The organism is Streptomyces sp. NPDC037126, assembly GCF_055605965.1.
In genome coordinates this window covers 168,836-284,178 of record NZ_JBVJTD010000012.1, presented here as the reverse complement: position 1 = coordinate 284,178, position 115,343 = coordinate 168,836, and the positions used below count along the sequence as shown (strand labels likewise).

Annotated in this window: 72 protein-coding genes, 1 tRNA gene, 1 pseudogene and 1 riboswitch (2 of these 75 running past the window's edge); of the genes and pseudogenes, 19 read left to right on the top strand and 55 right to left on the bottom strand. The window is 74.3% G+C overall.

From position 1 onward, the window contains the following. From ACZ7FF_RS25985 to ACZ7FF_RS25910, 16 genes are all read right to left on the bottom strand, one after another. On the bottom strand, positions 1-2,220 hold the beginning of the coding sequence (locus tag ACZ7FF_RS25985) for a type I polyketide synthase (protein WP_470814701.1). It extends 4,422 nt beyond the left edge of the window; 2,220 of the gene's 6,642 nt are visible here — the first part of the coding sequence; it begins with the start codon at positions 2,218-2,220; the stop codon falls past the left edge of the window. 14 nt (positions 2,221-2,234) lie between these two features. After that, positions 2,235-10,751: a type I polyketide synthase gene (locus ACZ7FF_RS25980; RefSeq protein WP_470814699.1), complete on the bottom strand. Its 8,517-nt coding sequence runs from the start codon at positions 10,749-10,751 to the stop codon at positions 2,235-2,237. Between the two features lie 82 nt (positions 10,752-10,833). Further along, entirely contained in the window at positions 10,834-11,949 is a 1,116-nt protein-coding gene (locus ACZ7FF_RS25975) for a zinc-binding dehydrogenase (protein WP_470814697.1), read from the bottom strand. Then, on the bottom strand, positions 11,946-12,755 hold the full coding sequence (locus ACZ7FF_RS25970) for a phytanoyl-CoA dioxygenase family protein (RefSeq protein WP_470814696.1): 810 nt from the start codon (positions 12,753-12,755) through the stop codon (positions 11,946-11,948). Before ACZ7FF_RS25970 ends, ACZ7FF_RS25975 begins: the two co-directional genes overlap by 4 nt. A gap of 132 nt (positions 12,756-12,887) precedes the next feature. Beyond that, positions 12,888-13,631 (bottom strand): SDR family NAD(P)-dependent oxidoreductase, encoded by a 744-nt coding sequence (locus ACZ7FF_RS25965; protein ID WP_470814694.1) that lies wholly within the window; start codon positions 13,629-13,631, stop codon positions 12,888-12,890. Positions 13,632-13,635: 4 nt separating this feature from the next. After that, complete coding sequence (locus ACZ7FF_RS25960) at positions 13,636-14,478, bottom strand: phytanoyl-CoA dioxygenase family protein (protein ID WP_470814692.1); 843 nt, start codon at positions 14,476-14,478, stop codon at positions 13,636-13,638. 126 nt (positions 14,479-14,604) lie between these two features. Continuing rightward, on the bottom strand, positions 14,605-15,411 hold the full coding sequence (locus ACZ7FF_RS25955; RefSeq protein ID WP_470814690.1) for a thioesterase II family protein: 807 nt from the start codon (positions 15,409-15,411) through the stop codon (positions 14,605-14,607). Then, the gene (panD, locus tag ACZ7FF_RS25950) at positions 15,408-15,824 is read right to left on the bottom strand and encodes an aspartate 1-decarboxylase (RefSeq protein WP_470814688.1); all 417 of its coding nucleotides are present in this window, start codon (positions 15,822-15,824) and stop codon (positions 15,408-15,410) included. Before panD ends, ACZ7FF_RS25955 begins: the two co-directional genes overlap by 4 nt. A 51-nt stretch (positions 15,825-15,875) precedes the next feature. Beyond that, the gene (locus ACZ7FF_RS25945; protein ID WP_470814687.1) at positions 15,876-16,067 is read right to left on the bottom strand and encodes an MbtH family protein; all 192 of its coding nucleotides are present in this window, start codon (positions 16,065-16,067) and stop codon (positions 15,876-15,878) included. After that, positions 16,064-16,963: a class I SAM-dependent methyltransferase gene (locus ACZ7FF_RS25940; protein WP_470814685.1), complete on the bottom strand. Its 900-nt coding sequence runs from the start codon at positions 16,961-16,963 to the stop codon at positions 16,064-16,066. Before ACZ7FF_RS25940 ends, ACZ7FF_RS25945 begins: the two co-directional genes overlap by 4 nt. A 127-nt stretch (positions 16,964-17,090) precedes the next feature. After that, on the bottom strand, positions 17,091-21,512 hold the full coding sequence (locus ACZ7FF_RS25935; RefSeq protein WP_470814683.1) for a non-ribosomal peptide synthetase: 4,422 nt from the start codon (positions 21,510-21,512) through the stop codon (positions 17,091-17,093). Further along, entirely contained in the window at positions 21,509-24,604 is a 3,096-nt protein-coding gene (locus ACZ7FF_RS25930) for a type I polyketide synthase (protein ID WP_470814732.1), read from the bottom strand. The genes ACZ7FF_RS25935 and ACZ7FF_RS25930 overlap by 4 nt, the downstream gene beginning before the upstream one ends. Positions 24,605-24,626: 22 nt before the next feature. Continuing rightward, the gene (locus tag ACZ7FF_RS25925; RefSeq protein WP_470814681.1) at positions 24,627-31,244 is read right to left on the bottom strand and encodes an amino acid adenylation domain-containing protein; all 6,618 of its coding nucleotides are present in this window, start codon (positions 31,242-31,244) and stop codon (positions 24,627-24,629) included. Continuing rightward, positions 31,241-33,478 (bottom strand): acyltransferase domain-containing protein, encoded by a 2,238-nt coding sequence (locus ACZ7FF_RS25920; protein ID WP_470814679.1) that lies wholly within the window; start codon positions 33,476-33,478, stop codon positions 31,241-31,243. The genes ACZ7FF_RS25925 and ACZ7FF_RS25920 overlap by 4 nt, the downstream gene beginning before the upstream one ends. An 18-nt stretch (positions 33,479-33,496) precedes the next feature. After that, complete coding sequence (locus ACZ7FF_RS25915; RefSeq protein ID WP_470814677.1) at positions 33,497-33,925, bottom strand: ester cyclase; 429 nt, start codon at positions 33,923-33,925, stop codon at positions 33,497-33,499. Positions 33,926-34,260: 335 nt separating this feature from the next. Then, a complete protein-coding gene (locus ACZ7FF_RS25910; RefSeq protein WP_470814675.1) occupies positions 34,261-35,826 on the bottom strand; it encodes an MFS transporter in 1,566 nt (521 codons plus the stop codon). A gap of 250 nt (positions 35,827-36,076) precedes the next feature. On the opposite strand from ACZ7FF_RS25910, the gene ACZ7FF_RS25905 reads away from it, so the two are divergent. Continuing rightward, a complete protein-coding gene (locus ACZ7FF_RS25905) occupies positions 36,077-37,030 on the top strand; it encodes a HypE family hydrogenase expression/formation protein (RefSeq protein WP_470814674.1) in 954 nt (317 codons plus the stop codon). Positions 37,031-37,139: 109 nt separating this feature from the next. Here ACZ7FF_RS25905 and ACZ7FF_RS25900 read toward each other — a convergent pair whose 3' ends face one another. Next, the gene (locus ACZ7FF_RS25900; protein WP_470814672.1) at positions 37,140-38,549 is read right to left on the bottom strand and encodes an MFS transporter; all 1,410 of its coding nucleotides are present in this window, start codon (positions 38,547-38,549) and stop codon (positions 37,140-37,142) included. 258 nt (positions 38,550-38,807) lie between these two features. On the opposite strand from ACZ7FF_RS25900, the gene ACZ7FF_RS25895 reads away from it, so the two are divergent. The 4 genes from ACZ7FF_RS25895 (at position 38,808) to ACZ7FF_RS25880 (ending at position 46,714) form a co-directional block, all read left to right on the top strand. Beyond that, a complete protein-coding gene (locus ACZ7FF_RS25895; protein ID WP_470814670.1) occupies positions 38,808-39,836 on the top strand; it encodes an AfsA-related hotdog domain-containing protein in 1,029 nt (342 codons plus the stop codon). A gap of 11 nt (positions 39,837-39,847) precedes the next feature. Further along, the gene (locus ACZ7FF_RS25890) at positions 39,848-42,520 is read left to right on the top strand and encodes an AfsR/SARP family transcriptional regulator (protein WP_470814668.1); all 2,673 of its coding nucleotides are present in this window, start codon (positions 39,848-39,850) and stop codon (positions 42,518-42,520) included. Positions 42,521-42,644: 124 nt separating this feature from the next. Further along, on the top strand, positions 42,645-44,951 hold the full coding sequence (locus tag ACZ7FF_RS25885; RefSeq protein WP_470814666.1) for an ATP-binding protein: 2,307 nt from the start codon (positions 42,645-42,647) through the stop codon (positions 44,949-44,951). Next, positions 44,948-46,714, top strand: a complete 1,767-nt coding sequence (locus ACZ7FF_RS25880; protein WP_470814664.1) for an AMP-binding protein — start codon at positions 44,948-44,950, stop codon at positions 46,712-46,714. Before ACZ7FF_RS25885 ends, ACZ7FF_RS25880 begins: the two co-directional genes overlap by 4 nt. Positions 46,715-46,719: 5 nt before the next feature. Here the strand turns inward: ACZ7FF_RS25880 and ACZ7FF_RS25875 are convergent, their stop codons facing one another. Next, positions 46,720-47,679: a polyprenyl synthetase family protein gene (locus ACZ7FF_RS25875; protein ID WP_470814662.1), complete on the bottom strand. Its 960-nt coding sequence runs from the start codon at positions 47,677-47,679 to the stop codon at positions 46,720-46,722. A gap of 259 nt (positions 47,680-47,938) precedes the next feature. Next, positions 47,939-50,863 carry a helix-turn-helix transcriptional regulator gene (locus tag ACZ7FF_RS25870; RefSeq protein ID WP_470814660.1) on the bottom strand — a complete coding sequence of 975 codons (2,925 nt, stop codon included), beginning with the start codon at positions 50,861-50,863 and terminating at the stop codon, positions 47,939-47,941. Positions 50,864-51,312: 449 nt separating this feature from the next. Between ACZ7FF_RS25870 and ACZ7FF_RS25865 the strand changes: the two genes are divergently transcribed. Beyond that, positions 51,313-51,981 (top strand): 4'-phosphopantetheinyl transferase family protein, encoded by a 669-nt coding sequence (locus ACZ7FF_RS25865; protein WP_470814658.1) that lies wholly within the window; start codon positions 51,313-51,315, stop codon positions 51,979-51,981. Between the two features lie 92 nt (positions 51,982-52,073). Here the strand turns inward: ACZ7FF_RS25865 and ACZ7FF_RS25860 are convergent, their stop codons facing one another. Continuing rightward, positions 52,074-52,283, bottom strand: coding sequence for a hypothetical protein (locus tag ACZ7FF_RS25860; RefSeq protein WP_470814656.1), 210 nt, complete (start codon positions 52,281-52,283; stop codon positions 52,074-52,076). Positions 52,284-52,491: 208 nt separating this feature from the next. Between ACZ7FF_RS25860 and ACZ7FF_RS25855 the strand changes: the two genes are divergently transcribed. After that, entirely contained in the window at positions 52,492-53,568 is a 1,077-nt protein-coding gene (locus tag ACZ7FF_RS25855) for a LuxR C-terminal-related transcriptional regulator (RefSeq protein WP_470814654.1), read from the top strand. On the opposite strand, the gene ACZ7FF_RS25850 is transcribed toward ACZ7FF_RS25855, so the two are convergent. The 9 genes from ACZ7FF_RS25850 to ACZ7FF_RS25810 all read right to left on the bottom strand — a co-directional run bounded on the left by ACZ7FF_RS25850 (position 53,540) and on the right by ACZ7FF_RS25810 (position 65,244). Continuing rightward, positions 53,540-54,421, bottom strand: coding sequence for a 4'-phosphopantetheinyl transferase family protein (locus ACZ7FF_RS25850; protein WP_470814652.1), 882 nt, complete (start codon positions 54,419-54,421; stop codon positions 53,540-53,542). The genes ACZ7FF_RS25855 and ACZ7FF_RS25850 overlap by 29 nt on opposite strands. Then, complete coding sequence (locus tag ACZ7FF_RS25845) at positions 54,418-54,654, bottom strand: acyl carrier protein (protein WP_470814650.1); 237 nt, start codon at positions 54,652-54,654, stop codon at positions 54,418-54,420. Before ACZ7FF_RS25845 ends, ACZ7FF_RS25850 begins: the two co-directional genes overlap by 4 nt. Then, positions 54,611-56,590, bottom strand: a complete 1,980-nt coding sequence (locus tag ACZ7FF_RS25840) for an HAD-IIIC family phosphatase (protein ID WP_470814648.1) — start codon at positions 56,588-56,590, stop codon at positions 54,611-54,613. The genes ACZ7FF_RS25845 and ACZ7FF_RS25840 overlap by 44 nt, the downstream gene beginning before the upstream one ends. Next, positions 56,577-57,590: a 3-oxoacyl-ACP synthase III family protein gene (locus ACZ7FF_RS25835; RefSeq protein ID WP_470814646.1), complete on the bottom strand. Its 1,014-nt coding sequence runs from the start codon at positions 57,588-57,590 to the stop codon at positions 56,577-56,579. The genes ACZ7FF_RS25840 and ACZ7FF_RS25835 overlap by 14 nt, the downstream gene beginning before the upstream one ends. Before the next feature lie 4 nt (positions 57,591-57,594). Then, entirely contained in the window at positions 57,595-60,759 is a 3,165-nt protein-coding gene (locus ACZ7FF_RS25830; RefSeq protein WP_470814644.1) for a type I polyketide synthase, read from the bottom strand. Beyond that, positions 60,759-61,049, bottom strand: coding sequence for an acyl carrier protein (locus tag ACZ7FF_RS25825; protein WP_470814642.1), 291 nt, complete (start codon positions 61,047-61,049; stop codon positions 60,759-60,761). Before ACZ7FF_RS25825 ends, ACZ7FF_RS25830 begins: the two co-directional genes overlap by 1 nt. Before the next feature lie 28 nt (positions 61,050-61,077). Further along, positions 61,078-62,841: an acyl-CoA dehydrogenase gene (locus ACZ7FF_RS25820; protein ID WP_470814641.1), complete on the bottom strand. Its 1,764-nt coding sequence runs from the start codon at positions 62,839-62,841 to the stop codon at positions 61,078-61,080. Continuing rightward, a complete protein-coding gene (locus tag ACZ7FF_RS25815) occupies positions 62,838-64,682 on the bottom strand; it encodes a fatty acyl-AMP ligase (RefSeq protein WP_470814640.1) in 1,845 nt (614 codons plus the stop codon). The genes ACZ7FF_RS25820 and ACZ7FF_RS25815 overlap by 4 nt, the downstream gene beginning before the upstream one ends. A 475-nt stretch (positions 64,683-65,157) precedes the next feature. Next, positions 65,158-65,244: transfer RNA gene (locus ACZ7FF_RS25810), tRNA-Leu, on the bottom strand. A gap of 413 nt (positions 65,245-65,657) precedes the next feature. On the opposite strand from ACZ7FF_RS25810, the gene ACZ7FF_RS25805 reads away from it, so the two are divergent. After that, a complete protein-coding gene (locus tag ACZ7FF_RS25805; RefSeq protein ID WP_470814639.1) occupies positions 65,658-66,428 on the top strand; it encodes an ABC transporter ATP-binding protein in 771 nt (256 codons plus the stop codon). Further along, a complete protein-coding gene (locus tag ACZ7FF_RS25800; RefSeq protein ID WP_470814638.1) occupies positions 66,428-68,959 on the top strand; it encodes an ABC transporter permease in 2,532 nt (843 codons plus the stop codon). The genes ACZ7FF_RS25805 and ACZ7FF_RS25800 overlap by 1 nt, the downstream gene beginning before the upstream one ends. A 71-nt stretch (positions 68,960-69,030) precedes the next feature. Here the strand turns inward: ACZ7FF_RS25800 and ACZ7FF_RS25795 are convergent, their stop codons facing one another. The 15 genes and pseudogenes from ACZ7FF_RS25795 to ACZ7FF_RS25725 all read right to left on the bottom strand — a co-directional run bounded on the left by ACZ7FF_RS25795 (position 69,031) and on the right by ACZ7FF_RS25725 (position 87,999). Then, the gene (locus ACZ7FF_RS25795) at positions 69,031-70,320 is read right to left on the bottom strand and encodes a class I SAM-dependent methyltransferase (protein WP_470814637.1); all 1,290 of its coding nucleotides are present in this window, start codon (positions 70,318-70,320) and stop codon (positions 69,031-69,033) included. 200 nt (positions 70,321-70,520) lie between these two features. Further along, positions 70,521-71,900, bottom strand: a complete 1,380-nt coding sequence (locus ACZ7FF_RS25790) for an NAD(P)/FAD-dependent oxidoreductase (protein WP_470814636.1) — start codon at positions 71,898-71,900, stop codon at positions 70,521-70,523. A 444-nt stretch (positions 71,901-72,344) separates the two neighbouring features. Further along, a complete protein-coding gene (locus tag ACZ7FF_RS25785) occupies positions 72,345-73,301 on the bottom strand; it encodes a Ppx/GppA phosphatase family protein (protein WP_470814730.1) in 957 nt (318 codons plus the stop codon). A gap of 204 nt (positions 73,302-73,505) precedes the next feature. Next, positions 73,506-73,907 (bottom strand): annotated as a pseudogene (locus ACZ7FF_RS25780) (DUF501 domain-containing protein); the annotation flags it as partial. Between the two features lie 28 nt (positions 73,908-73,935). Further along, positions 73,936-74,412, bottom strand: a complete 477-nt coding sequence (locus tag ACZ7FF_RS25775; RefSeq protein WP_470814635.1) for an FtsB family cell division protein — start codon at positions 74,410-74,412, stop codon at positions 73,936-73,938. A 107-nt stretch (positions 74,413-74,519) separates the two neighbouring features. Beyond that, positions 74,520-75,806 (bottom strand): phosphopyruvate hydratase, encoded by a 1,287-nt coding sequence (eno, locus tag ACZ7FF_RS25770; protein WP_468747057.1) that lies wholly within the window; start codon positions 75,804-75,806, stop codon positions 74,520-74,522. 365 nt (positions 75,807-76,171) lie between these two features. Beyond that, positions 76,172-76,858, bottom strand: coding sequence for a transglycosylase family protein (locus ACZ7FF_RS25765; RefSeq protein ID WP_470814634.1), 687 nt, complete (start codon positions 76,856-76,858; stop codon positions 76,172-76,174). A gap of 4 nt (positions 76,859-76,862) precedes the next feature. Then, positions 76,863-77,035: riboswitch (cyclic di-AMP (ydaO/yuaA leader) on the bottom strand. Positions 77,036-77,218: 183 nt separating this feature from the next. Next, the gene (locus tag ACZ7FF_RS25760) at positions 77,219-78,289 is read right to left on the bottom strand and encodes a transglycosylase family protein (protein WP_470814633.1); all 1,071 of its coding nucleotides are present in this window, start codon (positions 78,287-78,289) and stop codon (positions 77,219-77,221) included. 202 nt (positions 78,290-78,491) lie between these two features. After that, entirely contained in the window at positions 78,492-79,763 is a 1,272-nt protein-coding gene (locus tag ACZ7FF_RS25755) for a cytochrome P450 family protein (protein WP_470814632.1), read from the bottom strand. A 285-nt stretch (positions 79,764-80,048) separates the two neighbouring features. Then, on the bottom strand, positions 80,049-81,071 hold the full coding sequence (locus ACZ7FF_RS25750) for a nucleoside triphosphate pyrophosphohydrolase (protein WP_470814631.1): 1,023 nt from the start codon (positions 81,069-81,071) through the stop codon (positions 80,049-80,051). A gap of 116 nt (positions 81,072-81,187) precedes the next feature. After that, the gene (locus tag ACZ7FF_RS25745) at positions 81,188-81,841 is read right to left on the bottom strand and encodes a SurA N-terminal domain-containing protein (protein WP_470814729.1); all 654 of its coding nucleotides are present in this window, start codon (positions 81,839-81,841) and stop codon (positions 81,188-81,190) included. Positions 81,842-81,977: 136 nt separating this feature from the next. Further along, a complete protein-coding gene (locus tag ACZ7FF_RS25740) occupies positions 81,978-82,805 on the bottom strand; it encodes a glycoside hydrolase domain-containing protein (RefSeq protein ID WP_470814630.1) in 828 nt (275 codons plus the stop codon). A gap of 122 nt (positions 82,806-82,927) precedes the next feature. Continuing rightward, positions 82,928-84,421 (bottom strand): protein kinase domain-containing protein, encoded by a 1,494-nt coding sequence (locus ACZ7FF_RS25735; protein ID WP_470814728.1) that lies wholly within the window; start codon positions 84,419-84,421, stop codon positions 82,928-82,930. 38 nt (positions 84,422-84,459) lie between these two features. Continuing rightward, the gene (locus ACZ7FF_RS25730; RefSeq protein WP_470814629.1) at positions 84,460-85,155 is read right to left on the bottom strand and encodes a hypothetical protein; all 696 of its coding nucleotides are present in this window, start codon (positions 85,153-85,155) and stop codon (positions 84,460-84,462) included. 192 nt (positions 85,156-85,347) lie between these two features. Then, a complete protein-coding gene (locus ACZ7FF_RS25725; RefSeq protein ID WP_470814628.1) occupies positions 85,348-87,999 on the bottom strand; it encodes an N-6 DNA methylase in 2,652 nt (883 codons plus the stop codon). Positions 88,000-88,188: 189 nt separating this feature from the next. On the opposite strand from ACZ7FF_RS25725, the gene ACZ7FF_RS25720 reads away from it, so the two are divergent. From ACZ7FF_RS25720 to ACZ7FF_RS25705, 4 genes are all read left to right on the top strand, one after another. Continuing rightward, positions 88,189-88,878: a hypothetical protein gene (locus tag ACZ7FF_RS25720; RefSeq protein ID WP_470814627.1), complete on the top strand. Its 690-nt coding sequence runs from the start codon at positions 88,189-88,191 to the stop codon at positions 88,876-88,878. 237 nt (positions 88,879-89,115) lie between these two features. Continuing rightward, positions 89,116-89,856 carry a hypothetical protein gene (locus tag ACZ7FF_RS25715; RefSeq protein ID WP_470814626.1) on the top strand — a complete coding sequence of 247 codons (741 nt, stop codon included), beginning with the start codon at positions 89,116-89,118 and terminating at the stop codon, positions 89,854-89,856. 48 nt (positions 89,857-89,904) lie between these two features. Beyond that, a complete protein-coding gene (locus ACZ7FF_RS25710; protein WP_470814625.1) occupies positions 89,905-91,641 on the top strand; it encodes a M48 family metallopeptidase in 1,737 nt (578 codons plus the stop codon). 73 nt (positions 91,642-91,714) lie between these two features. Further along, positions 91,715-92,839: a hypothetical protein gene (locus ACZ7FF_RS25705; RefSeq protein WP_470814624.1), complete on the top strand. Its 1,125-nt coding sequence runs from the start codon at positions 91,715-91,717 to the stop codon at positions 92,837-92,839. 149 nt (positions 92,840-92,988) lie between these two features. On the opposite strand, the gene ACZ7FF_RS25700 is transcribed toward ACZ7FF_RS25705, so the two are convergent. The 3 genes from ACZ7FF_RS25700 to ACZ7FF_RS25690 form a co-directional block, all read right to left on the bottom strand. Beyond that, positions 92,989-93,705 (bottom strand): HNH endonuclease family protein, encoded by a 717-nt coding sequence (locus ACZ7FF_RS25700; protein WP_470814623.1) that lies wholly within the window; start codon positions 93,703-93,705, stop codon positions 92,989-92,991. Positions 93,706-94,067: 362 nt separating this feature from the next. Beyond that, positions 94,068-97,601, bottom strand: a complete 3,534-nt coding sequence (mfd, locus tag ACZ7FF_RS25695; RefSeq protein ID WP_470814622.1) for a transcription-repair coupling factor — start codon at positions 97,599-97,601, stop codon at positions 94,068-94,070. Positions 97,602-97,759: 158 nt separating this feature from the next. Further along, positions 97,760-98,071, bottom strand: a complete 312-nt coding sequence (locus tag ACZ7FF_RS25690) for a helix-turn-helix domain-containing protein (protein ID WP_470814727.1) — start codon at positions 98,069-98,071, stop codon at positions 97,760-97,762. 199 nt (positions 98,072-98,270) lie between these two features. Between ACZ7FF_RS25690 and ACZ7FF_RS25685 the strand changes: the two genes are divergently transcribed. Next, entirely contained in the window at positions 98,271-98,825 is a 555-nt protein-coding gene (locus ACZ7FF_RS25685) for a phospholipase A2 (RefSeq protein ID WP_470814621.1), read from the top strand. A 117-nt stretch (positions 98,826-98,942) separates the two neighbouring features. Here ACZ7FF_RS25685 and ACZ7FF_RS25680 read toward each other — a convergent pair whose 3' ends face one another. Together ACZ7FF_RS25680 and ACZ7FF_RS25675 are read right to left on the bottom strand one after the other, a co-directional pair. Beyond that, on the bottom strand, positions 98,943-101,528 hold the full coding sequence (locus ACZ7FF_RS25680; protein WP_470814620.1) for an ABC transporter permease: 2,586 nt from the start codon (positions 101,526-101,528) through the stop codon (positions 98,943-98,945). Next, entirely contained in the window at positions 101,525-102,313 is a 789-nt protein-coding gene (locus ACZ7FF_RS25675; RefSeq protein WP_470814619.1) for an ABC transporter ATP-binding protein, read from the bottom strand. Before ACZ7FF_RS25675 ends, ACZ7FF_RS25680 begins: the two co-directional genes overlap by 4 nt. A 482-nt stretch (positions 102,314-102,795) precedes the next feature. Here ACZ7FF_RS25675 and ACZ7FF_RS25670 point away from each other — a divergent pair, with 482 nt between their 5' ends. The 3 genes from ACZ7FF_RS25670 to ACZ7FF_RS25660 all read left to right on the top strand — a co-directional run bounded on the left by ACZ7FF_RS25670 (position 102,796) and on the right by ACZ7FF_RS25660 (position 106,567). Continuing rightward, positions 102,796-104,295 (top strand): MFS transporter, encoded by a 1,500-nt coding sequence (locus tag ACZ7FF_RS25670; protein ID WP_470814618.1) that lies wholly within the window; start codon positions 102,796-102,798, stop codon positions 104,293-104,295. 266 nt (positions 104,296-104,561) lie between these two features. Continuing rightward, entirely contained in the window at positions 104,562-104,966 is a 405-nt protein-coding gene (locus tag ACZ7FF_RS25665) for a DUF485 domain-containing protein (protein ID WP_470814617.1), read from the top strand. Next, the gene (locus ACZ7FF_RS25660; RefSeq protein WP_470814616.1) at positions 104,963-106,567 is read left to right on the top strand and encodes a sodium/solute symporter; all 1,605 of its coding nucleotides are present in this window, start codon (positions 104,963-104,965) and stop codon (positions 106,565-106,567) included. The genes ACZ7FF_RS25665 and ACZ7FF_RS25660 overlap by 4 nt, the downstream gene beginning before the upstream one ends. 22 nt (positions 106,568-106,589) lie before the next feature. Here the strand turns inward: ACZ7FF_RS25660 and ACZ7FF_RS25655 are convergent, their stop codons facing one another. The 5 genes from ACZ7FF_RS25655 to ACZ7FF_RS25635 form a co-directional block, all read right to left on the bottom strand. After that, positions 106,590-107,480 carry a cellulose-binding protein gene (locus ACZ7FF_RS25655; protein ID WP_470814615.1) on the bottom strand — a complete coding sequence of 297 codons (891 nt, stop codon included), beginning with the start codon at positions 107,478-107,480 and terminating at the stop codon, positions 106,590-106,592. Positions 107,481-107,682: 202 nt separating this feature from the next. After that, the gene (locus tag ACZ7FF_RS25650) at positions 107,683-108,240 is read right to left on the bottom strand and encodes a dihydrofolate reductase family protein (RefSeq protein ID WP_470814614.1); all 558 of its coding nucleotides are present in this window, start codon (positions 108,238-108,240) and stop codon (positions 107,683-107,685) included. Positions 108,241-108,347: 107 nt separating this feature from the next. Continuing rightward, a complete protein-coding gene (locus ACZ7FF_RS25645) occupies positions 108,348-109,274 on the bottom strand; it encodes an RNA polymerase subunit sigma-70 (protein ID WP_470814613.1) in 927 nt (308 codons plus the stop codon). A 65-nt stretch (positions 109,275-109,339) separates the two neighbouring features. Then, a complete protein-coding gene (locus tag ACZ7FF_RS25640) occupies positions 109,340-112,312 on the bottom strand; it encodes an SUKH-4 family immunity protein (protein WP_470814612.1) in 2,973 nt (990 codons plus the stop codon). Positions 112,313-112,322: 10 nt separating this feature from the next. Further along, positions 112,323-113,333 carry an SMI1/KNR4 family protein gene (locus ACZ7FF_RS25635; protein ID WP_470814611.1) on the bottom strand — a complete coding sequence of 337 codons (1,011 nt, stop codon included), beginning with the start codon at positions 113,331-113,333 and terminating at the stop codon, positions 112,323-112,325. Between the two features lie 285 nt (positions 113,334-113,618). On the opposite strand from ACZ7FF_RS25635, the gene ACZ7FF_RS25630 reads away from it, so the two are divergent. Together ACZ7FF_RS25630 and ACZ7FF_RS25625 are read left to right on the top strand one after the other, a co-directional pair. Next, complete coding sequence (locus ACZ7FF_RS25630; protein WP_470814610.1) at positions 113,619-114,134, top strand: YwqJ-related putative deaminase; 516 nt, start codon at positions 113,619-113,621, stop codon at positions 114,132-114,134. A gap of 52 nt (positions 114,135-114,186) precedes the next feature. Beyond that, a complete protein-coding gene (locus ACZ7FF_RS25625) occupies positions 114,187-114,681 on the top strand; it encodes an SUKH-3 domain-containing protein (RefSeq protein ID WP_470814609.1) in 495 nt (164 codons plus the stop codon). Between the two features lie 255 nt (positions 114,682-114,936). Here the strand turns inward: ACZ7FF_RS25625 and ACZ7FF_RS25620 are convergent, their stop codons facing one another. Then, a protein-coding gene (locus ACZ7FF_RS25620; RefSeq protein ID WP_470814608.1) for a sensor histidine kinase crosses the window boundary here: on the bottom strand, positions 114,937-115,343 show its final stretch. 907 nt of this gene lie beyond the right edge of the window; only the last 407 of its 1,314 coding nucleotides appear in the window; the start codon falls outside the window, past its right edge; it ends in the stop codon at positions 114,937-114,939.

Here is a 115,343-nt window from a genome sequence, read left to right as displayed (position 1 = left end):
GTCCAGCACCTTGGGCGCGCCCGCCACCACGGTGGCCGCGGGGCTGCTGACGGAGGCGATCTCGACCCGCTCGGGGTGGCCGGCGAGCCGTTCGGCGACGGTGTCGGCGGGCAGCGCCACCGAGGCCATGGCGCCGGTGCCGGCCAGCCGGTCCCGGGTGATGAGGCTGCGCAGTGCGACGATGCGCACGGCGTCCTCCAGGCTCAGCGCCCCGCAGACGTACGCGGCGGCGATCTCGCCCTGGGACTGCCCGATCACGGCGGCGGGCCGGACCCCCGCGGCCCGCCACACCTCGGCGAGCGCGACCATCACCGCGAACAGGGCGGGCTGGACGACGTCGACCCGCTCCAGCGGGGGCGCGCCGGCCGAGCCGCGCAGCACGTCCAGCAGCGACCAGTCCACGAATCGGGCCAGTTCGCGCTCGCAGTCCTCGACACGGGCGCGGAACACCGGGGAGGCGTCCAGGAGTTCACGGGCCATGCCGGCCCACTGGGAGCCCTGGCCGGGGAAGACGAAGACGGTACGGCCGCCGGTGGCCTCGGCGCCCGTGCTCACGGCGTGGGCGGATTCCTGGCCGTCGGCCAGTGCCTGCAGGCCCGCCGTCAGTTCCTCCCGGGTCGTGCCGGTCACCACGCCCCGGTGGGGCAGCGCGGCCCGGCCGGTCACCAGGGCCCGGCCGACGGCCCCCGGCTCCAGCTCCGGACGCGACCGGGCGAACTCCAGCAGCCGCGCCGCCTGCGCCCTCAGCGCCTCCTCACCGCGCGCCGACACCGGCCACACCCACGGCGCCGGCACCAGCACACCGGAAGTCCCCTGAGCCGCAACGGGCTTGGCCGCGGGTGCCTGTTCCAGGATGACGTGGGCGTTGGTGCCGCTGATGCCGAACGAGGAGACCGCGGCCCGGCGCGCCCGTCCCGTCTCCGGCCAGGCACGCGCCTCGGTCACCAGCTCCACCGCACCCGCCGACCAGTCCACATGCCCCGACGGCTCGTCCACGTGCAGCGTCGCCGGCACCAGCCCGGCCCGCAGCGCCATCACCATCTTGATGACACCGCCCACACCCGCCGCCGCCTGCGTGTGCCCGATGTTCGACTTCAACGAACCCAGCAGCAACGGGCGCTCGGCCGCACGGCCCTGCCCGTACGTCTCGATCAACGCCTGCGCCTCGATCGGATCACCCAGCGTCGTCCCCGTACCGTGTCCCTCCACGACGTCGACGTCCTCGGGGGTGAGGCCCGCGTCGGCGAGGGCGTGCCGGATGACGCGCTCCTGGGCGGGGCCGCTGGGGGCGGTGAGACCGTTGCTGGCGCCGTCCTGGTTGACCGCGCTGCCCCGCACGACGGCCAGCACCCGGTGCCCGTTACGCACCGCGTCCGACAACCGCTCCAGGACCAGCACACCCACGCCCTCGCCCCAGCCCGTCCCGTCCGCCGAGGACGAGTAGGCCTTGCAGCGGCCGTCCGGCGCGAGGCCGCGCTGCCGGGAGAACTCCAGGAAGATCGTCGGGGACGGCATCACGGCCGCGCCACCGGCGAGGGCGAGGGCGCACTCGCCCTGCCGCAGCGCGCGGACCGCGAGGTCCAGCGCGACCAGCGAGGACGAGCAGGCGGTGTCGACGGTGACCGCCGGGCCCTCCAGACCGAGGACGTAGGAGACCCGGCCGGAGGCGACGCTGGAGGAGCCGCCGGTGACGCCGTAGCCCTCGTACTCCTCGGGCAGCGGGCCGATGCGGGCGGTGTAGTCGTGGTACATCAGGCCCGTGAACACGCCGGTGCTGCTGCCGCGCAGCCCGGTCGGGTCGATGCCGGCCCGCTCCAGCGCCTCCCAGCTGGTCTCCAGCAGGAGCCGCTGCTGCGGGTCCATCGCCGTCGCCTCACGCGGAGAGATCCCGAAGAAGCCGGGGTCGAACTCGGCCGCCGAGTGCAGGAAGGCGCCTTCGCGGACGTACGACCTGCCCGGCCGCCCGGGCTCGGGGTCGTACAGGTCCTCCATGTCCCAGCCGCGGTCCTCGGGGAAACCGCCCACCGCGTCCGTACCGGAGGCCACCAGCTGCCACAGGTCCTCCGGGGAGCGCACGTCACCGGGGAAGCGGCAGCCCATGCCGACCACCGCGATCGGCTCGCGGTCGCGCTCCTCGCGCTCGCGCAGCCGCTGCCGGGTGGCGTGGAGGTCGGTCGTGACCTTCTTCAGATAGTCGCGGAGTTTGTCCTCGTGAGACATCCGGCCAACGCTCCTCATGAGATACCGAGTTCGCTTTCGATGAACTTGAAGATTTCGTCGTCGCTGGCCGACTCCAGCTGTTCCAGGACCGCTTCCGGTCCCGGCTCCCCCAAGGCGGCGTCCGGCTCCGGCCCGTCCTGGGCGGCCGTGCCGGGCCGCGCGGGCACGGCCGCCGCCGGGGGTTCGGCGGGGGCCAGCCGGTCGAGCACGCGCTCGGCGACGGCTGCCGGGGTCGGGCAGTCGAAGAGCAGGGTGGTGGGCAGCCGCAGGCCGGTCGCCGTGTTCAGGCGGTTGCGCAGCTCGACCGAGGTGAGCGAGTCGAAGCCCAGCTTGGTGAAGGCCCGTTCGGGGTCGACGGCGTCGGGGCCGCCGTGTCCGAGGACCACCGCGGCGCACTGGCGGACCAGCTCCAGGACGGTGTGCCGGCGGCTCTCCGGGGCCAGGCCCTGGAGGCGTTCCGCGAGCGCGGCCGGCTCCTGGCCGGTGCCGGCCGAAGTGCCCGCGCTCCCCTCCGCGCGGCGGGCCGGGATCCGGACCAGGCCGCGCAGCATCGGCGGTACGGACCCGGCGGCCGCCCCGGCGCGCAGGCCCGCGGGGTCGAGGGCGGCCGGCACGAGCAGCGGGGCGTCGCCCGCGAGCGCGGTGTCGAGCAGCCGGAGCGCCTCGGCGGACGGCAGCGGCGCGACACCGGAGCGGGCCATGCGGGCCAGGTCGGTGGCGGACAGGGCGCCCGTCATGCCGCTCGCCTGCTCCCACAGGCCCCAGGCGAGCGAGACCGCGGGCAGCCCCTCGGCCCTGCGCCGGTACGCGAGCGCGTCCAGGAAGGCGTTGGCGGCCGCGTAGTTGGCCTGTCCGCCGAGACCGAGGGTGCCGGCCACGGAGGAGAACAGCACGAACGCGGTCAGCTTCGCGTCCCGGGTGAGCCGGTGCAGCTGCCAGGCCGCGTCGGCCTTCGGGCGCAGCACCCGCTCCAGCGCGCCCGGGGTGAGCGCGGGCACGGTGGCGTCCTCCAGCAGGCCGGCGGCGTGCACGACGGCCGTGAGCGGGTGCGCGGGGTCGATCCCGTCGAGGGTGGCGCGCAGCGCCTCGGCGTCGGCCGCGTCACAGGCCACGGCCCGTGCGCGGGCGCCGAGTCCGGCCAGCTCGGCCACCAGTTCCCGGGCGCCGGGGGCCTCCTCGCCCCGGCGGCTGGTCAGCACCAGGTGCCGGGCGCCGTGTTCGGTGACCAGGTGCCGGGCGACCAGTGCGCCCAGGGTGCCGGTGCCGCCGGTGACCAGGACCGTGCCCTCCGGGTCGAGCGGGCGGCGGGCCGGGTCGGCGGGGGGCGCGGCGTGGGTCAGGCGCGGTACGGCGGCGGTGCCGTCGCGCAGCGCGAGCTGCGGTTCGGCGAGGGCGAGCGCGGTCGCCACCGCCCGGGGCAGCGCGGGGGCCGACGCGCCGTCGGCGTCCAGCAGGACGCAGCGGCCGGGGGCCTCGGTCTGCACGGTCCGCAGCAGGCCCCATGCGGCGGCCTGGGCCGGCTCGGTGGGCCCGTCCGCCGGGCCGGTGGCGAGGGCGCCGGAGGTCACCGCCACCAGGCGGGTGCCGGACAGCCGTTCGTCGGCGAGCATCCGCTGGACCGTCTCCAGCAGCCACCGGGTGAGGTCGTGGGCGGCCGTGACGGGGTCGGGGGCGTCGCCGCCGGTCAGCGGGACGAGCAGCAGCTCGGGCGGGGTGGCGCCCCCGTCCAGCGCCCGGGTGAGGGCGGACAGGTCGTCGTAGGCCGTGGTGTGCGGCAGGGCCGGCAGGGCGTCCGGGCGGCCCAGCAGCGCCGCGGTGCCGGTGGGGTACGGCTCGGCGCCGAGCGGCACGGGCGTCCAGTCGACGGTGAACAGGGCGTCGGAGCGGAGCGCGAGACCGGCGAGGCGGCGGGGGTCCACGGGGCGCATGACGAGTCCGTCGGCGCTGAGGACCGGCTGCCCGGTGGGATCGGCGACGGACACCGCGACCGCTCCGTCGGCGGTCCGGGCGAGCCGGACCCGCAGGGTGCCGGCGCCGAGGGCGTGCAGGCGCACACCGTTCCAGGCGAACGGCAGCAGCGGGCCGGACCCGCCCTCGCTCCCGGTGCCGGGCAGCAGGCCGATGGCGTGCAGGGCGGCGTCCAGCGCGGCCGGGTGGACGCCGAAGCCGTCGCCGGCCGGGGCCGAGGCGTCGAGCGCGACCTCGGCGAGGATCTCGTCGCCGTGCCGCCAGGCGGCCCGCAGGCCCTGGAAGGCGGGCCCGTACTCGTAGCCCTGGGCGAGCAGGGTGGCGTAGCGGTCGGCCATGTCGAGCGGGGTGGCGTCCTCGGGGGGCCACACCCCGCCGTCCGGGGCGGCGGGCGCCGCCGCGGCCAGCCGGCCCTCGGCGTGCCGGGTCCACGGGTGGGCGGTGCCCGCGGCGGACGGCTCCGGGCGGGAGTGCACGGAGACCGGGCGGCGGCCCTCGCGGTCGGCGTCCCCGACCAGGACCTGGAGCTGCACCGGCGTGTCCCCGGCGAGCACCAGCGGGGCGTGCAGGACGAGTTCCTCGACGGCGGGCAGGCCCACGGCCGCACCGGCGTGCAGGGCGAGGTCCACGAACGCGGTGCCGGGCAGCAGGACCGTGCCGAGCACGGCGTGATCGCGTAGCCAGCGGTGCTCGCGGGGCAGGACGCGGCCGGTGAAGACGGCCGGACCGCCGTCGGCCAGGTCGACGCGGGCGCCCAGGAAGGGGTGTCCGGCCGTCTCCACGCCGAGGTCGCGCGGGGCGGTGCCGCGCCGGGTGGGCGTCAGCCAGTACGGCGTGGACTCGAAGGCGTACGTCGGCAGGTCCACCGGTGCCGGGCGGCGGCCCGGGTGCAACGCGGTCCAGTCGAGGGTGCTGCCGCGCACCCAGGTCTCCGCGGCCGAGGCGGCGAACCGGCGCGGCCCGCCGTCGTCGCGGCGCAGAGAGCCGGCCGCGAAGAGGGGTTCGGTGCCGGTCGCGGCTTCCACCGTCTCCTGGATGCCGGCCGTCAGCACGGGGTGGGCGGCGGCCTCCACGAAGCAGCGGTGTCCGTCGCCGGCGATCAGCCGCACGGTCTCGTCCAGGCGGACGGTGCCGCGCAGGTTGCGGTACCAGTAGGAGGCGTCGAGCGGTTCGCCGTCGATGCGGCGGACCAGCAGCGTGGAGTAGAACGGCACCTGGGGGGCGCGGGGGGCGACCGGGGCGAGCGCGGCCAGCACCTCGGCCTCGATCTCCTCCACATAGGCGGAGTGCGAGGCGTAGTCCACGGGGATCAGCCGCGCCCGGACGTCGTCCGCCGCGCAGCGCTCGACGAGTTCGGCGACGGCCTCGCGGGGGCCTGAGACGACGGTCAGCCGCGGGCTGTTGTACGCGGCGACGCCCACGCCGCCGCCGACGGCGGCGATCCGGCGCTCCGCCTCGGCGGCCGGGAGGGCGAGGGATGCCATGGCGCCGCGCCCGGCGAGGCTGCGGGCGATGACCTGACTGCGCAGCGCCACCACCCGGGCCGCGTCCTCCAGCGACAACGCACCCGCCACACACGCGGCCGCGATCTCACCCTGCGAATGACCCACCACGGCCGCCGGCTCCACACCCCACGACCGCCACACCGCCGCCAGCGACACCATCACCGCGAACGACACCGGCTGCACCACATCGACCCGCTCCAGACCAGGAGCACCCTCAGCCCGCCGCAACACCTCCGACAAAGACCAGTCCACGAACGGCGCCAGAGCCGCCTCACACGCCCGCACCGACTCCCGGAACACCGCCACCGAATCAAGGAGCTCCGCGCCCATACCGGCCCACTGCGCCCCCTGACCCGGGAACACGAACACCACACCCTCGTCCGTACCGGGCTCGGTGTCGGCACCGCCGGAGACGACTGCCGGGCTGTCCGTTCCATCGGCCAGAGCGCGCAGTCCGGCCTCCAGTTCGGCGCGGTCGTCGCCGAGGACCACCGCGCGCCGCTCGAACGCCGAACGCGTCACCGCGAGACTGTGCCCGACATCGGCCGGCGCCCACTCCGGACGTTCCGCCCACCGCTGGAGCAACCGCGCCGCCTGCACCCGCAGCGCACCCTCCGAACGCGCCGACAACGGCAGCGCGACGGTGGGGTGGGCGGGTGCCGGGTCCGTGGCGGACTCGTCGGGCGCGGGGGCCTGTTCGAGGATGACGTGCGCGTTGGTGCCGCTGATGCCGAAGGAGGACACGGCGGCCCGGCGCGCCCGTCCCGTCTCGGGCCACGCACGCGCCTCGGTGACCAGCCGCACCGCGCCCGCCGACCAGTCCACGTGGGGGGTGGGCTCGGCCGCGTGCAGGGTCGGCGGGACGACGGCCTCCTGTACGGCCATCACGGCCTTGATCACTCCGCCGATGCCGGCGGCGGCCTGGGTGTGGCCGATGTTGGACTTCAGCGATCCCAGCAGCAGCGGACGGTCGGCGGGCCGGTCGCCGCCGTAGGTCGCGAGCAGCGCCTCGGCCTCGATGGGGTCGCCGAGCCGGGTGCCGGTGCCGTGCGCCTCCACCAGGTCGATGTCGGCGGGGCTCAGCCGCGCGTCGGCGAGCGCCTGCCGGATGACGCGCTCCTGGGCGGGGCCGCTCGGGGCGCTCAGCCCGTTGCTGGCGCCGTCCTGGTTGACCGCGCTGCCCCGCACGACGGCCAGCACCCGGTGCCCGTGGCGCACCGCGTCCGACAGCCGCTCCAGGACCAGCACACCCACGCCCTCGCCCCAGGCGGTGCCGTCGGCGTCGGCGGAGAACGCCTTGCAGCGGCCGTCGGGGGCGAGCCCGCGCTGCTGGGCGAACTCCACGAACATGCCGGGCGAGGCCATCACGGCAGCGCCGCCGGCCAGCGCGAGCGTGGACTCGCCGGTACGCAGCGACCGCACCGCCAGGTGCAGGGCGACCAGTGAGGAGGAGCAGGCGGTGTCGACGGTGACCGCCGGGCCCTCCAGGCCGAGGACGTAGGAGATCCGGCCGGAGGCGACGCTGACGGTGCTGCCGGTGAGCAGATGCCCCTCGGTGCCCTCCTCCGGCTCGTGGAGCCGCGGCCCGTACTCCTGGGTCATGGCGCCGACGAACACGCCGGTGCCGGTGCCGCGCAGCGTTGCCGGGTCGATCCCGGCCCGCTCCAGCGCCTCCCAGCCGGTCTCCAGCAGCAGCCGCTGCTGCGGGTCCATCGCCGTCGCCTCACGCGGGGAGATCCCGAAGAAGCCGGCGTCGAACTCGGCCGCCGAGCGCAGGAACCCGCCCTGCCGGACGTACGACCTGCCCGGCCGCCCCGGCTCCGGGTCGTACAGGCCCTCCAGGTCCCAGCCGCGGTCCTCGGGGAAACCGCCCACCGCGTCCGTACCGGAGGCCACCAGCCGCCACAGGTCCTCCGGGGAACGCACGTCACCGGGGAAACGGCAGCCCATGCCGACCACCGCGATCGGCTCGGCGAGGTGGTCCGGTGCCGCGGGGGCGGGTGCCGCCGTCACGTCGTCCGTGGGAGTGCCGAGCCCGGCCGCCAGGTGGTCGGCCAGGGCGCGGGGGGTGGGGCGTTCGTAGACGACGGTGGTGGGCAGGGTCAGTCCGGTGGCGGCGCGGAGCCGGTCGCGCAGTTCGACGGCGGTGACGGACTCCAGGCCCTGGCTCTTGAAGGGGACGCCCGGCTCGACCGCGTCGGGGCCGTCCAGGCCCAGCACGGCGGCCGTGGCGGAGCGGACCAGCCGCAGCAGGTGCCGCTGCCGTTCGGCGGGGGCGAGGGCCGCGAGCGCGGAGCCCGGGGAGGAGTCCTCGGCGGTCCCGGCGGTCCCGGCGGTCTCGTCCGGGGCGTCGGCCGCGGTTCCGGCGCGGGCGCCCGCGGGACCGGCGGCCCGGTCCGCCGCCTCGGGCTCCGGCAGCTCCGGCAGCCAGTGCCGGCGGCGCTGGAAGGGGTAGGTCGGCAGGTCCACGGTCCGCCCGCCGGCGAGGTGCGGCGAGAGGTCCACGGGGAGGCCGAGGGTGTGGGCCTGGGCGAGGGAGCGCAGCAGCCGGTCCGGGCCGCCGTCGTCGCGGCGCAGCGTGCCGGTCACGGCGACCGGGACGTCCCGCTGTTCGGCGATGTCCTGGACGGCCGAGGTGAGGAGCGGGTGGGCGCTGCACTCGACGAACGCGGTCCGGCCGTCGCCGAGCAGCGCCTCGACCGTGTCCTGGAAGCGGACGGTGCCGCGCAGGTTGCGGTACCAGTAGGAGGCGTCGAGCGGTTCGCCGTCGATGCGGCGGACCAGCAGCGTGGAGTAGAACGGCACCTGGGGGGCGCGGGGGGCGACCGGGGCGAGCGCGGCCAGCACCTCGGCCTCGATCTCCTCCACATAGGCGGAGTGCGAGGCGTAGTCCACGGGGAGGCGGCGCACCCGGACGCCGTCGCGCTCCAGGTCGGCGGCGAGCGCGTCGAGGGTGCCGGGGTGGCCGCCGACGACGGTGGCGGAGGGGCCGTTGACCACCGAGATCTCGGCGCCGGCGTACCGCTCGTCCCGCAGCAGCTCGGCGACCCGGTCGGCCGGGAGGGCGAGGGATGCCATGGCACCGCGCCCGGCGAGGCTGCGGGCGATGACCTGACTGCGCAGCGCCACCACCCGGGCCGCGTCCTCCAGCGACAACGCACCCGCCACACACGCGGCCGCGATCTCACCCTGCGAATGACCCACCACGGCCGCCGGCTCCACACCCCACGACCGCCACACCGCCGCCAGCGACACCATCACCGCGAACGACACCGGCTGCACCACATCGACCCGCTCCAGACCAGGAGCACCCTCAGCCCGCCGCAACACCTCCGACAAAGACCAGTCCACGAACGGCGCCAGAGCCGCCTCACACGCCCCCACCGACTCCCGGAACACCGCCACCGAATCAAGGAGCTCCGCGCCCATACCGGCCCACTGCGCCCCCTGACCCGGGAACACGAACACCACACCCTCGTCCGCACCGGGGACCGCACGGCCCCGGGTCACGGCGGTGGAGTCGTCGCCCTCGGCCAGCGCCCGAAGTCCGCACTCCAGTTCGGTACGGTCGTCGCCGAGGACCACCGCACGCCGCTCGAACACCGAACGCGTCACCGCGAGACTGTGCCCGACATCGGCCGCCGCCCACTCCGGACGTTCCGCCCACCGCTGGAGCAACCGCGCCGCCTGCACCCGCAGCGCACCCTCCGAACGCGCCGACAACGGCAGTACGGCGGTGCCCGGAGCGTGGGGGGCCTCGGTGGCCGCGGGCAGGGCCGCCGCGGGGGCCTCGGAGAGGACGAGGTGGCAGTTGGTGCCGCCCATGCCGAAGGAGCTGACACCCGCGTGGCGCGGCCGGTCGGGGCGCGCCGGCCAGGGGACGGGGGTGGTGGGGACGGTCAGGCCGAGGCGTTCCAGCGGGATGCCGGGGTGGGGGGTGTCGTGGTTGAGGGTGGCCGGGACCGTGCCGTGGCCGAGGCACAGCGCCGCCTTGACCAGGCCGACGATGCCCGCCGCGCCCTCCAGGTGGCCCACGTTGGTCTTCGCCGAGCCCACCGCGAGCGGGCCCGCGTCACGGCGCGCGGTGCCGAGCACGGCGCCCAGTGCGGCGGCCTCGACGGGGTCGCCGGCCGGGGTTCCGGTGCCGTGCAGTTCGACGTAGCCGATGTCCTCGGGGGTGACACCCGCCCGCCGCAGCGCGGCCCGGACGACGTCCTCCTGGGCGGCGCGCTCGGGCGCGGTCAGGCTCGTACCGCCGCCGTCGTTGTTGACGGCGCCGCCGCGGATGACGCAGTGCACGCGGTCGCCGTCGGCGAGGGCGTCGGCGAGCCGCTTGAGGACGACGACGGCGCCGCCCTCGCCGCGGACGTAGCCGTTGGCGCGGGCGTCGAAGGTGTGGCAGCGGCCGTCCGGCGACAGGGCGCCCATGCGCTCCATGCCGAGGGTGCTCTCCTCGGCGAGGATCAGGTTGACGCCGGCGGCGAGGGCGAGCGTGGACTCGCCGCGCCGCAGGCTCTCGCAGGCCAGGTGGACCGCGACCAGGGAGGAGGACTGGGCGCAGTCGACGGTCATGCTCGGGCCGCGCAGGCCCAGCAGGTAGGAGACGCGGTTGGCGACCATGCCGCGGTGCAGCCCGGTCGCGGTGAGGCCGGAGACGGCGGCCGGGCCGGTGCGGCGCACCAGGGTGGCGTAGTCGTCGTTGATGATCCCGGCGAACACGCCGGTGCGGGTGGCGCCGAGGCCGGCCGGGACGATCCGGGCCTCCTCCAGCGCCTCCCAGGTGAGTTCCAGCATCAGCCGCTGCTGCGGGTCCATCGCGGCGGCCTCACGCGGGGAGATGCCGAAGAAGGCCGCGTCGAAGCGGTCCTTGTGCGCGACGCGCCCGGCCCACCGCCCGGTGCGCTCGTCCCGGGTGACGGCGCTGGTGCCGCTCACCAGCAGCCGCCAGAACTCCTCCGGGGAGTCGGCGCCCGCGACGCGGCAGGCCAGGCCCACGACGGCGACGGCCTCGTCCTCGACGCCGCGCCCGGGGCTCACGGTCCCCTCTTGTGTACGCATCTGAACTCGTGTCCCCTTGGCTGTCGTGGGCTTTGGCTGCGGTGGTGGGGGTGCGGCAGGGCACCGGGTCGGCGACCGGGGGTCAGCTGGACAGGACCGCCTTGAGCACCGTCTGGCCGGCGACCGCCCGCAGGGCAGCCTCGTGGTCGGCCAGCGGGAAGGACGTCACCAGGCCGCGCAGGTCGAAGCGGGCGGTGAGGGCCGGCAGCAGTCGTACGTACTCGGTGAGATGGGCGCCGGTGAACGCCCAGGAGCCGACCACGTCCAGCTGCCGGTACACGATCTGGTGGGGGTTGAGCAGGGTGTCCCCGGCGTCCGTGTACTGGCCGATGATCAGGTAGGAGCCGCCGCGGCGGGCGAGTGTCAGGCCCTGGGCCACGGCCGCGGGCACGCCCGCGCACTCGATGACCAGGTCGGCGCCCCGGCCGCCGGTCTCCGCGCGCACCCGGTCCAGCGCGGCCTCCACCCCACCGGGTCCGGTGATGTCCACGTGGACGTCGCCGATGCCGGCCTTGACCGCGAGGTCGAGCCGGGCGGCCGGACCGCCCACCACGATCACCTTGGCGGCACCGGCGAGCCGGGCGAGCGCGGCGGCGGCGAGGCCGACCGGGCCCGCGCCCTGCACCACGACGGTCTCGCCGAGCCGCACCGGGCGGCGCTCGTACAGGGCGTGCACGACGGTGGGGCCGGCGCAGGCGAAGGCCATGGCCGCGAGCGGGTCGACGCCGTCGTCGAGCCGCACCACGGTGGTGCCCTCGTGCAGCACGATCGCCTCGGCCCAGGCACCGGCCAGTTCGGAGCCGTCGGCGAGTGCGCGGTTGACGCCGTAGGTGCGCCGGTTCTCGCACAGCGTCGGTTCGCGGTGCAGCCGGCAGGGCACACAGGTGCCGCAGGTGATCGAGGAGGCCCACATCACCGTGTCGCCGGGGCGCAGTTCGGTGCCGGCGGCGTCCCGGCGCGGGGTGCCGGGCCCGAACTCCTCCACGGTGCCGAGTCCTTCGTGGCCGAGGACCAGCGGGGTGGGGATGGCGAGGTGGCCCTGCTGGAGGTGCAGGTCGGTGCCGCAGATCCCGCCGTGGCGGCAGCCGACGAGCATGCCGCCCGCGGGGGGCGCGGGGACCTCGAACTCCCGCAGGCGCAGCGGCTCCTGGAAGGCCTCCAGGACGACGGCCCGGGCCCGCTGTCCGACGCGGCTCATACGAGGGCCCCCTCGAGCGCGGCGAGGAAGGTGGTGTCCAGCGGGCGCAGCGGCTCGGTGTCGCGGCCGACCACGTACTCGGGGCGCGGCTCGCCCGGCCAGCTGGGCAGGTTGGCCGTGTCGTTGTACGTCATGATGGCGAGCCGGCGCGGGAAGGGCGACATGTTGGGCGCCGAGCCGTGCACGATCTCGGAGGAGAACAGCACCACCGAGCCCGCCGGTCCCTTGGGGCTGGCCATGCCGCGCTCGGCGACCATGCCGGAGAGCTGCTCGGCGGTGAGCGCGATGTCGTCCGGGTCGAGGTGCTGCTCGGAGCGCGTGGCGCGGCGGCTGTCGTTGACCAGGCCGGAGCGGTGCGAGCCGGGCAGGAAGATGACCGGACCGTTGAACTCGTCGACGGCGTCGAGGAACAGGGCGACGTTGACCTGGCGGGGGGCGGGCAGGTTGTCGGCGATGCGCCAGGCGACGTAGTCCTGGTGCCAGGCCCACTTCTCGCCGCCGAAGCCCGGCTTGGCGTTGATCTTGAACTGGTAGATGTACACGTCGTCGGTGAGCAGCTGCTGCACCGGGACGAGCAGGCGCGGGTCGCGGATCAGACCGGCGTACTCCGGCTGGCGCTGGTGGGAGGCATAGACGGCGCGGACCCGCTCGCCGTCCTCCTCGACCACCCGCTGCGGGCCGGGAAGCGCGGAGTCCCGCTCGAACGCCTCGCCGAGGAGGGCCGCCTCGTCGGTGGACAGCAGGGAGTCCAGCAGCAGGAATCCGTCCTCGTGGTACCGGTTTATCTGTTCCTGGGTCAAGCGCATGGGAATTCCTCTCCGGAAATACCGGAAGTCTGGTGTGAGGTGAGTGCCGGACGGGGTCCGGGAGATCGGGGACGCGGTGCGGCGGTTCCGCATTCGGCGGGCGGACGGGGCCGGCCTTCTGGGCCGGCCCCGCTATCCCATGAAATTCCCGCCGTCCACGATGATCTGCTGGCCGGTGACATAACCGCTCGTGGCGGTCACCAGGAATTCCAGGGCATCGGCGACGTCCTGAGCGGTGCCGATGCGCCCGGCGGGGATCGTGCGGAGGATGTCCGCGCGGCGAGCGGGATCGTCGAGGCGGTAGCGCTCCACGACCTCGGGGGTGTCGGTGAAGCCGGGGATCAGGGCGTTGACCCGGATCGCCGGGGCCAGTTCCAGCGCCAGGCACTTGGTCAGCTGGAGCAGTCCGGCCTTGGCGGCGCAGTAGTTCGCGCCGTTCGCCCGCGGCCGGATCGCGGTGGTGGCCCCCACGTTGACGATCGCGCCACCGCCCGCCTCCAGCATGGCCGGGGCCAGTGCCCGGGTGAGCCGGTACGGACCGGACAGGTTGACCGCGAGGACCTCGTCCCAGTCCTCGTCGTCGAGGTCCAGGAAGGGACGGTCGCGGTTGATGCCCGCGTTGTTGACGAGCACCTCGGGTGCGCCGCCGGCGGCGAGGATCCGGGCGCAGCCCTCCCGCACCTGCTCGGGCCTGGCCACGTCCAGCCGTACGGGCTCGATCCGCCCGCCGCCGGCGGCCGCCGCCTCGTCGGCCGCGGCCTTGTCCCCGCGGTAGAGAGCGTAGACGTGGTGGCCCAGGCCGGCGAGGCGCAGGCTGAGGGTGAGCCCGATGCCCCGGGTGCCGCCGCTGACCACCGCTGTGCGCCGTGCGGTCATGGCGTCAGGACCAGTAGGTGAGGGTGCCCTCGGCGGTGACGCCGAGGAAGAACGACAGGGCGACCCGGCGGCCGGGGCCCTCGTTGCCGCGGACGGCGTGGTAGTTGCGCGGGTCGAACAGCACCGCGTCGCCCGCGCCGGGCGTGACCAGGACGCTCGGCTCGCGCTCCGCGAGCTCCTCCGCGTAGCCGTAGCCGTCGCGGTAGGCCTCGTCGCCGGGCAGCCAGCGGCGGCGGAAGATCCTGGTGGCGCCGCCGCCCTCGGGCATGGACAGGTACCAGTTGAAGCCGAGCTGGGCGATGACCGGCTCGTCGAGCGTGCCGGGCATCTCGCGGCCGATCTCGTCCCAGTGCATCTTCATGCCGCCGGTGGTCTCGCGGATCATCCCGGCGTACATCTCGCGGCCGTCGGCGCGGGCGGGGCGCATCGCGCCGCCCCAGGCGCGGCGGATGCGGTCCACGGCCGGCCGCAGCGGGTCGCCGCCGTCGAGCAGGACGGAGCGGTGCCTGGCGGACTGCTCGGCGTCCTGCCAGTAGGCGCCGCCCAGCCCGTGGGCGTCGTAGTGGTCGTAGGCGGCCGGGCCCAGCTTGGGGATCCGGGGGACGACGATCTCCTCGTCGTAGGAGCCCATGGGGCAGGTGTCGAGGCCGCGCAGGACGCCCGCGCATTCCTCGGGGGTGCCGAAGTTCCGTACGACGACGGCGCCCAGGTGGCCGGCGGCGAGCCGGACGAGGTGGTCGCGCGTCAGTTTCTCGGGAGTTTCGACGGTTTCGGCGTCGAAGAGGACGTATATCGGGGTCTCGTTGCTGCTGACATTCTCCCGCGCCGGGGCGGTTGCTGTTCCCACGTGTTCTCCAGATGATTGCTCAAGGAACAGGGTGTTTCTCGTTTCGCGGCGATTCTTCGTACGCTGTTCTGTCCGTTGAATCGACCGTACGAGGGGGCGATGGGGGTCCACACCCCTATCTCGCCCCTAAGCCCCCTGCAGGGCGTCTGTGTGCGCGGTGACCGTGCTGATCACCGCGGACGGGTGGTCGCTCAGGTAGAAGTGGCCGCCGGGGAAGATCCGCAGGGCGAAGTCCCCGGTGGTGTGGTCGCGCCACGCGGCCGCCTGCTCGGCGGTGACCCGCGGGTCGCTGTCGCCGAGCAGGGCGACGACCGGGCAGCGTACGCAGGCGCCGTCCTCGGGGGTGTAGGTCTCCACGGCGGTGAAGTCGGCGCGGACGGCGGGTACGACCAGCTCGATCAGTTCCGGGTCGTCGAGCATGCGCACGTCGGTGCCGCCGAGCCGGCCCAGCTCCGCGAGCAGTTCGGCGTTTGGCAGCCGGTGGATGCCGTCGTCGCGGCTGAGCGAGGGCGCCCGGCGGCCGGAGGCGAGGAACAGGTCCGGGGTGCGGGGCGCGCCCGACCGCTCCATGCGGCGGATCGTCTCGAAGCCGACGACGGCGCCCATGCTGTGCCCGAAGAACACCAGCGGGCGGTCCGCGGGCACGGTCGCCGCCAGTTCGGCGGCGATGGCCCCGGCGAGCGCGTCGACGTCGGTGAGGCAGGGTTCGCGGTGCCGGTCCTGGCGGCCCGGGTACTGCACGGCGAGCACGTCGTAGCGTGCGGACAGGGCCTCGGACCAGGGGTAGTAGAAGCTGGCGGAGCCGCCGGCGTGCGGGAGGCAGACCAGGGTGGCCGCGGCCCGGGCCGGCCGGCCGTGGTAGCGGCGCAGCCAGGGCCCGGGGTGGTCGAGGGGCGGTGTTCGCCCGGCGGCGGGCAGTCCGGCGCCGATCACGAGGCGACGAGGTCGCCGCGCAGCAGCGAGGCGCCCTCGGGTACCTCGGCCGGGTCGGAGCCCTGGTGCAGCACCCGGTTGTCGCGGTCCACGAAGACCACGTGGGGCTCCAGCCCGCGGGCCTCGGCGTCGGTGACGGTGGCGTAGGCGATGACGATGACCAGGTCGCCGGGGCTGATCAGCCGGGCGGCGGCGCCGTTGATGCCGATGACGCCGGTGCCGCGCGGGCCCTCGATGACGTACGTCGACAGGCGGTTGCCGTTGTCGATGTCGACGATGTCGACCTTCTCACCGGGCAGCAGGTCGGCGGCCTCCATCAGGTCGGCGTCGATGGTGACGGAGCCGACGTAGTGCAGGTCGGCCTGGGTCACCGTGGCACGGTGGATCTTGGACTTGAACATGGTCCGGTACATACGGTTCGTCTCCTGTGTCCTTGCGGAGGGCGGATGGACGTGCGGGCGCGGTCAGGCCGCGCTCATGCGGCGGCGCAGGCTCGCGGGGCGCAGATCGGTCCAGTCGGCGGCGACACGGGTCAGGCACTCGTCACGGCTGCCGGTGAACCCCACGGTGCGCCAGCCGGCCGGGGGTTCGGCGTCGGCCGGCCAGACGGAGTGCTGCTCCTCGTCGTTGACGACGATGGCCCAGGCGGTGCTCATCGGGCGTCACCGCCCGGCTTGGTGCCGGAGAACATGAAGAACACCAGCATCATGGAGGCGTCGGGGCGGGCGACGAACTCGTCCATGGCGTCCGCGACGATCTCGCAGGGCCGCTCGGCGGCCGGGTTGACGGCGACCATGGCGTGGGTGCGGGAGCGGATGTTCAGCTGGGGCGCGAGAACGTCCATGCCGACCTCCTCGCTGGAGATGGCGACCGCCTCGACCTTGATGTCGGTGAACCCGGCCTCACGCATGAGCTGTCCCAGCTCCCGGCCGATCAGGCGGTTGCCGCCGCGGCTGGCCTGCAGCTCGATGCGCAGCCGGACGACCTCGTCGAACTCGGGCAGGTCGGGCTGCGGGTGCAGCAGCCCCCACAGGGCGTCGTCGACGTCGATGACGGCGAGCCGGCCGCCGGGGCGGAGCACACGGTGGGCCTCGGCGAGCGCGTCCGGGGTGCCCGGCACGTGCTGCAGGACCAGCCGGGCGTGGACGAGGTCGAAGGAGTCGTCGGGCAGTCCGCTCTCCAGCGCCGAGCCCTGCACCAGCGTGAGCTGACCGGGGCGGGCCGGGGTGAGGTGGCCGCGGGCGTGCTCGATCAGGTCCTCGTTGAGTTCCAGGCAGGTGACGGACCCGTCCGGGACCTCCTCCAGCAGGCGCTCGGTGATGTAGCCGGGGCCGGAGCCGATCTCCAGCACGTCGGACTCGTCGGTGAGGCCGAACTCGCGCAGGATCCGGGCCTCCTTGTTCCAGGAGGCGGCGACCTGCTGGCGCAGCCGGTGGATCTCGTTCTCGGGGGCGTGGTGCTCGCCGGGCTGGTAGTAGGAGGACGGGCGCTCCGGGTCCGCGCCGGGCGTCTCGGCGAGGTCGGCGGCGGTGGGCGGAGTCACGGTGGTCATGGTTCTTCTTCCTGGTGAAGTGGTGAGCCGGTGAAGTGGTGAGCCGGTGAAGTGGTGCGGACAACTCGAAGGGTGCCGGTCGGCCGGGCGCCCTGCGGCGGGCGCCTGGTGGGGCGGTGACGGACGGTCAGCGGGGTGCCGGCAGATAGCCGGACTCGGCGAACCAGCCCAGGTAGACGCGGATCAGGTCGCGGTCCAGCGGCGGACAGGAGATGCCGGTGCCGGACAGGTGGGCCCGGGTGGCGTCGTCGCCGAAGCGGACGGCGGTGAAGCCGCCGCCGGCCGGGTCGAAGAGGCTGAGCAGCGGGTAGGCCGCGTTCTCCGGGTCGGCCTTGATCAGCTCGACCCACTCGGCGAGCGGGATCTCGTCCAGGCGGTAACCGAAGTCCCGGACGTGGCCGAGGAGCCGGTTCAGTGGCAGCGGGCGGGTGTTGACCTGGTGGTGGATGCCGCCGAGCGCCTCGGGGCGCCGGGCGACGGCCACGACGGCGCGGGCGACGTAGTCGACGGGCACCAGATCGGCCCCGGCGGTCAGCCCGGCCGGGGCGGCCCCCGCCTGGACGCAGCCCTTGACCACCCGCCACAGCAGGTCGTCGCTCTGGCAGGCGCCGGTGGCCGTGTGCCCGGAGATCCGGCCGGGCCGGTGCACGGTGACCGGCACCCCCGCCTCCCGGGCGAGCCCGACGACCTGCTCGGCGACCCACTTGCTCTGCGTGTAGCCCTGGCGCAGCAGCTCGGGCGGCCCGGCGACGGCGGTCTCGGCGACCGCGGTGCCGTCGGCCGGGGGCCCGGCGAAGACGCCGACCGTGGACACGTGGTGGACGGCGGCCCGGCCGGACGCGGTCGCCAGCCGCAGCACCTCGCGGGTGCCGTCGACGGTGGCGGCGCGCAGCTCCTCGTAGGGCAGCACCAGGTTCACGGCGGCGCCGGAGTGGTAGATCGCGTCGATCCGGCCGGCGAGCGCCCGGTAGGCGTCGCCGGTCAGGCCGAGGCGGGGCGCGGCCAGGTCGCCGGGGACGGGGCGGACGCGGTCGGCGCGGGCAGGGTCCCACAGGCCGTATCCGGACAGCGTCTTCTCCAGCCGCCGCTGGGCGCCCGCCTCGTCCTCGGCCCGCACCAGGCAGTGCACGGTGGCGTCGGTGGCGCGCAGCAGCTCGTCGAGGAGGAAGGCGCCGAGGAAGCCGGTGGCGCCGGTGAGCAGGACGTCGTGGACGCCGCCCGGCCGCTCGGGGGCGGGGAAGCCGGTGATGCCGTCGCCGAGCCGGATGTCGGCGCGCATGGCCTCGACGGGCGCCCCGGCCGGGGCGGCGCCGGCGCCGGCCTCGTCGAGGACCGCGGCGACCCCGGAGACGGTCGGCTCGGCGAACAGCGTGCGCAGCGGCAGTTCGGTGGCGAACTCCTCGCGCAGCCGGAACACCAGCCGGGTCGCCAGCAGCGAGTGGCCGCCCAGGTCGAAGAAGTTGTCGTGGGCGCCGACCGTGTCGAGGCCGAGCAACTCCCGCCAGACCACGGCGACCCGCTCCTCGGTGGGGGTGCGCGGGGCCGTGAACGCGGTCCGGGCGGTGGTCCGCGCGAGTTCGGGCACCGGGAGCTTCTTGCGGTCCACCTTGCCGTTGACGGTCAGCGGCAGCGCCGGCAGGACCACCACGGCGGCGGGCACCATGTAGGCGGGCAGCCGGTCGGCGACGTGCGTGCGCAGCGCGGCGCCGGTCTCCTCGGGGCTCTCGCCGGTGCGGGCACCGGGCTCCAGGGTGACGTAGCCGTACAGGCGGAGTTCGCCGTCGCCGCCGGGCTGCGGCCAGACCACGGCCGCGTGCACGTCCTCGTGGTCGAGCAGGGCGGCCTCGACCTCGCCGGTCTCGATGCGGTAGCCGCGGATCTTCACCTGGTGGTCGGCCCGGCCGACGTACTCGAACTCGCCGCGCGCGGTGAGCCGGGCCAGGTCGCCGCTCTTGTAGAGGCGCTCGCCGGTCCGGTCGGTGAAGGGGTGCGGCACGAACCGGTCGGCGGTCTTGTACGGGTCGCCGAAGTAGCAGCGGGCGAGCCCCGGACCGCCCACGTACAGCTCGCCGGTGACGCCCATCGGTACGGGCTGGAGCAGTTCGTCGAGGGCGTACAGCTCCATGTCGGGCATCGGCCGGCCGATCGGGCTGCGCCGGTTCAGCCGGACGTCCTCGGCGGTCATCTCGCGGATGGTGACGTGGATGGTCTCGGTGATGCCGTACATGTTCACCAGGCGCGGCGAGCGGTCGCCGTGCCGTTCGAACCAGCTGGCGAGCGTGCCGGACTCCAGTGCCTCGCCGCCGAAGATGATCGACCGCAGCGGCAGCTCGTCCGGCTCGTGCCGGGCGTCCACGGCGGCGAAGTGCACGAACGCGGACGGCGTCTGGTTGAGGACGGTGACGCCCTCCTCGCGGACCAGGGCGTAGTAGGCCTCCGGGTCGCGGGCGGTCTCCACCGGTACGACGACGAGCCGGCCGCCGTGCAGCCAGGCGCCCCACATCTCGACCACGGAGACGTCGAAGGCGTAGGAGTGCAGCATCGGCCACACGTCGTGCTCGTCGAAGTCGTAGGCGGGCGTGGCGGTCATCGCGGCGAACATCCGGGCCACGGTGGCGTGCCTGACCTGGACGCCCTTGGGGGTGCCGGTGGACCCGGAGGTGTAGATGACGTAGGCCGCGTTGTCCGGGGTGAGGGGTGCCGGGTCGCGCACGGGCACCGGCCGGGCCGGGTCCGGGAATGGCAGCTCGGGCCGGTCCAGGACGAGGAGGTGGCCGTCGTGCTCCGGCAGGGCCTCGCGCAGCGACGTGTGGGTGATCAGCACGTGCGGGGTGGCGTCGGCGAGGATGCGGGCGAGCCGGGCGGGCGGGTACAGCGGGTCCATGGGGACGTACTGGCCGCCCGCCTTGAACACGCCGAGGATCGCCACCGCCGTGTCCGGGGAACGCTCCAGGAAGAGGCCCACGCGGGTCTCCCGGCCCACCCCGGCCGCGCGCAGCCGGACCGCCAGCGCCTCGGCGCGGGCGTCCAGTTCGGCGTAGGTGAGGTGCTCGCCGCGGCAGGTGACGGCGACGGCGTCGGGCCGCCGCCGGGCGTGCCGGGCGAACGTCTCGTGCAGGCACTCGGTGACCGGGAAGTCCTGGACGCGGCGCCCGATCTCGAGGACCCGGCGGCGCTCGGTGCCGCTCAGCAGCGGCAGCCGGGACAGGGTGGTCTCCGGTGCGGCCACGGCGCCCTCGAGGAGGGTGCCGAAGCGGTCGATCATGCGCTCGGCGGTGCCGCGCTCGAACAGGTCGCTGTCGTACTCCAGGGTGGCCGCCCAGCCCTCGGCGCGCCGGCCGACGATCAGCTGGAGGTCGAAGCGGGAGGTGCCGTTGTGCGTCTCGACCGTCTCCACGCTCAGGCCGGGCAGCTCCAGGGCGCTGGTCGTGGCGTTCTGGAGGACGAACATGGTGCGGAACAGCGGGGTGAGGTGGCTGCCCCGGTCCGGCCGCAGATCCTCGACGATCTTCTCGAACGGCAGCGCCTGGTGGGCGTAGGCGCCCAGCGCGGTGGACCGGGCCCGGCGCACCAGGGTGGTGAAGTCCGGGTCGCCGGACAGGTCCAGGCGCAGCGGCAGGGTGTTGACGAAGAGCCCGATCAGCTCCTCGGTGTCCAGGTCGGTGCGGCCGGCGATCGGGGTGCCGACGAGGATCTCCTGCTCGCCGGTGCAGCGCTGCAGGACGGCGCCGTAGGCGGCGAGCAGGACCATGTACGGCGTGACGCCCAGGGTCTTGGCGAACGCGGCCACCCGCTCGACGAGCGCGTCGGGCAGGCCGCGCCGCACCCGGGAGCCGCGGTATCCGGGCTCCTCGGGGCGGGGCCGGTCGGTGGGCAGCTCCAGGGTGGGCAGTCCGCCGGAGAGCCGCTCGCGCCAGTACGCGAGGTCGGCGTCGAGCCGGCCGGCGTCGAGGCGTTCGCGCTGGCGCCGGGCGAACTCGGCGTACCGCACGGCAGGACGCTCCGGCTCGGGCTGGTCCGCGCCGGTGACCAGCCGGGTGTAGGCGGCGCTGAACTCGCGCACCAGGACGTCCAGCGACCAGCCGTCGCAGACGATGTGGTGCACGGTCAGCGACAGCACGTGCTCGTCGTCGGCGAGCCGGGCCACGGCGGCGCGCAGCAGCGGCGGCCGGTCCAGCGCGAACGGCTCGGCGGCCTGCTCGCGCAGCCACCCGGAGAGGGTGCGCTGGTCCCCGGTGGTGAAGTCCACCAGCGGCACGTCGAGTCCGGCCTCGTCGGCGGGCAGCACGGTCTGCCCGGGGCGGCCCGCGCGGACCCCGAAGGCGGTGCGCAGCGTGTCGTGGCGGCGCACCACGGCCCGGAAGGCCCCGCGTACGGCGTCCAGGTCGAGCCGGCCGGTGAGGCGCACGGCCAGCGGGATGTTCTGCAGCGCGGTGCCCGGCACCAGTTCTTCCATGAACCACATGCGCTGCTGGGCGAACGACAGGGGTTCGGGCGTTCCCGGCCCGGCGGCCGGTCCGGCCGTCGTCTCGATGGTCTGGGTGGTCACTGTTCCACCGCCTCGGCAGTGTCGTGGGTCTGGGCGCGGACGGCGAGCTCCGCCATCCGCCGTACGGTCGGTTCGTCCAGGAACTCCTCCAGCGGCAGCTCGGCACCGAAGAGCCGGCCCGCGCGGGAGATCAGCTGGGAGGCGTTGAGGGAGTCGCCGCCGAGCATGAACAGGTCGTCCTCGGGGCCGATGCCCTCGATGCCGAGCAGTTCCTGCCAGAGGGCGGCGATGCGGGTGACGGGCTCGTCAGCGGCGGGGACGGCGGCCGGTCCGCCGGCGGATCGCGGCTCGACGGCGGTCTCCGGCCGTCCCGCGGGCAGGGGGTCCTTCGCGGGTACGGCCGCCGGGCCCGTCTCCGGGGCCTCGATCCAGTGGCGGCGGCGCAGCATCGGGTGACCGGGCAGGTCCACGACCCGGGGCCGGTAGCCCTCGGCGGAGACCTCCGCCGGTTCGTCGGGGAGTCGTACGGGGACGCCGCGTGCCCACGCCTGTCCCGCGGCCTGGAGCAGATGGCGCCGGTCGGATCCGGACTGCTTCGCACCGCGCAGGGTCGTCACGGGCCGTACGGCGGGACCGGCGACCTGGGCGGCGAACCGGCCCAGCGCCCGGCCGGGACCGAGCTCCAGCAGCACCGCGTCCGGGGCGGCGGCCAGCAGCTCGGCCACACCGTCGGCGAACCGGACGGTGGCCCGGGCCTGCCGGGCCCAGTAGCCGGGGTCGGTCGCCTCGGCGTCGGTGATCCAGGTGCCGGTGACGTCCGAGACGAAGGGGATCTCGGGGGTGCGCAGCTGCACGGTCGCGACCAGTTCGGCGAACGGGCCGGTCATCGGGTCGAGCATCGCCGAGTGGAAGGCGTGCGAGGTGGCCAGCCGCTTCGCCTCCACCCCGCGCCCGGCGAGCCGCGCCTCGGCGGCCGCGACCGCCTCGTGGGTGCCGGACAGCACACAGCGCCGGGGCGCGTTGAGCGCGGCGACACCCAGCTCGGGCCCGGTCAGTTCGGCCGCCTCGGCCTCGGTGAGCTCCACCGCCAGCATGGCGCCGCGCGGCAGTTCGCCCATCAGGCGGCCCCGGGCCGCGACCAGCCGTACCGCGTCGGGCAGGGTGAACACCCCGGCCAGACAGGCGGCCGTCCACTCCCCCAGGCTGTGCCCGAGCAGGGCGGCCGGGCGGACGCCGCGCGACTGCCACCAGCGGGCCAGCGCGTACTCGACGGCGAACAGCGCGGGCTGGGCGAGGCGGGTGTCCACCAGCGGATCGGCGGTGCCCTCGGCGGCGGGCGCGCTCAGCAGGGCCCGCAGGCCGATGCCCTCGGCGGCGAGCAGCGCGGCGACCTCGTCCAGGTGGCGGGCGAACTCCGGCTCGGTGCGCAGCAGTCCGGCGGCCATGCCCTGGTACTGGGTGCCCTGCCCGGGGAAGAGGAAGGCTACCGGCGTCTCCCCGCGGGCGTGCTCCTTCCCGGCCCGGCGCAGGGCGCCGGCGGCCTCGGCGGGGCCGCTCGCGACCACGGCGGCGCGGTGGGGGAAGCGGCGGCGCCGGTGGGCCAGGGTGTGGGCGATGTCGCGGAGGCCGGGGGCCGGGGTGTGCGCGGGGGCGCCGGGTACCGTCGTGCCGGGCGCGCCGGTGCCGGTGCCGGTGGCGGACCGTTCGAGGGCGCCGGCGAGCCGGGAGGCGGCCTCGGCGAGGGCGGTCTCGCTGTGCGCGGAGACCACGATCAGCTGCTCGGCGGTGTCCGTGCCGTCCACGGCGCGCGGTGCGGCGGGCGGCTGTTCGAGCACCACGTGCGCGTTGGTGCCGCCCACTCCGAAGGAGCTGACGCCGGCCCGGCGCGGCCCTTCGCCCGCCGGCCACGGGGTGAGCCGGTCGACCACGGCGAACGGGGACTTCTCGTTCGTGCGGGGGTTGCGCCGGCGGTAGTGCAGGCTCGGCGGCAGCAGGCCCTCGCGCACCGCGAGCACGGTCTTGATGAGGCCGATCACTCCCGAAGCGGCGTTCAGATGACCGACGTTGGTCTTGACCGAGCCGACCGGCACGGTGCCCGGCGCCAGCCCCTCGGCGGTGAACACCTCGTCGAGCGCGGCGAGTTCCACCGGGTCGCCGATGGCGGTGCCGGTGCCGTGCGCCTCGACGTAGCCGACGGCGGCGGGGCTGATCCCCGCCGTCGAGTAGGCGTCGTGCAGCACCTGGACCTGACCGTCGACGCTGGGCGCGGTGTACCCGGTCTTGCGGGCGCCGTCGTTGTTGACGGCCGTGCCCAGGATCACCGCGTGCACCCGGTCGCCGTCGGCGAGGGCGTCGGAGAGCCGCTTGAGCGCGACCACGCCGACACCGCTGCCGAAGACCGTGCCGGAGGCGTCCGCGTCGAAGGCGCGGCAGTAGCCGTCGGGCGACTGGATGCCGCCGGTCTCGTAGACGTACCCCCAGTCCTGCGGCAGCTTCAGGGAGGCGCCGCCGGCCAGGGCCACGTCGCACTGGTAGTCCAGCAGCGCCCGGGCCGCCTCGGCGACCGCCACCAGCGAGGTGGAGCAGGCGGTCTGCACGGTGACGGCGGGCCCGGTCAGGCCGAGCCGGTGGGCGACCCGGCTGGTCAGGTAGTCCTTGTCGTTGCCGTGCAGCAGCGCCGCCGGGTACTCGCCGAGCAGCCTGTCGCGGCCGAGGCCGGGCAGCACGTTGAGCACCAGGTAGGCGTTGAAGGACGTACCGCCCCACACCCCGATCCGGCCGCCGGCCCGCTCCGGGTCGCAGCCGGCGTCCTCCAGGGCCGCCCAGCACTGCTCCAGGAAGAGCCGGTGCTGCGGATCGGCGAGGGCCGCCTCGCGCGGTGTCATGCCGAAGAAGTCCGCGTCGAAGTCCTCCGCGTGCCGCACCGGGGCGACGGCCGGCACATAGCCGTCCGGTGCGCCCTCGGGTACGGCGGTGCGCTCGACGGACTCGACCCCGCCGACCAGGTTGTCCCAGAACCCGGCGACGTCGTCGGCCCCCGGGACCCGGCAGGCGAGGCCCACGACCGCGATCCGCTCGATGTCGTCGGGCTCCGCGGGCTCGCCGGACGCGCCGAGCGCGCCCAGCGCTCCGTCCGTGTCGTACTCCTGCATCGTCACCCTCGGTTCCCCCGGTTCAGCCATCTGCCTGTCCCCTTCTCATGCGGCGCCGCCGGTCGGCGGCCCGCCGGGCCCGCTCGTCCGCCTCCCGGCGTGCGGTGCCCGCGGCGCCCGGCGCCGGGGCGCCGGGGCCCGCGGCGGCGGTGAGGCCGTCCAGGTGGCGGGCGAGCGTGGCGAGCGTGGTGTGCCGCATCAGGTCCACCACCGGTACGTCCACGCCGAGTTCGGCGCGCAGGCGCAGTTGCAGCGCCACGAGTTGCAGCGAGTGGCCGCCGCGGCCGAAGAAGGTGTCGTCGGGGCCGATGTCGTCGGCGCCCAGCAGCTCCTGCCACAGGTCCCGCACCCGCTGCTCGGTCCCGGTCGCCGGGCGGCGCGCCGCGGCCGGACCCGCCGTGGCACGGGTGCGTGCGCGCAGCGCGGGCACGTCGACCTTGCCGTTGGCGGTGAGCGGGATCGCGTCGACCACGTCGACGCGGCCCGGGACCACGGCCGCGGGCAGCCGGGCCGCGAGATGGGCCCGCAGCTCCTCGCCGGTGACGGGCCGGCCGGTGGTCGCCCACGCGGCCAGCTGGGTGTCGCCGGTCGCGTCCTCGAACGCGGCGACGACGGCGTCGGTGACCGCGGGGTGCTCACGCAGCCCGTGCTCGACGCCGGCCGGGTCGACCCGGTGGCCTCGCACCTTCGCCTGCCGGTCGGCGCGGCCCGCGAACACCACGGTGCCGTCGGGCCGGTGCCTGCCCAGGTCGCCGGTGCGGTACAGCCGTACGCCCGGAAGGCCGGCCGGGTCGGCGGCGAACCGGCCGGCGGGGTCGCCGTCCAGGTAGCCGGCGGCCAGGTGCGGCGAGCGGACGACGATCTCGCCCAGCTCGCCGACGGCGGCCGGTACGGTGCCGCGCAGCACGAGCAGCTGGGTGCCGTCGACGCCGCGGCCCAGCGGGACGGTCTCGTCCGCCGCCGGGTCGCCCACCGGGGACCAGGCCGGGGCCTGGGGGGTCTCGGTGGCGCCGTAGAAGGCGGCGAGCCGGGCGCCGGGGGCGAGCCTGCGCAGGACGGCCGTCTCCCGGCCGGTGAGGACGTCACCGCCGAGGAACACATACCGCAGGTCGGGCAGGCAGCCGTCGGCGAGCCCGCCGAGGAAGCGGACGGTCGGCGGGGTCAGGTGCAGCACCGTGATCCGCTCCCGGCGCAGCCACGCCCCGTACGCCTCGGGCGTCGCCAGGTCGTCGGCGCCGGGGACGTGCAGCCGGGCGCCGAGCGCCAGCGGCACGAACACGTCGCGCAGCAGCGGGTCGTGGCTCAGCCCGGAGGTCAGCGCGAACCGGTCGACCGCGGAGACCTCGAAGACACGGGTGTACCAGTCGACGAAGTGCGCGAGCGGCCCGTGCGGTCCGACGACTCCCTTGGGGGTGCCGGTCGTACCGGAGGTGAAGGCGACGTAGGCGGTGTCGTCCGGGCGGGCCGTAACCGCCCCGGGGCCGGGTACGGCCGGCTGTGCGGCGGAGCGCGGCACGGTGACCACGCGGGCGAACGCCGGCGCCGTACCCAGCGTCTGCGGGGTGTCCGCGCCCGTCTCCAGCCAGGCCCGGGCGCCCAGCGCCTCGGCGATCAGCCGGCGCCGCTGTTCCGGGTGGGCCCGGTCCAGCAGGGCGAAGGCGGCGCCGGTGCGCAGCGCCGCGAGGACCGCGACGACCAGCTCGGGGCCGCGGGTGGCGTGGACGGCCGCCACGTCGCCGCGTCCGACGCCGGCCGCGCGCAGCTCGCCCGCCAGGGTGGCCACCGCCTCCTCCAGGGCGCCGTAGGTCAGCTCGCCGCCCCGGTGGCCGAGGGCCACCGCGGTGGGCCGCTCGGCGGCCCGGCGCGCGGCCCGCTCGTGCACCGCGGCGGTCCACGGGCCGGCCGGCAGCGGCGCCGCCGGGTCGGGCAGCGCGGCCGGGCGGGGCGCGTCCAGGTCGGCCAGGGCGCGGTCCGGCTCGGCGGCCGCCGCCGCGAGGAGGGCCTCGAACTGGTCGAGGAAGGCGGCGACCGTGCCCGCGTCGAACAGCGAGGCGTCGTAGACCAGGTCCAGGCCGAGGGAGCCGTCGGCGCCGGGCTTGACGTAGAGGGTGAGGTCGAAGCGGGCGGCGAGGTCCTCGGTCTCCACCAGGCGGGTCCGCACGCCCGGCACCGGCGGCAGCGAGTCGTCCAGGTTGAGCATGTTGAACAGCACCTGGAAGACGGGCGTGCGGAGCGGGTCGCGGGCGACGGCGAGACGCTCCACGATCCGCTCGAACGGCACCCCCTGGTGCGCGTCGGCCTCCAGCGCGCCGCGCCGCACCCGGTGCAGCAGTTGCCGGAAGGACGGGGTCCCGGACAGGTCGGTGCGGACCGGCACGGTGTTGACGTACAGTCCGACGCCGTCCTCCAGGTCGCGCCGCACCCGGCCGGCGACGGGCATGCCGACCACGATGTCGTCCTGCCCGGACCAGCGGGCGAGCAGCGCCTTGTACCCGGTCAGCAGGGCCATGGACAGCGAGGCGCCGTCCTCGCCCGCGAGGCCGCGCAGTCGTTGCGCCGTGTCGGCGTCGAGGGTCCGGCGGGCCCGGGATGCGGGCCGTACGGCCTGGTCGCGGCGGGGCCGGTCGGTGGGCAGCCGCAGTTCGTCCGGGGCGCCGGTGAGCGCCTCGACCCAGTGCCCCAGCTCGGCCGCGCCGTCCTCGCCCTCCTGCCGCGCCCGCTGCCAGGCCGCGAAGTCCGCGTACTGCACGGGCGGTTCGGCGGGCGGTACGGGCGAGCCCTGGACGCGCGCGGTGTAGGCGGCGGTGAGTTCGCGCACCACCAGCCGCATCGACCAGCCGTCGGCCGCGATGTGGTGCACGGACAGCTGGACGACGTGGTGGCCGTCGGCCAGCTTGAGCAGCTGGGTGTGGAGCGGGGAGGCGGTGAGGTCGAAGCGGCGTGCGGTGAAGCGCGCGGTGTGCTCCGCGCGGGCGCTCTCGCGGGCGTCCGGGGCGTGCCCGGACAGGTCCACGAGCGGCAGCACGTCCTCCACGCCGGGTTCGGTGACGACCTGCCGGGGGCTGCCGTCGACGGTCACGTAGACCGTGCGGAGCACCTCGTGGCGCCGGATCACGTCGTGCAGCGCCGCGCGCAGGGCGGCGGTGTCGACGTCGCCCTCCAGGTGGAGTTCGCCCGCGATGCGGTAGGCGAGCCCGCCGGGCTGGAGCTGTTCGACGAACCACAGCCGCGCCTGCGCGGAGGACAGCGGCAGCCCCTGGGGGCCGCGCGGCAGCACGGGCAGCGGCTTCGGTGCCTCGGCGCCGGCCGTGGCCGCGCCGGTCGCGGCGAGGGCGTCGATCCGGACGGCGAGCGCGGACAGCTCGGGTGCGTCGAACAGGTCCCGCAGCGGGAGTTCGACGCCGGTGCGCTCGTGCAGCCGGGCGGCGGCCCGGACGGCGAGCAGGGAGTGTCCGCCCAGCTCGAAGAAGTGCGCGTCCGCGCCGACCCGGTCGAGGCCGAGGAGCTCGGCCCACACCTCGGCGACGGCCCGCTCGGTGGCCGTGCCGGGCTCGCGAAGCGGTTCGCCGGACTCCTCGGCCAGCTCCTCGGGGGCCGGCAGCAGGGCGCGGTCCACCTTGCCGTTCGGGTTGAGCGGGAAGGCGTCCAGCAGGAACAGATGGGTGGGGATCATCGCGGAGGTGAGCCGCTCGGCGAGGTGGGCGCGCAGTCCGGCGACGGTGGCGGTCACCGCGGCCGCGGGCTCCCGGAGGGCGTAGCCGACGAGGGTCAGCCTGCCGTCCCTGCCGGGCCGGGCCAGCACCACGGACTCGCGCACCCCGGGGTGGCTGTCCAGGGCGTCCTGGACCTCGGCCGGTTCGACCCGCACCCCGCGGATCTTCACCTGGTGGTCGGCGCGGCCCAGGTAGTGCAGCCGGCCGGTGCGGTCGAAGCGGACCCGGTCGCCGGTGCGGTAGACCCGGGCGCCCGGTGTCGCGGAGAACGGGTGCGGGACGTACCGGTCGGCGGTCAGGTCGGGCCGGTTCTGGTAGCCCCGGGTGACACCGGTGCCGCCGAGGTACAGCTCTCCGACGACCCCGGGCGGTACCGGGCGCAGCTCCGCGTCGAGGACGTACAGCTCGGTGCCTGGCAGGGCACGGCCGATGGGCGGCACGCCGCCGTCGGGCTCGCACACCTCGGTGGTGCAGAAGACGGTGATCTCGGTGGGGCCGTACGCGTTGACGATCCGGCGGCCCGGCGCCCAGGTGCGCACCAGGTCGGCGGAGATGGCCTCGCCGACCGAGGTCAGCTCGGTGACCTCGGGCAGTTCGGCGGGGTCCATGGTGGCCAGCACCGACGGGGTGGCGCTCAGCGTGGTGATCCGCTCGCGGCGGATGGTGTCCACCAGCGGCGGCCCGGGGCGCAGGTGCTCGCGCGGCGAGACGACCAGGGTGGCGCCGGTGGTCAGCGCCATCATCCATTCCCAGGTGCTGACGTCGAAGCTGATGGAGGCGTTCTGCAGCACGCGCCGGCCGGGCGCGGACGGCATGGACTCGCGGTGCGCCAGGTCGAAGTCGACCAGGCCCGCGTGTTCCACCATCACGCCCTTGGGGCGGCCGGTGGAACCGGAGGTGTAGATGACGTAGGCGAGCCGGCCGCCGTCCGGTTCGGGCAGCGCGGGGGCGTCGGCCGGCGGCTCGGGTACGTCGTCCAGGTGCAGCACCGGTACGTCCACGGCGGGCAGCCGGTCCACCACCGTGCGCTGGGCGAGCAGCAGGGCGACGGCGGAGTCCTCGATCATGTACTCCAGGCGCTTGACCGGGTAGGTCGGGTCCAGCGGGATGTAGGCGCCGCCCGCCATGAGGACGGCGAGCAGCCCGACGAACAGCCGTGGGGTGCCGTCGCCGGTGAGTCCTACCTTGACCTCGGGGCCCACGCCACGGCTCCGGAGTACGAGGGCCAGATCGCGTGCCTGGTCCACGAGCTGGCGGTAGGTCAGCTGCTCGTCCCCGCAGGCGACGGCGACCGCGCCGGGGGTGCGGGCGGCCTGGTCGAGGACCAGCTCGTGCACGCCCCGGCGGTCCAGGGCGGCCCGGTCGCCGGGCCTGCTCCAGTCGGTGAGCACCTGCCGGTGCTCCTCGGGGGCGAGCATCTCCAGCGTGGCGTGCGGGGCGTCGGGGCGGGTCGCGCAGGCGGCGGCGAGCGCGGCGAAGTGCCGGCCGAGGGCCTCTGCGGTGCGCGGCTCGAACAGGTCGACGGCGTAGCGCAGGGAGCAGCTGACCCGCCCGTCGACCTCCTCGGCGAAGACGGCGAGGTCCTGCTCGCTGCCCTGCACCGGCACCGGGTACGGCCGCATCTCCAGGTCGCCGACGGACAGCCGGGCCCCGGCCGCGCCGGTGGCGAACAGGGACAGGCCCTGCTCGGAGTGGACCGAGGTGGACTCGTAGTAGAAGGCGACGTCGAACAGGCCGGTCCCGGCGCGGTCCCGGGCGACCTGCTCGGCGACCAGCGGATAGGGGTAGTCCTGGTGCTCCATCGCGTCCAGCGCGGTCTCCCGCACCTGCTCCAGCAGGCCGCGGAAGGTCCCCCGCCGCTCGATCCGGGTGCGCAGCACCATCAGGTTGGCGAAGTAGCCGACGACCTCCTCGAAGGCGGGCCGGCCGCGGCCGGTGGCGACCGAGCCGAGCCAGACGTCCTCCTGGCCGGTGTAGCGGTGCATCAGCAGGTTGAACACCGCGAGGACGGCCGTGTAGAGGGTGCCGCCGGTCTCCCGCGCGAGCCCCCGCAGCGCGGCCGTGACGTCCGCGTCGAGGGTGAACGCGTGCACGGCGGTGCGGTGCCCGGGCCGGGCCGGACGCGGCCGGTCGGCGGGCAGCTCCAGCCGGGGGATCTCGCCGTCGGCGGTGTCCAGGGCCTTCGCCCAGTGCGCGGCGCTCGCCCGGCCGCGCGGCCCGGTGACCAGGTCCTGCTGCCAGCGCACGTACTGGGGGTAGTCGGCCGCGGGCACCGCGAGCCGGACCGGGCGCCCGGCGCGGGCCGCGGGGTAGGCCTGCTGGAGGTCGCGCAGCAGCAGCGAGAAGGCCCACAGGTCGGCCGCGATGTGGTGGGTGCCGATCAGCAGGACGCTGCGTCCGGCACCGGGCCGCAGCACCTCGCAGCGAAGGAAGGCGCCGGCGGCCAGGTCGTACGGCCGCTCCACGAAGGCGGTCACGGCCGCGTCGACGTCGGCGCCGCCGGTGAGGTCCCGCTCGGCGAAGTCGACGCGGATGCCGGTCAGCACGCGCTGCACCAGTTCCCCGCCCTCGCGCAGCACGGCGGTGCGCAGCACCGGGTGGTGGTCGAGGATGCGCTGCAGCGCGACGCGCAGGGCCGGGGCGTCCAGCTCCCCGGTGACCTCCGCGGCGAAGCACAGGTTGTAGGCGGGGCTGCCGGGGTTCATCTGGTCGAACAGCCACAGGGCCCGCTGGCCTTCGGAGACCGGGTGGGTGACCGGGGCGGTGGGGGGCGCCTCGGGGCCGTCCTCCGCCGGGGCGGTCGCGGACCGGCCGGTGCCGTCCGCCTGGGCGGCGGCCCGGCGCAGCAGGCGCTCTCTGAGCAGGGCGCGGCGGGCGTCCGCCGGGTCCGGGACACCTGTCGTGGGCGGTGCCTGATGTGTCGTCATATCTCACTCGCCGCGTCGTCGGCCAGCCTGCCCAGCAGCGAGTCCACCTCCTCCGGGGAGAGCGCGTCGAGGTCGTCGAGCAGCCGCTCGATGTCCGCGGGGTCGTCGAGGTCGGGGCCCTGTCCCGGCGATGCGGCGGACGGTGCCGGGACGGGCGTGCCGGGCCCGGCGTCCGGTCCGGACGTCAGCCACTCGGCCAGGTCCGCGGCCAGGTCGACCGGGGTGGCCCCGCGCAGCAGCCGCACGACGCTGATCTCCGCGCCGAAGACGGCCGCGACCCGGCGGCGCAGCTCCAGTCCGATGACCGAGTCCACGCCCAGCCGGTTGAGCGGCTTGAGCGCCGGCACCCGGTCCACGCCGGTGCGCAGCATCGCCGCGGCCGCCTCACGCACCCACTCGGTCAGGGCCGCGAGACGGGTGTCGGGGTCGGCGGCGCGCAGCGCGTCCAGGTCGAGGACGGCCTCCTCGGCCGTCACCGCGGCCGGTGCCGCGGTCGCCGGCGCGGGGGTCTCCCGGCTCCGCCAGACCGAGCGGCCGATGTGCAGCAGGGGGCTTCCGGCCGCGTCCAGCACGGTGGTGCGGGCGGTGCCGTCGGCGGCGCGCAGCACGTGCACCCGCTCGGCCCGGACGTCGTCGTGCGGTCCGCCGTAGGCGCTGATGTCGTGCAGTGCGGTCGGCGCGTGGGCGCCGAGGACCGCGGCGGTGACGCGCAGCGCCAGCTCCAGATGGGCGCGCCGGCCGGTGCCGGTGCCCGGGCGCAGGCGTACCAGGGTGTCGTCCCCGTCGTGCACGGCGGAGGCGACGGCGGTGTCCGCGACGTACCGGTGGGCGGTGCACCGGGCCGTCAGCTCGGCCGGGTCGGGCAGCAGGGGCGCGGCCGCCGGGCCGGTGCCGGGCCGGGCGGTGGCGAGCCGGAGCCAGCCGGTGTCCGGGGTGCGGGCGTGCACGGCGACGGCGTCCGCGCCCGGGGCGACCGGCGCGGCGAGCACCGAGGCCTCCTCCGGCGCCAGGTCGTCGCCGCCGTCCCAGGTGACCGTGACCGGACCCGCCGTCGCGGCGGGGCCGAGGCCGGACAGCGCGGCGGCCGCCACCTGTCCGGCGAACTGGGCCTGCCGGCCGCGCAGCGCGGGCCGCGGGGCCTCGGCGGTGACGGCCGTGAGGAACCGCACCCGGTGTCCGCCCACGGGCGCGCCGGCCCGTACGGTGCCGGTGCGCCGCAGCTCCCACAGGGTGCGCAGCACGTTCTCCTGCTCGGCCTCGCCGCGCCGCAGCGTGGGCAGCACCAGCGGGGTGACCCCGCGGGCGGCGCAGCAGTCGGTGAGGGAGGGGCCCAGCGTGGGGTGCGGGCCGACCTCGACGAAGGTACGGCAGCCCAGCTCCAGCAGGGTGTCGACGGCCTGCACGAACCGCACCGGCTCGCGCAGGTTGGCGGCCCAGTGGGCGCCGTCCGCGCAGGTTCCGTCGAGCAGGGTGCCGGTGACCGTCGACACCAGCCGGCCGGCAGTGGCCCGGGGCCGGGCGAGGTCCCGGGCCGCCTCGGCGAACTCGGCGCGCAGCGGCTCGAGGAAGCGGCTGTGGAAGGCGATGTCGCCGGGCAGGGTGCGGGCGAACACCTCGCGGCCGGTCAGCTCCGCCACGATCGCCTCGACCGTGCCGGCGTCCCCGGCGACGAGCGTGGCCTGCGGGGCGTTCCAGGCGGCGACGTCGGCGCCGCCGCCGTAGGTCGCGATGAGCGCCTCGGCCCGGCCGGCGTCGATGCCGAGCAGCGCGGTGCGGCCGGTGCCCACGGCCTTGCGCATCAGCTCGCCGCGCAGCCGGGCCAGGCGCAGCGCCTCGGGCAGGTCCAGGGCGCCGGCCGCGGCCGCGGCCGCGATCTCGCCGAGGCTGTGTCCGGCGAAGTGGTCGGCCACCAGGCCTCGTTCGGCCAGCAGCCGGGCCAGGGCGATCTGCAGCGCGACCAGCGTGGGCTGGAGGACCGCCGGGTCCGCCAGCTGCGACTCCCCCTCGGGTGCGGCCAGTTCGGCGAGCAGGGACCAGCCCGTGGCGCCGAGCAGCGCGTCGTCCGCCGCCTCGAGGACCGCCCGCACGGACGGTTCCCGGGCCATGAGGTCGCGCCCCATGCCCAGCCACTGGTTGCCCTGACCGGAGAAGACCAGGGCGGTGCGGCCCCCGGCGGGGCCGTGCGGTTCGTGGGCCGCCACCCTCGCGTGGCCGGCCGGAGTCGTTGTCGTCACCGGTGCGCTCCAGGACCCTCAGTCGCCGTCGATGACGTCAAGGGCCTGCTGCGGGTCCCAGTAGTTCTGGGCGCGGAAGATCTTCCCGTCCTTGAACTGGGTCTTGCCGGTGTAGGTCAGCGTGAAGGTCTTGCCGGTCGGCTCGCGGTCGAAGATGAAGCCCTGGTGGGTCACGGTGGTCTTCCAGGCGAGGTGGACGATGTCGTCCTCCCAGCGGACGACCTCGGCGCTGTAGTGCGGGGCGAGCTTGTCGCGCACCTCGACCAGGCCGGCCTTGATGCCCTCCAGGTCGGTCCCGTCGTTCTCCAGGGCCAGCGCGGTCTCATCGGTGAAGTGACGGAATTCCGAGTGGATGAATTCCTCCAGGAGTTCGTCCTTGTGACCGTTGAGCACCTCGTCGACATAGCGCTGCAGAACGACTTCCAGCTCTTCCTGGACCTGCGTCATGAGAAGGGTTCCCTTCGAACGGTTGTCTGCTCGAAAAACGCTATGGGCCCACTCGATCCGGCAGCACCCCTATCCGTCCCCTACCCCCGTAGCGGACCCCCCGCATCCCGACGGAACCACCCGTGAACTGGGACTTGACCGCTCCCACCGGATCACGGGCGTAAACCGGTAGGCGGTATTCCAGCCAAGTGCCGGTAAAACAGGTGCACGAAAAGCGGGCGACCCCGGGGTACGCAAAAGGCAGGTCGCCCACGCACGGGCGTTCCGTGCGTGGGCGACCTGCCCATGGGGGGTGGCGACGTCCCGGTGAACCGGCAGCCAGGACCGGGAAGGGCTCAGGCGGTGGCCTCCCGGGCGAGCGGACTGTCCGCCTCGGCCGCCCCCGCCTCCGCGCCCGTCACCGCGTCGGACGCGGCCACCAGGCGCGGCAGCAGCACCGCGGCCAGCACCGCGCCGAGCACCGCGACGCCGGCGCACACCGCCTCCGAGGCGGTGAAGGCATGCGCGAAGGCGGTCTTCGCGGCGTCCACGGTGTGCTGCGCGGACGCGTGCGGCAGCGTCTTCGCGGCCTGGAGCGCCTGGTCCAGGGAGTGCTTCGCCGGCGCGGGGCCGGACGGCGAGTAGGCCGCCGCGTAGCGCGCGGCCAGCACACTGCCGACGACCGCGACGCCGAGCGCCGCACCCATCTCCTGCACGGTGTCGTTCATGGAGGACAGCAGCCCGGACTGCTCCGCCGGTCCCGCGGTCATCAGCACGTCGTTGACGAGCGGCTGCGCGAGACCCATGCCCGCACCGACCAGGCACATCGCCACGACCATCGCGCCGTACCCGTCGTCCTTGGTGAGCAGGGCGAACACCCCGTACCCGGCGGCCAGGACGAGCAGCGCGACCACGACCGCGCCGCGCACACCGATCGCCTTGGACAGCACCGGCGCCAGCGGCGAGCAGATCATCAGGGCCGCCGCCATCGGCAGGATGGCAGCGCCCGCGAGCAGCGGCGAATAGCCGAGCACCAGCTGGAACTGCTGGGTGAGGACGAACAGGCTGCCGGTGAGCGCGAACATCAGCACGGCCATGGTGCCGCTGGAGCCGAGGAAGCGGCGGTTGCGCACGACGGCCAGATCGACCATCGGGTGCCGGGCGGTCCGCTGCCGCAGCAGGAACAGGCCCATGACCACGACACCGCCGACGAGGCCGGCCAGCACGCGGGGCGACGACCAGCCGTAGCGGGGCTGCTCGATCACGCCGTACACCAGGGCGGCGATGCCGACGACCGACAGGACGGTGCTGAGCGCGTCGAGGGGACGGGCCGCGGGGTCGGTGGACTCGGGTACGAGCGCGGTGGTGCCCAGCACGGCGAGGGCTACCACGATGACGTTGACGAGGTAGAGCGAGCCCCACCAGAAGTGTTCGAGCAGCGCGCCGCCGATCAGCGGCCCGGTCACGGCGCCCAGCGCGGTCACCGCGCCCCAGATGCCGATGGCCTTGGGACGTTCCTCCTCCGAGAAGACGTGCACGAGGATGGAGAGCGTGCCCGGCATGAACGCCGAGGCGCCGGCACCCATCACCGCGCGGGCGGCGATCAGTTCCCAGGAGTGCGTGGAGAAGGCCGCCGCCACCGAGGCGATGCCGAACAGCACGAGACCGGCGATGAGCAGCTTCTTGCGGCCGAACCGGTCGGAGAGGCTGCCGGTCATCATCAGCAGCCCGGCGAGCACGAGCGAGTAGGCGTCCACCATCCACTGCAGTTCGCTGGTGCCGGCGTCCAGTTCCCTGCCGAGCGTGGGCAGCGCCACGTTGAGAATGGTCGAGTCGATCGACACGACGAACACGGCGACGGCCAGCACGGCGAGAATCGCCCACCTGCGCGGGTGTCCGCGACTGGCTCCCTTGTTGTCCACCACAACTCCTCACGTGCGGCACGGGAGCGCCGCTCGACGACGGTCTGTCGTCACGACGGTATGAGCGGGCGGAACCCGGGACAACGCGTGTACGCGCCGATTAGGGGACCCCTATCCCCTGCGCCGCACCCCTCCTGGGGCTCCGCAACAGCCCGCGTCTCGTCCTACGGTGGCTGCGGGGAGGCCGCCGGTTCGCGGCCGAGGGGGAGGTAACGCGATGCCGTCACAACAGCGCGCCGAAAGACATGCGTTGACATCCGGTCAGGTGGAGCTGACCGACGATCCCAGCCTGTTCTTCACCGGCCTCCCGCGCCCGGCCGGGACCGGGGCGGCGGGCGGCGAACCCGACGTCGTCACCAGGACCTTCGTCTGCGATCCGCCCTTCTTCGGCGGCACCGACATCGGGCGGCTCGCGGTGTGCGGAGCAGTCAACTCACTGGCGGCACAGGGTGCCGAACCCCGCCGCCTGACCCTGGGGCTGACCGTGGAGGCCGGGCTGCCGCGCCACCGGCTGTCTCAACTCGCCCGGTCCGTACGGGAGGCGGCGGCAGAGGCCGGTGTCGCGGTGACCGGCGTCCACGGGCGGGTGGTGCGGGCCGGGGAGGCCGACCAGCTGTACGTCACCGCCACCGCCGTGGGCCCCGTCCGGCACCGCCCGCCCGGGCCGGCCGGCTGCGCGCCCGGCGACCGGGTCGTCGTGAGCGGCCCCCTGGGTGACCACGAGGCCCATCTGCTCTCCCTGCGCGCCGGGGCGGGCTACGAACATTACGTCTCCAGCGGGTGCGCCCCGCTCGCCGACGTGATCGACGCGGTCTTCTCGGCCGCCGACGGGCGCGTACGAGCGGTCCGCGAGCCCGCCGAGGGCGGGCTCACCGCCCTCCTGCACGAGGTGGCGGCGGCGGCGGGCGTGACGGTGGAGATCGGGGAGGGGGACCTGCCGGTACGGCGGGTCACCCGGCTCGCCCTGGACGAACTGGGGCTCACGCCCTGGTCGGCCGCCAGCCCGGGCACCGTCTGCCTCGTCGTGGCACCGGAGGCGGTGCCGGAGGTGATGACGGCGCTGTGCGCACACCCCCGTGGCCGCCGGGCGGCCGTGGTCGGCACCGTACGCCGGGAGTCCGAGACCCGCCTCCTGCTGCGCACCCCCGACGGCACCACGCGCCCCGTGCCGGCCACCACCACCCCGGCGGCGCGGGTGCTGTGACGCCCGGCACGAACGACCCTCGTACGGCATCACCACACCAGCGGTCCGGAGCTGTGACGCCCCGCACGGACGGGACCCGTACGGGACCGGCCGCCGGGGCCCAAAGGCCCTACGCGCGGGCGCCGGGGCCGTCCGCGCGCTCCCCGCGAGGGGCTCGGCAGCGCCGCAGGGACAGCGTCCCGGCGGCCGTCGCCAGCAGGGGCGGCACGGCCAGGCCCAGCAGGATGCCGAGGCGGGCCGCGCCGCTCTGGTGGACGGCGTGGCCGGCACCGGAGGAGACGTACCCGAAGGCGGCGAGCACGAGGCCGTAGCCGAAGGGGGCGAGCGCCAGACCGGCCGCCTCGCCGGTGGCGAACACCCCCGAGAGCACACCGCCGTTGCGGTCACCGATACGCCCGGCGGCCTCGGCGATGCGGTCGGGCAGGAGGCCGTACAGGAAGACGAGCTGTCCGGCGTGGCCGGTACCCGCGAGAACCATCGCGGCGACGACGACACCGGCCGGGGCCACGGGCGCGGCGAGGAACCCGAGGCAGCCGACGGCGAACACGGCGCCGGCGGCCGCGTAGGCCCGGTGCGTGCCCAGCCGGGCACCGAGCCGTACCCACAGCCGTGCGGTGAGCAGGTCCGGTACGACGAACCCGACCACCAGGGCGCTGGTCAGCGCCGCGTGCCCGAGCACCTGGCGCGCGGCGTACGGCACCCCGGCCAGCAGCACCCCGGTGGCCAGGGCCTGCGCGGCGGCGGCACCGAGGAGGGCGAGGAAGGACCGGTCGGCCCGTACGGCGGCGAGGGCCTGCCGGAAGGGGACGGCCGGGGCGTCATCACGTCCGGCGGTGGCCGCACGGGCGCAGGGGGCCCGGCGCGTGCCCAGTGCCACGCCCAGCGTCCCGAGCGCGATCACCACCGCGCCGAAGAGACCCGCCCAGCGGTAACCGGACGCCGGGCCGCCCGACGCCACCAGCGCGGGGCCGACGGCCCCCACCGCGAGCGCGGCCACCCCCAGCCCCGCCACCCGGCCCGCGGCCAGGCGGACCCGGTCGGCCGGGGCGGTGGTGAGGTCGGCGGGCAGGGCGGCGTACGGGACCTGGAAGCAGGCGAACGCGGTGGCCGTCAGCAGGAAGCCCGCCTCCGCGAGCCACGCCCCGCCCGTACCGCGCACCACCGGGGCGAACATCAGCACGCAGGCCACGGCCATCGCCGCCCCGCCGTACCGGATCAGGCGCCGTCGTGCCACCGCCCGGTCGGCGTACCTGCCCACCACCGGATTCAGCACCGCCGCCCACAGTTTGGGGACGAGCACCGCCGCCCCGGCGAGGGCGGCGGCCACGCCCAGCGTGTCGGTGAGGTACGGCAACAGCAGCAGACCGGGCAGCGTCGTGAACGTGCCCGAGACCAGCGACCCGGCCCCGTACCCGGCGGTGACCCGGGCGGGGACCCCGGCACGGCCGGCGGGGCGGGCCGCGGCGCCCGCGCGTGCGGTCGTACCGGCCTTGCGGTCCGGCGCTGCGGCAGTGGTCATCGTGGGCCCCTTCGTCGAGCGCGGACGCGTGCGGCGGGCCCACCGGCCGGACGGGGGGAGGACCGGCCGGGGGGCCACGCGACCACCCTCCGGGGCACTCCCTGAATTCCGCTAAAGGCGCGTCGGCGGCACACCGGCGTGGCCCCGCACCGGAGTTGCGGCCATGCAACTTGCTGTCACCGAGCCGCGCTGGCCACTGTCCGGATCGTTTCGCACGCTGAGAACCAGGCGTGTTGGAGGCGCAGGCGAGGGGGAAGCATGACGGAATCCATGACGGTGGGGCGCAGAGCGGACACCCGTGCCGACGTCCCGCCCGGCACGGCACCGTTCGGCACCACGCGCCACCTCATCCACTGCCCGATGTCCTGGGACAACTGCCTGGACTCCCCCGGTCTCGGCGAGGAACACTTCGTCCTCGCCGACCGCCTGCCGCGCGACCACCCGCTGTTCAACGACGGCCCGGTCCACTTCCACGACATCCAGGTCGTCACCGAGTCGGTCCGGGAGATCGGGGAGTTCGTCGGCCACCGCTACTTCGGTGTGCCCGCGGAACGCCCCGGCCTGTTCTACCGCTACGACCTCCGGCTCACCGACCTCGCGCCCTGGCGCACAGGTCCGGACGGCGGCTCCCGGCTCAGCACCCGGCTGCGCGCCGTACCCACGCATGTCGTCAACGGTGTGCCGCGCGGGGTGGAGTTCCACACCGAGGTGAGCATCGACGGCACGCCGTGCGCGGTCGGCTCCGCGGGACTCGTCTTCCTCGCGCCCGCCCTCTACCGCAACCAGCTCGCCCTCGCCCAGCCGACGCCGGCCGAAGCCGACCACGCGTACGCGGCGGACGCCGCCGACCGGGCGCCGGGCACCGCGAGGCGGGTACCGGCCGCCGAGGTGGGCCGCACCGCCGCCGAGAACGTCCTGGTGAGCAACCCCGAGCGGCTGCCCTCGGGCCGGCTGTCCACCTGGGTGCGCACGGACGGCGTCGCCACGGTGTTCGCGGGCCGGGAGGGGAGGCTGGCCGGACTGCACATGCTGGAGGCGCTGCGGCAGAGCGCGCTGCTCACGGCCGGCCGGCGGCACGGGCTGGCCACCGCGCGCTGCACCCTCGCCACCTCACGGATCCACTTCCGCGGCTCGGCCGAGGCCGGACCACCGCTGCGGTGCGTCGCCGTACCGGGCGAGGTCGAGCCCGATCCGGCGGGGCGGGCCCGGGTGCCGGTGACCATGACCCTGTCACAGGGGCGCAAGGCGGTCGCCGAGGCGACAGCCGTCGTGGTGCAGGATCTCTGAGGGCCGTCGCGATGAGGTTCCGGATCCTGGGCCCACTGGAGCTCACGGGCGACCCGGACCCGGCCTCCACGGGCTCCCACACCCCGGGCGCGCCCAAACTGCGCACCGTCCTCGGCACGCTGCTCACCCGGGCCGGCAGCGTGGTGTCCGTCGAGGCGCTGATCGACGAGCTGTGGCCGGACGGGCCGCCGCGCACCGCCGTGACCACGCTGCACGTGTACGTCTCGCAGATCCGCAAGGCCCTGAGCACCGCCAGCCCCCACCAGGGCCGGACGCTGCTGGTCACCCAGCGGCCGGGCTATCTGCTGCGCGCGGACGCCGGCGACGTCGACGCGACGGTGTTCGAGCAGCTCCGCGTCCTGGGCCGGCGGGCGCTGGCCGACGGGGACCTCGCCCGCGCGGCCGGCCTGCTGCGCCGGGCGGACGCCCTGTGGCGGGGCCCGTTGCTGTCCGGCACCCCGCACGGACCGCTCCTGCGCGCCACGGCGGCCCGGCTGTCCGAGGCGCGCCTGGAGGTCCTGGAACTGCGGGTGGACGCCGAGCTGCGGCTGGGCCATCACCGTGAGGTCCTGCCGGACCTGCGCGCCCTGACGGCCGAGCACCCGCTGCGGGAGGAGTTCCACGCCCAGCTGCTGACCGCCCTCGCCCGCACCGGCCGCCACGCCGAGGCGCTCCACGCGTACGCCCGGCTGCGCAACCTCCTGGCCGAGGAGCTGGGCACGGAACCCAGCGCCCGGCTCCGCGCCCTGCACCAGCGCCTCCTGACGGAGGACCAGGACGTCACGGGGCCCGCGACGGACCCGCACCGCGGACGGCCGGGCGGCGCAGGGGCCTTGTGGGACACGGTCCCTCCCGAGCCGGACGGTGTCGTGCCGGGGCCGGGTGCGGTCCTGTCCGGCGTGGCCACGACGAGTCCCGGGACCGGCGTCGCCGTACCCGGCCCGGGTGCCGCCGTGGCGCCGGCGGTCGTCGGGCTGCCCGCCTGGGACGGGGAGCTGTTCGGCCGGGACGAGGAACTCGACGCCGTGGAGCGCCTGGTCAGGACCGCCTCACCGGGTGCCTGGACGGCGGTCACCGGAGCCGTGGGCTCGGGCAAGACGGCCCTCGCGGCGGCCGTGGCACGCCGGGTGGCCGACGCCTTCCCCGACGGGATCCTCTTCCTGGACCTGCGCACCGCGTCCCGCCGCCCCCGTACGGCCCCCGAGGCCGCCCGCCGGCTGCTCCGGCTGGCCGCGTCCGGCACCCCGTCCCGCGGCGGCCCGGACGGGCCGTCCGCCGCCCTCCCGGGCGGCCCCGGCCCCTCCGACCCGGTCGCGGCCCTCCACGCCCTGACCAGCGCCCGGCGTCTGCTGCTCGTACTCGACGGCGCCGTCTCCGTCGCGCAGGTCCGCCCCCTGCTGCCCACCTCCCCCGGCAGCACCGCGCTGGTGACCGGGCGGCTCCCGGTGACCGGGGCGGCCGGTGTGCGCGCGGTGCCGCTCGGGCCGCTGGACCGGATGGCCGTACGACGGCTCCTCGCCCCGACCGCACCGGAAACCGCCGACCGCATGGGCGAGTTGTGCGGCCGCATGCCCCTGCCGCTGCGGGCCGCCGCCCTCGCGCTCTCGGCCCGCCCGCACTGGGACGGTGAGACCCAGCTCGAACGGCTGCGCGAGGAGTCCACCCGGCTCGACGTGCTCGGCGTCGGCGAACTCGACGTAAGGGCACGCCTGACGGAGGCGCACGACGACCTTCCGGAGGGCCTGCGCCGGACCCTGCGGCTGCTGGCCCTGCTGCCGCCGGGCGAGTTCGCGACGCCCACGGCCGCCGCCGTGCTCGGCCTGGACACGCATCCCGCCGCACTGCTCCTGGACGCCCTCGCCGACCACCACCTCCTGCTGCCCCGGGCCACGGACACCCACCTCCTGCCGGAGCCGGCCCGGCTGCTGGCCGCCGACCGGCTGCGCGCCCTGGAACCCGCGGACTCGGTGCGGGCGGCCACCGTGCGGATGTGCGAGGCGTACGCGACGGCCGCCGGGCGGCCGGGCGGCGCGCCGCGCACCGCGGCGGACACCCGGGCACTGGCCCGGGTGCTGCGCACGGCGCACACGACGGGCCTGTGGTCCGTGGTGCTCCGGCTCGCCGACGCCCTCACCACGCCCCTGGAACGCACCGCCGACTGGTCCACCTGGGACGACGTCCACGGCCTCGCCCTGGACGCGGCCCGGCGCGGCGGCGACCGGCGTGCGGAGGCCCGGCTGCTGTGCTCGCTGGGCGATCTGGCCTGGCAGCAGCGCGACGACGAACGCGCGGCGGAACGCTACGGGCGGGCGGCGGCGCTCGCGGCCGGCGCCGGTCTCGCGGACGAGCGGGCCCGCGCTCTGGCGGGCCTCGCGGAACTCCGCCTGGAACGGGGCGAGTCGGGTCCCGCCGCCGAACTGCTGTGTGCGGCGGCGGAGTCCGGCGGTGCGGTGGGCAGGTACGAGGTGCAGCGGGTCAGGGCCCTGGTGGCGCTGGAGACCACGGGCGGCGGGGCCGCGGCCGGACCGCTCACGGAGTGTGTGGCGCTCGCGGCCGCTCTGGGGGACCGCCGCCGCGAGGCCCACGCCCGCCGCGCGCTGCACGCCGTGCTCGGCCCGCCCCGGGCCTTCGAGGTGCGCCCAGGTGTGTGGCGGCTCCCGCCGCCCCGCCCCGTCCCGGTCTGATCCCCGCCTCCCGGTGCACCCGAGGCACCCGACGCCCACGGAAGAGCCGACGGCCGCACCCCGACCGGCCCCGAACGGACCGCCCGGCCTCCCCCCGGGCGACCGCGACTTCACGATCACGAGGATGAACATGCTGCTGTCCCACGGAGCACGGCCGGACGCCGCGCCCGGACACCGCCGGCCGCCCGCCGCCGCGCTGGTCGGGCGGGAGACGGAACTCCTCACGCTGGAGGAGCTGTTGCGCGACCCCGGGGTCCGGCTCGTCACGCTGACCGGCCCCGCCGGTGTCGGCAAGAGCAGGCTGGTGCAGGCCGCCGCCCGGGCGGCCGTGGGGGCACGCGGCGCACCTGTGCCCGGTGAGGACGTCACCACGGTGCTCGGCTGCGACCCGGCCGAGCCCGGCGCGGTGGCCGCCGCCGCGGCGCGCGCCACGGCGGTTCCCGGACGGGCGCTGCTTCTCCTGGACGGCTGCGACCACGAGGCCCGCCCGACGGCCGGGGACCTGGCCGCCCTGCTGGACGTCGGCCCCCGTCTCACCGTGCTCGCCACGGCCCTGGAACCCCTTGGCGTCTACGGCGAGCGGCTGGTCCCGGTGGCCCCCCTGCCCGTCCCGCCGCCGTACGACGAGTGCGGTGGCGTCGAGTGGCTGCGCACGGTGCCGTCGGTGGAGCTGTTCGCGCTGCGCGCGGCCGAGGCACGGCCGGGTTTCGCCGTGACCGAGGAGAACGCGGAGGCCGTCGCCGGCCTCTGCGCCCTGCTGGACGGCCTGCCCGTCGCACTGGAACTGGCCGCCGCCCGCACCCGCTGGTACGAGCCCGCCACCCTGCTCACCCGGCTGCGCGACCGCCCGGACCAGCTGTACGGCGGCCCGGCCGGTGCCCCGGAGCGGCACCGCTCGCTGACGGCCCTGGCCGAGCACGGCTGCCGGGGGCTGTCCGCCGGTGCGAGCGCCCTGCTGGACCGGCTGTGCGTCCACCGGCCGGGGTTCGGCGCGCAGGTCTTCGAGCGGGCGGACGAACCGGACGTCGACGCCCTGCTCGACCGGGGCGTCCTCGCGCTGGCCGACCGCCGTGGGGCCGAGCCGCGCTACGCGGTCCGCGAGCCGGTCCGCTCCCACCGGTGGGCCGCGCTGGAGGCGCGCGGTGAGCTGGCGGCGGCGCGGGACGAGCACGCCGACCGCTACGCCCGGCTGGTGACGGCCGCCGCGCCCCGGCTCGCGGGCACCGAGCAGGCGCACTGGCTCGCCGTGCTGGCCGCCGAGGCGCCCAACGTCCTCGCCGCGCTGGACCGGTTGCACGCGCGGGGCGATCTGGAACGGGCGGCCGCGCTGGCCGTCGCCTGCCGGGAACCGTGGGCGGCGCAGGGCCGGCTGCGGGAGGGCGTGGCCTGGTGCGACCGGCTGCTGGCTGCGGGGGTGCCGCAGGCGGCGGCGGTACGCCTGACCGACCTGGGCGGTGAACTGACCGCGGCGCTGGGCGATCCGGCGGAGGCGATGCGACGGCACCGCACGGCTCTCGTCGCGTGCAGGCGGCTGGGCGACCGCAGGCTCACCGCGCAGATCACCGCCCACCTGGGCGCGGCCCTGCTCGCCACGGGCGATGCCCGCGGCGCCCTGGCCTCGGTGGAGCCCGCGGCGGCGGCCCTGGAGTCCGTCGGCGCTCCGGGCGCGGCGGCCCGCGCGACCACCACCCTCGCCCTCGTCCACCACGCGCTGGGCCGCACCCAACGGGCGACCGACCTCCTCCACGGGGCCACGGCCACCCTCCGCCGCCTGGGCGACCTCCGCGGCCTGACCCTGGCCCTGCACGGCACGGCCGTGCTGAGCGCCCCCGCGCCGGAGGGTGCGGGCCCGGACACGTCCGGCGACTCCGGTGCGGACGCGGCGCTGCGGGAGGCGCTGGAGCTGTGCCGCGACACCGGTGACCTCCTCGCCCTGCCGCCGCTGGCCGAGGAGTTCGCGCTGCTGGTGCTGCGCCGCACGCCCGCGCAGCAGCCGAGGGTGGTCCGGTTGATCACGGGCGCGGGAGCGCTGCGGCGGCGCACCGGTGCGACGCCCCCGGCCCGGCACGCGGCGGCGCTGCACGAGGCTCTGGCCGGGCTGCGCTCACGGCTGGGCTGGACGTCCTACGAGGTCGCCCGCGCCGAGGGACTGGCACTCGGACCGGACAGGCTGGCCGGCGAGGCCCTGTCGGCGCCCGGCGCCCCGCCCGAGGAAGCCAGGGGCGGGTCGGCCGGCACGGGCGAACAGAAGCTGACACCGAGGCAGTTGCAGGTCGCCCTGCTCGTCTCCGAGGGACTGACCAACCGGCAGATCGCCGCCCGGCTGGGGCTGTCCGAGTGGACGGTGGTCAACCACGTCCGGCATGTGATGCGCCGCCTGGACTGCACCTCCCGCGTCCAGGTCGCCTGGGCCATCGGGAAGTGGACGTGAGCGCGGCCGGGCCACGGGTGCCCGTCGGCCCGGCGGCCCCGCCGGGGCCGCCGGGGCCGCCGGGGCCGCCGGACGAGGTCGTCCGGTCCTACCGGGCGCAGGGCTGGTGGCGGACGGACGAGACCTTCGCCACCGATCTGCGCCGGATCGCCGTCCGCCGGCCACAGGACGCCGCGCTCGTGCAGTATCGCGCCCTCGCTCCCCCCGGTCTGCGCACCACGGCACTGAGCTACGCGCAACTCGACTCGTACGTCGACCGGTTCGCGGGCGCACTGGCCGCGCTCGGGGTGCGGCCCGGGGATCCGGTCGCCTACCAGCTGCCGAGCCGCTGGGAGACGGCCGCCCTCTTCCTCGCCTGTGTCCGGCTGGGCGCGGTCGCGGTGCCGGTGCTGCCCGGCTTCGGCGCCCGCGGCCTCGGTCTGGTCCTCGCCGCTTCCGAGGCCCGGGTGTGTGTCGTGCCCGACGAGTGGGACGGCGTGCCGTACGCGGAGCTGCTCGACTCCCTCGCCCCCGGCCTGCCCTGGCTGCGCCACCGCGTGGTCCTCGGTACGTCGGGGACGACCGGGACACGGGGGACGGCCGGGCGGCCGGGAGCCGTCGACTTCGCGCGGCACTTCCTGCGCACCCCGCACGAGCGCGGACCGTACGGCCTCCCCGGGGGCCGCCCTGCGCCCCCCGGCCCGGCGGACCGCGTCTGTCTGCTGGTCGGCGTGCTGGGTCCCGGTGACTCCTGCGCCCTGGTCCTGCACTCGGCGAACACCCTGTACGCCGGCTGCCGGGCGCTGGACGGCCCCGCGGTGCCGGGCGGCCGGACGGACGGCGGCACGTACTACTCCGCGCTTCCGCTGACCTCGCTCGCCTCGATCCTGCACACGGTGTGCCTGCCGGTCTCGGTGGGCGGCACCGGTGTGCACCAGGACGTGTGGGACCCGGGGAACTGCCTGGACCTGCTGGCCGGGACCGGCGCGGAGCAGGCCTACGCGGCGCCGGCGCAGTGGGACGAGGTCCTCGCCGCGCAGCGGCGCGAGCCACGGCGGCTGCCCCGGCTGCGGCTGGTGCTGTCCGGTGGCCGCACCCGTACCCCACCGGACCTGCTGACCGCGCTGCCCGAGGCGCTGGGCGCGACGGTGCGGGGGGTGTGGGGCGCGCCGGAGCTGGGGCTGGGCATGGTCGCCCGCGGGGACACCCCGGCCGAGCGGGCCGGGGAGAGCGACGGCATGCCGGTGGCGGGGCTCGAGGTCTCCGCCCTGCCGGGCCGGGAGGCGGCGCTCCGGGTGCGCGGGCCGTCGGTGTGCCTGGGTGTGCGGCGGGACGGCGCGGCCGCGCCCGAGCCGGCGTGGGGCCCGAACGAGGGCTGGGTCGACGTCGGGGACCGGGCCCGCGCCGACGGGCTGGGCGGTGTCCGCGTCACCGAACGGGCGGAGGGCCGTACGGGGGCGTTCTTCCTGGTGCCGGTGGACCGGCTGGAGGCCGCGCTGCTCGCGCATCCGGGGGTGCGGGAGGCGGTCGTGGTCCCGTGGACCGACGCCGAGCCCGGCGAACGCCCTTGCGCAGTCGTCGTACCGGCCACCGAGGACGCGCCGCCGGCTCTGCCCGAACTCCGCGACCACCTGACCGCGCGGGGCGTTCCGGCGCCGGCCCTGCCGACCCGCCTGGAGCTGGTCGGCTCCCTTCCCCGGGACGACCGCGGGGAGGTCCGACGGGAGGGGCTGCGCACCTGGCTGGAGCGGCTGCGGCCCGGCCGGCCCCGCGGCAGCCTGTAAGGCCGTCAGGCGCAGCGGGCGGTGCCCAGGTGGGTCGCCCAGGAGGCGAGTTCCGCGTGCCAGGCGGGCGCCAGCGCGGCCGGGGTCAGCGAGCGGGTGGCCTCTTCGGCGAGTTCGCGGGTGAGGGACTCCGCGGACCGGCGGCCTTCCGCGTCGAACAGCACGTCGCGCAGGAGCTCGGCCTCGTCGTCGTATCCGGGGCCGCCGCTCAGGAAGCCGCGCAGCCGCCATGCCGCGTGCAGCCGCACGCCGTACTCCGCGTAGGCGTCCGCGAGTTCGGGGCGCCCGGCGAGCAGCGCGCCCAGCCGCAGCGGGTGGTGGACGGTGTACGCGCCGGCCGCGCACCCCGGTGAGCAGGCCAGCGCGAGACAGCCGGCCGGCCAGGGGTCGTCCTGGTACGCCGCGGCGGTCACGGCGGCCTCGTACGCCCCGAGCACCCGTTGCGTCCGCAGGTTCTCCCACTCCCGGCGGGCGGCCCCGGACAGGGTCGCGGCGAGCCGGTCCGCGTAGCCGAGCGCGAGGTCCCCGGCGAGCACGGCGCTGGTGTCGCCGAATCTGCGGGACTCCCCGCGCCAGCCGTTGCGCTCGTGCTCGGCGGCGTGACCGACGTGCAGCGTGGGCAGCCCCCGGCGCAGCGCCGCGCCCTCGCGGGTGTCGGCGCGGATGGCGAGGGAGGCGTCCAGGAACTCCAGGGAGGCGGCCGCGTCCACGGCGCCGGCGGCGTCGGGGTCGCCGCCCGCGGCGAGGTAGCCGGTGAGGAACAGCCCGGCGCGGATCCGGTCGCCCGCCGAGCGGACCACCGTGGCGACGTCGCTGACGAGCGAGGCGGCGCGGCGGCCCTCGGCGGCCCGGCGGCGGTGCTCCTCCGCGAGGAGCCCGCCGATCCGCTGGTCGACACGCTCCAGCACCCGGTCCCGTACGGCCGCACGGACCGCGTCCCGTCCGGCGGGCTGGTGCCTCGTCATGTCGGTTCCCCCTTCGGTGGCCTCTCCTCTCCTCAGCGTGCCCGCGGGGCCCCGTCGAGGGTCTTCCGCGGGGGAAGGTGGCGCGGAACGTACGTACAAGTGGCCGGGAGGAATGGCTGTTCCCTGCCGGGCAGCGGGCCACCTCCGCGCACCCTTGCCATCCGCCTGCCATGAACGCGTTCCGGGCGGCTGCCGGTATGGGTACGCCCCGGCCGCCGACGGGGGAGGGGGGCGGCCGGGGCGAGCGGGGCGGTGGCTGTCAGGCCTCCGTGGCCAGCAGCTGGAGTTCGACCGGCAGCTGCTGCCTGGACGTCACCCCCAGCTTCCGGTAGGCGCGGGTCAGATGCTGTTCGACGGTGCTGACCGTGATGAACAGCTTTCCGGCGATCTCCCGGTTGGTGTCACCGCGCACGGCGAGCGCGGCGACGCGCCGTTCGGAGTCGGTGAGCCGTTCGGCGAGCTCCGAGGAGGACGCCGCCGGGGCGGGCGGGGCGGCCGGTGCCGGGGCGGAGGCCGGGCCGGCCGACTCCACGGTGTCCCGCAGCGGCCGCGCCCCGCACTCGTCGGCCAGGTGCCAGGCGGTCCGGTTGACCATGGCGGCCCGCGCGGTCTCCCCGCACTCCCGCAGCGCGCGCCCGAACTCGGCGAGCGTGCGGGCGAGTTCGTAGCGGTCGCCGGAGCGACGCAGCGCCTCCGCCGACCGGTCGAGGAGCGTCTTGCGGCGCCGGGGGTCCTGCAGGGCGGCGCGCCGGCGCAGCGAGATGCCCTGCACCCAGGCGTCGGTGGCGTCGGGCAGCGCGAGCTGCTGGGTGACGAAGCGTTCCGCCTGCCGGGTCTCCCCGAGTCCGAGCAGCGCCTCGGCCGCGTCGGTGCGCCAGGGCAGCACCACGGGCCGGTCCAGGCCCCAGCGGCGCATCCTGCGGCCGATCTCCAGGAAGTCGCCGAGTGCGGCGTGGTAGCGGCCGGCGGCCAGGTGGAACCGGCCGCGCGCCCGCAGGTACGACAGCCCCGGCACGGTGGCGCTGGTGGACTCCGAGAGCGGCCGGGCCAGTTCGGCCGCGGCCGTGTCGGCGCGGCCGCGGGCGAGCAGGGCCTGTACGAGGATGCCGACCGTGCCGGTCACCGCCGTGCTCCCCGCCGAGCGGGGCACCAGCGCCAGCGCGGCACGGGCCGCGGTCTCGGCGCCGGTCAGGTCGCCCTGCCGGAGCAGCGCCTCGGCGTGCACGGTGCGGACCAGCGCCGACCAGCCGGGTGCGGCCTGCTGCTCCGCCTGCTCGGCGAACGCGGTGCACCAGGGCAGGGCGCGGGCCGGGCCGCCGAGGTAGAGCAGGGTACGCAGGGCATGCAGGACCGGTTCGATCGCCGAGCAGCCGCCGAGCGCGGAGCGCAGATGGGCCTCGGCGGCGCCGACGGCGGCCGCGCCGGGCCGCTCGTCCAGCCGCCAGGGGCCGGCGCCCGACGCCGCACCCCGTCCGCCCTCCCGCCGGGGCGGCGCGTACCCGTCCACGCAGGCACCGGGTCCGGCACCGCCGACCGGGTGCCCGGCGGCGCCGTCGTACCAGAAGGACGACGGCTGGGGGGACGAGAGGTACACGGGGGCCGCGGCACGGCCCGCGTACACGGCGAACGACGGCATCGCGCCCGGCACGCCCCGCCCCGGGCCGGCGACCGGCTCACCGGCGCCCGTCCCGTCGCGGTCGGGGACACCGTTGTCGATCGCGACATCCCCGCCGGAGCTCCCGCCGGTGGCGGTGACGGAGTCCGTCCCCGCGTCCGGGAGCGGATCCGCGTCCGTGCCGGTCGCCGGCTCACGTACCTCCCGGGCCTCGTCCAGCCGCCCGTGCAGCGTCAGCAGTCCGGCCAGGGTGCTCAGGTTCGCCTCGTCCAGCCGGCCGGCCCGGGCCTCCTCCAGAAGTGCGTCGAGGCGGAGTTCGGCGTCCTCGGGATCGATGCGGGCCGCGGCCTCGGCGCCGCGCAGGCTGTTGTCGGCCCGGCGCTGCGGATCGGTGAGCGCCTCGCCCGCGAGCCGCAGGCAGTCCAGCGCGCGCTGGGGCGAGCCGGACGCGAGCAGATGCGCGGCGGCGCTCTGCAGCACCGGCACGGCCCACGGCTCCGTCGCGTCCCACGCGGCGACGAGCCGTTCGGCCACCACCGGGGCCGGGGCGCCGTGCCGTCGTGCGACGGTGGCGGCCCGCAGGTGCAGGGCGGCGCGCTCGGTGTCGGGCGTGGCGTCCAGGACGGCGGTACGGGCGACGGGGTGCCGGAAGCGGTCGCCGTCCATCAGGCCGGCCGCGGTCAGCGTGTCCAGGGCGCGGGTGACGTCGGCGGGCGGGCGGTCCAGCAGGTCCGCGACGGTCCCGGTCGTGGCGTGACCGTCCAGTACGGCGACGGCCCGGGCCACCTCGCGGGCGTCCGCACCGGCCCGTGCCAGGCAGGTGAACAGCGCTTGCCCGTAGGCCCCGTCGGGCCTCGGCCCGCATGTCACGTCGTGCGCGGTCCCGCGCGCATGTCCCACGCCCGTCCGTGCGAAGTCCTCCACCACGGCACGCAGGAGCAGCGGATTGCCTCCGGACAGCCGGTGCGCCAGCTGCCGGTGCGGCTCCCCGCCGATCCCCGCCTCGTCCAGCATCGTGTCCACGCCGGACGCGCTCAGCGGTGCGGCCCGGAGCCGGAACAGCCTCGGCAGGCGCAGCAGTTCGGTCTCCTGGAGCGGATCGGCGACGGGGGTGGGCAGTGCGCGCGCCAGGACGAGCAGGATCCCGGCGCGGCGCGAGCCCTGCGCCAGGTGCAGCAGATGGGCGCGGGAGAGGTCGTCGGCGTGCTGCCAGTCGTCCACGCAGACCACGACGGAGCCGTTCGCCCCCAGCCGTCGTACGGCCGCGCCGAACAGCTCCATCGATTCCCGCAGCCCCCCGCGCGCCCGTTCCTGACGGGGTGGCAGCAGCCCCGGCGGCCCGCTCGCGGCGAGCTGGCCGAGCAGGCCGAGCGGCAGCCGACGTTCGGCGGCCGCGCCGGTCGCGCGCAGTACGACGCTGCCCCGCGCCGTCGCACGGTCGACCGCCTCCGAGATGAGTTCGCTCTTGCCGCAGCCGACCGGCCCTTCCACCAGGACGACGGTGCTGTGTCCGTCCGCACAGCCGTCCAGCGCGGAATCCAGTGATTCCAGTTCCGCTGCTCTTTCCACGGTTTTCACGCAGCGCCCCCCGCGATCACGCAATTACCTAGTCCGGGCCTACCGGTCGCCGGTTTTCCGCCGGAAATACGTCATCCGAGAATTGTGTAATCCATTCTAGGCGGGGCCTGCTCGCCCCGACGGTGACCAGAACCTGCACGGCAGCAAATCGCCGGCGCGAGCGCACCGCGGTGCCGCGTCGCGCGCGCACCCCGGAGAACCCGCCGGAACGGCCGTCCACCACATACGTATGGCAAGGGCATGGCAGGAGGCGCACCCCCTGTCGGCCATCGACCGGCAGGGTGCCGCGCACGGACCGTGCGGCATGGCAGTGCACTGTCGTCCGCGCCTCTGTTTCCGGGGGTGCCGGGCCGTTCCGGTCCGTCGGCGCTCGCCGCCGGACGGGGCCCACTCGAAGGCTGGAGTCAGCCCCCCTCGGCCCCGAGCGAATCGAGGACTCCATGCTGGCCGACCTGCTGCCGTCGACCGTCGCCGCGGTCGAGGTGCGCACCGACCCCGCCGACGCGCCCCTCTTCCCCGAGGAGGAGGCACACGTGTGCGACGCGGTGCCCAAGCGGCGTGCCGAGTTCGCGGCGGTGCGCTGGTGCGCCCGGCGGGCGATGACCGATCTGGGCATGCCCCCGGCACCGGTGGTGCCCGGCCGGCGCGGCGCGCCGACCTGGCACCCGGAACTGACCGGCAGCATGACGCACTGCGCGGGCTACCGGGCCGCCGCCCTGGCCCGGCGCGAGGACATCGCCTCCGTCGGGATCGACGCCGAGCCGGACGTCCCGCTCCCCGAGGGCATCCTGGAGGAGATCTCGCTGGGACCGGAGCGGCGGCAGGTCGCCACGCTGCTGCGCGACCTGCCGGGCATCGCCTGGGACCGGCTGCTGTTCAGCGCCAAGGAGTCCGTCTTCAAGGCCTGGTACCCGGTGACCGGGCTGGAGCTGGGTTTCCATCAGGCGCTGATCACCTTCGACCCCGCGGACCGCGGCTTCCGGGTCCGTCTGCTCACCGGTGCCGGCGGGGAGTCCGCGCCGCGCGCCTTCGACGGCCGGTTCGCCGCCGAGGACGGCATCCTGGCCACGGCCATCGCCCATACGGCTCACCTCCTCGTCCCGGCCTGACCCGGGCCCCGGCCCACCGCTCGCTCCCACCGCGGGGCCCCGGCACATCCGCCCGGGGCCCCCGTGGTCGTCGTTCGTTCCGCCGGCGGGGATCAGGTCCAGCGGTCGTCGCACGGCTTGAAGACGAGCGCCGTCAGGGAGACCCCCTGCGTGCCGGTGCCCACGGTCAGGGTGGCGCCGGCGGTCTGGTCCGGCTGACCGGGTGCGGCCTGGGCGCCGCCGGCGACGAGCACGACCGCCGCGCAGGCGCCGAGCAGGACCGCGGCCGCTTCACGCCGTCGACTCCGGAAAGAGATCCCCATGTCAAATCCCCCAATTGGTCATGCGATTCCAAAGGAACGACAAAGGACATTGATTGAGAGTTCTACTTCATTCCCCTGAACCCTCGTCGTGCCCCGGTTCCTTCCGACGGACTTCAGACTGCCGTCAATCACCTCTCACGCCCAAGCGCCGCACGGTGGCGTAAAGTTGCATGACAGGTAATTCGCCGAGCTGGGGGGAGCGGCATTGATGGCCGGAAGCGAATATTCCGACCTCGGTTTTGCCGAGCTGGACGACCTGAGCGCGTCAGCGTACGGCCAGGCGGTACGGCTCGGCCGCTTCGACCGTGAGGCCATCGCCGGGCAGCTGTGCCTCACCGCCTTCGAGGCCGAGCGCGCCGAACAGGTGCTGCGCCATCTGCGTCTCCTGCAGCCCATGCCCGGTGATCCCACGGTGCTCGTCCCGGTGGGCCCGGACGTGGCCGCCGCCGACCTGGTCGGGGCGGCCGAACGTCAGGTCCGCGACCTGCAGCAGGCCGTCACCGAGGTCCGCACCAAACTGCTCTCGCTCACCCCGCTGTACTTCGAGGGCAGACGCGAGCGGAACCGCTTCGAGGCCTTCGACCTCATCGGGGACGCGGCGCTCGTCCAGTCCATGATCGACGAACGCCGGCAGCACTGCCGCAACGAGGTCCTCATCATCCAGCCCGGCGGCCCCCGGCCCTCCGAGGTGCTGCCCGCGGCCCGCCAGGCCGCCCAGGAGCTGCTCGACCGCGGGGTGCGCATGCGCACCATCTACCAGCACACCGCCCGCAGCGACCTGCCCACCCGTGCCTACGTCCGGGACGTCACCGCGGCCGGCGCCGAGGTCCGCACCGCCGACGAACTCATCGACCGGCTCTTCATCTACGACCGCGAGATCGTCTTCCTGCCGGAACGCACCGCTCGTCCCGACCAGCCGCCCGGCGCCGCGGTGGTGCGCGAACCCACCCTCGTGTCCTTCCTCTGCCAGGTCTTCGACTACCTCTGGGACAGCGCCACCCCGTTCGAGCCGGACACCGGCAAGGCGCCCACCACCGGGGACGACGTGAAGCACTCGGTCCTGCGGCTGATGGCGAAGGGGTACAAGGACGAGATGGTCGCGCGCCGGCTCGGCATGTCCGTGCGCACCTGCCGCCGGCACATCGCCGAGATCACCGAGGAACTGGAGGCGACCAGCCGGTTCCAGGCCGGTTTCAACGTCGCCAGGTCCGGCATCCTGGACGGCTTCCCGGAGGCACCGGGCACCGGACGGCACGTCAGTTCCCCCGAGACAGCCGGCCGTTGAAGCCGCCACCCGATCCCAGCGCCTCGTTGATGGCGTCCACGCAGTCCTGGTCCAGCATCGTGGCCACGTCCATCTCGGCCGTGGTACCGAACCCGGCGTCGTAGACGGCGGCGCTCACGCAGTAGGCGTCGTCGATGACGAAGCTGCGAAAGCCCCACTCGTCGCCCGTGCCGACCGTGCCGTCCGGACGCTGCACCTGCACCGGACGGCCGTCCGGGCCGAAACCGAACTCCGTGAAGCGGAAGTTCATCCCCTGCCCGATGGCCTTGCTGTACGCCTCCTTCAGCGTCCACAGCCGCACCAGGCTGGGGTTGCGCTCCCGTTCCTCCAGCGCGGCCAGCGTGATCAGCTCGTACGGCGTGCACACATGCCGGCCGAGCCCGCCGCCGTACATCTGCCGGTCCGTCCGCTCGGCGTCGACGCCGATCAGCCCGCGCGTCGTCAGACCGACGAGCAGGACGTCACCGGTGTGGCTGAGACTGATGTCGATCTGGTCGTAACCACGCAGGTACGGCCGCCCGGTCGGGCCGTAGGCCAGCTCCAGCTGTTCGGGGTCGCCGCGCAGCACCGCACCCGCCGCGTACTTGAGCAGCAGCCGTGACGCGGCGTATCGCCGGCGCACGTCCGCGTGCGTCAGCTCCAGATAGCGGGACCAGTCCCGGCCCAGCACCTCGCGCAGCGCCTCGTCCCCCGGGATCCGCGCGCCGAGCACGGACAGCCGCGCCCACAGCAGCGCGGAACCGCTCTGCCGCAGGTCCTGGCGGACCTGGCTCCAGGCCGCGTCGGAGCAGTCCGCCACCTCCACCGGAACGGTGAGCGGCGGGCCGACGGCCGCGCCTTGGGGGGCTTTCATGCCTGCTCCTTCACACACGCGTGGATGTCTTCGAACGTCCGGGCCTCTAGGAGGGGACGGATGGGCAGCCGCCGGCCGGTCTCTTCCTCCAGCACCGTGACCAGGCGCAAGAGCAGCACCGAATCCCACTCGGGCACATCCGCCAGTGGTGTGGCGGCGCCTCGCCCCCGCAGATCGATCGAGCACTCATCATGGAGCAGTCGCAGAAAATCGTCGAGGCAGCCAAGATCCATGGGCATTCTTTCCAGCCGGGTTCGTAATCATTCGGATGTGAGGGGGCGCGAGGGGGGGCGTGGCGAGATCGTGCCGGTAGCTCGCGCCCCCTTGATCCGGCTCGCAGGGGGTGAAGCCGAGCTCCGGATAGAAGGCACGGGCCGGCGCGTTCTTGGGCGTCTCGGTGAACCGGGCCAGCACCTCGCGGGCGCCCGCGTCGCGCGCCCGGGCGAGCACGTCCGCGAGACAGGCCTGCTCGATGCCGCGGGCGAGCACCCGGCAGCTGAGCCAGACGTTCACCACCTCCAGCGACGGACCGGTCCGCCGGGTCAGGACGGCACCCACAAGACCGTGTTCCCCGAACCGGTCGGCGGACCGCGCCACCAGGAGCCGCGCACCGTCGTCGTCGCGCGCCGCCGCGGCGACCTCGGCCTCGGTCAGCCGCAGACCGGTGAGGTTGAACCGGTTGGTGCGCTGGGTGAGCTGGGCGGTCCGGGCGTACTCGTACGGCAGCGGCGGCCCGAAGTCGACGGTGGTGCCCAGGTCGGCGAGGTACTCGTCGACGGTCGCCGCGCCCGCGCGCAGCCGGCCGCGCCGCGTCTCGGCCCGGTAGCGGGCGCCGCGCTCGCGGTCCTCCTCGGTGAGCCCCGGCTGGTCGAACCAGCCGTCGCCCAGCAGCTTCTCGCCGTGCAGCGAGGGTTCGTCGTCCAGGCGGACGACGGCCACCTCCGGCAGCGCGGCCCGGATCCGGGCGCACTCGGCCGGGGAGTCGTCGGCGAAGACCAGCGCGTCGGTGCCGATGCCCAGCCGGCCGGCGATCTCCCGCAGCGCCTCGTCCTTGGGCCCCCATCCGGCGGCGATGTGCGCGAAGTCGTCCTCGCGCAGCCGCATGTCCGGGTGCTCGCGCAGGACCCGGCGCACCTCCTCGGGGTCGTTGCGGCTGCTGACCGCGAGCAGCACCCCCTGGGCACCCAGCTGGGCGGCCACTTGCTGGAACGCGCCGAAGGCCTCCGCACGGGGGGTTCCCGCGGCGGCGACCCCGTCCGGGCCGTCCTCCGCCAGCACGCCGTCCCACAGCGTGTGGTCCAGGTCCAGCACCAGGCACTTGCGGGCCATTCCGTTCAACGACCGTGCCAGATGGGCCACTTCGCGGGCGTACCCGGCGAGCAGCCCGGCGCCGAGCTGTGCGTCGGCGTGGTGTGCCAGCCGGACGTCGTGCAGCGGGCCGCCCTCGGCCAGCAGCGGGTCGAGGTCGATCACCACGACGCCGCCGGCCTCCTCGGAGAGCCGCAGCAGGGACGCGTTGAACTCCCGCCACACCGCGCCCAGTCGCGCCCGGGACCGCAGATCCACCAGTCGGCGGCTCCAGGTGGGGGGCAGGGGAAGGGTGTTGAGGACCAGCGTCCCGCCCACCCGTGCCGGGTACCCGGCGGCGATCTCGCGCAGCAGCTCCAGCACCTCCCCACAGGCATGCGCCACATCGTCGGGACACCACACCCCGGGTACCCGCCCGAGGACGGTCGTGGCATCCAGCAGGCACAGCGTCAGTGTGGGCCGGACCCCCTCGAACCTCCCTGCAGGGACACTCAAGTCCCGGACGAAGGCGCCGTGGTCCCCGGTCACGGGCCGCAGCAGCAGCCCGTGCCGGGCCAGTTCGGCGGTGAGCGGGTCGAGCACCGGGGCCACGGTGGACTGGCCGGTGACGGCCACGGTCACCACGGGGGTCCCCGGATGGTGGGCCAGCACCCGGTCCGGATCGGCCCCGGCCAGCAGCCGGCCCACGCGGCGCAAAGCCACCGGATCGTCGGCGACCTCGTGCCGGGCGAGCAGCGCGGCGACGGTGTCGTACTCCGCCTCCAGCCGCCGCTCGTCCCGCAGCAGCCGCAGCAGGCCGACGGCGCCGGCGCCCGGGTCGGCGGCCGGTGCGGCCGTTCCCGGGGCGTCAGAGCTTCTCAAGGCAGACCCCCGTCCTGATCCACTTGCTGGACTCGACCGCGAGGGCCAGCGCCCGTTCGCCGGGGCGGACGGCGGCGGCGAGCCGGTCGAACTGGTGGAAGGGCAGCGCGTTGCCGGTGTTCCCGGTGTCGGTGACACAGCTGATCTCGCGCGCCCCGGGCAGCGCGAGCCGGTCGACGACGCGCTGGGTCATGTGCCGGGACAGCTGGGGCGGCAGCACGTAGTCCACGTCCTCCGGCCGCCAGCCGGCCAGTTCCAGCGTCTCCCACAGGGCCTCGGCGGCCATGTCGGGCACGGACTCCTCGATGGCCTTGTAGTCCTCGGTGACCGCGGGGCCCTCCGGTACGGCGTCGCCCGCGCCGTACCAGTGCACGACCTGCCCGGGCTCGCGGCCCAGACCCGTGAAGCGGTGCAGGACACCGCGTACGGCCAGCCGGTCGCCGAGCGGTTCCGCGGTGAGGACCGCGGCGCCCGCGCCGTCTCCGAACAGCATGTAGTTGACGAGTTCCCCGGCGGGCCTGCGGGCGGCTCCGGGCCGCAGGTCCAGGTGCCGGTGGGTGACGTCGCCACCGATGACCAGTCCGGCCGCGGCGCCGCCGCCCAGCAGGGCGCGGCCGAGTTCCAGGGCCTGGAGCGCGCCGGAGCAGCCGGCCTGGAGCTGGTAGGCGGGCAGATGGACGAGGCCGAGCCGGTCGGCGACCTCGGTGGCGGTGGTGGGCAGCAGCCGGTCCGGGGTGGCCGTGGCCAGGACGAGGAAGTCGACATCGGCCGGTTCGAGTCCGGCGCGGTCCAGTGCCCCGGCGGCCGCACGGGCGCACAGCCCGGCCAGGGAGCCGTGGACCTCGCCGGTGTCGAGGTCGCGGGCGAAGTGCCGGAAGCGGGTGCCGACGAAGACGTCGATCCACTCGGCGCTCACGCCGAGCGCCCGGCCGAGCGTGGGGTTGTCCACGGGTCCGCCGGGCAGGGCGGTCCCGGTCCCGGCGATGAACGCCGTCTCCATCACGTCACTCCCTTCCGGCCCGGGCGGTGGCCGGCACCCGGGGGCCGGACACCGCCTCGGCCACCAGCAGTCCGGCCAGGTGTGCGGCCAGCGAGCCGACGGAACGCAGCGCCGGGATCAGGTCCGGCACCGACAGCTCGCCGAGCTGTGGCAGCCGCGCCTCGATCCGGTCCTTCAGCTGCATGATCATCACCGAGTCGAACCCGAGGTCCTCGTAGAAGCGGGCCCCTGCCGTCAGTTCGGCCACGGGGTAGCCCCCGACGTCGGCGACGGCGTGGACGACGGCGGCGGTCACGGGGGAACCGTCCCGCGGTTTTGGCGCGGTACCGGGCACGCCCGTGTCGGGGTCCCGGACCGCGGCCGGTGCGACCGGGTCCGGGCCGTCGCAGAGGCGTGCCGTCGCCGGCGCGGGAGCCTGGGGGAAGCGGGGGCGGTCGTCGAAGACGTACGGGGCGAGGCGCTCCGTGCGACGGTGTTCCGGGGCGTAGAGCGCGGACCAGTCGGGGTCGAGGCCCGACCGGTACAACGCGGCTACCACGTCGGCCAGTTCGCGGCCCCCGGCGGCGGGTCCGGGGCAGGGGTGCAGGAAGCCGACGCCCTCGCCGAAGCCCGCGCGGCCCGCGAGGCCGAGCAACTGCGGCCGGGGCCCGAGTTCCAGGAGGTGGGTCGGCGCGGTCTGCCGCACCAGGGCGCCGAGCGCGTCCCCGAAGAGCACCGGCTCGGCCACCTGCGCGGACCAGTACCCGGCGTCCAGTGGCTCGTCGCGCAGCAGGCGGCCGTACCGGGTGGAGGCGAACGGCACCTCGGGACGGCGTACGGCGATCCCGGCCGCCGCCTCCCGCAGCCGTGGCACCACGGACGCCACGGCCGGCGAGTGGAAGGCGAGCGGCACGTCCAGGAACCGGGCGCGCAGGCCCCGTTCCGCGAGCGCGGCGGCGGCGCGTTCCAGGGTGGGGCGGCCGCCCGCGAGCACGGTGTCGGCGGGGCCGTTGACGACCGCGAGGACCGGCTCCGGCTGCCCGGCGAGCAGCGCGTCGACGACCTCACGGGCGCCGCGCACCGCCAGCATGCCCGTGCCCTCGGGCAGTTCGGCCATCAGGGCGGCCCGGGTGGCGACCAGCCGGGCCGCGTCCGCGAGGTCGAGCGCGCCGGCCGTCACCGCCGCCGCGTACTCGCCCACGCTGTGCCCGAGCACGGCCGCCGGGCGCACCCCGAGCCCGGTCAGGGTGCGGGAGAGGGCGTACCCCACCGCGAACAGCGCGGGCTGCGCCAGACGGGCGCCGGTGATCCGCTCGTCGCCGGCGAGCAGCAGTTCGCGCACCGAGTGGCCGGTGTGCGGGGCGAGCGCGGCGTCGGCCTCGTCCAGGTGCCGGCGGTAGGCGGGCAGGTCGCGGTACAGCCCGGCGGTCATGCCGGGGTACGGGCTGCCCTGTCCGGTGAACAGGAAGCCGACGACCGGCGCGGTGGACGGCCGTACGGCGGCCCCGGTCGCCACGGGCGCCTCGGCGGCCCGGCGCAGCGTCCCGGCCAGCTCCTCGGCGTCCCGTGCGGTGGTGGCGTACCGGTAGGCCAGTCCCGTCTTGGCCCGGTTGCTGCTCCAGCACAGCGCCGCCACCGACCGCCCGTGCCGCGCCACCGCCACCGCCTGCGCCGCGAGGTTCCGCCGCAGCCCCTCGCCCGAGTCGGCGGTCACCGTGAACACCCCGAGCGGATTCCCAGGACGCTCCGCAGCAGCCCAAAAGCCCCGCGAACCCTCCCCGTCCGCCCCCCGCAACTCCCCAGGGGCGCCGAGAACCGCGTGCTCAGCCCCAACGGCCCCGCGCTCGACACCCGGCAGCGCCCCGGCGGACGCAGCCACGACGGACCCGTACCCGGGACCCGGCGGCAACCCTGCGGACGCGGACGCGCCCCGTTCCGGCCGGGCCGCGGCGGGTGCGGTCGCCAGGACGACGTGCGCGTTCGTGCCGCCCATGCCGAAGCTGCTGACCCCGGCCACCGTCTCGCCACGCGGCAGCCGCAGGGGCGACTTGAGGAGGCCGAGCCCGCGCTCGGCCAGCCGCAGCCGGGGATTCTCGCGGTCCGCGTGCCGGCTCGTCGGCACGACCCGGTGGTGCAGCGCCAGCGCCGTCTTGATCAGCCCGGCGATCCCGGCGGCGCCCTCCGTGTGCCCGAGGTTGCCCTTCACCGAGCCGATCGCGCACGGCGCGGCCCGCCGCACCCCGTGCACCGCGCCCAGCGCCGCGCACTCGATGGCGTCGCCGAGCACCGTCCCGGTGCCGTGCGCCTCCACGAAACGCACCTCGTCCGGGGTGACCCCGGCCCGGCGGTAGGCGGACTGCAGCACCTTCTGCTGGGACCACCTGCTCGGCGCCGTGACCCCGTTGCTGCGCCCGTCCTGGTTGACGGCGCTGCCCCGGATCACCGCGTACACCCGGCTGCCGTCGGCGACCGCGTCCTCCAGCCGGCGCAGCACCACCACGCCCACCCCGTCGGCGCGGCCGATGCCGTCGGCGTCGGCGGAGAACGGCTTGCAGCGCCCGTCGGGGGCGGCGAGCCCGAGCTGCTGGTAGACCAGGCCGAGCGTCGGCGAGAGCACCAGGTTGACGCCGGCCGCGACGGCGGTCGAGCACTCGCCGGTGAGCAGCGCGCCCACCGCGAGATGCACCGCGACCAGCGAGGACGAGCAGGCGGTGTCCACGGCGAGGCTCGGCCCGTGCAGGTCCAGGTGGTACGAGACCCGATTGGCGATCATCCCGGCGCTGCTGCCCGCGCCCAGCTGGGGTGTGGGCCGGTGCTGTCCGGACAGGGTCAGCCGGCCCCACTCGCCGCCCATCACCCCGACGTAGACCCCGGTGTCGCTGCCGGCGAGGGCGGTCGGGGAGATCCCGGAGTCCTCGATCGCCCGCCACACGCAGGGCAGCAGCAGCCGCTGGTGCGGGTCCATCGCGGCGGCCTCCCGCGGCGGCACGGCGAAGAAGGCGTGGTCGAAGACGTCGATGCCGTCGGCGAAGCCCCCCCGCGCGACCTCCGGGTGGGCGTCCCGGTCCCAGCGGCCCGGCGGCACGTCCCCGATGGCGTCCGCCGAGCCCAGCAGCAGCTCCCAGTAGGCGTCGACGCCGTGGGCGCGCGGGAACAGGCAGTCGATGCCGACGACCGCGATGTCGCCCATCACCGGTCCTCGTCGCCGAAGGCGTCCGGGTGCGCGACGGGCAGATGGGCCAGCAGTCCGCCGACCGTGGGGTGGTCCCACAGCAGGGTGGGCTCTGCCTCGACGCCCCACTCGTCCTCCAGGTCACCGCACAGGCTGAGCGCCACCACCGAGTCGGCGCCGTAGTCGGCGAGCGGCACGGACGGGTCGATGGTCTCGGCCGGCCGGTGCAGATACGCGGCGAGCCGGTCCAGCAGCCACTGCTCCAGAGTGGCGTCCGGGGTCGTGGGCCGGTACGCGGGTGCGGTCATCGTGGAACTCCTTCGCGAGCACGCGGGGTCAGCCGCTCACTGGGGTGGTGTAGAGGTCGTAGCTGAGCTGGGCGCCGTAGCGGAGCTGCACCTCGTGCCGGATCCGGGTGGTGCACTGCGCGGGCAGGTCGGCGACCCGCACGCCGAGCCTGCGGGCCACCCGGTGCAGGGCCGCGGCCGCCCAGGACGCCTCGGCCAGGAAGGGGTCGCCGCCGTACCCGGCCTGCCGCCACACGCCGAGCACGGCGGCGGCCGCGAGCAGCAGCGCGTACCGGTCGACCAGCGCGAACCCGGCGGCCGGCCAGGCTCCGGGGCGGGTGCCGTGTTCCAGGCCCCGTACCCGTTCGCGCAGTTCGGCCAGTTCCGCCGCGAGCGCCCGGGCGTATCCGGCGAGCGCCCGCTCCGCGGGGTCGGAGCCGGTGATGTCGTCGGCGGCCAGCGGCAGGCAGGCGGTGAGCGCCTCGTGCCCGGAGGCCAGGCCCAGCCGGTCCGCCCCCGTCGGCGGCACCGGGTCGCCGGGCCGGAACAGGGTGCCGGGCGGCGGCTCGCAGGCGCCCCAGGAGGTCCGGGCCAGCCGGAACAGCTGGGGGATGACCGTGGCCTGGCAGGCGGCCGTGCCCGCGTGGCCGAGGCTGAGCACCGGTACGTCCCTGATGTGCTTCTGGAAGATGCCCAGCGAGCCCTCGCGGGCGTAGATACCGGAGCCGAGGACCGTCGACAGGTCGTACATGGTCTCGATGAGCACCTTGGGCAGCAGGTACTTCACGGCGGACGAGTAGACGCTGGTCTGTTCCGGCAGCAGGTGCAGGGCGCGCAGTGCGAACACCGCGAGGCTGTCGTACAGCAGCAGGTTCACGAAGGCGCCGGTGGTCGAGGCCGAGGCGCGGGCGGCATCGGTGCTCCGGCCCGGCCGGGCGGGTGAGGTCTGCGACTGCTCGAACATCACCGCGGTGCGCAGCACGGTGTCCACGGCCGCGACCGCGCAGGACGCGATGACGGTGCGGCTCAGCTGGAAGGACCGCAGGGCGGTGCTCACTCCGGTGCCCTCCGGCCCGAGCAGCGCCGTCTCCGGCACGGGGCACTCGTCGAACTCCAGCCCGGCGAACCGGCAGCCGCGCAGGCCGACGGCGACCCGGCGGGGCAGCAGCGCGGCCCGGTCGGCGGGCAGGGTGTCCGGGCGCAGCAGCAGCGCCGAGTGGCTGCCGGCGCCGGGTCCGTCGCCGGTACGGCAGAACAGCACCAGCGCGCCGGCCCGTTCCAGGTTGTTGATCAGTGGCTTGGCCCCGCCGAGGACCAGGCCGCCGGGGGTGCGGCGGGCCGTCACCCCGCTGCGTACGTAGTCGTTGCTGTGGGCGGTCTCGTGCTGCGCGATCGCCGCCTTGCCGCCGCGCAGCAGCAGCGCGGCGACCCACGTCCGCTGTTCCTCGGTACCGGCCAGCCACACGTCGGAGGCGGCCATCCAGCTCATCATCCCGTAGCCCATGGCGAGCCCGACGTCCCGCCGGAACACGGGCCGCATGACGGCGACCAGCTCCTCGTACGAGCAGAGCCGCCCGCCGAGCGCGACCGGCACGAACTCGGCGGGCGTCCCCAGAGAGTCGAGCAGTTCCTCCCCGGCGCCGAACCGCTCGGCCAGCCGGTCGGCCGTGAGCAGCGCGGCGTACCCGTAGGGGTTGGCGGGATCGCCGGGGTCGCCCAGCGCCGCCTCGACCCGGGCGGCGCGGGAGCGGCCCGGGACGGGGTCACCGCACAGCGGGGACGGGTCCACCGCCTCCGCGAGCGCCGCGCTCACCACCGGCCGCCTCCACCGGTCGGCTCCGGGAGGAGCAGGTCCTCGCCGAGGGCGGTGCGGCGCGCGCCCACGAGGTCGTGGACGGCCGGGTCCAGGACCTGGTGGAGGGCCCTCAGCTCACCGGCCAGGAACAGCCGGCGGGTCTCCGCGCGGCGCACCTTGCCGCTGGTGGTGCGCGGCACCGTACCGGGGCGGACCAGCAGCAGGTTGGCGAGCGGGGCGTTGCACTCGGCGCCGACGGCCTCCTGGACGCGCCGCACGAGCCGGTTGGTCCGGGCCGTGTCCTCCATGTCGGCGCGGGTCTCCTGGACCACGACGAGCTGCTCCCGTCCGCCCGCGTCGACGCAGAACGCGGCGGCCGCGCCGGGCCGCAGCCCGGCGGCCGCCTCCCGTACGGTCCACTCGACGTCCTGCGGGTACAGGTTCCGGCCGTTGAGGATGACCAGTTCCTTCAGGCGCCCGGTGACGTACAGCCGGCCGTCGGCGAGGACACCGAGGTCGCCGGTGCGCAGGAAGCCGGTCTCGCCGTCGCTCAGGGTGGCCCGGAAGGTCTCCTCGCTCTCGTCGGGGCGCTTCCAGTACCCCTGTGCCACGCTGTCGCCGCGCAGCCAGATCTCCCCGACCGAGCCTTCCGGCAGTTCCCTGCGCTCCTCGGGCTCGACGATCCGCACGTCGTACCCGGTGACCGGTCCGCAGTCGACCAGTTCCCGTGCCCCGGCCGCTCCCATGCCGGGGCGGGAGGGTGCGGCCAGCCGTCCCTGTTCCAGCGCCTCGGGGTCGGCGGGGCGCGTGGCCCAGGGGTCGCCGGGGGTGCCGCCGGAGACCAGCAGGGTCGCCTCGGCCAGCCCGTAGCAGGGGTAGACCGCCCCGGCGCGCAGCCCGGCGGTCGCGAAGTGCGCGGCGAACCGGCGCAGGGTGTGCGGGCGTACCGGCTCCGCGCCGTTGAGCACGAGCCGCCAGCGGGAGAGGTCGAGGGTGGCGGCCTCCTCCTCGGGGACGCGGTCGACGCAGAGGTCGTAGCAGAAGTTGGGGCCGCCGCCGACGGTGACGCCGTAGGTGTCGATGGCGCGCAGCCAGCGCATCGGCTGGCGGACGAAGGACTCGGGTGCCATCTGGACGGACATGCCGCCCAGCCAGACCGGGTGCAGCAGATGGGCGATGAAGCCCATGTCGTGGTAGTGCGGCAGCCATCCGCCGAATCGATCCTGCTCGGTCGTGCGCAGCACCTGCTGGAGCAGCCGCTGATTGTCGATCAGGTTCCGGTGGGACACCATCACACCGCGCGGATCACGCACCGAACCCGAGGTGTACTGGAGGAAGGCCAGATCGTCGGGGCGGGTGCGCACCGGACGCCAGGCGGCCGGATCGCCCAGCTCGGGGCGGTCGGTGGCCAGGCAGTCCACGCCGTCCCGCAGCGCGTCGGCCAGCCAGCGGGAGACCTCGGGCGCGCTCGCGGCCTCGGTCAGCACCAGCCGCGCGCCGGTGTCGTCGAGCATCGCCCGCACCCGGTCCGCGCGCCGCCCGTGACCGCCGGCGCCGTCCGGCAGCGGCGCGGGCACGGCCACTGCGCCCGCGTACAGGCAGCCCGCGTAGGCGCTGAGGAACTCCGCCGTGGACGCGTACAGCAGCAGCACGGGCGTCCCGCCCGCCCGCCTCTCCTGCAGCACCGAGGCGACCCGGCGGGCCCGCAGGTCCAGTTCCCCGTACGACAGCCGCAGCGGACTGACCGCCGTGCCACGGTGCCTCAGCTCGACGTGCGCCTCGGCCTCCGGCCGCCGTGCGACGCGCTCGCGCAGCACATCGGTGAAGGTGACCGGCCCGGTGGTGGACAGGTTCGACATCGCTCCCCCTTGCGACGATGACCAGCCGCACTCCCCCGTCCGGAGCACGACCCCATGCCTGCCGAGCATCCTCGGCCGCCCCGCTAAAGATCTGCTTGTACCGGCCGAGCAGCCCCCGGCCGGCCGGCGAGCCGGCGCCCCGAAGCCGGCCGCACATGCCGGCCACCCCTTCGACCTGCGACGACTCCAACCGAGCAGTGAGCACGGCTGCTCCGGCGGTGGGTGGGCGGCTGCCCCCTTGAACCGCCTGCCGGGCGAGTGACGCCTGGACATGGGTGCGCCCCGGCCCGGTTTCCGGCCGGGGCGGGGCGCTTCACATGCGTCCGAGCGGCATGCGCAGCCGATGGACACCCTCACGGCAGGGGCGGGGCCCGACATTCTCGGCCGGAGAGGGGCAATGCGGCCGGAACCGCGACCAGCGGGCCACCGTCGGAACGCCGCCGGGGATGGCCCGCGCCCTGCGCAGCAGACGAAGTGGTGCCCGGAGCCGGACTTGAACCGGCACGCCCGCGAAGGGGCAGCGAGGTTTAAGCTCGCCGTGTCTGCATTCCACCATCCGGGCAGGCCATGGGCTCCGCAACGAGTTCCGAGCCTATCGGGACGCATCCCCCGAACAGCGGAACGGCGGACCGATGTTGTCTTATTTTATTGACGTCTGAGGGTGCATCAGCCCGTGGAACGAGCCATCCGCACTTGCCAATAGCGTGACGTGGGGCACGTGCGCCCGTACGTGAAATGACGGAATTTCACCGTCCGAACGAGGGCGTTCCACCTGTTCTCGGCACCGGTCGACCACATGCGGCGGCCGCGGCCCCGTCGGGGTCGCCCGTCCTCCCCAGGTATGACGCGACACCCTCACGTCCGACCGGAGTCGGCCCCGAGAACGGGAACAGCGACTGACTCCAGGGCCGTCGTCCGACGGGACGATGGACAGGTCCCCAGGAACACACGTCGTCCCGACAGGAGTACCGTCCCGTGACCACCACACCCATCGCCGACCGGACCACGGCCGTGGCCGCCAGGGCCACCGAGCTGTCGAAGATCTACGGGCAGGGTGAGACCCGGGTGGTCGCCCTGGACCAGGTCTCCGTCGACTTCCGGCAGGCCGAGTTCACCGCGATCATGGGCCCGTCCGGCTCCGGCAAGTCCACCCTGATGCACTGCGTGGCGGGCCTGGACACCTTCTCGTCGGGGTCCGTGCGCATCGGCGAGACGGAACTGGGCTCGCTGAAGGACAAGCAGCTCACCAAGCTCCGCCGGGACAAGATCGGCTTCATCTTCCAGGCCTTCAACCTGCTGCCGACGCTGACCGCGCTGGAGAACATCACCCTCCCGATGGACATCGCGGGCCGCAAGCCGGACAAGGCCTGGCTGGACCGGGTCATCGAGATGGTCGGCCTGTCCGGACGGCTCGGCCACCGGCCCTCCCAGCTCTCCGGCGGCCAGCAGCAGCGCGTGGCCGTGGCCCGCGCCCTCGCCTCCCGGCCCGAGATCATCTTCGGTGACGAGCCGACCGGAAACCTCGACTCGCGCTCCGGCGCCGAGGTGCTCGGCTTCCTGCGCAACTCCGTGCGCGAGCTGGGCCAGACGGTGGTCATGGTCACCCACGACCCGGTCGCCGCCGCCTACGCGGACCGCGTGATCTTCCTGGCCGACGGGCGGATCGTGGACGAGATGTACGCGCCCACGGCCGACTCCGTCCTCGACACGATGAAGCAGTTCGACGCGAAGGGCCGGACCAGCTGATGTTCCGCACCGCCCTGCGCAACGTCCTCGCGCACAAGGCCCGCCTCCTGATGACCGTCCTCGCCGTCATGCTCGGCGTGGCCTTCGTCTCCGGAACCCTCGTCTTCACCAACACCATCTCCGACGCCTACCAGAAGAGCTCCGCCAAGGGCTTCGACGGCGTCGACGTCGCCGTACAGGCCAAGTACCAGGAGTCCAAGCGCCGGGACCGGGTCGGCAGGACCGCCGACCTGACCCAGGCCATGCTGGACAAGGCCGCCGAGGTCCCCGGCGCCGCCTCCGCCACCGGTGTGGTCAGCGGCTTCACCGCCGTCGCCGACAAGCAGGGCAAGCTGCTCGGCGGCGACTGGCAGTCCACCGGCGGCAACTACTGGGGCACCAAGGACACCCGGTACCCGCTCGTCAGCGGCCACGCCCCGCACGGCAGCGGCGAGGTGCTGCTCGACTCCCGGACGGCGCAGCGGGCCGGGTACAAGGTCGGCGACACCGTGCGCCTCTCCGTGAACGGCCCGGTCCTCACCCCGACCGTCGCGGGCGTCTTCCGCACCGACGACGGCAACGTCGCCGCCGGCGGCAGCCTCGCCCTGTTCGACACCCCCACCGCGCAGCGGCTCTTCGGCAAGGCGGGCACCTACGACGAGATCGACGTCAGGGCCGCGGCCGGCACCAGCCAGTCCGCGCTCAAGGCCGGGATCGACAAGGCGCTGCCCTCCCAGCTGGTGGAGACCACCACCGGCAAGCAGCTCGCCGACGACCAGGCCAAGCAGATCGCCGACGGGATGAGCGGCCTGAAGCAGGCCCTGCTGGTCTTCGCAGGCATCGCCCTGTTCGTCGGCACGTTCATCATCGCCAACACCTTCACCATGCTGGTCGCCCAGCGCACCAAGGAGCTGGCCCTGCTGCGGGCGGTCGGCGCCTCCCGCCGGCAGGTCACCCGTTCGGTGCTGATCGAGGCGTTCGTGGTCGGCGCGGTCGCGGGCGCCACCGGTCTGGCCGCCGGCATCGGCATCGGCGCGGGCCTGCGCGCCCTGCTCGGCTCCTTCGGCGCGAGCGTGCCCGACGGACCGCTGGTCATCACGCCGGGCACCGTGGTGGCCGCCCTCGCGGTCGGCGTCCTCATCACCATGCTGGCCGCCTGGCTGCCCGGCCGCCGGGCCGCGAAGATCCCGCCGGTGGCGGCGATGAGCAGCGTGCACGCCCAGGCCACGACCAAGTCGCTGGTGCTGCGCAACACGCTCGGCGCGCTGTTCGCGGCGGCCGGTGTCGCGGTGATCCTCTCGGCCACCACGATGAGCGCCGACTCCGCCCAGGCCCCGATGGGACTCGGTGCGGTACTGCTGATCATCGGCGTGTTCATCCTGACCCCGCTGCTGTCCCGCCCGCTGATCGCGGCCGCCGCCCCGGTGCTGCGCGCCTTCGGTGTCTCCGGCAAGCTGGCCCGCCAGAACTCGGTGCGCAACCCGCGCCGCACGGCGGCCACCGCCTCGGCGCTGATGATCGGCCTGACCCTGATCACCGGTATGACGGTGATGGCGGGCAGCCTGCAGACCGCCATCGACAAGATGGCCAGCTCGGCGATCCGCGCGGACTACGTCGTCTCGATGGCCAACCGCTCCCCGCTCTCCCCCGAGGTGGCGAGGAAGATCGCCGCCACGGACGGGGTCACCGCCAGCAGCCCGCTGCGCAACGCGGAGTCCCGGATCGACGGCAGGACCGAGTTCCTGACCGGCGTGGACGGTTCGTCCATCGGCAGGCTGACGGACCTCAAGGTCGACGACGGCACCTTCGCGGTGGACGGCACCCGGGTCGTCGTGGACAAGGACCGGGCCAAGGACTACGGCTGGCACGCCGGTTCGCGGTTCACCGTGCACTTCGAGGACGGCAAGGCCCGGACGCTGACCGTCGCCGGTGTCTACGAGGGCAACCAGATGATCAACGGGATCATCCTGGACGACAAGGTCCTGACCCCTCACCTGAAGGACCCGGTCGACATGCAGGTCATGGTCAAGACGGCGGACGGCGCCTCGTCCGCCGCCAAGGACCGGCTGGCGAAGGCCCTCGGCACCAACCCGGCGATCAAGATCCAGGACAAGCAGGACATCTCCGACGACATCGCGAAGATGTTCACGCTGATGCTGAACATGGTCTACGGCCTGCTCGGCATGGCGGTGATCGTCGCGGTCCTCGGTGTCATCAACACCCTGGCGATGTCGGTCTTCGAACGCTCGCAGGAGATCGGCATGCTCCGCGCCATCGGCCTGGACCGCAAGGCGGTCAAGCGGATGGTCCGCCTGGAGTCCCTGGTGATCTCCCTGTTCGGCGGGGTGCTCGGCATCGGCCTAGGCGTGTTCTTCGGCTGGGCGGCCGGACAGCTCCTCGGCACCAAGATGCCGACGTACGAACTGGTCCTGCCCTGGGGCCGGATGGCGTTCTTCCTGCTCCTCGCGGGCACGGTCGGCATCCTGGCGGCCCTGTGGCCGGCCCGGCGGGCGGCCCGGCTGAACATGCTGTCGGCCATCAAGTCCGAGTAGCGGGCAGCCGTACGACGCACCAGGGGGCCCCGTGGCACGGGGCCCCCTTCGTCGTGTGCGCCGTACCGGTGTCAGCCGTTCCAGTCGCGGGTGCGCAGCGGCAGCCCCGAGGTGCCCGGCGCCGGGGTGCGGACGGCGAGGACCTGGTTGACGCCGATGCGGTTGTGCTCGAAGGCGAGTGCGCAGGCGGCCATGTACAGCCGCCAGACGCGGGCGCGGCCGGGGCTGGTGAGGCCGACGGCGCGGTCCCAGCCGGCCTCCAGGTTGGCCACCCAGCGGCGGAGGGTGAGGGCGTAGTGCTCGCGGAGGGACTCCACGTCCCGCACCTCGAAGCCGGCGCGCTCCAGCTGGGTGACGGTGGTGCCGACGGGGGCGAGTTCGCCGTCGGGGAAGACGTAGGCGTCGATGAACTGGTCGACCTCGTACGACGACTCGTCGCCCTGCGGGCGGCGGCCGATCTGGTGGTTGAGCAGCCGGCCGCCGGGCTTCACCAGCTCGTACAGCCGGCGTGTGTACTCCAGGTAGCGTTCGGCGCCGACGTGCTCGGCCATGCCGATGGAGGAGATCGCGTCGAAGGGGCCGTCCGGGACGTCCCGGTAGTCCTGGACCCGGATCTCCACCAGGTCGGTCAGGCCCTCGTCGGCGACGCGCTTGCGGCCGTAGGCGGCCTGCTCCTGCGAGAGGGTGACCCCGACGACGTTCACGCCGTGCTCGCGCGCCGCGTGGATGGCCATCGAGCCCCAGCCGCAGCCGACGTCCAGCAGCCGCTGACCGGGCTTCAGGCCGAGCTTGCGGCAGACGAGTTCGAGCTTGTCGCGCTGGGCGGACTCCAGCGTGCCGCCGTCCTCCCAGTAGGCGCAGGAGTACACCATGGAGGGGCCGAGGACGAGCTCGTAGAAGTCGTTGCCGACGTCGTAGTGGTGGCTGATGGCCCGCTTGTCGCTGTTGCGGGTGTGCAGGTGGCGGCGCCTGCGCACCTCCTCGCGCGGCGGGGCCGGGGGGATCGGCGGGCCGACGAGCCTCAGCAGCTCCCGGGCGGCGGCGCGGACCTCCGGGTCGCGCACGGCCCGCACCAGGCCGCGGGTGTCCTCCCCGCGCTCCCAGATCAGCCCGGCCATGGCGTCGAGGACGGCGTAGAGGTCGCCCTCGATGTCCAGGTCCCCGGCGACCCAGGCGCGGGCCAGGCCCAGTTCGTTCGGCTTGAACAGCATGCGGCGCAGTGCGCGGCGGTTGCGGATGACGAGGGCCGGCGCACCCGGCGGCCCCGCCTGCGACCCGTCCCAGGCCCGCAACCGCACCGGAAGCGGGGTGCCCAGCATCTGTTCGGCAAGTCTCCTCAGCCGCGACGCGGCGTCGGCCATGGCGCACACCTCCAAGACGACGATCCCGGATGTCCGTTCACCACGTAAACACCGTGCGGCCCCGAGCGCAGTCCCGCAAAGGAGTTACAACCGAGCAAAACAGTTGTATCGGCCATGCAGACGGGGCGGCCCGGGAACGCCGAAGGACCTCCCGCACCACGGATGGCGGGAGGTCCTTCGGGTCTGCCGGTGACCTGGGGTCAGGAGGCCTTGGCCTTCTCCTCGGTCTTGGCGGCGGCGACCGGCGCCGGCTTGGCGGCCTCGTAGAACTCCTCGCGGGGGTTCTCCATGGCGCCCAGGGAGACGACCTCGCGCTTGAGGAACATGCCGAGGGTCCAGTCGGCGAAGACGCGGATCTTGCGGTTGAAGGTCGGCATCGCCATGCCGTGGTAGCCACGGTGCATGTACCAGGCGAGGCGGCCCTTGAGCTTGATCTTCACCTTGCCCATGACGATCATCGCCACGCCCTTGTGCAGGCCGAGACCGGCGACCGCACCCTTGTTGGCGTGCTCGTACTCCTTCTGCGGGAAGCCCCGCATACCGGAGATCACGTTGTCGCCGAGCACCTTGGCCTGGCGCAGCGCGTGCTGGGCGTTCGGCGGGCACCAGGCGTTCTCGTTGCCCGCCTTGCGGCCGACGAGGTCCGGGACCTGTGCGTTGTCACCGGCGGCCCAGATGTAGTCCGTGCCCTTGACCTGGAGGGTCGGCTCGCAGTCCACGTGGCCGCGCGGGCCGAGCGGAAGACCGAAGCGGGAGAGGGCCGGGTTCGGCTTGACGCCGGCGGTCCACACGATGGTGTTGGAGTCGACCTCCAGGCCGTTCTTCAGCACCACATGGCCGTCGACGCAGGAGTCCATGGAGGTGGAGAGGTAGATCTCCACGCCCCGGCTCTCCAGGTGCTCCTTGCCGTACTGGCCGAGCTTGGGGCCGACCTCGGGGAGGATCTTGTCCGCGGCGTCGACGAGGACGAACCGCATGTCCTCGCGGGAGACGTTCTTGTAGTACTTGGCGGCGTCCCGGGCCATGTCCTCGACCTCGCCGATGGTCTCCGCGCCCGCGAAGCCACCGCCGATGAAGACGAAGGTGAGCGCCTTGCGGCGGATCTCCTCGTCGTTCGTGGAGTCGGCCTTGTCCAGCTGCTCCAGGACGTGGTTGCGCAGCCCGATGGACTCCTCGATGCCCTTCATACCGATGCCCTGCTCGGCGAGGCCGGGGATCGGGAAGGTGCGGGAGACCGCGCCCATCGCGATGACCAGGTAGTCGAACGGCAGCTCGTACGCCTCGCCCACCAGCGGGGCGATCGTGGCGACCTTGCGGTCCTGGTCGATGGTGGTGACCCGACCGGTGAGGACCTCCGCCTTCGGCAGCACGCGTCGCAGCGGGACGACGACGTGGCGAGGGGAGATGCTGCCGGCGGCGGCTTCGGGGAGGAAGGGCTGGTAGGTCATGTACGACCGGGGGTCGACGACCGTGACGGTCGCCTCGCCGTAGCGCATCTTCTTGAGAATGCGCCGAGCTGCGTACAGGCCTACGTACCCACCGCCTACTACGAGGATCCTGGGACGCTCCGTGGTGCTCATGCCATCGAGTATCCACCTGCCTCCGGGGGGCTGCTCGTGCGCCCCTTCACAAGGTTCTTGGGGGCCCGTGCTAAACTCCGCGGCCCCCGTGACCCAGGTCATGTGGCCGAAACGGAACCGCGAGGCGGTTCGCCCCGTTGTCAAGGCCGCGTGAGCAGCCTCTCCGGGTTTCCGGAGCCATCGTGAGCACCCCGGAACATCCCCGGAACAGACCCTTCCAGGGCGCCGCCACACACCCCATCTGAACATGTTCAAACGCCTCTTGGACCCCCGAAAGGGCCAACCGGCCCCCTTCGGGCACCCACGGGGACCCAATTCCTTGTGAAGAACTTCACGAACTTTTCCGCCGGGGCGCGAACGAGGGGCCCCGAAGGGCCCCTCGAAGACGCTCAAACGTTATCCGACCTGCTCAGTCTGACGCTACCGGGGAGTAACAAAAGAGAGCTACGCCACCGACCACGCGATGCCGTCGAGGATGTCGTGCTCGCTGACGACGACCTCCTCGGCACCGGTCCGCTCCATGATCGCGAGCAGCACGAGGGCGCCCGCACCGATCACGTCGACCCGGCCCGGGTGCATGGAGCCCACCGCGGCACGCTCGGCGTGCGTGGAGCGCAGCAGCCACTCGGTGATCTCGCGGACGCGGTCGCGGGAGACCCGGGAGTGGTGGATGCGCGCGGAGTCGTACTCCGGCAGGTCCTGGGCGATCGCCGAGACCGTGGTGACCGAACCGGCCAGCCCGACCAGCGTGCGCGCCTCGCCCAGCGGGACGGTCTCCTCCGCGAGGTCGAGCGCGGCCTCGATGTCGGCCCTCATGGCCGCGATCTGCTCCCCGGCGGGCGGGTCGGAGACCTTGCCGCCGGCCACCAGGTGCCGTTCCGTCATCCGCACGCAGCCCACGTCCACGGACCGCGCGGCCCGCACGTGGTCGTCGCCGACGACGAACTCCGTGGAGCCGCCGCCGATGTCCACCACCAGATAGGGCCTGGCGAGGTCGTCGCGGCCCCCGAGCTCCTTGGTCGCCCCGGTGAAGGAGAACTCGGCCTCCTGGCCGCCGCTGATGACCTCCGGCTCGACCCCGAGGATGTCCACGACCCCGCGCACGAAGTCGTCCCGGTTCTCGGCGTCGCGGGAGGCGGAGGTGGCCACGAACCGTACCTTGGCGGCACCGAGTTCACGGATCACCCCGGCGTACTCCCGGCACGCGGCGAAGGTCCGCTCCAGCGCCTGCGGCGCCAGCCGGCCGGTGCGGTCCACGTCCTGGCCGAGCCGGACGATCGTCATGCGCCGGTCCAGCTCCAGCAGCTCGCCGGTGGCCGGGTTCACGTCGGCGACGAGCAGCCGGATGGAGTTCGTACCGCAGTCGATGGCGGCGACCCGGGAGAAGCCCTCGGGGACCATCGGCCGGTCGGCGAAGAAACCGCTGCGGACCTCGGTGGGGTCGAGGACCGCGCCCTCCTCGCCCGGGTGCTCGTCCGCCGGGTCGGGCGCCTCGAGCGGCTGCACGCACGGCCCCTTGCGCCACCACTCGGGCAGCATCGCGATCGCCTCGTCGCCGAGCGGGTTCACCCCGGGGCCTGCGGCCAGCGAGTGGGCGACGAGGACGTGCAGGCACTTCACGCGGTCCGGCATGCCGCCCGCGCTCGGGAAGCCCGCCAGCACCTCGATCTCGTCCCGGCGCCGGATGTAGTCCTCGTGGGCGGCCCGGTAGGCCGCGGCCAGTTCGGGGTCGTTCTGCAGCCGTTCGGTCATCTCCTTCATGACGCCGTCCGCCTCCAGCGTCCCGATCGCCGAGGCGGCGCGCGGGCACGTCAGGTAGTACGTCGTCGGGAAGGGCGTGCCGTCGGGCAGGCGGGGTGCCGTCTCCACGACGTCCGGCTGACCGCAGGGGCAGCGGTGCGCGATGGCCCTCAGGCCCCGCGGCGGGCGGCCGAGCTGCTGCTTGAAGGCCTCGACGTCCGCGTCGGTGGGCTCGGAGCGCGGAGTGGGCGGCGGGGGCGTTTCCATGACTGCTTTTCGGAGGCTTTCTGTCGGTTCACTGGTCGGAGGCGTCGGACTTGTCGACCCCGTCCCAGACGTTCGCGTACCAGGGCCGGTGGGCGGCCCCGAATTCGGCGCGGGACTGCCGGGCCGCGCCCGGGTCGACGACCACGTACCCGGTCTCACCGGGCATCACGTAGTGCAGCCGGCGCCGGATCTGCTGCTCGGCGTAGGAGTCGTCCTGCCAGCGCGCCTTGAGGTCGCGCAGCTGCTCCACGCGCTCGCGGGCCTGCTCCTGCTTGCGCTGGAGGTCGTCGATCTGGGCGCGCTGGGAGACGAACTGACGCATCGGATAGGCGAGCGCCACGACCATCGAGCACAGCACCAGCGCGAGCAGCGCCGCCCGGCCGGTGAGCCGGGAGCGGCGGGCCTGCCGCTTCGTCTGGGAGCGGTAGACGCGGGCCGCGGTCTGCTCGCCGAGCAGCCGCAGTCTGGTCGCGGTGGAGAAACGGTCCCGGTCCTTGACGGCCATCGGCTCTCCGCCTCCCCTTTCACGTGCGTACGTCCCCGGACACGGTACGGGACCGGGTACGGGGACGTACGTACGACTGGCTAAGACATGGCCCGGGTGGGCTCAGGTCAGCCCTTGAAGCGGGGGAACGCGCTGCGGCCGGCGTACACCGCGGCGTCGTCGAGGATCTCCTCGATGCGCAGCAGCTGGTTGTACTTGGCGACGCGCTCGGAGCGGGCCGGGGCACCGGTCTTGATCTGGCCGCAGTTGGTGGCGACGGCCAGGTCGGCGATGGTGACGTCCTCGGTCTCGCCGGAGCGGTGGGACATCATGCACTTGAAGCCGCTGCGCTGGGCCAGCTCGACGGCGTCCAGGGTCTCGGTCAGCGAGCCGATCTGGTTGACCTTCACCAGGAGGGCGTTGGCGGTGCCCTCCTCGATACCGCGGGCGAGGCGCTCGGGGTTGGTGACGAACAGGTCGTCGCCGACCAGCTGGACCTTGTCGCCGAGCTTGTCGGTGATGACCTTCCAGCCGGCCCAGTCGTCCTCGAACAGCGGGTCCTCGATGGAGACGAGCGGGTAGGCCGCCACGAGCTCCTCGTAGTACTCCGTCATCTCGGCGGCGGAGCGCTCCTTGCCCTCGAAGAGGTACTTGCCGTCCTTGTAGAACTCGGACGCGGCCACGTCGAGGGCGAGGGCGATCTGCTCGCCGGGGGCGTAGCCGGCCTCCTTGATCGCCTCGAGGATGAGATCGAGGGCCTCGCGGTTGGAGCCGAGGTTCGGGGCGAAGCCGCCCTCGTCGCCGAGGCCGGTGGACAGACCGCGGCCCTTCAGCACCTTCTTGAGGGTGTGGTAGACCTCGGTGCCCCAGCGCAGCGCCTCGGAGAAGGACTCCGCGCCGATCGGGGCGATCATGAACTCCTGGATGTCCACGTTGGAGTCGGCGTGCGAGCCGCCGTTCAGGATGTTCATCATGGGAACGGGCAGCAGGTGCGCGTTCGGGCCGCCCAGGTAGCGGAACAGCGGCAGGTCGGACGCCTCGGAGGCGGCGTGCGCGACGGCGAGCGAGACGCCGAGGATGGCGTTGGCGCCGAGGGAGCCCTTGTTGTCCGTGGCGTCCAGGTCGAACATGGCCTGGTCGATCAGGCGCTGCTCGGTGGCGTCGTAGCCGACCAGCTCCGGGCCGATCTGCTCGATGACGGCCAGGACGGCCTTCTCGACACCCTTGCCCTGGTAGCGGTTGGGGTCACCGTCGCGCAGCTCGATGGCCTCGAAGGCGCCCGTGGAGGCGCCGGACGGGACGGCGGCACGACCCGTGCTGCCGTCGTCGAGGCCGACCTCGACCTCGACCGTGGGGTTGCCTCGGGAGTCCAGGATTTCCCGGGCTACGACGACGTCGATGGACGGCACGAGCATCTCCTTCTTGGATGTGACGCTGGAAGTGCGGGGCTCTCTGCCTTGCGGCGGTGCCTTGCGACTAGAGCCTAACCGTCCCAGGGGCGTCGGCCACCGACCGACCGACCCGTGGACGGGGAGGGACACGCAGACGGTACCCATTGTTCACCCGCGGAACAAAGGGGGGTGCGGATGAAGAACGGGGAAAGTGCCGGGGGACGCGCGGCGAGCCGGGCCCGGACATGAAGAAACCCCGCCCCGGTGCGTACGGGGGAACACGCACCGGGGCGGGGAGCCCGTGGGGACGGGGGGTACGGCCCCTCACGAGGCCCCCGGTGTGGGGGCCGCGGGCGTGAGGGCGCTGTGGGTCCGTTCGGAACCAGGTGTCACTTCAGGTGCAGCTGCTGGCCCGGGTAGATGAGGTCGGCGTCCTGGACGATGTCCTTGTTCAGCTCGAACAGCTTCTTCCAGCCGCCCTGCACGTGGTGCTTCTCGGCGATGGAGCTGAGGGTGTCACCGGTGACGACCTTGTACTCGCCGTCGCCCTTCTTGACCTTCTTGCCGGTCGGGGTGGTGACGGTCTTGCTCACGCTCGGACGCTCGGTGGAGCGGGTGGCGGCCTGCTTCTCGGTGGAGCGGGTGGTGGTGGAGGCGCTCGACGAGGTGCTCTTCGAGGCGGTGGGGGCGGAGCCGTTGTACGGGGTGCTCGACAGGCCCGTGCCGCAGACCGGCCAGGCGCCCTTGCCCTGCGCGGCGAGAACCTTCTCGGCGACGGCTATCTGCTGCGCCTTGCTGGCCTGGTTGGCCTGCCCGGCGTAGGCGGTGCCGCCGTACGCGGCCCAGGTGGAGGCGGAGAACTGCAGACCGCCGTAGTAGCCGTTGCCGGTGTTGATGGCCCAGTTGCCCCCGGACTCGCACTGGGCGACGGCGTCCCACTGGGAGGAGGTGGCGGCGGAGGCGTTGCCGGCCGCCATCAGCGGGGCGGCGACGACGGCGCCGGTGACACCGGCGAGCGTGACGGCGCGGACGGCCTTGGACGGACGACGGTGCTTGCCCTTGCCGGAGAACAGCATGGATCGATCCCCTCACCGACGCCTGCGAGGTGAGCTGTCGGGTTCGGGCCGGTTGAGTTGCCCGGCCGCGCACTCGCTCTCGCGATGCGCGGCTTCACCCCCAGCCGGTCCGGCGTCAACCGCCGGGACCGGCACTTACCTTGGGTCCCCCGCTCCTGCCCACGGCGCTTGACGCGACGACTGTTCCCGGGCGGCCGCTGGCAGGATTCGGCGTGTGCGGCTGCCGGGGCTCGTGATGACGAGCGGTCCTGACCGTAGACACGCGATCCACGGAATTTCAAAGACGATCAGGGCTTCTGAGACTCATCCCACACTTTCCCCGAACCGGACATTAGCCGTGAAGCGGGGCGTCAACTCCCGCTACTTTCCACCCTTTTCCGCACCCACGTCCAGGGTCTGACCGGCGGAGATGTGGTTCGGGTCGGCGCCGATGGCCTTCTTGTTCGCGGCGTAGAGCGCGTGCCATCCGCCGTCGACGCCAAGGGAGTCGGCGATGGAGCCGAGGGTGTCGCCCTCGCGGACGGTGTAGGTGTCCGTCTCCTGCGAGGCGTGCCGGCCGGACAAGGTGTCGTTCTGTCCGTTTGCCGCACTTTCGTCCGCACTGCCGCCCCGGTGGCGCCCGCCACTGCTGAGAGCGCCGGTGTCGACCAGGCTCCAAGAACCGCCGGTCTGCTGTGAATTGTCCGAGTCGTCGGCCGACGGAGTGATCACGGAGGTGCTGTCGCCACCCTGCGACGTCCCACCGCCGGGCGAGGTGGACTTGCCCGGCGTGGGAGTGCCGTGGCCCGGAGAGCCGGCAGCCGCGCCCGGGTCCTGAGTGGCGCCCTTGGCGTGGCCGGGAGCCGGCGTGGTGGCCGGGTCGGAGGAGGGGGCGGCACTGGAGCCGGAGTCCGCACCGGAGTTGGCGTCGGATCCGTTGCCGGTGTCAGAGCCGGACGAAGACGGCGAATCCGACAGGCCGGACGAGTCGGAGTTGTCGTCCGATCCGGACGAGTCGCCCGAACCGTTGCCGTGGCCGGAGCCGCCGACGCCCGGGTCGACGTCGACCGACGCCGAGTTCGAGGTCAGACCGGAGAGCAGGGCACAGGTGGCCCAGGGGGTGGTGCCCTTGTCGGCGAGGATCTTCTCGGCGACCGCGATCTGCTGCGAGCGGCTGGCCTGGTCGGCGCTGGAGGCGTACTGGGTGCCGCCGTGGGACTCCCAGTCGTCCTGGGACATCTGGAGGCCGCCGTAGTACCCGTTGCCGGTGTCGGCGCTCCAGGAACCCCCGCTCTCGCACTCGGCCACCTTGTCCCACGTGGTGCCGTCGGCCGCGTTGGCGCTCGCGGCGCCGAGGAGCGGGATCGCGATGGCGGAGCCGGTGACGCCCGCCGCGACGAGGAGGGCCGGAGCCTGACGGGGGCGACGGTGACGACCGTTCCCGGAGAGCATGCGGAAGCCTTTCGTGCGACAGCAGGGCCGGCGCGGCGGATGAAGCTGGGCGCCACGCTGATGGGTGAACGTATAGGCAGACGATCACTTGTCACAAGTTCATGCCGCGCAGATCACGTGAAGATCACAGTTTTCAACGCTGTCATGTTCAGCGTTCTACGGCTTGGGGGCACTCCTGCCCGCCGCCTTCCGGGCGGCGGGCTCAGCCGACCGGGGTGAACTCCACGGGCAGGGTGCGCAGGCCGCGCATGATGAGGCCGCCGCGCCACCGCAGATCGGCCGGATCGGCGGCGAGCCGCAGGTCGGGCAGCCGGGTGAGGAGCGTGGCCAGCGCGGTCTGGCCCTCCAGCCGGGCGAGCGGCGCGCCGAGGCAGTAGTGGATGCCGTGCCCGTACCCGAGGTGCTGGTTGTCCCTGCGGCCGAGGTCGAGCATGTCCGGGTCGGCGAACCGCTCCGGGTCCCGGTCGGCGGCGGCGAGGACCACGAGCACGGGGTCGCCGGGGGCGATCCGCTGCCCGCCGACGGTGAGCGGTTCGGTGGCGAACCGCCAGGTGGCCAGCTCCACCGGGCCGTCGTAGCGCAGGAGTTCCTCCACCCCGGTCTCCAGGAGGCCGCGTTCGCCGCGGGCCAGGGAGTCCTGCAGGCGGTGGCGCTGCCCGGGGTGGGTGAGCAGGGCGTACGTGCCGTTGCCGATGAGGTTGACGGTCGTCTCGAAGCCGGCGAACAGCAAGATGAAGGCCATCGCGGCGGCCTCGTTCTCGGTGAGGTGCTCGCCATGGTCGGAGGCGCGGATGAGCCCGGAGATGAGGTCCTCGCCGGGCGTGGGCTCGGCGGGCAGCGCCTCGCGCTTCCTGTGGATCAGCTCGGCGAGGTAGCCACGCATCTTCTTCACCGACCGGGCGACCCCGCCGCGTGGGCCTCCCCCGTGCCGGATCATCATGCCCGCCCAGTCCCGGAAGTCGTCCTGGTCCTCGGGCGGGACGCCGAGCAGGTCGCAGATGGCGTAGATGGGCAGCGGGAAGGCGAACTCGTGGATGAGGTCGGCGGAGCCGCGGGCCGCGAACCCGTCGATGAGGCGGTCGGTCAGCTCCTGCACGCGCGGCGCGAACTCGGCGACCCGGCGGGGCGTGAACGCCTTGCTGACCAGCCGGCGCAGCCGGGTGTGGTCCGGCGGGTCGATGTTCAGCAGATGCGTCATCAGCTCGGCCTTGCGCTCGCCCGGGATGCCGGTCTTGCCCTTGGCGTGCGCGGGCTCGTCGTGATGCGCCGGGTTCTTGCTCAGCCGCTGGTCGGCCAGGGCCTGCCGGGCGTCGGCGTACCGGGTGACCAGCCAGGCCTCGACCCCGCTGGGCAACCGCGTCCGGTGCACCGGCGCGTGCTCGCGCAGCCACGCGTAGGCGGGGTAGGGGTCGGCGGCGAACTCCCAGGTGAAGAGGTCGGGGCCGGTGTCGTCGGGGCGGAGCTGCTCGGTCACCCCTCGACGGTATCCGCCCGCACCGGACGACACCGAAACGACCGAACCCACCGGGACCGGCCCGCCGGTCGAGCGGAGCGCCGGGGTCCGGATCGGGCGGGGTCCACCCCGCCGGACTCCCTCGGCGGGGCGGACTCCCGGCACGCGGGGCCCGGCACACGGACTCCCGCGACGGGCGAACTCTCGGCGTGCGCGGTCCCGGCGCACCCCGGCGCACGGAGCCCCGGCTAGCGGACTCCCCCGGCGCACGGAGCCCCGGCTAGCGGAGCCCCGGTTCGTCGCGGGCTAGTTCTCGGTCGGGGGTGCTTCCTCTGTCGTGCGTATCGCGTCGCGGTAGGCGCGGGCCGCTGCCCGCAGGGCCGCCTCCGGGTCGATGCCGGCGGCCTCGGCGCGGGTCGCGAGACCGAGCAGCTCGTAGCCGACGCCCTCGCCGCGGGGCAGCGGGACGTCCAGGCCCGCGGTGCGGACGCGGGAGGCGAGCTTGGCGGCGAGGGCCAGGCCGGGCTGCCCGAGGGGAACGCCCTCGGTGACCGAGGTGCGCCGCTTCTCCTCGGCCTTGGTGCGCAGCCAGTGCGCCTTGACGTCCTCGGGAGTCTCGGCCTTCTCCTCGCCGAAGACGTGCGGGTGGCGGTGGATGAGCTTGGCGACGATGCCGCCCGCCACGTCGTCGACGGAGAACGGCGCCTCCGGGTCCTCCTCGGCGATGCGGGAGTGGAAGACGACCTGGAGGAGAACGTCGCCCAGTTCCTCGCGCAGTTCCTCGCGGTCGCCGGCCTCGATCGCCTCGACCAGTTCGTACGCCTCCTCGATGGCGTACTTGGCCAGGCCCTCGTGGGTCTGCCGGGAGGACCAGGGGCACTCGGCGCGGATGCGGTCCATGACCTGGACGAGGTCCAGGAGCCGGGCCCCCGGCAGGTCGTAGGAGGCGGGCAGCAGTTCCAGCTCCGGCATCCGGACGCGCCCGGAGCCGGCCAGCCGGGCCAGGCCGTCGGTGAGGACGGGCTCGCCCTCACCCGTCGCCACGACCACCACGGTCCGCCCGCCCGCGCAGGCGTCGACCAGCTGCTGCGCGGTGGGGGACGTCTCCACCACCGCGGTCCCGGCCTCCCTCAGATACGGCAGCTGCGGGTGGGCGCCGTCCGCGCACAGCACCGCGTCGGCCGCCCGCAGGGCCTGCCAGGCGGGCCAGGACAGCAGGCCCGGGGCGACGCGGTGGCTGGTGGTGAGCAGGACGATGCGGCCGGGGTCGGCGGCGGGTTCCGCGCCGGTGGGTCCGGAGCCGGTGGCCTCGGGGCTGGATGCGTTCACGCTCCGAACGTAACCCACGGCGGCGGCGAGCGGATCTCGGTTGTCCACAGGCCCGGCGGAACGTGTGATCGTATGACCGCCAGGCCCGCTGCCGTACCGTTCCGGCGCCCCGGGAACTACGCCGTCAGCGGCTGTCCGCCCGGCGCCGACGTGACCTCACGCACCCACGGCGTCTTGGCGTCCACCCGGCTGCTCTTCTGCACGTCCCAGGCGCCGTAGCGCGGGTTGATGTCGATGTGCAGTTCCCCGGAGGCCTTGGACAGGGCCTTCCAGAAGGCGGGCTGGGTGGTGTCGGTGCCCAGCGCGGCGGCGAGCTTCTGCGCCTCCAGCTGGAGGCGCAGGTTGTCGTCGAGACGCGCGGGCGCGATGCCGTACTTCTGCAGCCAGGCGGTCTCCAGGCCCTTGGACCCGCCCACCTGCTGCTCCAGGCCCGCGCGCATCTGCTGGATCTCCTTGCGGGTCACGGAGACGCCCTCGTCCCGCGCGGCCCGGTGCAGCACCTGGTCCAGGACCATGTTGTGCAGGGTGTCGCGAGTGAGGGCGCTGGTGGAGGCGAGGACCTGCTGGTACTGCGTGTCGTCCGCGACCGCGGCCCGCTGGGCCTTGCGGACCTCGTTGACCCGGCTCTCCAGCTGGGAGACGGTGATCCGCTGTCCTCCGACCACGGCGGCCGCGCCCGGATGCGCATCGTGTCCGCAGGCGGTCAGGGCGGGTGCCGCGGCGGCGATCGCGGCGGTGAGGACGAGCGCGGTGCGACGGCGGCGGTGCAAGGGAACCTCCAAGGGGAGATTGTGCGACGGTGCACAAGGTCTTGCGGTGATCGATGTTAGGCAGCGGTACTGCTCCGGCCAACCCATTCGACCAACGATTCACCACGACTTCGGGCACCGCCGCGCCCTCACCGGCTCAGCCCGTGATGGCCACCGGGCCGTCCCAGGCGTCACGGTCCACGGTGATGGTGTACCCGCCGCGCGACTCCTTGCTGTTGACCATGTACTGGTGAGCGCGGCTGTGACCGGTGAACGAAGTGGCGCTCCAGGGCCAGTCCGCCGTCGTCGTGTTCTGCTTGTCCCACAGCGCGTACCAGAGGTTGCCCGGCAGGTCCGTCTTGTCGGACGCGGTCGCGACGGCCTTGGCGCTGGAGCTGGTGAAGCCGTAGTAGCCGGCGCGGTACGTCTTGGCGTGCAGCCCCTTGTCGAAGGCGCGCACGTACGTCAGTACGGCGTTGTTGCACGACGTGTTGGTGGTGTCGTACGCCTCCATGTCGAGGTAGAGGGCGCTGCCCGCCTTCATGCCGAGGGCGGAGGCCTTGGCCACGGCGTCGGCGGCGTCCTTCGCGCCCAGGGAGGCGGCGGTGGCGGCGGTCAGCTTCTCCGGGTTGGAGCCGGACTGGCAGGGCGGCTGGGCGCCGACGTAGATCGGCACGAGCTTCCAGCCGAGCGAGCTGACCGACTTCACCCAGGAGGCGGTGAGGTTCGGCTGGGCGCAGCCGCGGTTGCGGCCGCCCACGTAGACGGCGGCGGCACCGTAGAAGCCGGTGTGCCACGCCTTCATCGCCGGCAGCGAGGGCGCGGTGCAGGTGTCGAACGCGCGGCCGGTGAACGTCTTCTGCGCGGGCCAGGCGGTGGCGGCCATGGAGGTCTGCGCGGCGAGGCCGGCCCCGGCCACGACGGCGCCTCCCGTCACCGCCCACGTGATGTATCTGCGCTTCCTGGACTGCCGGTGGCCGGCCATGGAACCCACCCCTGTTCGTTCGTGCCTGGCAAAGCGAAGCGCAACCTATCCGGCGCTCCTCATGCCGTCGGGAAACCCGATCCCCCGAAGATCACAAGATTCTCCCAGGGAACGGCAAAGACCTACCCGCGCACCTGCCCCAGCCACTGCAGGATGCGCCGGATGTCCGCGGCGAGGGGATGTCCCGGGCCGTGCAGCCGCTCCACGTCCATCAGCAGCCGCGCGAGCGTGTCGTGGGCGGCGGGGCGGTCGCCCAGGGCGAGCAGCAGATGCCCGATCCGCCGGCGGACCTCGTGGGCCAGCTGCGGGTCGCCGGCGACGTACTGGTTCTCGTAGTACGGCAGCAGCGCGCGGTACTCGGCGAGCGCCGCGGCCGGTTCGCCCAGCTGCTCCAGGCACTGCGCGGCCTCGTAGCGGAAGCGCAGCGACTGCGGGTCGGCCTGGCCGGCCTCGGCGGCGCGTTCGTCGGCGAGGCGGCGCAGTTCGGGCAGTGCGCGCCGGTACTGGCCGTCGTCCATGAGGGTCGCCGCGTACTGCTTGCGCAGGGTGCGCACGACCGGGGAGTGCTCGCCGTGCTGTTCGGCCGCGGCGGGCAGGATCGCGCCCAGGATGTCGACGGCCTGGGTGATGCGCCCCTCCCCCAGAAGGCGTTTGGCCTCGTCGACGGCGGCGGCGACATCCGGCTTCCCCGTCACCAGCGGCGCCGGCGCGACGGACGCGGGCTGGGGCGCGGGCGTGCGCGCGCGGTCCGGCCAGGGGGCGTGCGGACGCAGGAAGGGGCGCGTGGGATCCAGGGGAGCCCCCGAGGGTGTGCCGAGCGCGGGCAGGAGCGGCGCCAGGTCCTCGTACACCTCCTGCGCGGACGCCGGCCGGTGCTGCGGGTCCTTGGCGAGCAGGCGCAGCACGAGGGACTCCAGGTCCTCCGGGACCTCCGGGCGTATCCGGCGCACGGGAAGCGGGGGTTCGTACAGGTGCCGGTGCAGCACCCCGAGCGCCGTGGACCCCGAGAACGGCACGTCGCCGCTGAGGAGTTCGTGCAGCAGCACCCCGAGCGCGTACAGGTCGGTGTACGGGCCGACCGCGCCACCCATCGCCTGCTCGGGCGCCATGTAGGCGGGCGAGCCGATCGGGGAGCCGGTGTGGGTGAGGCGGGTGGTGTCCGTGTCCATGACGGAGGCCACGCCCAGATCGAGCACGGTGACCGTGCCGTCCTGTCTGACCATCACATTGCGGGGCTTCAGGTCGCGGTGGATGATCGGCACGGCGTGCACGGCGCTCAGCACGGCGCACAGCTGCGCGGCCACCGCCACCGCCCACTGCCACGGGTACGGGTCGTGCTCCGCGAGATGGTCGGACAGGTCGGCGCCGTCAACGTACTGCATGACGAGGAACAGCTCCTCGCCCTCGCTGCCCGCGTCGTGCACCGTGACCAGGCCGGGGTGGTCGACCTGCGCGGTCACCCGGCACTCGCGCACGAACCGGCGGCGCAGCTCCTCCGCCTCCTGGCCCGCCACCTTGTCGGGGCGCAGCAGCTTCACCGCCACGCGCCGGTCCAGCCGCTGGTCGTACGCCGTCCACACCTGGCCCATGCCGCCCTGGCCTATGAGCGTGGACAGTTCGTAGCGGCCGGCGACGACGCGTCCTGTCGCCACGGTCACCGTCCGCCCTCGTGGTGGTCCTCGTGACGGCCGTCGGGGTGGCCGTCGTGCTTGCGCAGGTAGTCGCTCAGCTCGTCCAGCTCGGCCCGCACCTGGTCGATCCGCGCGGGCGCGGGGCGCTGCGGCGGCGTGCTGGGCGGCGGGGGCTGGGGAACGGGGGTGTGCGACGGGGGCTGGGGAACGGGGGTGTGCGACGGGGGCTGGGGCACCGGGGTGTGCGGCACGGGGGTCTGCCGTACCGGGACCGGGGTGTGCGGTCCGACCGGCGCGGTGTACGGGTTCGCGGGCCCCGGGTAGCCGTACGCCGGCGCCGCTCCCGGCGCCCCTGCCTGCGCTTCGTATGCCTGCTGCCGCAGCATGAAGTGGCGTATCTCCGCGGCCAGGTAGTACGCCATCGCGCCCACCAGCGTGCCCAGCAGCAGGAACAGGCCCAGGTAACCGGCGGAGGTGTGGATCTCGTCGCCGGGCTCGCTCGCCAGCAGCACGATGCTGAGGATGTCGAGCACCAGCACCGTCACGAACAGCCCCCAGTCCAGGGCCTTGCGCGTGACCGCGGCCAGCCGCAGCGGCATCACCCAGGCCAGGAAGCCGATGCTGAAGAGCCCGAGCGCCACGAACAGCACGCGCAGGAAGACCAGCCACGCGGTGTGCGGCGGCTGCTTCACCGGCTGTCCGTGGCCGTGGCCTTGCATGGCTGCTCCTGTTGCCTGAAGTGGGCGTGCGGATCCGCCCGGCGTGCGCCGCGGTCGGGCGGACACCGGTCGTGCGATTGTCGCTTCGAGCATATGGCCCGGCACGGACAAGCGGTCCGGCTTGTACCGAACCGTTGTCCGCCCGCGGCCGGGGAACGTCCGGCCGGTGGTCACCCGGGGGTGGCTCGTGGGTCAGTCGGGGGCGACCGTGCCGTCGGTGAGGCCGTCGTACATCCCGCGCACGAGCTGCTCCCCGAGCCGGCTCGCGTGGCGCACGGCCCGCTCGAACTCGTCGAGCGCGCGGAAACGCGCGCCGTAGCGCCGTTGTTCGTCCAGCGGGAGCCGGGGCAGCTGCAGCCGGCGCACGTCGAGCCGGGTCGCGGTGGAGGCGTAGCTGCTGGCCTGCCGGTTGTTGGCGGTGCCGCGCAGGAAGCCGGCGAGGAACCACGGGTCCAGCGAGGCGCGGTCGGGGCGCAGGAGCACGAGGTTGCGCCCCAGGGCGGCACCCGCCGTGCCCTCGTCGATCACGCGCGCCACCGAACCGCCGCCGAGGGTCGGTACGACGATGTCACCCGGCTCGGTCAGCACGGCCTCGTCCTCGCTCTCGGGCAGCGTGCCCGAGGGCGCCGTGCCCGCGAGCACGTCGTGGTCGGTGAGCACCGGCACGCGCGCGGGGCCGCCGCTCCCGCCGGTGCGCAGCACCAGCGCGCCGCCGCGCGCGAGTTCGCCGACCGTGGTCAGCGGCCAGCGCGCGGGCGGGGCCGGCTCGGCGGGGGGCGGGGTGAGGTCGGTGGTCAGGCGCAGGGTCTCACCGAGGCGCTCGCGCACCGTCGTGAGCTGCTCCGCGCCGTCGGCCACGGCCGGCGGCAGACGGCGGGCCGGCGCGAGGTCCACGTCGTCGTCGAGGAGTTCGATGACGGGCAGGGAACGGGCCAGTCCCGGCCGCTCCTCCAGCCGCCCCGCGCGCCCGAAGGCACGCCAGGCGTCCAGCACGGCGTCCCGCACCGCCTCCCAGTCCGCACCGCCCCGCCCCTCCCTGGCGAACCGCCCCGTGTCCACGAGCAGCACCTCGGGCGTCACCGGCGCCCGCCCCGGCCGCCGCAGCACCCACACGTGCAGCGGGATGTTGTACGGCGGCGCCGCCCCGACCGGCAGCGCGACGACCGCCCGCAGCGCGCCCCTGCGCAGCAGGTCGGCGCGGATCCGGCGCCCGGAGCGGCGGGAGGCGGCGGCCGGGGGCATCAGCAGGACCGCCGTGCCGCCTTCGGTGAGCCGGGCCAGCGCGTGCTGCACCCAGGCCAGCTCCGACTCGGTGCGCGCCGGGAAGCCGTACTCCCAGCGCGGGTCGTAGGCGAGTTCGTCGTGGCCCCAGTTGCGTTCGTTGAACGGCGGGTGGCACAGCACGGCGTCGGCACGCAGCTCGGGGTGGGCGTCGGCGCGCAGGGTGTCGCCCGCGGCGCCGCGCACGGCGGCCCGGGAGTGCAGGGCGAGCCGCAGCGCGGTGAGCGCGGCGAGGTCGGGGGCGCCGTCCTGGGCGTACAGCTCCTGGCCGGGGCGGCTGTCCACGGCGCGCAACAGGGCGCCGGTGCCGCAGGCCGGGTCCAGGACGGTACGGGCGGGCCCGGCCAGATCGGCCATCAGACCGGCGAGTTCGGCCGGGGTGAGCGTGTACTGGCGGGGGTTGGCGTCCAGGTGCCGGCCCAGCAGGAACTCGAACGTCTGCCGCGCCCCCACCTCGGCGGCCAGCTCGGCCGCACCGCGTAGGAGCGGGGCGGAGGGCAGCAGTTGGGGGCCGGTGGGCGTGCGGAGGGCGGGGGTGCGGGCGGGGGCGGCGGCCGTGCCGGGCGCGCCCGCAGTGCCTGGGGCGCCTGGCGTGCCGGGGGCCGGCGTGCTTGGGGTGCCGGGGGCGGGCTCGGCACTGGTGGCCGGCGCGGTGCCGTGGGCAGACCCGGTTCCGGTGGCCGGCGTGCCTGGGGTGCCGGGGGCGGGCTCGGCACTGGTGGCCGGCGCGGTGCCGTGGGCAGACCCGGTGCCGGTGGCCGGCGCGGTTCCGGTGGCCGGCGCGGTTCCGGGCGTGCCGGGCGTGCCGTGCGCGGCAGAGGTGGTGTGAACCGTGGGCGGGGTGTTCACACGGAGCGGTTCCGCCGAGGAGTTCACACCGGGTGCGGATGCCGGGTTCACACCGGGTGCCGCGGGTGCCGGGTTCACACCGGAGGCCGTCGGCTGGGTGTTCACACCGGAGGGCAGCCGCTCGGCGTTCACACCAGATGCCGTGGGTGGGGTGTTCACACCCGGCGTCGCGGCGCCCGCGTTCACATCCGACGCCGTCGGCCCGGTGTTCACAGCAGGGGCGGCCGGCCCGGTGTTCACACCGGATGCGTCGCGCGGGCCGTTCAGGACCTCCGCGCCGCCCGCCGGCTGGCCGCCGTGCACCGTACGGCCCGGCGGTCCGCCGAAGCGCGGCGTCAGCACCTGCTCCAGCGCCCCCGGCAGCATCGCGGCCAGGCGCTCGTCCGAACCGGCGCTCACGTCGAGCCAGACGGTGGGGCGCTCGTGGATCAGCAGCAGCGCGCACCCGGCGTGCACCAGTGCCGTCAGCGGCCCCTCGGGGTGCCCGGCGAGTTGCTGCCAGACCCGTTCGCGCAGCGGGACCTCGGCGAGTTTGCCCTGCCTGCGCAGCCAGCCCTCGACCTCGGCGAGGGCGAAGGACGGGCTGGTCTCGGTGCCGCCCACCGGCTTGGGGAAGTCGGCGTGCCGGCGGCGCCAGTTGCTGACGGCCGCCCGGCCCACTCCGGCGAGCCGCGCGATACCGGCGGCGGTCACCTCTGTCGCGTTGTCCTGCACCGGCCCGGCTCCCCTCGTCCCATGTGTGCGCCGAGCATACCGGCGTACACAACGTCCATGCATTCACGGACGTGTACTCAACCCATCCTGTGAACCGTGTTGACTCGGTTCACAGGCTCTGGTCTTATTGACCCAGCGAACGGGCGGCCACCGGAGGGGGAGGCCGCCGCTTTGGGGAGGGGATTCGCCATGGGCATGAAGGCCAAGGTCGCGCTGGGCGTCGTCGTGGGGGTCGTCGTCATCGGTGCCGTGTCCGCGAACGCCGGCAGCGGCGGCAAGGACGGCGGTTCCGGCGGCGGCGACAAGAGCTCCTCGGCGTCCGGCGGGCACACCGCCGGTGACAAGAAGGGCTCGGGGGACGCGAAGGCGGCGGGGAAGAAGAAGGCCGCCATCGCCGGGGACGGCGAGTACCAGGTCGGCTCCGACGTGAAGCCGGGGACGTACCGCACGACCGGCAACGCCGACGACTCCTGCTACTGGGAGCGCGCCAAGGACGCCAAGGGCGAGACGGACTCGCTGCTGGCCAACGACAACGTCAGCGGCACGAGTTACGTGACCGTCAAGGCCACCGACAAGATCTTCAAGTCCAGCGGCTGCAAGGACTGGGAGGCCGTCGACCCGAAGGCGAAGGGCACGCCCGCCTCCTCGATGGACGGCAACGGAGGCATGTTCAAGGTCGGCACCGACATCGCGCCGGGCACCTACAAGTCGACCGGCAACGCCGACGACTCCTGCTACTGGGAGCGCACCAAGGACGCCGAGCACGGGCTGAACTCGATCATCGCCAACAACAACGTGACCGGCACGGCCGTCGTCACCATCAGCCCGAGCGACGCCTACTTCAAGACCGCCGGCTGCGGGAACTGGAAGAAGGCCTGACCGGGCAGGCCCCGGCACCGCCGACGTTCCGAGCGCCCGGCACCGCGTCGGGCGCACGCCGTCGGGCGCACCCCGGCGGGCGCACCCCGGCGGGCGCACCCCACACCCGCCTCACCAAGGTCACCGGCCCGGCGGATCCGCCACCGCTTTGGTTGTACCTTAAATCTTATGTGATCTTTATGTGACTCCAACTGCATACCGTACACAACCGCTCCACCACCCCCGAGAAGGTTTTCGATGCGTCTCCCGTCCCGTGCCGTCATGCTGATCGCCGTCGCGGCACTCCCGCTGGCCCTGTCCGCCTGCTCCTCCGGCTCGTCCTCCGACTCCGGCTCCGGGAGCGGCACCGGCGCCGGCGCCAAGCCGGCCGAGGAGAAGAACCCCAACGCCGGTCTGCTCACCGGCACCCAGCTGAAGAAGGTGCTGGCGCCCGCGTCGGCCGTCCCGTCCGGGCTCAGCCTCGAGGCGGACGGTTCCGCGGACAGCGGCGGCCAGTTCCTCGCCCCGTCCGGCAGGAAGACCGCGAAGCCGGACTGCACCAGGCTGGAGACCACCTCGTGGATCCAGGTGTCCGGTTACAAGGGCGGGGTGTCGTTCGCGCAGAACGACTACGCGAACAAGACCGAGGAAGTGGCCCAGGAGGTCGACGCCTTCCAGGGCACGACCGCGACCGCGGTGATGAAGGAGCTGCGGGCCGTGGCCGGCGAGTGCGCCACGTACACGGACACCGACGCGCACGCCAAGGTGAGGGTCGTCGGCAGCTCCACGCCCGGACTCGGCGACGAGGCGTACACGATGACGCTGACGAGCGGCTACTGGGGCAACGGCACCACGCTGGTCGCGGCCCGTTCCGGCAGCTCCGTGGTCACCGTGCAGTCCACGGCGGGCAGCGACAACGGTGCCGCGTCCGCGCGGAAGGTGACGACGGCGATCCTCGCGGCGCTGAAGAAGCAGGCGGCGCCGGCCGGTCAGGGCTGAGCACCGGCATCACGGCCCCACATCCGTTCCGTCCCCCGAAGGATGCCGATGCGTCAGACGTCCCGCCTCAGCGGCGGCGCCGATGAGGCCGCCGTACGAGACCGCGGCGTACCCGGAACAGCGCTGCGCGCCGCGCTCGCCCTCGGCCTGCTGATCGGGTTCTACCTGCTGGCGCTGCTCGTCCTCGTCGTGGTCGCGGCCCTGGACGTCGTGCTGGCCCGGGGCCCGGTCACGGTCATGGCGCTGGAGGGATACCTCGGCTCGCTGGCGATCGCCTGGTGCGTGCTGCGGGTCGTCCTCCTCAGCCGGGGCCGCCCGGCCGGGAAGGACGAACTGCCCGGGCTGCCGCTGACCTCGCAGCGGCAGCCCGAGCTGTGGCAGCGGGTGCGGGACCTGGCGGAACGGGTCGGCACACGGCCCCCCGCGGAGATACGGCTGATCCCTGGGGCCAATGCCATGGTCCAGGAGGACGCCCGGTGGCTCGGGCTGGTCGCGGGCGAACGGCGGCTCTTCCTCGGGGTGACGCTGCTGATCGGCCTGCCGCAGGACGAACTGGACGCGGTGCTCGCACACGAACTCGGGCACTACGCGCACGACGACACCCGGTTGGGAAGCCTGGTCTGGACCCTGCACGGCAGACTGGTGGACACCGTGTCCACGTTGCGGCAGCGGGCCGCACGCGAGGAGGCCGAGGAGAAGGCGGCGTCCGCCACGCGGGCCGCCCGGCGCAGGGCGGCCGGCAAGCCGCCGCGGCCCAGGACGCAGACCAAGCGGGGACCGGACCACTACCTGGCCGTCGTCTTCTCCGCCTACGCCGGGCTGTGCCTGCGTCTGACCGAGGCCGTCAGCCGCCGGCAGGAGTACGCGGCCGATCTGACGGCCGCCCGGATCGCCGGACGGGACGCCACGGCCGCGGTGCTGCGCCGTATCCCCGCGCTCGACGCCGCCGACGACCTCTATCTGAGCGCCTACGCCCTGATGGGCCGGGAGGCCGGACTGCTGCCCCCGCAGGGGCAGTTCCACGGCGGGCTCGCCTTCCTGCTCGCGGACGGCACACGCCGTGCCGAGCTGGAGGAGCTGGCCCGGGAGCCGCTCCCGGAGGAGAGTTCCCCGTACGACACCCATCCGCCCATGTCCGACCGGATCGCGGCGCTGGAGTCTCTCCCCGACGACGGACGCACCGCCTCGCGCGTGTGGCACCCCGCGTTCGGGCTGCTCCGGGAACCGGAGAGTGTCCTCGCGGATCTCGAACAGGCCGTACTGAGCCCCGAGATGATGTCGGGGCGGCGGGTGCCCTGGGCCGAACTGCCGTCGTGGGCCAGGCACGCGAGCTGGACCCGGGGCGCGGGTCCGCTGCTGGAGGCGGTGGACCGGGTGGCCGGGGCGTGGGCCGCGGCCGTACCCGGTGCCGCCCGGCTCCGCCACGTCCTGGACCTGATCGACCACGGCCTGCTGCACGAGATCGCCGCCCTGCTGCCCCGGTCGGAGCAGGCCCGCAACAGCAGCGGCCGCGCGGCGCGCGAGTTCGCCAGGATGGCCTTCCGCTCGGCCCTGCGCCAACTGGCCCTGCTCTGCGCGCTGGAGTCGGGCGTGATCCGGTTCGAGCTGAGCTGGGCGGGGCCCCCGGTACGACGGCTGGCACCCGAGGGGTTCGCCGAGGCCCTGGAGGAGGCCCTGGACCACGCGGTCGCCGAACCGGCCGGCACGGTGCCCCTGCGCGCCCTGCTGCTCGGCGGAGACCGTCATCCGGTCGGTGGCGCGCCCCAGGCCCCCGTTCTGCCCTGACGGCTCCCCTCTTCCTGCCCCGACAGCCTCCCCGGCCGCCTCCCCCAGGCGGCCTCGACTCGAAAGACCCGGTATGAACGTCCTGATCGACATAGCCGGTGCCGGCGCCCTCGTCTACGCGGCCGTCACCATCCCCCGCAACGCCCGCAAGGCGCGCGCCGCCCGCGCCGAGGCGAAGGCCAAGGCGCCGGTCAAGATCGATCCCGCCAAGTACGGTCTGGTGCCCGCCGCACAGCTCGACACCCGTTTCGCGGGGCCCGATCCGGAGGCGGACGCGGTCGCTGAGGCCGCCCTCGCCGGTGACTGGCGCCGGGCCGCCGCCTACCTGGCCGCGGCGGGCCGGGACTGGGACCTGCGGTGGTACCGGGTCGGCATCCTCACGCAGGCCGCCGTCCAGGACGACGGCTGGCTCAAGGCGTGGCGGACCGAGTACCCGAACGACCCGTCCGCCGCGCTCGTGCACGCCGACGCCTTCGTCGCCCTCGCCGGCGAGGTCCGCGGCGCGAAGCAGGCGAAGCACACCACGGCCGAGCAGTTCGAGGGCTTCCACCGGCTACTCGCCGAGGCACTGGAGCCCTGCCGGGAAGCCGCACGGATGGCGCCCGAGGACCCCTGCCCCTGGATCGCGCAGATCTTCATCGCCGTGGGGCTCGGCTGGTCGCACGACGACTTCCGGGCGCTGTGGGCCGAGATCACCGCACGCGACCCGTACCACTTCGGCGCCCACACCAGCGCCCTGCAGTACTGGTGCGCCAAGTGGCGCGGCTCGCACGAGCTGATGTACGCGTTCGCCGAGCAGGCCGCGGCGACGGCTCCCCCGGGAAGCCTGCTGCCCGTGCTGCGCCTGTACGCGCTGCTCGAACACGGGACCCGGGAGCGCGACGAGCCCGTGTACCACCAGCCGTTCGTCGAGGCGGCCGTGGACGCCACGCTGGACGCCGTGGACCGGGTGCCGGCCGGGCACCACCGGCTGCCGACGGTCCGGCACCTACTGGCGGACACCCTGTTCCTGACGAAGCGGTACGCGGAGGCCGTCGAGCAGTTCCGGGCGGTCGGTGGCCACATCGGCGGCGTGCCGTGGTCGTACTCGGGCAACCCGGTCAAGGCGTTCGTCTACGCCCGCACCAACACCTTCGTCGCCTGGGAGAAGGAGGGCTGCCCGGCCCCCACGCCACGAGGCCGGTCCACCGGGGTCTGACGGAGACCGGACGAGGGCGCCTGCAGCGGGTGGCACCTCGCAGCGCCGGCAGCCGGTCCGGCCGCTCCGCGACGGTGTGCACCTCGACGTCCATGGCGGCCACGGCAGGCCCTGCGCACCCGGTGTGCCACCGGGTGCGCAGGGCGGGCTCAGTGCGCCCGGAAGCGCGCCGGTGCCTCGGTCGGGTTGCCGCCCGAGGGGAGTTTCTGGCCGGGGCAGCCGGCGAGGACCTTCTTCATGGCGTCCTTCTCGGCGGAGGTGACCCACAGGTCGTACTTCTTCTTCACCGCGACCTGGGTGGCGACGTAGGTGCAGCGGTAGGCCTTGTCCGGCGGCAGCCAGGTGGCCGCGTCGCCGTCCCCCTTGCCGCGGTTGGCGCTGGCGTCGACGGCGATGAGGTTGAGGGGGTCGTTGGCCAGCGCTATGCGCTTGCCGGGGTCCCAGTACTTGGCGCCCGTCTGCCAGGCGTCCGAGAGGGCGACGACATGGTCGATGTCCACCAGGCTGCGGCCGCGCCGGTAGGTGATCTCCTTGCCGGAGTACGGGTCGGGCTCCAGCAGGCCGTACGACACCCTGCAGGTGCCGCCGGTGAACTTCAGGCTCTTCAGGTCGCGCTTGAGTATGTCGTCGCGCGTGTCGCAGGAGTTGGAGTCCGTGTCCGCCCACGCGGTGCCGAACCGCTCCCGGGAGTAACCGGTCTTGGGGGCGCGCCCCTTGACGGACAGCGCACCCGCGGCGGTCAGCGCCGCTCCCCCGCCACCCGGGGCCGGGGCTCCCGAAGTTCCCTTGTCCTTCAGGTCCGAACATCCGGTCACAGCCATCATCACGACGACCGCGGTGACCGCCCCGCCCCTCAGACGCGACACGTGCGCCCCCCTCTTGCTCGCCGTCTGCCGCCTCCGGACGGGCGGTTCTCTCCTGGCCCCACCGTGACCGGCGGGTGTTCCGGGCCGGACAGGGCCTCGGGGGACGGATGCCCGCAACGCCGCCTGGTAGTCGGGGCCTTGGCGCCGGGAAGAAGCGCGGGCCGGCGGCCGCGCGCCCGCTCACGCCATCACGGGACGGACGCCTCCCGCCGGCGTCCTTCACACCTTGCCGCGACGGCGGTCCCGCAAGGGCCCCTTCACACTCTGCCGGCCCTCGGGGGCGACCGCGACGACCGCGGGCCGGACGACACCGGCGGGGCTCGGCCGGCGCGCCCCGCGCCGGCCCTCGCCTCGTGCGCGCCCTACGACCCCAGAACCGTCGTCAGGAACTCACCCACCCAGGCCAGCAGTTCGCGGCCCACCAGCGGCTTGCCGCCGACCTTGGCGGTCTTGGGGCGGGGGATCAGTACCTGGTGGACGGCGGGCTTGATGACCGTGCCGGGGTACAGGCGCTTGACCCGCAGCTCCTGGGACTCGCGCAGGTCCACCGGGGCGAAGCGGATGTTGGTGCCCTGCAGGACGACCTCGCCGACACCGCAGGCGCGTGCCAGCATCCGCAGGGCGGCCACCAGCAGCAGGTTCTCCACCGGCTCGGGCAACTTGCCGTAGCGGTCGGTGAGTTCCTCGCGGACGGCCTTGATGTCCTCCTCCGAATCGGCGGAGGCGATGGCGCGGTAGGCCTGCAGGCGCAGCCGCTCGCCGGGGGCGTAGTCGTGCGGGACGTGCGCGTCGACGGGCAGCTCGATCTTGACCTCGAGCGGCGGCTCCTCCTCGGCCCCGCCGGTCTCCAGCTGGCGCCGGTAGTCCGCGACGGCTTCGCCCACCATGCGGACGTAGAGGTCGAAACCGACGCCCGCGATGTGGCCCGACTGCTCGCCGCCCAGGAGGTTGCCCGCGCCGCGGATCTCCAGGTCCTTCATGGCGACGTACATGCCCGCGCCCATCTCGGTGTGCTGGGCGATGGTCGCGAGGCGCTCGTGGGCCGTCTCCGTCAGGGGCTTCTCCGGCGGGTACAGGAAGTAGGCGTAGCCGCGTTCCCTGCCCCGGCCGACGCGGCCGCGCAGCTGGTGCAGCTGGGACAGGCCGAAGGTGTCTCCGCGCTCCACGATGAGCGTGTTGGCGTTGGAGATGTCGATGCCGGACTCGACGATCGTCGTCGAGACCAGGACGTCGAACCTCTTCTCCCAGAAGTCGACGACGACCTGTTCCAGGGCCGCCTCCGACATCTGGCCGTGGGCGGTGGCGATGCGCGCCTCGGGGATGATCTCGCGCAGCCGGGCCGCCGCGCGGTCGATGGACTCGACGCGGTTGTGGATGTAGAAGACCTGGCCCTCGCGCAGCAGTTCGCGGCGGACGGCCGCGCCGATCTGCCGCTCCTCGTAGGGTCCGACGAAGGTGAGCACCGGGTGGCGCTCCTCGGGGGGCGTGGTGATCGTCGACATCTCGCGGATGCCGGTCACGGCCATCTCGAGGGTCCGGGGGATCGGGGTCGCGGACATCGTCAGCACGTCGACATTGGCGCGGAGCTTCTTCAGCTGCTCCTTGTGCTCGACGCCGAAGCGCTGCTCCTCGTCGACGATGACCAGGCCCAGGTCCTTGAACTTGGTCTCGGAGGAGAACAGCCGGTGGGTGCCGATGACGACGTCGACGGCGCCTTCCTTCAGGCCCTCCAGGACGGCCTTGGCCTCGGTGTCGGTCTGGAAGCGGGAAAGCGCCCGCACGTTCACCGGGAACTGCCCGTACCGCTCGGAGAACGTCCCGAAGTGCTGCTGCACCAGCAGGGTCGTCGGCACGAGGACGGCGACCTGCTTGCCGTCCTGCACGGCTTTGAAGGCGGCCCGTACGGCGATCTCGGTCTTGCCGTAGCCGACGTCGCCGCAGACCAGGCGGTCCATGGGGACCGTCTTCTCCATGTCCTCCTTGACCTCGGCGATGGTGGTGAGCTGGTCCGGGGTCTCGGCGTAGGGGAAGGCGTCCTCCAGCTCGCGCTGCCAGGGCGTGTCGGCGCCGAAGGAGTGGCCGGGGGCGGCCATGCGCGCGCTGTACAGCTTGATCAGGTCGGCGGCGATCTCCTTGACCGCCTTCTTCGCGCGTGCCTTGGTCTTGGTCCAGTCCGCGCCGCCCAGGCGGTGCAGGGTGGGCGCCTCGCCGCCGACGTACTTGGTGATCTGCTCCAGCTGGTCGGTGGGGATGTACAGCCGGTCGCCGGGCTGGCCGCGCTTGGCGGGGGCGTACTCCACGACCAGGTACTCGCGGGTGGCGCCCTGGACGGTGCGCTGGACCATCTCGATGTAGCGGCCGACTCCGTGCTGTTCGTGGACGATGTAGTCGCCCGCCTCCAGGGTGAGCGGGTCGATGGTCTTGCGGCGGCGGGCGGGCATCCGGGCGCCGTCGCGGCCGGCGGTGCGCTGTCCGGAGAGGTCGGTCTCGGTGAGCACGGCGAGCTTGAGTGCCGGGTCGACGAAGCCGTACTCGATGCAGCCGCAGGAGACGTGCACCACCGAGGGGGTGGGCTCGCCGAGGTCGGCGTCCAGGCGGGCGGCGATGCCCTCGTTGCCGAGCACCTCGACCGTGCGGGCGGCCGGGCCGTGGCCCTCGGTGACGAACACCGCGCGCCAGCCGTCGGCGAGCCAGCCCTTGGTGTCGGCGAGGGCCTTGGCGGTGTCGCCGCGGTAGGTCTCGGGGGCGTGCATGCCGAGCTTGAGGGTGTCGGCGTCGAGCTCCTCGTCGGCGGCGAACGGGGAGACGGACCACCACATCATGTCCAGCTCGCGCGCGCGGTCGCGGACGTCCGCGATGGACCACAGGGAGGCGGCGTCGACGTCGATGGGGGCCTCGCCGCCGCCGGCGGTGGCCGCCCAGGACGCCTGGAGGAACTCCTGGCTGGTCGCGACGAGGTCGGCGGCGCGCGTGCGGACGCGCTCCGGGTCGCAGACGACGGCCATCGCGCCCTTGGGCAGGACGTCGATCAGCAGCTCCATGTCGTCGACGAGGACGGGGGCGAGGGACTCCATGCCCTCGACGGCGATACCCTCGGCGATCTTGTTCAGGAGTTCGCCCAGCTCGGGGTGGTCCTCGGCGAGGGCACGCGCGCGGGCGCGGACGTCGTCGGTGAGCAGCAGCTCGCGGCAGGGGGGTGCCCACAGGCCGTGTTCGGCGACTTCCAGGGAGCGCTGGTCGGCGACCTTGAAGTAGCGGATCTCCTCGACGTCGTCGCCCCAGAACTCGATGCGCAGGGGGTGTTCCTCGGTGGGCGGGAACACGTCCAGGATGCCGCCGCGCACGGCGAACTCGCCGCGCTTCTCGACCAGCTCCACGCGCGCGTAGGCGGCGGCCGCGAGGGCTTCCACGATCTCGTTCAGATCGGCGCTGCGGCCGGTCCTCAGGGACACCGGCTCCAGGTCGCCGAGGCCCTTGACCTGCGGCTGGAGCACGGAGCGCACCGGTGCGACGACGACGGAGACGGGGCCGGTCTCGGGGTCGTCGGGGGTGGGGTGGGCGAGGCGGCGCAGCACGGCGAGGCGGCGGCCGACGGTGTCGCTGCGGGGGCTCAGCCGCTCGTGCGGGAGGGTCTCCCAGGAGGGGTACTCCACGACGCCCTCGGGGGGCAGCAGCGAGCGCAGGGCCTCCGCCAGGTCCTCGGCCTCGCGGCCGGTCGCCGTGACGGCGAGCACGGGGCGGCCGGCCTCGCGGGCGAGGGCGGCGACCGCGAAGGGGCGGGCCGCCGGGGGGCCGACGAGGTCGACGTGCATGCGGTTGCCGTCCGCGGCCGCGGTGATCGCTTCCGCGAGGGCCGGGTCCTTGACGACGGCGTCGAGCAGACCGTGCAGGCTCATGGGGGCTTCCATCCGGGGAGGAACAACGCAAACAGCCCGACACGTCTCACGTGCCGGGGATGCCAGCCTACGACGCCGAGAGCGATGGCGCCGCACTCCTGGCCGCTCCGGGCGGCAGGGGGGTGTCCGGCGTCACCGCGGTCGGGCGAAGGTGACGGTCACGCCGCGGCCCCGGCCCCGGCGATCCGTTCCAGTAAAGGTAAAGTCGGCATGCATTTCCCATGCTCCAGCCGGGAGACCGCCGCCTGGGTCAGACCGGAGAGTTCGGCCAGCCGCGCCTGGGTCATTCCGCTTCTCCCCCGGAATTCGCGCACGGCTCGCCCCAGCGTTCGCTCCAGATTTTCGGCTGGGTTTCTCCTGCATTCGGCGCGTTCCCCGACCGTCCCCCGCTGATGACGCTGCATGCCCCCGGAGGCTGTCCGCAGTCCGGTCCGGACCGGCTTCGGCTTGAGCAAGATCTGAGCTTGCATCTCGTCCACGGCATAGAGCGAGGTTGGTATTTTTCTTCGCGATACGCACGCAAGGCGAGGTCAGACGCCCGGAAGAGACGAATCCGGTTTACTCGGCGCTTGCTTCAGCGAAAACTTAATTGTCTTCCTGGCGCGCACATGCCACGATCACCACCGTCTTCCTACCGGAAACCTGTTTCTACCGGAAAGAAAAGCAACCATGACCAAGTTGCGTGCCACACTGTCCGGAATCGCGCTTTCGGGCGCTCTTCTCGCCACCGCGGCGGCGCCGGCGCTGGCGGATTCCGCGTCCGCTGGCACCCCCTCCCACTGGGCGGCCTCCGCCGTGACCAAGGGGCAGAAACTCAGCAAGCTGAAGAGCCTTACCGACAACACGGCCGCGTCCAGTCAGCGGTGGTCCGACGCGCTCAGCCAGCACCTCGGGCACAACAAGGCGATCGAGCAGTACAAGTTCAACTGGAGCACCGATTACTGCTCCAAGTCCCCGGACTCGCTGCCCGGCGGCTACACCTTCAAGTGGGCCTGCTATCGCCACGATTTCGGCTACCGCAATTACAAGGCCACTGTCGGCAATTACTACTTCAGGAAGGACCACAAGGCGCGCATCGACAAGGCCTTCCTCAGCGACATGAACGGCGCCTGCGGCTGGAAGCCCTGGGCCGACCCGTACCCGCCGGCGCAGCGCAAGCTGCTGAAGGCGGCATGCCTCAAGACCGCGAAGAAGTACTACGACGCCGTCGTGACCATGGGCTGACCACCCTCCACGCCGGACGGCGGGGCACGGAGACCTCTCCGTGCCCCGCCGTCCGTCTGCGACGGCCCGGCCGTTCCCCGGTCACGGCCCGGCCGTCCGCCCCTGCGGCCCGGTCGCCTAGTCCGTCGCGATGGCGCCCAGCACGTTCATCCGTGCCGCCCGGAACGCCGGCAGCAGGGCCGCGAGCAGGCCCACGAAGGCGGCGCCGACGAAGACGCCGGTGATCGTCGGCCAGGGGATCTCCAGGACCTTCATGCCCTCCAGAGCGAGCAGCTTCTGGGCCGTGGCCCCCCAGCCCATCCCCAGGCCGAGCCCCAGCAGCGCGCCGAACAGGGAGATGACCACTGATTCCAGCCGGATCATGCGGCGCAGCTGGCGGCGGGACGTGCCGATCGCCCGCATGAGACCGATCTCCCGGGTCCGCTCGACCACGGACAGCGCCAGGGTGTTGACCACACCGAGGACCGCGACCACGATCGCCAGGGCGAGCAGGCCGTAGATCATGTTCAGCAGCTGCGCGATCTGGTCGCTGAGGTTCTTCTTGTAGTCGGTGCGATCCATGACCGTGACGGCCGGGTCGTCGGCCACCGCGGCCTTGAGCGCGGCGTACGCCCGCTGTTTTCCGGCACTGTCCTTCACGGCGGCGAGCAGCGCGGTGTCCAGCGGCATCCGGTCGGCCGGGACGTACCGGGTGACGGTCGCGATGCCGACATACATCGCCCCCTTGTCGAGGCTGGTGTCGTCCGACGTCACGGCGGCCACCCGCAGGCGTGCCGTACGGCCGCCGTCGAAGGCGACTTTGAGCGTGTCACCGGTCTTGACCCCGTACTTGTGGGCGAAGTCCGAGCCGACCGACATCGCGTCGGCCCCGTAGGCGGCGGCGAGGTCGCCGGAGACCGTGGTCCGGCGTACGTCCTTCGGGTAGGTGGGGTCGGTCGCGAGCAGCGGCGCCCCCTTGATCACGTGGCCGTTCGGCGTGGTCAGGTCGGCGACCGGTTCCTTGAGACGGGTCACATGGGCGAGCCCGGGCACGCCGAGCACCGCCTGGTCGGTCGCCGGGGTGATCGGCTTGGACTGCTCGTCCGGCCGGATGACGAAGTCGGCACCGACGGACCGGTCCAGCTCGTCCGAGGCCGAGGCCACCATGGAGGAGCCGACGACCGACAGGCAGGCCACCAGGGCGAGGCCGATCATCAGGGCGGCGCCGGTGGCACCGGTGCGGCGCGGGTTGCGCAGCGCGTTGCGCTCGGCCATCCGGCCGACCGGGCCGAAGACCCGCAGCAGGACCATGCCGAGGACGCGGACCAGGCCGCCGGCGAGCAGCGGGCCGATCACGACGAAGCCGACCAGGCTGAGGACCACGCCGAGGCCCAGCCAGCCGGAGCCGGCCTTGGCCTTGTCGGCACTGGCGGCGACGAACAGGCTGGCGCCGCCGGCGCCGGTGAGGACGACGCCGATCAGCGCCCGGACGACGCCCGACCTGGTGTCGGCCGGGGTGCCGGCGTCGCGCAGGGCGGCCATCGGGGAGATCCGGCCGGCGCGCCGGGCGGGCAGGTAGGCGGCGAGGACGGTGACGACCACACCGAGCAGCAGGCCGAGCGCGGGGGTGCTCCAGGCGACGGTCAGGTCGTCGGTGGACAGGTGCATGCCCATGCTGCCCATGAGCTTCATCAGGCCGACGGCTATGCCGACGCCGGCGCCGACGCCGAGCACGGAGCCGATCACGCCGAGCAGCAGGGCCTCGACGAGCACCGACCGGTTGACCTGCTTGCGGGAGGAGCCGATGGCGCGCATCAGGCCGATCTCCCGGGTGCGCTGGGCGACCAGCATGGAGAAGGTGTTGATGATCAGGAAGATGCCGACGAGGAAGGCGACCCCGGCGAAGCCGAGCATCGCGTACTTCATGACGTTCAGGAAGCTCTGGACGCTCTTCTGGTTGGCGTCGGCGACCTCCTTGGCGGTCTGCACCTTGTAGCCGCGGCCGAGCGCGGCGGTCACGTCCTGCTTCAGCCGCGCGTCGCTCACGCCCTTGGCGGCGGTGACGTTGACGTCGGTGTAGACGCCGGTGCGGCCGATCAGGGTCCGCTGGGCGGTCGCCTTGTCCAGGTAGAAGATCGCCGCGCCGGGGTTGGTCACCTTGAAGGCGGCGATGCCGGACACGCGCGCGTGGTGCGTGCCGATGACGGAGATCATGCCGATGTCGGAGCCGAGCCCGAGGTGGTGCTTGTGGGCGGTGTCCTCGTCGACCATCACCTGGTCCGGGCCCTTGGGCGCGGTACCGGAGGTGATCTTCATGGTGCGGGCGTCGTTGCCGTTCCAGCTGCCGACGATGGTGGGCGCGCCGCTGGTGGGCGACAGCTTGTCCTTGTGGGCGTCGATGACGGTCACGGAGGTGGAGAACACCGTGCCCTCGGCGGACTTCACGCCCCGGACGCCGCTCACCCGGCCGACCACGGAGGCGGGCATCACGGGCGGCCGGCCGGTGCGGGAGGTGGTCGCCCCGCTGTCGGAGGAGCCCTTGGCGGTGACCGTGACGTCCGAGGCGGTCGCCTGGAACAGCTTGTCGAAGGTGGTGTTCATCGTGTCGGTGAACACCAGCGTGCCGCACACGAAGGCGACGGAGAGCAGGACGGCGACCGCCGAGAGGGCCATGCGGCCCTTGTGCGCGAAGAAGTTGCGCATCGAGGTCTTCAGGACGGTCATGACGTACGCCCCCGGGCGTCGAAGTCCTTCATGCGGTCGAGGACCTGATCGGCCGTCGGCTGGTACATCTCGTCGACGATCCGGCCGTCGGCGAGGTAGAGCACGCGGTCGGCGTAGGAGGCGGCGACGGGGTCGTGGGTGACCATCACGATGGTCTGGCCGAGTTCGTCCACCGAGCGGCGCAGGAAGCCGAGGATCTCCGCCCCCGCCCGCGAGTCGAGGTTTCCGGTCGGCTCGTCACCGAAGATGATCTCCGGCCGGGCGGCGAGCGCCCGGGCCACGGCGACGCGCTGCTGCTGGCCGCCGGAGAGCTGGGTCGGCCGGTGCCTGAGGCGTCCGGCGAGCCCGACGGTCTCCACCACGCGGTCCAGCCACTCCCGGTCGGGCTTGCGGCCGGCGATGTCCATGGGCAGCGTGATGTTCTCGATCGCGTTCAGCGTCGGCAGCAGGTTGAACGCCTGGAAGATGAACCCGATCCGGTCCCGGCGCAGCTGGGTGAGCTTCTTGTCCTTCAGACCGGTGATCTCGGTCTCGTCCAGGTAGATCTGACCGCCGGTCACCGTGTCGAGGCCGGCGAGGCAGTGCATCAGCGTGGACTTGCCGGACCCCGAGGGGCCCATGATCGCGGTGAACTGGCCGCGGGCGATGTCCACGTCTACGTGGTCGAGGGCGACGACACGGGTCTCGCCGGACCCGTACGCCTTGACGACCTGCCGCGCCCGCGCCGCAACGGCCGTACGCCCTCCAGTGCCCCCGTGCCTGGGAATGGTCACAGCCGATGTCACGGTATGTCTCCTATGTCGGTTGCCAGGTTCGCCCGTTGCCCCGGCTGGTCCGGGACTGGGTTCCCGGTGTCCGGTGTTCTCGGTACGTCTCGGTACGTCGTTCTCGGTACGTCGACGAGTCTCGCGGCCGGCGGGGGTGCGGCGCGCTGGTGCGAAGCCCCCTCTTGCCCTGGGGGAAACCCCACCCCCGCCGGTCCTGCCGGCCGCCCCCCAGCGGCGTAAAGCCAGGTTAAGGACCGCACCCGCCCCGGCTCGTCCTCCGTCGGGACGAACCCTCCCCGAGCCGTAGTACGGAGAACCCCCTAGGGGTGCTCCACCGCCGGGTGGAGGCCTTCTCGGGGCCGCCTCCACCCTCCGGCCCGCCGAGCCTCCACCCTCACGTCGCGTCAGGGTCAAGCCGCCCGGCGCGTGGGAGGCTTCCGTACCGGACATGCTTGCAAGGGGCACGGGAATGTCCCGGTGGGGATCAGGGGGAGGGACCGGTGGGGGGTACGACACCCGCGATACGCGACGGCGCGGCCACGGAGGGGGGCACCCGCGGCAGGGGCGCGGTCGTCGCGGCGCTGATGCTCTCGATGGCGCTGGCCGCGCTGGACGCCACCATCGTCTCCACCGCCGTGCCGCAGATCGTCGGCGATCTCGGCGGCTTCTCCGTCTTCTCCTGGCTGTTCTCCGGCTATCTGCTCGCCGTCACCGTCACCCTGCCGGTCTACGGCAAGCTGTCCGACACCTTCGGCCGCAAGCCCGTCCTGGTCGCGGGCGCGGCGGTGTTCCTGCTGGGCTCGCTGCTGTGCGCGGGCGCCTGGAACATGGCGGCGCTGATCGCGTTCCGGATCGTGCAGGGGCTCGGCGGCGGGGCGCTGCAGGGCACCGTGCAGACGCTGGCCGCCGATCTGTACCCGCTCGCGGAGCGCCCGAGGATCCAGGCCAGGCTGTCCACCGTGTGGGCGGTGTCGGCGGTGGCCGGGCCGGGCATCGGCGGAGTGCTGGCCGCGTACGCCGACTGGCGGTGGATCTTCCTGGTCAACCTGCCGATCGGCCTGGCCGCGCTGTGGCTGATCGTGCGTCACCTGCACGAGCCGCGGCGGGAGAGGCCGGCGCACGCGCGCGTGGACTGGGCCGGGGCGCTCGCGGTGTTCGCGTGCGGCGGGGTGCTGCTGACCGCGCTGGTGCAGGGCGGGGTGGCGTGGCCGTGGCTGTCGGCCCCCTCGGCCGCCCTGTTCGCGGCGGGGCTGGCGCTGGCCGCGGCCGTCGTCCTGATCGAGCGGCGGGCGGCCGAGCCGATCATCCCCGGGTGGGTGTGGCGGCGGCGCACGATCGCGGCGGTCAACCTGGCGCTCGGCGCGCTGGGGCTGCTGATGGTGGCGCCGAGCGTGTTCCTGCCGACGTACGCCCAGTCGGTGCTCGGGCTGGGCCCCGCGGCCGCCGGACTCGTGCTGTGCGTGTGGACCCTGACGTGGTCGGGGTCGGCGGCGCTCAGCCAGCACGTGTACCGGCGCATCGGCTTCCGGGACACCGCGCTGATCGGCATCGGGCTCGGCGCCCTGATCCTGTTCGCGTTCCCGTTCCTGCCCTACCCCGGCTCCTGGTGGCAGCCGATGCTGCTGATGCTGGCCCTCGGCGGGGCGCTGGGCCTGTTCCAGCTGCCGCTGATCATCGGGGTGCAGTCGACGGTCGGCTGGTCGGAGCGGGGTACGACGACCGCGTCGGTGCTGTTCTGCCGGCAGACCGGGCAGACGGTGGGCGCGGCCGTCTTCGGCGCCGTCGCCAACGGGGTGCTCGCTTCGAGGCTGGGTGGGGCGGGCGACCTGGACTCCGTCACACGCGCGCTGGACGCCGGTACGGCCCCGGAGGCGACCCGGCGGGCGATCGCCGCCGCGGTGCACTCGGTCTACTTCGGCGCGTCCTGCGCGGCGGCGCTGGCCTTCCTGGTCCTGCTGGTCGTGGCACCGCGCCGATTCCCGGTACGGCAGGAGCCGTGACCGACGGGGGTCGGCAGGATCCCTGGCCGGGCCGCGCCGACGGTGGGGTGTGGCGGTGGAGGCCGGTGGCCGCCGCGCCCCCGGTGTCGATGTGTGGCAGCCCTCGTGGGAGCGGTTCCTCGGTGAAGTAAGCGCATACCGACCGGCCAGTTTGGTGAAAACGCCACGCATCCGGAACGGCGCGAGTAGCGTGCGTGGCTCCGCTCCCACCCCCCACCTCCCTGCGGTCCGCCGCCACGGACCCGAGCCACGCAAGGAGCCCCGGGATGTCCTACGACCCGCCGCATCCGTCGTACCTGACCCACCCCTGGCAGCCCCCACCCCCTCAACCGCCCCGACAGAGCCCCCGGCCACCGCGCGAGCCCCTCGGCCACCACAGCGACCTGCGCGTCCTGCGCAGTGCCTACCGCTGGCAGCGGCGCACCGCCACGCTCACCGCGCTCGGCTACTTCACGCTGTTCCTGCTGCTGTCCGCGTTCGCGCCCGGCTTCATGACGAGCACCGTCGCCGACGGCATCCCCGCCGGCCTGCTGCTCGCCCTGCTCCAGGTCCCCGTCACCTGGCTGGCGATCGCCCTGTACGAGCACACCGCGCGCCGGCACGTCGACCCGCTGGCGGACCGCATCCGCAGGCAGGCCGAGCTGGACGCGCGCCGAGGAGCGGTGCGATGAACGGTTTCAGCGGCTCCGCCCAGTCCATGTCCCTGGTCGCCTTCTCCACCGTCGCCACGGTGACCCTGCTGCTGTGCGTGATGACCGGTCCCGACCGCGACGACCTCGACGAGTTCTACACCGGCTACGGCTCGCTGTCCCCGCTGCGCAACGGCCTCGCCATAGCGGGCGACTACATCTCCGCGGCCACCGTCCTCGGCACCGGCGGCGTGATCGCCCTGTGCGGCTACGACGGCGTCGTCCTCGCCCTCAGCACGGCGCTGTCGCTGATGCTGCTGATGTTCCTGCTGGCCGAACCGCTGCGCAACGCGGGCCGGTTCACCATGGGCGACGCCCTCGCCCGCCGGCTGCCCGGCCGCGCCGTGCGCATGACGACCTGCGCGGTGACGATCGCCGCCCTGCTGCCGCTGATGCTGGTCCAACTCGCCGGGACAGGGCAGCTGATGGCGTTCATCCTGGGCTTCTCCGCCGAGTCGCTGAAGACCGGGTGCGTCGTGGGACTCGGCGCCCTGATGATCGCCTACGCGGCCATCGGCGGCATGAAGGGCACCGCGCTCATCCAGATCCTGAAGATCGTCATGCTGGTCGGCTCGGGTGCCGTGATCGCCGTACTGATGCTGCGCCGCTTCGACTGGGACCCGGGCGCCCTGTTCGCCGCGGCGGCCCGGCAGAGCGGCGCCGGGCCCGCCTTCCTGCGCTCCGGACTGCAGTTCGGCACCGGCGGCAGGTCCCGCCTCGACATGATCGCCTCGGAACTGACCGTCGTGCTCGGCGGCGGCTGCCTGCCGCACGTCACCATGCGCATGTACACCGCCTCCAGCGCCCGCCAGGTGCGCCGCTCGATGTCCTGGGCGGTGTCGATCGTCGCCCTGTTCGTGCTGATCATGACGGTGGTCGGGTTCGGCGCCACGGCGCTGGTCGGCCGCGCGGCGATCTCCACGGCCGACCCGCAGGGCAACACCGCGTACCTGCTGGGCTCGCGCGCGGTCTTCGGTACGGACGTGTCGGCGGCGGAGAGCTTCCTGTTCACCCTGGTCACCACCGCGCTCTTCCTGACCCTGCTCGCCTCCGTGGCCGGAATGATCCTCGCCTGCGCCAACTCCCTCGCCCACGACGTCTTCGCGGCCCACGTGCGGGACATGCCGGCCCGCCGGGAGATGGCCCTGGCCCGCCTGTCGGCGCTCGCCATAGGCATCCCGACGATCCTGCTCGCCACCCTGGTGCAGCACCACAGCCTGCAGCCCCTGGTGACGCTCTCCTTCTGCCTGGGCGCCTCCGCCATCGCGCCCGCCCTCGTGTACGGCCTGTTCTGGCGCCGCTACACCAGGAGCGGGCTCCTGGGCACCCTGATCGGGGGCACGCTGACGGTGCTGCTGCTGATGCCGGGCACCAATCTGGTCTCCGGCTCGCCGGTCTCCGCGTTCCCGAACGCCGACTTCAACTGGTTCCCGTTCACCACGACCGGCATCGTCTCCATCCCGGCCGGCTTCTTCTTCGGCTGGCTGGGCACGGTCGTCTGCGGCCGCGGCAAGGCGGAACGGCAACGCCACCAGTACGAGTCGGTGGAGGGGTCGATCCTGGCGGGGGCCGCGCGCCGATGACCCGGCGCGCGGCCGGGCGGCGCTACTCCAGCGCCGCCTGCCCCGCCGTCAGGGCACTGAGGCTGTTGCGCACGCGGTCCATCTCGGCGCGCACCTCGTCCCAGGTCTCGCCGTGCTCGCGCAGCACCTGCTCGGTGTCGCGGGCGATGCGCTCCTCCTGCGCACGCGCGGCGGCCACGATCTCGGCGGCACGCGTCTGCGCCTCCTCCTGGCAGCGGCGCGCTGCCTCCTCCGCCTCCTTCAGGACCTTCTTCGCCTCGGCGACCTCCGCGTCGGCCCGGCCCACCAGCTCCGCGTGCCGGGCCTCCAGCGCGGCCAGTTGCTCGCCCTCCTCGCGCTCGGTCGCGCCCCACCGCTCGGCGTGCTCCCGGGACTGCTCGTCGAGCATGCCGGCGGTGCACTGGCGTGCCTCGCGCAGCACGGCGACGGCCTGCGCACGGCACTCCTTCACCTCGCGCCGGGCGCCGACGCGCACGTCGTCGGCCTCGGCGCGCGCCGCGACCAGGAGTTGGCCGGCGTTCTCGTCGGCCTCCGCGCGGATCGCGTCCGCCGCCTGCTGCGCCGCCCAGCGCACGCCGTCGGCCTGCTCCTCGGCCTGCACGACGGCCTGCTGGGTCTCGCGCCGCGTGCGCTCCCGGAGGTCCGTCACCTCCTCCTCGACGAGCTGGAACACGCGCCGGGCGCGCTCCCCGAGCGTGTCGTACGCCTGTGGTGGGAGCTGGGCGACGGCGTCGCGCAACCGCGCGACCTCCGCCTCCATGTCCTTGGCGAGCACGGTCAGCCGCGCGGCGCGTTCCCACGCGGCGTCCCGTTCCTCGGACAGCGCCTCCATGTACACGTCGACCCGATCGGGGCGATAGCCGCGCCCCCGGACGGTCGCGAAGCCGTGCTGCGGCATCGATGCGCTGCTCACCCCGGGAACCCCTCTCCACCGGACATACACGACAGGATGATTTCGCGCACATCTTGATGGATCGGACGTAAGCGTGCATAACGCGACACTCCGCAGTCATGTCACGGTCGGAATTTCGCACTACGGATGGCTGCAGCGACCCAGGTCCGCTACGGCGCTTCCTCCCCGAGAACGTCGGTCACGCGACGGGGGAGACGGACCGTCACCGTGGCGCCCTCCCGTACCGGGTGAACACGGCCGCGCCGTCCCGCTCGGCCGCCAGGCACTCCAGGCCGGCCGGCGCGGCACCCTCCGGGAACAGCCGCCTGCCCTCGCCCAGCACCACCGGGAACGTCATCAGCCGGTACTCGTCCACCAGCCCCGCGGCCATCAGCGCGTGCGCCAGGGAAAGACTCCCCATGACGACCACGTCCCGCCGCTCGGACCGGACCGCGTCCAGCGGATCCCCCTTCAGCAGGCTGGAGTTCGACCAGGCCGACACGTCCGGCGCGCCACCGGAGACGACCAGCTTCGCGGCGGCGTTCATCCGCGCCGAGAACGGGTCGTCCCGCCCCGGCCACAGCCGCGCGAACATCTCCCAGGTGCTGCGGCCCAGCAGCAGCACCCCCTCGTCCAGGAGCCGGCCCAGCCGGAACCTGTCCCCCGCGACCGCCCCGGGGCCGTACCGGAAGATCCAGCCGCCCCGCGGCGTACCCCCGGACCCGTCCGGGTCGGACACGACCCCGTCCAGGGTGATGAACTCGATGACGACGACACTCACGACGACGGTCCCTTCGCTCGGCTGCTCACCGGTACCTACCGGCGGCACCGCCCGGACTCATCGCACCCGCCGGAGAATCCCCGGGGCCGACGCCCGGCAGCCGTCGCTCAGGAGGCCGCCGCGGGCCCCTGCGGCACGGACGGGAACGCGGCCAGCACCCGCGGGTCCGAGAACACCACGTTGCGCGCGACCCGGCCCCCGGTGACCGTCAGGACCTGCACCGTGTGCAGCCGGTGCCCGCCGCCCGGCTCCGGCGCGTACGCCGCGAGCGCCGGCTGCCCGTTGGCCGCCACCTGCTGCGTCCGCCACCCCGTCCCGCGCATCGCGAACACCCGTTCCATGAACCGGCCGTAGTCCCACCGGCCCCGGTACCACAGCGCCACCGGCGGCATCTCCATGACCGCGTCCTCGGTCAGCAGCCGCACCAGCTCCGGAACGTCCGCCGCCTCGAAGGCCCGCATGTAGCGCCGCACCACCGCCCGCACCTCCGGATCCTCCGGCTCCCCGACCTCACCGGGCGCGCCCGCGCCCGCGACGGCGGCACGCGCCCGCTGCAGCGCGCTGTTGACGGCGGCCACGGACGTGCCGAGCTGACCGGCGACCTCCGCCGCCGAGAACTCCAGCACCTCACGCAGCACCAGCACCGCCCGCTGCCGCGCCGGCAGCAACTGCAGCGCGGCCACCAGCGCGAGCCGCAGGTCCGCGCGCGCCTCCACGTCGAACCGCGCCTCGGGGAACGGCTCCAGCCACGGGATGTCGAGCGCCGGCGTGAGCGGCGCCCCCGGATCGTCCGACGGCGCCCCCAGACCCGACGGCAGCGGACGGCGGGCACGGCTCTCCAGCGCGCTCAGACAGGCGTTGGTCGCGATGCGGTACAGCCACGTCCGCACCGACGCGCGCGCCGGGTCGTAGCGGTCCCGGGCCTTCCAGGCCCGCAGCAGCGTCTCCTGCGTCAGGTCCTCGGCCTCGTGGAACGAACCCAGCATCCGGTAGCAGTACGCCACCAGCTCACCCCGGTACGGCTCCAGGTCCACCGCCCACCCTGCCCTTCACACCCGTGCGTGAAGGACAGGATGCGCCCACCGGCCACCGGACGGCACTACAGCAGCCCGTCCCACATCTGCTCCAGCAGCACCGACCACCAGCTCTCCGGCGAACCGAGCGCCGCCGGGTCCAGAGCGGCCAGCTGGGCCTGGAAGTCGACGGTCCAGCGGCCCGCCTGCTCCTGGTTGAGACCGAACCGCAGCCGCCACATCCGGCCCAGCAGCGCCAGGCAGCGCGCGAACTCCGGCAGCCCGGTGTTCACGAACTGCGGCGGCACCGGCGCACCGCCAGGACCGGCCTCCACCGGCACGGCCACGATGTTCGCCGTCCCGTACTGCACACAGACCGCCCGGCCGAAGTCGGTGCCCATCACCAGGTACGAGCCCGCGTCCGACGCCGGCTGCACCCCGCGCTCGGCCGCCATCTCCGCCAGCGTCGGCACCGGACGGCCCGGCTGCGCCTGCGCCCAGAAGAACGGGCCCATGTCCACCGGCAGCCCCGCGACGACCAGCGTGTGCGCCACCACCGGCGGCACTCCCTGCCGCGACACCGCCTGCTGCTCGAACCGGAAGATCCCCGGCCCGAACGCCGCCGCCAGCTCCTGCGCGATGCCCTCCGGCGGGATCGGCGGCGCCGCCTGCACCGGCGCCAGCGGCGCCCGGACCGGAGCCGGACGCGCCGGGCCGTCCGCCACCTGGTGCAGCTCGCCCTGGTGCGCCAGCAGCTGCTGCATGCCCTGCTGCCGGCTCGCGTGGTCCGTGCCGTACGGCGCGATGCTCGCGATCCGCGCCTGCGGCCACTGCTCCCGGATCATCCGCGCGCAGTAGGCCCCCGGCAGCTCGCACGACTCCAGCTCCGTGTGCAGCTCCAGCACCTGGTCCGACGGCACGTTCATCGCACGCAGCTCGTGGAAGATCTGCCACTCCGGGTGCGGCGTGCCCGGCGCCGAACGCCGGATCAGCTGCTGCTCCGAACCGTCCTGCGCGCGGTAGCGCAGCACCGCCTGGTAGCCGGGGCCGACCGTCGGCTGCGCCTGCTGCGGATACCCGTACGCCGAAGGCTGCCCCGGCGGCGGCATCGCACCCGGCGCCATCGGCTGCGGGGCACCCGGAACGCCCGGGGGCATGCCGGGAGCACCGGGCGCGGACGGCGGGGGCGGCGCGCCGTGGCCACCGGGAACACCGGGGCCGAGACCGCCCACGGGAGGCGCGGCGAACACCGTCTCGGCATGGTGGACCGCACCATGCCCACCACCGGGAGCACCCGGCGCACCGGGGCCGACGGGGGGCTGCGGGGCACCCGGCGGCATCCCGGGGACGCCGGGCGGCTGGGGCGCGCCGGGCACGGGAGGCATGCCCGGGGCGTGCGGCGGCTGCGGCGCGCCGGGGGCGGCAGGCATACCCGGGGCACCCGGCGGCACACCGGGAGCGCCGGGGGCGGGAGGCATGCCGGGGGCGTGCGGCGGCTGGGGCGCGCGTCCGCCCATCTGGCCGGGGTCGGCCAGCATCGTGGCCGCGTGGTGCACGTCACCGGGAGGCGGGGGCGGGGTGGGAGCGCCCGGCGCCTGCGCGCCGTCCGCACCCCCGGGGCCCGCCGGAGCACCCGGAACCTCGGGCCCCTCGGGCCCGAGCGACGACACGAGCTGCGTCGGCGCATACCCGCCCGCGGGCGCACCCGGCACCGGCGGCGCGGGCGGCGTGGGCCCACTCCCCGGACGCGCGCCCGGCGCACCGGGGACACCCGGCGGCGGAGGCGGCGCGCCCACACCGCCGCGCCCCTTCTTCGGCGGCGGCGCCGCCTTGCTCGTGGCGGCGTCCGCGATGTCCCCGGCGTTCGGCGCGAGCCGACGCTCGGGCGCCCCCGGCCCCGCCGGAGGCTGCGGCGCGTTCGCGCCGTCGCCCGGCGCCTGCGGGTAGCCGTACGTCGAGGCGCCCGCGGGCGGCGGAGTACCGCCCGGGGCACCAGGACCCTGCGGATAGCCGTACGGCGGAGCACCGGGAGCCGGCGGCGGAGTGCTGCCCGGCGGAACGCCCGGCACACCGGGAGCCACCGGGGCACCGGGCCCCTGCGGGTAGCCGTACGGCGGAGCGCCCGGCGGCGGAGTGCTGCCCGGCGCGGGCGGCTGGACGGGGGCGCCCGGCGGGGGCGTGCCGGGGGCGGCCTGCCCCTGCGGGTAGCCGTACGACGGAGCGCCGGGCGGCGGGGGCGTGCTGCCCTGCGGAACACCGGGACCCGCGTGCGCGCCCGGCGTGAAGCCCGGCGCGTTCGGTACGTCGAGCGCTGGCGCGACCGCGGTAGGCGGCAGCTGACTGCCCCCCGCCATCAACGCCGTCTTCGCCTCGGGCACCGCCGGAGGCCGCGGCACGTCGGCGTCGCTCAGCGGCGGCGCGAACACCGTCGCCGGCAACGGCACCGAACGGTCGTCCTCACCGGAACCCGCGTTCGTGTCGGTACCCGCCCACGGCGTGGCCCCCGGCGGCACGTCCGCCGGAGCAGCCGCCCCGGGCGCACCGCCGGACGCCCCCACCGGCACCCCGGCCTGCGTCTCCGCCAGGCCGGCACCGGAAACCCCGGCACCCTCGGCGACGGCGGGAGCAGCGGGCGCACCGCCCGGAGCCGGAGCGGCCGCCCCGCCCTCCGGCCGCCGCTCCCCGATGCCCAGCTTGTCCGCCGCCTCCTGCAGCCACTCCGGAGGAGTCAGCAGGAACGACGTCTGGTTCAGATCCACCCGGGCGGCAGGCGCCGGAACCGCGTCCTCGGGCTCCACCGCACGGCCGTACTCCTCCTCGTACCGGCGGATCACCTCACCCACCGGCAGCGCGGGCCACAGCGTCGCCTCCCCGCTGTCCCGGGCGATGACGAGCCGCTGACCGCCCGCGTCCGACCGCGGCCCCTCGGCCCGGTCCTCGCCCCACACCACGAACCCCAGCTCGAACTCCCGCACCCGCACCTCACGATGCTGGTACGCGGGCACGTCACCGTTGATCCACTCCTCGGCGCGCTCCTGCGCCTGCGCGTAGGTCACCATCGCTCGCAGCTCACTCCCCCACCGGGCCGGAAGACGCCGAGCCGGAAGACACCGGGACGACACGGGCGAAACCGCCGTCCACCATCAGATTCGCCACCGTCTCCAACTCCGGCGGACTACCGGCCAGCCGGGACAGAAAGACGTCGAAGTCCTCACCGCACGGCAGCAGCAGACGCTCCACCCGCTCCGCCGGCGGCAGCGACGGATCCACGTCCCGCACATCGTCGTACGCGCAGAACCACACCGAACCGAGCCGCTCGCCCTTCACCTTCACCGCGAGCAACCCGCCCTGCACGAAGGCGACTCCGAGGTAGTCCTTCGTCAGATGGTCACGCAGGCACTTGTTCACGTACACCAGGTCATTGACCGCGGCCTCGTCCCGCACCGTGAAGAACGGCTGGTCGAGCAGCAGCCCCAGCTCGGCGACCAGTGCCGTGCCCACCGGGGCACAACCACCCGCCGCCTTCACGAACGAGCGGTAGGCACCCGGCAGCCGGAAGCCGAGATCCTCCTCGACCCCCTGCACCTGCGCCTCGGTCACCGCCACACCCGACTTGGGCAGCCCGAAGTGCGCGGGCCGCGTCTCCTGCAACGGCCGCGTGCCCCGCTTGCCGTGGTCGACGGGCGCCGTCGCCACCCCACCGTGGTGCCGCAGCAGCGCCTTCACCTCGACGGGCACCAGCTCCAGCCGCCGCGTGCCCACCACGTGGTGCCACGTCCAGCCGTGCGGCGTCGCCACGTCCGGCACCGTGTCCCACAACTCGTGACCCACCGCCGCCAGCGACGCGTTCGCCGACACGTAGTCCGTCAGCCGCAACTCGTCGACGCCGAAACCCTCCGGCGGTTCGGCGATCTCCACCGCCACGCGCGCGTACGGCGAGAAGTCCGGGTAACCATGCTCATCGACCCGTACCCCTCTCGGGTGACGTGCCGCCCGGACCGGATCCGGGAAGTGCACGACCTGCCCGGCGTAGGCCGCGTTCGGCGGCGCGGCTTGCTGCCCGAGCCGACCTGTCGTCATGGCGGTTGCCCCCTGCGGCGTCATCTCTGGCCTGAACGGCGGTGTCGATCGCGGATGCCGACAGCCTATGCGGTACCCGAACCCCGGTCACCGGCCCACCACATCCCCACGACCACCCGCCACCGCGGCCGCACCGCCACCCGACCCCACCTCCGTGACCAGCCGTCACCCCACCGTGACGACACGACCCCGCCCGGGCGTGTCGCGCCGCCCCAGCTTCCGCACCAGCCACGGCATTTGGCACCCTGTGTCCTTCGGGGGGATGCCCGGGAGGGGAGAACGACCATGAACGCCTTGCGTACCGGAGGTGCCGACGTGCGGTCCGGCGACCCACGCATCGACTGGAGCGGCCCCGACGCACCCCCCGCGCCCACCCTCCGCCACCGCCGCGACGGAATCCTCCCCACCGTCGCCGCCGCCCTCTCCGTCCGCGGCACCACCCTCACCGGCACCGCCGCCCGCGGAGAGGAACCCCCGCCCCTGCACCCCCTCGTCCAGGACTTCCTCGACACCCTCACCAGCGCCCAGCGCGACCGCTTCACCGGACGCTGCGCCGAGACCATGCTCATCTCCCGGCACATCGCCGCCGCCGACGCCGCACGCACCAGACGCGCCGCACGCAAACCCATGACCAACGGCGAAGCACGCAAGGCCCTCAAGCAGGCCAAGCTCACCGCCCGCCGCATACGCGAGGACGGCGACCCCCTCCACGGCAGCTTCGCCGCACCCTGCCGCGCCTGCACCGCCCTCACCGCCCACTTCGGCGTCCGCATCGTCGACCCCACCGCAACCGACGGCTGAAAACCACCGTCAACCCCAGTACCACCCCGCGAGCTCGACGATCGAAGGGCAGATGCACCCAGACCGCACCTCCACCACGCGCTTCCCCGTACCCGTCGACGCCGCCCTGCGCGCCGCCGGCTGGCAACCCGGACGCTGGGACATAAAGCAGGCCGAAGTCTGGGCCGACACCCTGCGCGAACACACCTCACCCGCGGGACACCGGCACACCGTCTTCCCCGCCGCCGTCGAGGCCTGGGCCGAATTCGGCGGCCTCCGCGTCACCCCCAACGGACCCGGCCGCCAGATCGCCCCCGCCACCCTCCATCTCGACCCCCTGCACGGCCTCCACCTCGCCCGCACCCTCGGCGACCTGGGCCGCGCCCTCGGCACCGAGCTCTGCCCCCTCGGCACGGAGACCGACACCGCCGCCGTCCTCGCCATCGACAGCGAAGGCCGCGTCTACACCCTCGACCACACCGGCGACTGGTACGCGGGCCCCGACATCGACCACGCCCTCTCCGCCCTCATCACCGGCATCGAACCGGCCCGCCTCACCCCCGGCTGACCCCCACCGCCCCCCACAGCCGACCGGGCCCCGGCACCTCCAGCAACCCGGGGCGGCGACATCGGCACGCTCACCTCAGGCCGAGGCCGCGGGTCACACCACCCGCCCCGAGACCCGCCGCGTCTCACCGCCGGCCGAGGCGGCACGCGCATCGCCCCCGGCCAGGACGGCCGGTCACAGCGCCACGCGACACCCGGCACCCCGCCAGCCGAACCCGGCACTCCACCGCCGGCCGAGGCGGGACGGGGCGGTCCGTCACGCCGCCGGGATGACCGCCGACACCCGGAAACCCCCCGCGTCCGTCGGCCCCGACACGAACACGCCGCCGAGCGCCACGACCCGCTCCCGCATCCCCAGCAGACCGTTGCCACCCGACGGAAGCCCCGCCGCCGACGCCGACGCCGGCTCCGGAGGCGGCTCGTTCTCCACCTGCATCGCGATCTCCGACACCCGGTGCGCCAGCCGCACATGCGTCTTCGCACCCGCCGCATGCTTGTGGACGTTCGTCAGCGCCTCCTGCACCACCCGGTACGCCGTCTGCTCCACCCCCGCCGCATACGACCGCACCTCTCCCTCCACGGACAGATCCACCACCATCCCCGCCGCCGCCGACTGCCCGATCAACTCGTCCAGCGCCGACAGGTGCGGCCCCTCCACCAAGC

Coding starts and splice junctions, on each gene's coding strand:
- ACZ7FF_RS25980 (WP_470814699.1), bottom strand. CDS start 10,751: ATGCGTACACAAGAGGGGACCGTGAGCCCCGGGCGCGGCGTCGAGGAC.
- ACZ7FF_RS25975 (WP_470814697.1), bottom strand. CDS start 11,949: ATGAGCCGCGTCGGACAGCGGGCCCGGGCCGTCGTCCTGGAGGCCTTC.
- ACZ7FF_RS25970 (WP_470814696.1), bottom strand. CDS start 12,755: ATGCGCTTGACCCAGGAACAGATAAACCGGTACCACGAGGACGGATTC.
- ACZ7FF_RS25965 (WP_470814694.1), bottom strand. CDS start 13,631: ATGACCGCACGGCGCACAGCGGTGGTCAGCGGCGGCACCCGGGGCATC.
- panD (WP_470814688.1), bottom strand. CDS start 15,824: ATGTACCGGACCATGTTCAAGTCCAAGATCCACCGTGCCACGGTGACC.
- ACZ7FF_RS25945 (WP_470814687.1), bottom strand. CDS start 16,067: ATGAGCACCGCCTGGGCCATCGTCGTCAACGACGAGGAGCAGCACTCC.
- ACZ7FF_RS25940 (WP_470814685.1), bottom strand. CDS start 16,963: ATGACCACCGTGACTCCGCCCACCGCCGCCGACCTCGCCGAGACGCCC.
- ACZ7FF_RS25930 (WP_470814732.1), bottom strand. CDS start 24,604: ATGCAGGAGTACGACACGGACGGAGCGCTGGGCGCGCTCGGCGCGTCC.
- ACZ7FF_RS25925 (WP_470814681.1), bottom strand. CDS start 31,244: ATGACGACACATCAGGCACCGCCCACGACAGGTGTCCCGGACCCGGCG.
- ACZ7FF_RS25915 (WP_470814677.1), bottom strand. CDS start 33,925: ATGACGCAGGTCCAGGAAGAGCTGGAAGTCGTTCTGCAGCGCTATGTC.
- ACZ7FF_RS25900 (WP_470814672.1), bottom strand. CDS start 38,549: ATGACCACTGCCGCAGCGCCGGACCGCAAGGCCGGTACGACCGCACGC.
- ACZ7FF_RS25895 (WP_470814670.1), top strand. CDS start 38,808: ATGACGGAATCCATGACGGTGGGGCGCAGAGCGGACACCCGTGCCGAC.
- ACZ7FF_RS25890 (WP_470814668.1), top strand. CDS start 39,848: ATGAGGTTCCGGATCCTGGGCCCACTGGAGCTCACGGGCGACCCGGAC.
- ACZ7FF_RS25885 (WP_470814666.1), top strand. CDS start 42,645: ATGAACATGCTGCTGTCCCACGGAGCACGGCCGGACGCCGCGCCCGGA.
- ACZ7FF_RS25875 (WP_470814662.1), bottom strand. CDS start 47,679: ATGACGAGGCACCAGCCCGCCGGACGGGACGCGGTCCGTGCGGCCGTA.
- ACZ7FF_RS25865 (WP_470814658.1), top strand. CDS start 51,313: ATGCTGGCCGACCTGCTGCCGTCGACCGTCGCCGCGGTCGAGGTGCGC.
- ACZ7FF_RS25860 (WP_470814656.1), bottom strand. CDS start 52,283: ATGGGGATCTCTTTCCGGAGTCGACGGCGTGAAGCGGCCGCGGTCCTG.
- ACZ7FF_RS25855 (WP_470814654.1), top strand. CDS start 52,492: ATGGCCGGAAGCGAATATTCCGACCTCGGTTTTGCCGAGCTGGACGAC.
- ACZ7FF_RS25850 (WP_470814652.1), bottom strand. CDS start 54,421: ATGAAAGCCCCCCAAGGCGCGGCCGTCGGCCCGCCGCTCACCGTTCCG.
- ACZ7FF_RS25845 (WP_470814650.1), bottom strand. CDS start 54,654: ATGGATCTTGGCTGCCTCGACGATTTTCTGCGACTGCTCCATGATGAG.
- ACZ7FF_RS25835 (WP_470814646.1), bottom strand. CDS start 57,590: ATGGAGACGGCGTTCATCGCCGGGACCGGGACCGCCCTGCCCGGCGGA.
- ACZ7FF_RS25830 (WP_470814644.1), bottom strand. CDS start 60,759: ATGGGCGACATCGCGGTCGTCGGCATCGACTGCCTGTTCCCGCGCGCC.
- ACZ7FF_RS25825 (WP_470814642.1), bottom strand. CDS start 61,049: ATGACCGCACCCGCGTACCGGCCCACGACCCCGGACGCCACTCTGGAG.
- ACZ7FF_RS25815 (WP_470814640.1), bottom strand. CDS start 64,682: ATGTCGAACCTGTCCACCACCGGGCCGGTCACCTTCACCGATGTGCTG.
- ACZ7FF_RS25800 (WP_470814638.1), top strand. CDS start 66,428: ATGTTCCGCACCGCCCTGCGCAACGTCCTCGCGCACAAGGCCCGCCTC.
- ACZ7FF_RS25795 (WP_470814637.1), bottom strand. CDS start 70,320: ATGGCCGACGCCGCGTCGCGGCTGAGGAGACTTGCCGAACAGATGCTG.
- ACZ7FF_RS25790 (WP_470814636.1), bottom strand. CDS start 71,900: ATGAGCACCACGGAGCGTCCCAGGATCCTCGTAGTAGGCGGTGGGTAC.
- ACZ7FF_RS25785 (WP_470814730.1), bottom strand. CDS start 73,301: ATGGTCCCCGAGGGCTTCTCCCGGGTCGCCGCCATCGACTGCGGTACG.
- ACZ7FF_RS25775 (WP_470814635.1), bottom strand. CDS start 74,412: ATGGCCGTCAAGGACCGGGACCGTTTCTCCACCGCGACCAGACTGCGG.
- eno (WP_468747057.1), bottom strand. CDS start 75,806: ATGCTCGTGCCGTCCATCGACGTCGTCGTAGCCCGGGAAATCCTGGAC.
- ACZ7FF_RS25765 (WP_470814634.1), bottom strand. CDS start 76,858: ATGCTGTTCTCCGGCAAGGGCAAGCACCGTCGTCCGTCCAAGGCCGTC.
- ACZ7FF_RS25760 (WP_470814633.1), bottom strand. CDS start 78,289: ATGCTCTCCGGGAACGGTCGTCACCGTCGCCCCCGTCAGGCTCCGGCC.
- ACZ7FF_RS25740 (WP_470814630.1), bottom strand. CDS start 82,805: ATGGCCGGCCACCGGCAGTCCAGGAAGCGCAGATACATCACGTGGGCG.
- ACZ7FF_RS25730 (WP_470814629.1), bottom strand. CDS start 85,155: ATGCAAGGCCACGGCCACGGACAGCCGGTGAAGCAGCCGCCGCACACC.
- ACZ7FF_RS25720 (WP_470814627.1), top strand. CDS start 88,189: ATGGGCATGAAGGCCAAGGTCGCGCTGGGCGTCGTCGTGGGGGTCGTC.
- ACZ7FF_RS25715 (WP_470814626.1), top strand. CDS start 89,116: ATGCGTCTCCCGTCCCGTGCCGTCATGCTGATCGCCGTCGCGGCACTC.
- ACZ7FF_RS25710 (WP_470814625.1), top strand. CDS start 89,905: ATGCGTCAGACGTCCCGCCTCAGCGGCGGCGCCGATGAGGCCGCCGTA.
- ACZ7FF_RS25705 (WP_470814624.1), top strand. CDS start 91,715: ATGAACGTCCTGATCGACATAGCCGGTGCCGGCGCCCTCGTCTACGCG.
- mfd (WP_470814622.1), bottom strand. CDS start 97,601: ATGAGCCTGCACGGTCTGCTCGACGCCGTCGTCAAGGACCCGGCCCTC.
- ACZ7FF_RS25690 (WP_470814727.1), bottom strand. CDS start 98,071: ATGCAAGCTCAGATCTTGCTCAAGCCGAAGCCGGTCCGGACCGGACTG.
- ACZ7FF_RS25685 (WP_470814621.1), top strand. CDS start 98,271: ATGACCAAGTTGCGTGCCACACTGTCCGGAATCGCGCTTTCGGGCGCT.
- ACZ7FF_RS25680 (WP_470814620.1), bottom strand. CDS start 101,528: ATGACCGTCCTGAAGACCTCGATGCGCAACTTCTTCGCGCACAAGGGC.
- ACZ7FF_RS25665 (WP_470814617.1), top strand. CDS start 104,562: ATGTCCTACGACCCGCCGCATCCGTCGTACCTGACCCACCCCTGGCAG.
- ACZ7FF_RS25660 (WP_470814616.1), top strand. CDS start 104,963: ATGAACGGTTTCAGCGGCTCCGCCCAGTCCATGTCCCTGGTCGCCTTC.
- ACZ7FF_RS25640 (WP_470814612.1), bottom strand. CDS start 112,312: ATGGTGACCTACGCGCAGGCGCAGGAGCGCGCCGAGGAGTGGATCAAC.
- ACZ7FF_RS25635 (WP_470814611.1), bottom strand. CDS start 113,333: ATGACGACAGGTCGGCTCGGGCAGCAAGCCGCGCCGCCGAACGCGGCC.
- ACZ7FF_RS25630 (WP_470814610.1), top strand. CDS start 113,619: ATGAACGCCTTGCGTACCGGAGGTGCCGACGTGCGGTCCGGCGACCCA.
- ACZ7FF_RS25625 (WP_470814609.1), top strand. CDS start 114,187: ATGCACCCAGACCGCACCTCCACCACGCGCTTCCCCGTACCCGTCGAC.